The sequence below is a fragment of the Myxococcus sp. AS-1-15 genome (genome assembly GCF_020037055.1).
Taxonomy (GTDB): Bacteria; Myxococcota; Myxococcia; order Myxococcales; family Myxococcaceae; genus Myxococcus; species Myxococcus fulvus.
This window is the reverse complement of record NZ_JAIQDF010000006.1, coordinates 400,231-515,573: the sequence shown is the minus strand read 5'-3', so window position 1 is coordinate 515,573 and position 115,343 is coordinate 400,231. Positions and strand designations below refer to the sequence as shown.

Here is a 115,343-nt window from a genome sequence, read left to right as displayed (position 1 = left end):
GCCGGGCATGGGCCTGGACTTGCGCGAGGGCGAGGAGAGCGCCGTGTCGCTGACGCCGCGCTTCATCCTGTTGGGGTTGGAGACGCCGGAGCGCGCGGGCTCGCAGCAGGCGTCGGCGTGGCTGCGGGAGCTGGCGAAGGGCGCGATGTCGTCCGGCATGGTGGAGTTCGCCGCGACGCCCAAGCAGGCGCGGGAGCGACTGGAGGCGGGCTACGAGGCGGCGCTGAGCTGCGCCCAGGCGTCGTGCATGATGGAGCCGGCGGAGCAGCTGGACGCGGACCTGCTGACGACGGCGCGGCTGTCGCTGGAGGACGCGGGGTGGACGCTGCGCGCGTGGACGTATGACCGCGACCGCGGCGTGGTGCACGAGGACGTGGTGTCGGGGCGCAACCCCAAGGACGAGGCCTTCCAGAAGGAGGCGGCCACGAAGCTGGGCAACCGGATGATGGCGCTGGCGCGTCCGCGCGCTCTCTTGAAGGTGAGCGTCAACGTGCCCACGGCGGTGGTGAAGGTGGGCGAGCGCATCCTCGGCGTGGGCAGCGTGGAGGCGCGGCTGGCGCCGGGCACGGTGCAGCTGGAGGTGTCCGCGGACGAGTACGCGTCCTTCACGAAGGCGGTGGTGCTCAAGCCCGGCGCGCGCGAGGAGGTCCAGGTCCGCATGGAGATCTCCGGCCCGGCGCCGGAGGGGCCCGAGGACGGCGTGGCGCGGGTGTCGTCGAAGCGGCGCGGCGGCGCCAGCACGCCCATCTACAAGCGGCCGGCGTTCTACACGGCGCTGGTGGGGCTGGCGGTGGCGGGCGCGGGCGCGGTGATGAGCATGAGCGCCAAGGACGTGGAGAAGCGGGCCACGGACACCAACGGGGACGGCATCATCGACGTGACGCGCAAGGAGATGCTGGACGCGAAGTCACAGGCCAACCTGGCCGCGGGGCTGCTCATCGGCGGTGGAGCCGTGGCGGCCGGCAGCGTGACGTGGCTCCTGGTGATTCCGTCGCGCAGCGAGCCGGCCGCGCCCGTGGGCACGGTGAGCGCGGGTGGCGCGTCCACGGCGGTGCACGTCGTCGTCGGTGGGAGCTTCTGAGCCTTATGAAGACCTTCGAATCCTGGCTGCGAGCCCTCACCGCGGTGCTGCTGCTCTCCGGCGTGGCGGGCTGCAAGGTGACGTTCCCCGACAACGCCGCCTACACCTGTGAGAAGGACGGGGACTGCGGCGGCGAGGGCTTCGTCTGTACGTCGCTGCCCGATGACGGGCCCCGGTACTGTTGCCGGCCGGAGGGCGCGGAGCGCTGCAACGGCCTGGACGACGACTGCGACGGCGCCATCGACGAGCTGGAGTCGACGTGCTTCTCGGGCGATGACGACAACCGCGGCAAGGGCGCGTGCCGCGACGGCCAGTCCGTCTGCACCCGTCAGGGCACGGTGGCGTGCGTGGGCGACGTGCTGCCCACCGTCGAGCGCTGCAACGGCGTGGATGACGACTGCGACGGCGAGGTGGACGAGGACTTCAATCGTCTCACGGACCCGTTCAACTGCGGCACGTGCGGCACGGTGTGCACCGCGCTGCAGACCTGCGTGGAGGGCGTCTGCCAGAAGCGCGGCGAGCTCGACTGCGGCAATGGCATCGACGACAACCGCGACGGGGCCACCGACTGCGCGGACCGCGACGACTGCGATGGGCAGGCCTGCGGTGTGGGGTGCGTCTGCGAGAACGGCCGGCAGACGGAGTCGGACTGCGGCAACGGCGAGGACGACGACGAGGACCGGAGCATCGACTGCGCGGACCGCGACGACTGTGAAGGCAAGTCCTGCGGCGCCGGCTGCGTGTGCACGGACGGCCGCAAGACGGAGTCGCTGTGCACGCCGGACAGCGGCGACGAGGACGGCGACGGCCGGCTCAACTGCGCGGACCCCGACTGCGAGCGCAAGGAGTGCGGGCCGGGGCTTTCGTGTAACAACGTTGGCAGCTGTGTCGAGGGCGCCTGCGACAACGGCGAGGACGACGACGGGGACGGCCAGACGGACTGCGCTGACTCGGACTGCAGCGGCCAGTCGTGCGGCGTGGGCTGCGCGTGCCGCAACAGCGCCAAGGCCGAGGCGAACTGCACCGATGGCATCGACAATGACGGGGATGGCACGACGGACACTCCCAGCGTCGACTGCCAGGACTCCGACTGCGGCGGCCAGCTGTGCGTGGCCGGTGAGCCGAACGCCGTGTGCGGCGTCACGTCGAAGCGCTGCGCCGAGGTGAGCTGCAACGACCTCGTCGACAACGACAAGGATGGCCTGACCGACTGCGCGGACACCCAGGACTGCCCGAACAACTCCCGCTGCTCGCGCCTGGTGGATGGCAACCGCGTGGCCGGCGTCTGCCGCTCGGGGGTCTGCACGTGATCCACGCCGCCCCGCCTGGATGCCCGGCCCTCGCGCCTGTCCACGAGTGGACAGTGGCGGGGGTGTCGTCGGGGCCGTGCGGGGTGGAGGGGTTCGGGGTTCGGACAGGGTCTTCGTCGACCTCCGTCTCGCGAGCACCGCTGGGGACGTGGGACGTGGGCGTTACGTGGAAGACAGAGGGGCCGCGGTGGGTTGCCGTTGGGCCTGAGCATGGAGAGTTCTTCACACCATGGGCAACGATGACCTCTTCGCGCAGACCTTGTTGTCCTCTCGCGGAGGGCCCGTGAGCGGCGAGCAACGTGTCGGCGTGGAGCTGCGGGAGGGCTCGCAGCTGGGCAGCTACCAGCTGGAGGCGCTCCTGGGCGAGGGCTCCATGGGCCGGGTGTTCCAGGCGCGTCACGCGCGGCTGGGGCGCCAGGTGGCCTTGAAGGTGCTCAAGCCCGAGCACGCGCGCGACGGCGGCTTCGTGCAGCGCTTCTTCCAGGAAGCCCGCACGGTGAATCAGATCAACCACGAGCACATCGTGGAGATCTTCGACTTCGTGGACGAGGGCGAGGGCGGCCACGTCTATTGCGTCATGGAGCTGTTGCGCGGGCAGGGCCTGGGCGCGCTCCTGAAGCAGGAGCCCCTGTCGCTCGCGCGCATCCAGCGCATCGCGGTGCAGGTGTGCGCGGCGTTGGGCGCGGCGCACCAGGTGGGCGTGGTGCACCGGGACATCAAGCCGGACAACCTCTTCCTCACCCAGCGCGCCGGGCAGCCGGACTTCGTGAAGGTGCTCGACTTCGGCGTCGCCAAGCACCTGGCCACCGAGGGCGCGGCGCCCACGGGCACGCTGGACGGGACCATCATCGGCACGCCGGCGTACATGTCCCCGGAGCAGGCCGCGGGCCTGACGGTGGACGCGCGCTCGGACATCTACGCGGTGGGCAACATCCTGTACGAGATGCTCACCGGCCACCCGCCCTTCCAGGCGGAGGCCTTCGGGCAGCTGGTGGTGCAGATCATCACCCAGCCGCCGCCGCCGCTGCCCACGCAGCTGGCGACCGGGGAGCCGCTGCCGTCCCAGCTCGCGGAGCTGGTGATGCGGTGTCTGGCGAAGGAGCCGGAGGCCCGGCCGCAGACGCTCGCGGAGGTGACGACGGGGCTGTTGCTGTTGCCCGTGCAGGTGCCCTCGTCGCCGGAGGCCGTGGCGGCGCTGGAGCCGTCGGAGCGGCCCACGCGGCGGATGCCCGTGGTGATGGGGCCCCATCGTCGCCGCGCCCTGTGGGCCGCGGGGGCGGGCGTCGTGGCGTTGCTCGCGGCCGGCGCGCTGGTGTGGCGCGGCACCGGGACATCGAGCGCGCCGGTCATCGTCCCGAGCGCGTCGGAGTCCGTCGTCTCCCCGGAGCGCGTGCCGGAGCCCCTGGTGCTGGCGGCGGCGCCCGAGCAGGTGGTGGTGCCCGCGGTGCGGCTCACCGTGCACTCCTTCCCGGAGGGCGCGCAGGTGGTGCGCTCGGACACCGGTGAGGTGCTGGGCGTCACGCCGCTGGTGCGCGAGCTGCCGCGCCGCGAGGTGCCGCTGCACCTGCGCGTGGAGCTGGCGGGGTACGTGTCCTCGGAGCGCTCGGTGCGGCTGGATTCGCACACGGAGCTGGAGGTGCCGCTGGCCAAGTCGCTCACCGCGCCGAGGGCGAACGCGAGCAAGAAGCCGAGCGCGAAGAAGCTGTCGCAGGACGCCGCCGCCTCGCGCAAGACCAAGGCGCGCTCGGCGAGCGCCGAGTCCTCGGGGCGTTAGGCCTGGCTTCGTGGCGGCGGGAGGCCCTCGCCGCCGTCTCGGCCTGGACCTTCAGCGCGAGGTGGCCGTCTGGGCGAGCACCTGCGCGGCGATGCGGGAGATGCGCTCGTCGAAGCCCGCCGCGTCGTGGAAGGTGAGGCGCACGTCGCCCACCTCGAGCTTCGCGCCGGGCGTCAGCACCACGCCCGCGTCGGGCAGCTCCCGGCCGTCCAGCTTCACGGGCCTGGCGTCGGCCACGCGGGCCACGTGCCAGGTGGCCTCGGACTGGGGCGTGAGGATGAGCTGCTCGCGCGACACCGTGGCGTCGTTGACCACCAGCGCGTTGTTCTGCGAGGCGCGGCCCAGGCGGATGGGCCCTCGCTCGGCCAGGGCCACCAGCTCGAAGCACATGGCGTCCCCGGCGGGCAGGCAGTCCTTCAGGTCCGTGAGCGGCAGCCGGGTGGCGCCCACGTTTCCGTCCACGGTCTCCGGGACGTTCCACGCGCCTGCCTCCCACACCAGCCAGGGGTGCGGGTACTTGGCGCGAAACTTCTCTTTGAGTGCCAGGTGCTGCCTCACCAGCAGCGAGAGCAGCAGTGCGCGAGCCATGGATGACTCATAACCCCTTCGGCCCCCGCAGCGCGCGAGAAGGTGCATTCCGGTGTCCACGAATCGTCTGAAACCCGGCGGGTGGCCCCCCACTCGCGCGCGGAGTGGGCCCTGTAGTACACCCGCGCCCACATCCTTCTGGAGGTCCCATGCGTCGTCTCCTGCTCGCCCCGCTCCTGCTCCTCGTCCCCGCCTGCAAGGGTGAGACGGCCAAGGACGTCACCGCCACGGTGGTGGGCAAGACGGTGGAGGTGGCCAAGGGCGCCGGCAGCGGCGTCGTCGAGGGCTTCAACGAGGGCCGCAAGGGCGCCGCCAGCGCGGACGGCTCGCGCACGCTGTCCACCGCCGAGGAGGTGGCCGCCAACACCGAGCTGTCCGTCCTGGAGGCGAAGCCCTCCCACGGCGGCGGCGTGGAGGTGGTGCTCGCGGTGACGAACAAGACGGACCAGCCGCTGCACCTCTTGGGCCTGCACGAGGGCGGCGGCGCGCAGCTGCTGGACAAGGACGGCTTCGCCACGCCGCTGCAGGCCCGCTCCCCCGGACAGTCGGCCGACTCCATCAAGGTGCCGCCCTCCGTGAAGGTGAAGGCGAGCATCTACTTCGATGGCGAGGCGGAGAAGGCCACGAAGGTCCGGGTGTGGGGGCGCGAGCTCACCGTGCCCGCCGCGGCCACCGCCGCCAAGCCGCAGCCGTAGTCCGTCCCTGCTTCTCGCCTGTCGCCGCCTGGAGTCGCGATGCGCCGTCTGTCCCTGGTCCTGCTGTGCGCGAGCCTCTCGTCCGCCTGTGATGATTCGGAGGGCGCGCCCGTCGTCCCGCCGCCGCCCTTCACCCAGTCCTATCCGGACGCGGGGCCGACGCCCGACGGGGGAGGCGGTCCGACGACGTGGGCCTGTCAGCGGCAGGCGGTGGTGAAGGGCGCGCCCATGTCGCTCCTGGCGGACCTGCAGCTCGCCATGGGGCGGGCCACGACGTCGAACGAGCGCACCCAGGCCATCGACCGCTTCGTGGAGCAGGTGGAGGCCCAGGGAGGCACGCCGCTGGTGAGCGACGCGAGCGCGGGCCGCCAGCGCGTGGCCTTCTTCGCCCGGGGCGAGTCCGCGCGCGACACCTTCGTGGCCGGTGAGTTCAACGAGTGGTCGCCCACGGCGACGCCGCTCGGGCAGGTGCGCGACACGGACCTGTACCTCGCGGAGGTGGAGGTTCCGCGCACGGGGCCGCAGCCGTACAAGCTGGTGAAGGGCGGCAGCTTCTTCGAGGACCCGCGCGCGCGCAACGTCGTGTGGGACCGCCTCAACCGCAACGACGTGGGCCAGTTCAACTCGCTCGTCTATCCGGACGCGCAGGACCCGGCGAAGGGCCGGCTCACCGCGTGGTACGACGTGCGCGCCACGGCGCTGAACGACGCGCGCGATGTCTTCGTCTACACGCCCGCGTCGTACGACGGCCCGGAGTGCCCGTCGCTGCCGGTGATGTACGTGCACGACGGCAATGAGAGCATCACCCGCGAGTCCTTCGTGGACGCGGCGGACGCCCACTACAAGGCGCGGCCCCAGGACTCGGCGGTGCTCGTGTTCATCGCGCTGCCGAGCCAGGACGTGCGGCTGGGGCAGTACACCTTCCCGCCCGCGCTCGCGCCGGGCTGGCCCACGCCTCGGGGTGACGACTACCTGGCCTTCATCGTCAATGACTTGATGCCGCGCGTGGAGTCGGGCCTGCGCGTGAAGACGGGGCCCCAGGAGACGGGCATCTCCGGCGCGTCGCTGGGCGGGCTCATCTCCGTGTACGCGGGCTTCCGCGCGCCGGAGAAGTTCGGCTTCGTGGGCACGCAGTCCGGCACGCTGTTCTGGCCGCACGACGGCGAGGTGGACCGCAACGACGGCAACGCCATGGTGGTGCGCGCGAGCGCGGACCCGGTGGTGCCGGTGCGCTTCTACGTGGACCACGGCTCACCCTCTGCGGGCTGCACGCGCGACGGCGAGCAGGGCGCGGACGACTGTCAGTCCAACCTCCAGTTCGTCTCCGCGCTGCGCAACAAGGGCTACGGCGTGGTGCACGTGAACGAGGTGAGCGGCGCGCACGACTGGGCCTTCTGGAAGAAGCGCCAGCCGGGGCTGCTGTGCGCGTTCCGCAACACGGACGCGAAGGAGTGCGGCCTCTAGGCGCGCACTCCCTCGGCGACGCCGCTACAGCTTCGCGGCGATGGCCCGCGCCAGCCGGTGCGGGGCCTCGGCGTCCAGGTTGAGGAAGAGGGCGGGCTCGGTGACCTCCACCTCCTGCAGCCGGGTGACGCCTTCGTTGTCGGTGGCCACGTCCACGCGGGCGTAGAGCAGCGGGGCGCCCATGGCCTCGAGCACGCGCTCGGACAGCTTCAGCTCCTTGGCGTCGGGCGCGAAGAGGGTGGGCTCCGAGAAGCCGCGCGGCGCGGACTTCAGCGTGGGCGGGCGGCGCACCGCGTGGCTGAAGACGCCGTCGAAGAAGATGTAGCTGCGCTCTCCCTCCGACTCGAAGGCCCGGAGGTAGGGCTGCACCATGAGCTCGCTGGTGGCGGAGAGTCGGGTGACGAGCGCGTTGCCGGCCGCGGCCTCGGCGCGCGGGATGATGTGCGTCTCCACGGCGCCGGCGGACACAGCGGGCTTGAGGACCAGCGTGTCCCAGCCCCGGGCGCGGGCGACGATTTCGAGGTCCAGGGTGCCCTCGCGCTCCACCCACGCGGTGGGCGTCACGGGGATGCCCTTCTCCTCCAGCTCGCGCAGGTAGAACTTGTGCGTGTTCCAGCGCAGCACGTCGGCGGGGTTGTGGAGCTTCGTGAGCCGGCCGACCTTCTGGGCCCAGGCGACGAAGGTGTCGCGGCGCAGGTGGCTGTCCCAGGTGCTGCGCACCACGGCGAGGCGCACGGTCTTGAAGTCCACCGTCGGGTCGTCCCAGACGACGGGCCGCGCATCCAGGCCCAGCGCGCGGAGCGCGGGGAGCAGGGGACGCTCGAACTCGGCGAGCTCGGGCATGTCTGAATAGGTGAGGACAGCGACATCCATGGTGAAGGGCTCCAGGTGGGGCGCCGAGGGGTGTGGGCGGTGGCCGGGCACGGACGCCTCGGACAGTCGAGGCGGACCGGGCGGCGCGCATCGACACGATACGTAGCGCGCGGTCGTCCGGGCAGCAGGAGTTTCGCGGGGGCTCGCACTGTGATGGTCAGCGGCGTGGGGAGGTGTGCTCCGGCTTCACCGCGGGAGCGCGCGGAGCGCGGCCCTGGGGCGCGTGCTCCCTCGGTGTGTCGTCAGCGCCTCACGCCGAGCGCGCCGATACGGGCACACGCGCGGGAGCCTCGGGCGAGGCCTGGGCCGCCTTCTCCTGCTGCTGCCGCTCCGACGCCTCACGCAGGACGCCCGCGAGCAGCGCCTGTCCCCGCGGATACGGCGCGGCTTCTCCCTCCAGCGCGAGCAGCTGCTGCCGCAGGATGGCCCCGCTGGCCGTGCGCTGCTCGGGCCGCTTTTCGAGCAGCCCCATCACCGCCGCGTCCAGCGCGGGCGGCACCTCCGGGTTGAAGCGCGAGGGCGGGAGCACCTCCTGGTCCAGCGTGGCGCGCAAGAGCGCCTCCTGCGTGGAGCCCTGCAGCGCGCGCCGCCCCGTGAGCGCCTCGTGCAGCGTCAGGCCCAGCGCGAAGAGGTCCGCGCGCCCATCGAAGGGCCTGCCCGCGGCCTGCTCGGGCGCCATGTAGCCCAGCTTGCCGCGCACGCTGCCCGCGGCGGTGAGCTGCGAGCGCGCCGAGTCCCGCGCGATGCCGAAGTCCGACAGCTTCACGTCGCCGAAGCGCGACACCAGCACGTTGGGCGGGTTCAGGTCACGGTGCACCAGCCGCAGCGGCTGTCCATCCGTGCCCGTGCGGCGGTGCAGGTAGTCGAGCGCCGACGCCAGCTCCGCCCCCAGGAACGTCACCGCCGCCACCGGCAGCGGCCTGCGCGCAAGCCCCCGCATCAGCGTGCTCAGCGGCATCCCATCCACGAACTCCATGGCGAGGAAGTACGTGCCCCCGTGCCGCCCCAAATCGAAGACCTGCACGATGTTGGGGTGGTTGAGCGACGAGCACAGCTCCGCCTCGCGGCGGAACATGGCGACGAAGTCGTCGTCGTCCGCGAACGAGGGGAGGATGCGCTTGAGGGCCACCTGCTTCTGGAAGCCGCCCTCCGGGCAGTACGTGGCCCGGTACACCTCCGCCATGCCGCCCGCGCCCACGCGCTCGTGCAGCACGTACTTGCCCATCACCTCCTGCTCGCGCAGCGCGGACAGCGCCCCCCGCGTCAGCTGAAGGAAGTGCCGCGCCAGCGTGGCGGTGAAGACGCCCGCGGCCACGAAGAAGAAGGCCCGCGTGGCGATGAAGCGCGGCGTCAGCGTGATGAGCGCCGACTCCGGCAGCAGCGGCTGGACGAAGAGGAAGTAGATGCCCAGGTACTCGGCGGCCACCAGCAGGCCCGCGGCCAGCGCCAGCCGGGGGTTGCTGCGCAACGTCGCGAGCGTAATCAGCGTGGGCCAGATGACCAGCGTGGGCGCGGTGAGCGCGTAGATGGGCCCCTGGAAGCGCAAGTCGAACGCGAGCACCACCGCGGGGATGCTGACCTCGATGGCCACGTTGAGCCAGGGGATGGCCGGATGGAACGCGCCCGAGCGCAGCACGCGCCACAGCGCCGTGTAGTAGAGCGCCAGCACCGCCGACAGCCCCATCAGCGCCTGCGTCAGCCCCCAGCCCAACGAGGGACCCAGCGCCGCCGCCACCACCACCGACGCGCCCGACAGGCCCGCCATGAAGCGCGCCACGGACAGCTCACGGCCCTGCGCATCGCGTCGTAGGTGTCCGTCGAGGAAGCGGGAGACGGGGCTCGTCAGGGTGTGGGCGGTCATCGGCTTCTCAGTCTACAGAAAGGTGGGAAGCGGCTGCGGGGGGTGCACCCGAGCCCCTTGCATTTCGCCAGGGTGGATTGCCCCGGGGACGTCTGTCGCTGAAATGTTTCACAGGCTACTCTGCGCGGCGTTTCAAGTACGTGCCGTCCGCGCACCCAGGCGGGTGCCATCAGGAGACCCCCGAGATGCGAATGTCGCCTCGCTCGTTGTTGGCCGCGCTCAGCGCGGTGTTGCTGTTCCAGGTCGGGTGCTCGCGGGAGGACCCGAAGCCCTGTGAGGGGACGGGCTGCACCCAGGCCGCTGTCTGTGGCAACGGGGTCCAGGAGGAGGGGGAGGCGTGCGACGACGGCAACAAGGTGGGCGGCGACGGCTGTGAGGCGGACTGTACCTCCACGCCCACCCGGCCGCAGGCGGCCTGTGGCAACGGCCGGCTGGAGGGCACGGAGGTCTGCGACGACGGCAACCTGACGGGCCAGGATGGCTGTGAGGCGGACTGCTCGCTGACGCTCACGCGCTGCGCGGCGGCGGACGCTCCGCCCCTGGCGAGCGGCGCCACGTGCGAGGTCTCCAAGCCCGGCAACGGCGCGCGCCTGTTCACGGGCCTGGTGCTCAAGGACGACGAGACGCTGGTGGGCGGCCAGGTGCTGGTGGACGCCAGCGGCGTCATCACCTGCGCGTCGTGTGACTGCTCCGCGGAGGCGGGCGCCGCCGAGGCCACGCACGTGGCGTGCCCCACGGGCGTCATCTCCCCGGGCCTCATCAACACGCACGAGCACGTCACCAAGCAGAACGGTCCGTTCGCCATGACGGACGAGCGCTACGAGCACCGGCTGGACTGGGTCGTCGGCCTGGGCAACCACACGCGCATCGCCAACAGCACGCGCTCGGCGGTGGACGCGGTGAGCTACATCGAGCTGCGCCACCTGCTGGCGGGCACCACGTCCATCGCGGGCCTGGGCGGCGCCGCGGGCCTCTTGCGCAACGTGGACCAGCCGATCAGCCGTCTGGAGGGCCTGGACCAGTGGAGCACCGCGTCCGTGGACTTCCCGCTGGGCAGCCGCGAGACGGACATCAAGACCAACACGTGTGACTACGTCAGCATGCCGCGCACCTCGGGCCTGCCGAACCACGGCACGTACCTGCCGCACCTGGCCGAGGGCATCGGCGAGGAGGCGCTCAACGAGTTCCGCTGCCTGTCGACGGGCATCAACGACGTCATCCAGCCGCGCACGTCCCTCATCAGCGCGGTGGGCGTGACGGCGAAGGAGATTGCGCTGATGGCGGAGCGGGGCACGGGCCTCATCTGGTCGCCGCGCTCCAACGTCGCGCTGTACGGCGACACGGCGATGGTGACGGCGTACAAGCGGCTGGGGGTGAACATCGCGCTGGGCACCGACTGGGTGCAGTCGGGCTCCATGAACCTGCTGCGCGAGCTGAAGTGCGCGGACACGCTCAACACCGTGCAGTTCGACCGGGCCTTCAGCGACGTGGACCTGTGGCGGATGGTGACCAGCCAGGCCGCGGAGGCGGTGGAGATGCAGGCCGGGGTGGGCCGCATCGCCCCGGGCAAGCTGGGCGACCTGGCCATCTACTCGCTGCGCACGCACGCCGCCTCTCCGCACCGCGCGGTCATCAGCGCGGAGGCCGCGGACGTGGTGCTGACGATGCGCGGCGGCAAGGCGCTCTACGGAGACCAGGCGCTGGTGGGCGCGCTCGTGTCCGGCGCGGAGCCGTGTGACGCGCTGGACGTGTGCGGCAGCGGCAAGACGGTGTGCGTGCAGTCGGAGCTGAAGAAGACGCTGGCCACGCTGGAGGCCGCCAACCCGGAGGCCTACAAGCTGTTCGCCTGCGGCGTGCCCGAGGGCGAGCCGGTGTGCGTGCCCCGCCGCATCTCCAACAACCCCAGCTTCCCCGCGTCGGTGAAGCGCTCGAACGTGTACTCCGGCGAGAGCCGCTCGGATGACCCGGACGGCGACGGCCTGAAGGGCAACGCCGACAACTGCCCGTTCGTCTTCAACCCCATCCGTCCGATGGACGGCGGCAAGCAGGCGGACTCGGACGGCGACGGCGTGGGCGACGCGTGCGACGTGTGCCCGCTGAACGCGAACACGACCACGTGCACGACGTACACCGCGGGCGACGACGACCATGACGGTCACCCCACGTGGCAGGACAACTGCCCCTACGTGGCCAACCCGGACCAGGCGGACCAGGACGGCGACGGCAAGGGCGATGCGTGCGACGCGTGTGCCTCCGACCCGAACCCGGGCCACCTGGGCTGCTCGGCCGCCTCGGTCCACGAGCTGAAGACGCAGGACGGGGATGGGCGCTATCCGTGGGTGGGCAAGACGGTGTCGTTCAACGACGTCGTCGTCACGGCGCTGGTGCGCGGCGCGCTGACGGAGATGGGCTTCTGGGTCCAGGTGCATCCGCTGCCGCCGGGCCTGGGCGTGGAGAACTCGGGCATCTACGTGTACGCGCCCAAGGACGACCTGGTGGTGGGGGACCGGCTGGACATCGTCACGGCGACGCTGACCATCTACCAGGGGCTGCCGGAGCTGGTGGACGTGAAGTACCGCAAGCGTGGCGCGGGCAGCGCGCTGCCGACGCCGGTGGCCGTCACCACCGCGGACGTGCGGACCGGTGGGCCTCGGGCGAAGGCGCTGGAGGGCGTGCTGGTGGACGTGTTCGACGTGACGGTCTCCAGCGGCGTCGACTCCTTCTCGCAGTTCCTCGTCAACGAGAGCGGGGACCCGGGGCAGGCGGGGTTGATGGTGGATGACTTCGCCTACAGCTACCGGGACCCGGCGGTGGGGACGAAGTACGGCGCGCTGCGCGGGGTGCTGACGTACATGTTCAGCGACTCGAAGGTGTTGCCGCGCAGCTCGGCGGACCTGATGCCGCCCATGCCGACGCTGGCGAGCTTCGGGCCGGGGGCGTACGTCCGCCTGGGCGGGACGGGCGCGGTGAGCACCTTCCCGCAGGTCCTCACGCTGACGCTGTCGGGCACGTACACGGAGGCCATCGACGTGGCCGTCACCTCCAGCAACAGCGCCGCGCTGCGCGTGGTCAACGACGTGGTGCGCGTGCCGCGCAACCAGAGCTCGGTCGAGGTGAAGGTGGAGGCCCTGGCGCCCGCGGAGAGCGTGGTGCTGACGGCCACGCTGCGCGGGGTGTCGCGGCAGGCCACGGTGCGCGTGCTGGGCCAGGACGAGCAGGCGCTGGTGGCGCGATTGTCGCCCGCGGAGGTGACGATGGTGCCGGGCGGCTCGGTGACGTACACGGTGTCGTTGGACCGGCCCGCGGCGGACAACGCGTCCGTGGCGCTGTTCGCGGTGCCGGAGACGGGGTTCGGCACCTTCACGCCGGCGGTCTCCGTGCCGGTGGCGAAGAACGCGCTGCAGACCACGTTCACCTTCACGCTCGACGAGGCGGCGGCGGGGCCCTCGGGCACGGTGACGGCGGTGGTGGGGACCAGCCAGGCCAGCTCCACGGTGACGGTGGACCTGTCGTCGCCCAGGCTCGTGTCGCTGTCGCCGGCGGGGCCGGTGTCCGTGCGGTACGGCGAGACGCAGGAGTTCCGGGTGACGTTGTCCTCGGCGCCCGCGCAGGACCTGGCGGTGACGTTGGGGGCGGCGCCGGGGACGGGGGTGACGCGCTACGGCTCGGTGCCCGCCACGGTGACGGTGCCGGCGGGGAGCACGGAGGCCACGTTCCTGTTCACCGCGGACGCGGAGGGTGAGGGGACGGGCACGGTGACGGCGTCGCTGCTCGGCGTGAGCCGCGCGGCGACCGTCACGGTGACGCCGCCTCCGGCGAAGCTCGCCTCGCTGACGCCCGCGACGGCGACGGTGTTCTTCGGGGCGAAGCAGGGCTTCACGGTGACGTTGGACCGCGCGGCGCAGGCGGGTGGCGCCGTCGTCGCGGTGGCGCTGACGCCGGAGACGGGCCTGGGGACGCTGGAGTCCGCCACGGTGACGGTGGCGGAGGGACAGCGGACCGCGCAGGCCCTCTTCACCGCGGGCACCGAGGCGGCGACGGGGACCTTGAGCGCGACGTACGCGGGGGTGACGCTGACGGCGCAGGTCTCCACGGCGGAGCGCCCCGAGCTGAATCACCTGGTGGTCAACGAGGTCGACTACGACCAGCGCAGCACGGACACGCGGGAGTTCGTGGAGCTCTTCAACCCGACGCCGGCCGCCGTCTCGCTGGATGGGTTGTTCCTCGTCTACGTGAACGGCGGCGTGGCGCAGCCGGCGAGCTACGCGAAGATCGATCTGAAGAGCGTGGGCACGCTGGGGCCTGGGGAGTACCTGGTCGTGGGACCGGAGGCGGTGATTGGCGTGCTTCGTGACCAGCCGGGCGTGAAGGTGTTGCTGTCGACGACGGCCATCCAGAACGGTGGCACGGCGAGCAGCCCCTCCGCGGACGCGGTGGCCCTCTACGACAGCCTCCAGGACGCGATTGTGGACTCGCTGTCGTACGAGGGCCCGGTGATGCAGGCCACCATCAGCGGTTCGCAGAAGCGGTTCGACCTGCAGGAGGGGCCGCGGAGCACCGCGGGCCTGGTGGACATCGACACGGTGGAGGGCTCGCTGTCGCGGATTCCGAACGGCTCGGACACGGACGACAACGTGGAGGACTTCCGGTTCACCACGCAGCTGACGCCGGGGGCGCCGAACGTGCTCGTCGCGCCCTGATGTGAGTCTGGGTTGAGGTTCGGGCGGCTCCCGGTGTCCGGGGGCCGCCCGGGTCGTTGCTGGGGTCAGTCGTTCTTGCGCGCGAGGGCGCCGTTGGCCAGCAGGCCGTCGAGGGCGGCGGCCATCGGGTCGTAGTCGAGGGTGGCGCGGAAGAGGTTCTGGTACATGAGCGCGCCCATGTAGCCGCCGAAGATGCCCTGGGCGGCGACGTGGGGGTCGAAGTCCTGGCGGAACTCACCGGTCTTCTGGCCGTGGCGGAGGATGCCGCCGAGGATGTGGGAGTACAGGCCGAGCTTCTCGCGGATGGCCTCGGCGACGCGCTCGTTGGAGTCGGCGGCCTCGGCGGCGAGCATGCCGAAGAAGATGCCGCACTCGCGATGCTCCCCGAGGAACTCGTGGGTGCGGCGGGTGAAGGCGAGGAGCTGCTCGCGGGCGGAGAGGGAGCGGTAGTGGGCGAAGAGGGGTTCGAAGGCGATGACGTAGCGTTGGTGGAGCTCGTCGATGGCGGCGAGGAGCAGGTCTTCCTTCGCGGGGAAGTGCCAGTACAGGGCGCCGGGCGTCATGTGGATGGCGCGGGCGAGGTCGGCCATGGTGGTGGCGAGGAAGCCACGCTTGGCGAACAGGGTGATGGCGGCTTCGAGGATGTCCACGCGGGTTCGCGCGGAGCGTTCCTGCTTGAGCTCTCGTTTCGCTGGTTCCTTGCCCATGGCGGCGAAAACCATACCCCGAGGGTCTCGGGTCACCAGCGTCACCGTGTGGATTTCGGGCGGAACGCTAACGGGTGGGCAGCTCGTGGAAGGTGAGGCCGGACAGCTCCAGGCGCTGCACGGCGTGCATGAAGCGCTCGGTGACGACGCTCACGGTCGCGAAGTTGCCCACGCGGAACAGGTCCAGGTCCGGAGGCAGTGAGGCTGCGTCCAGGATGGGCTCATCCGGGAGGCGGAAGTACCGGTGGCCACACAGTTCGCACGGAGGGGGCACATCCGGAGGGATGCAGTCCGGGTGCAACTGGCCATGAGGCTCGAGCTGGAGCTCCAGCAGCTCCGGTGGGTTCTTCTTGCGGAAGCGCAGCTCGGTGGGGCCGCCGAGGAGGCCGCGGATTCCTTCGGCCTGGAGGCGCTCGAAGGCATCCTTGCGAACCACCCAAGGCAGATGGCCCAGGGACGTGAACGCGCCGAAATCTCCGGACGCGGTGCCCACGAGGGGGCCGAAGAGTGTGCCGGGAAGGAGCAGGGCGTTGGGTGGCGCGAGAGGTCGCACCAGCTCTCGGAGCCGTGCGAATTCGGCGAAGGGTTCGGGGCGGGCTCGCTCGAACTCGCGGCGCTCCGGCAGTTGGGACAGGTCTACGGCCGGGTACAGGAGCCCAGAAGTAGCCCAGGTGGTTTTGCAAGCGGGGCAATGGACGCCAGGAAGGCCCCACTTGTGACTCGCGTCGAAGCTCGCCGTGACGGTTGCCTTGTTCTCGCGCAGCCGAAAGTACCGGATCATGAGTGAGAGGCTCTCATGTCCCGGGACGCTGGTAGTAGGGTCGAATGGGCCCGCCCACCAGTTCGAAGCGGTGGATCAACTCACCCGCGAACCGGAAGATCTCCGTTGGAGGAGCGCCTGGGTTGTTTGCCATGAATTCGCGCCAGGCATCATTCCACGCCCCTCCTCGTGCGCCTCCATCATGGATGCGTCGATGGACATGGAGTGGAATGGGCATGGTGTAGTCGTGGATCTTCACCCCCTGTCGGTCGAACCACCTGGCGAGGTCCGATGACTGGGGAAAGATGTGGTGCTTCTCCCAACGTCCCTTCGGGAGCTGATGTGAGGGCGGGATGACCTGGGAGGGCGCGCCGTTCCAGTTGGGGAACGTCATCACCCAACCCTTGGGAAGTTGCTGCGCGCCTCCCCAGTTCCTCCTCGGTCCACTGCCCGGAGCCGCGGCGGCGGCAGGTGGCCGCGAGGGAGGAAACCGCGTCAGCTCGATGGCGCCGGGCGTGCTCTCGCAGGGATAGAACCCACAGGTGTCTCCCAGACACAGCAGGGTGACGCACTGGTCCTCGCTCGAGGCGTCGCACTCGGTCTCCGCCTCCTCCCAGGCCTGCTGTGCCACGGAGGGCGCGACGCTGGCGCAGCCCAGCCAGGAGACGGCGAACAGCGAAAGGCAGACGGCGGGTCGGGTTCGCATGGTCAGACAGACCTAGCATCCAGGTCTGTCATGACTTGTCAGGCCAGCAGCGTCACCTTCACGATTTCGGGCGGCGCGCCGACGCGCAGCGGAGGCCCCCAGAAGCCCGTTCCACGGCTGACATACAGGTGCTTGCCGTCCTCCTGGAAGTGTCCCGCGTCGTGCTCCCAGATGGCCGACACCGCGAGCGTGAAGGGGAAGAACTGTCCTCCATGCGTGTGCCCCGACAACTGCAATCCCATCCCCGCCTGCGCCGCCACCCGCCAGTTCGAGGGCTGATGCGCCAGCAACACCGCCGCCCGCTCCGGCTCGCGCCCCTTCACCGCCGCCTCCAAGTCATACCCGCGCACGCCCGTATGCCCGCCGGACCAGTCATCCACGCCCACCAGGTCGAACGACGCCCCCGCATCGCCAATCCTCACATGCCGATTGCGCAGCACCTGGATGTCCATTCCCTCCAGCGCCTGCGCCCACGCGTCCTGGTCCCAGTAGTACTCGTGGTTCCCCGTCACGAAGTACGTCCCGTGCCCCGCCCGGAGCTCCCGCAGCGCCGCCACCGCGGGCCCCAATGACGCCACCTTCCCGTCCACCAAATCACCCGTGATGGCCACCAGGTCCGGACGCAAGTCATTGCACCGGGCCACCAGCTCATCCATGAACCGCCGCTGGATGACCGGACCCACGTGGATGTCACTCAGGTGGACGATGGTGAACCCATCCAACGCCTTCGGCAGCCCCGGCAGCTTCACCGCCACCTCGTTCACCACCGGCGGATGGAACGCCCGCCACGCCCCGTAGCCCGTCAGCCCTCCCGACGCGAGCAACGCCCCGCCCGCCGTGGCCCGCGCCAGGAACCGCCGCCGCTCCACGTTCACCTCTGCGGGCGCCACCTCCACCTCCAGCCCGCTCCCCGTGCCCTCCACCACGGCCATCAACCCGCCCGCCACCACGCTCCCCGTGTCCGCCTCCGGCACGCGCGCACGCGTCAGCCGTCGACCCAGCGCCCGTGCACCGCCGATGCCCCACAGCGCGAGCAGCAGGTACAGCGCCGCGCCCATCCACATCCACACGCCCGTGGCCACCGCGAACAACGCGTCCATCGGCAGGAAGCGCGTCACGGACCAGGACAACACCAACAACGTGCCCAGCGCCGTCAGCACCCCCATCCCCACCCGCCGCCATCGCGCGTCCTCCAGCGTGTCCGCGAACAGGCGCCGATACAGGTAGATGTGGACGGCCACGGTGATGAGCCCCGTGAGCACCGCGAAGACGATGAAGCGCGCCGGTGAATCCATGTCCCCCAATACTCCCCCGAGCCCCACGCGCCGCAAGGCGCTCCTCCGTGAAGAAACGTGAATCACCCCGCGTGTGCGCCCATGGCCCGCCTGCCCGCCCGGGAGGCACCAGGGTCCCTCCTGACGCGGGCCGATGACGCGACGTCACGTGCACGCCCGGGCGAGCAAGCTCACGCTCCGTGCTTCTCATTCCCCAAGGACACGATGTATGGACGGCCGCTTCTCGCTGGAGGCTGAGTGATGCGGATGGACAACCTGAGGGTGGGCGCGGGTCTCCCACTGTTCCTGGTGCTGGGCCTGCTGCTCGCAACGGGATGTGACGGTACACCCTCTCCCGAGGCCCTCCCCGAAGCGCGGACCTCCCGCTCCCTGGAGGCCGCGTCGTCCCGGGTCGCCGCTGGTGGCCAGCACTCGCTCTACGTCACCCCGCTCGGCACCGTGTGGGCCTGGGGTGGCAACGCGTCCGGACAGCTCGGCTCCGGCAGCATGTCCTTCCAGCGCGTCCTCGCCCGACAGGTGCCGGGACTGAAGGACGTCCTCGCCGTCTCGGCCGGCAACCTCCACTCGCTCGCGCTGCGCTCGGACCGCACCGTGTGGTCCTGGGGCGGCAACACCTCCGGGCAGCTCGGCGATGGCACCCTCGTCGACCGCGCCACGCCCCGTCCGGTGCCCGGCCTCTCCGAGGTGGTGTCGGTGGCCACCGGCGAGTTCCACTCGCTCGCGCTGCGCTCGGACGGCACCGTGTGGGCGTGGGGCAGCAACTTCTACGGACAGCTCGGCCGGGGCCACACGCAGCAGGGCCCCTCGCCCGCGCAGGTGGTGGGCCTGACGGACGTGGTGGCGCTCGCGGCGGGCTTCGACTTCTCCCTGGCCGTGCGCTCGGACGGCACCGTGTGGGCGTGGGGCGCGAACGCCTCCGGTCAGCTCGGCGACGGCACCACCACCCAGCGCCTGTTGCCCAAGCAGGTGCTCTCGCTCGACGGCGTCACCTCCGTGGCCGCGGGCCTCTATCACGCGCTCGCGCTGCGCAAGGACGGCACGGTGTGGAGCTGGGGCAGCAATGGCTCCGGGCAGCTCGGCGACGGGTCGTGGGCGGACCGCTCCACGCCGATGCAGGTGCTCGACGTGAAGCACGTCCGGTCCGTGAGCGCGCAGGAGGCCGGCTCGCTGGTGCTGCTCCAGGACGGCACCGTGGCCGCGTGGGGCCGCAACACGCAGGGACAGCTCGGCGACGGCACCACGAACGACAGCAACTTCCCGGTGAAGACGAAGGGGCTGGGCTCGGTGACGGAGCTGTCCGCGGGAACCCAGCACGCGCTGGTGCTGCGCGCCGACGGCACGCTGTGGACGTGGGGCGGCGGCGCCTCCGGTCAGCTCGGCCATGGTGGCGCGGAGCGCCTGCTGTCACCCGAGGTCGTCACGCGCCTGTCCGGTGTCACCGCCGCCGCGTCCGGCAGCTTCCACTCCCTGGCCACGCTGTCGGACGGCTCGGTGTGGAGCTGGGGTCGCAACGCCAACGGGCAGCTCGGCGACGGCACCACCACCGAGCGCATCGCGCCGGTCCGGGTGACGAACCTCACCGCCATGGTCTCCGTCGCCGCGTCCGGGCATCACTCGCTCGCGCTGCGCTCGGACGGCACGGTGTGGAGCTGGGGGCGCAACGCCAACGGGCAGCTCGGCGACGGCTCCACGAGGGACCGCGCCATCCCCGCGCCCGTGGCGGGGCTCCAGGGGGTGACGTCGCTGGCCGCGGGGGGCGGGCATGTGCTGGCGCTGCGCGCGGACGGCACCGTCTGGGCGTGGGGCTACAACGGCGTGGGGCAGCTCGGCGACGGCACGACGAAGGACCGCCTCACTCCGATACAGGTGCCCGGCCTGTCCGGCGTGGTGGCCGTGGCCGCGGGCACGTACTTCTCGCTGGCGCTGCGCTCGGACGGCACCGTGTGGGCGTGGGGCGACGGCTTCGAGGGGCAGCTGGGGGATGGGACCGGAGCCCAGCGCGTCGCGCCGGTGCAGGTGGTGGGGCTGACGCGCGTGGTGAAGCTCGCGGCGGGTGGGGCGCATGGGCTGGCGGTCCGCGACGACGGCACCGTGTGGGCCTGGGGCGACAACGCGGACGGACAGCTCGGTGACGGCTCGTGGACGGACCGCTTCCGCCCGGTGCAGACGGCGGGGCTCACGGGCGTCGAGTCGGTGTCCGGCGGCCAGTATCACTCGATGGCGGTGATGAAGGACGGGACGCTTCGCTCCTGGGGCGCGAACACGTACGGCCAGCTCGGCGATGGAAGCATCGCGTCGCGCGTGGTGCCCGGTGGAGTGCCCGGCATGTCGCAGGTGAAGGTGCTCGGCGCCAACTACATGCACGTGCTCGCGGTGCGCCGCGATGGGCGGCTCCTGGCGTGGGGCTACAACCGCTTCGGCCAGCTCGGCCTCGGCGCGGTGGGGTGGAGCGCGCAGCCCGTCCTGGTGCTGGGGCTGGGCCAGGGACGGCGGCTGTCGGCGGGCAGCTCGCACTCGATGCTGGTGCGCTCCGATGGTGGGGTGCTGGCGTGGGGACAGAACACGTCCGGACAGCTGGGGGATGGCACCACCACGCATCGCGCGGCGCCCATCGCCGTGCAGGGCTTGCCGTGCACGCGCTCGGTGGCGACAGGGGCGCGGCACTCGCTGGCGCTCGCGTGTGATGGCTCCGTCTGGGCGTGGGGCGCGAACGCGCGCGGACAGCTCGGCGACGGCTCGCTCAAGCCGCGGGTCACGCCGGTCCCCGTCAGTGGCCTGGAGGGGGTGGTGGCCGTGGCCGCGGGCGGTGACGCGTCGATGGCGTTGCGCGCGGATGGCTCGCTGTGGACGTGGGGCGCCAACGAGCGCGGGCAGCTGGGCGATGGCACCCGTCTGGACCGCACCACACCCGCGCCGTTGAAGAGTCCGTCGAACATCGCCTCGATGGTGATGGGCGTCGGACATGCGCTCGCGGTGGGCATGGACGGCGCGGTGTGGGCGTGGGGGACGAATGACAGCGGGCAGCTCGGCGATGGGAGCACGGTGTCCAGCGCCGCGCCGATGCGGGTGAAGGGCCTGGAGGCGGCGACGGGCGTGAGCGCGGGGCTGTCCTACTCGCTGGCGGTGCTGAGTGACGGCACGGTGTGGGCGTGGGGCGCGAACACCAGCGGTCAGCTCGGCGACGGCACCAACGAGTCGCGCGGCACGCCGAAGCCCGTGCCGCTGCTCGCGGGCATCAAGGCGGTGGCCGCGGGCGCACATCACGTGATGGCGCTGAGCCAGGACGGCACGGTGTGGGGGTGGGGCGACAACGGCTACGGGCAGTTGGGGGACGGCACGCACTTCCTGCGCTTCAAGCCGGTGCCGGTGGTGGAGCTGTCCAGCGTGGCGGAGGTCGTCGCCGGTGAGCAGCACACGCTGGCGCTGCTGGGCGACGAGAGCGTGCGCTCCTGGGGCAGCCACGAGTATGGCCAGCTGGGTGACGCGGAGTCCGGCCCGCGGACGATGCCCGTGGACGTGAAGCTGCCGACGTCGAAGGACTTCGCGCCCGTGGTCACCGTGCGCGCCTGGCATCAGCATGCCGCGGCGGTGCTGGCCGACGGCTCCGTGCAGACGTGGGGCATCAACTCCCACGGGCAGCTCGGGGATGGCACCACGGAGAGCCGGTCCATGCCCACGACGGTGGAGGGCCTGACGAAGATGCGCGACGTCGCTCCGGGCGCGTGGCACACGCTGGCGCTGGCCGAGGACGGCACGGTGTGGGCGTGGGGCAACAACGTCTTCGGACAGCTCGGCGACGGCACCACGACGAACCGCACGCGGCCGGTGCAGGTGCTCGGCCTCCTGAATGTCGTGGCCATCGCCGCGGGCAGCTACCACTCGCTCGCGGTGGACGCGGACGGCGCCGTGTGGAGCTGGGGCTACAACGTCTTCGGACAGCTCGGCGACGGCACGGCCGAGGCGCGCGCGTTGCCCACGCGCATGGTGGACATCGACGGCGCGGTGGCCGTGTCGGGCGGAGACCATCACTCGCTGGTGCTGCGCGGCGACGGGACGCTCTGGGCCTGCGGCCACAATGCCTACGGGCAGCTCGGCGAGGGGACGGCGACCAACCGGATGACCCCCATGAAGGTGATGGACCTGGAGGGCGTGAGCGCCGTGCAGGCGGGGGGCTACCACTCGCTGGCGCTGCGCTCCGACGGGACGGTGTGGTCCTGGGGCGACAACAGCCACGGTCAGCTGGGCGATGGGAGCCTGTCGACGCGCATCTACCCGGAGCCCGTTCCGGGCCTCTCGGCGGTGAAGCGCCTGGGCGCGGGCGCCTACCACTCCTTCGCCGTGGGCGACGAGGTGTGGACGTGGGGACGCAACTCGCACGGGCAACTGGGCACGGACGACTGCGACAACCGGCTGGAGGCGACGCCGGTGAAGGGGCTCGCCGGCGCGAGGATGGTGTCGGGCGGCGGCGAGTTCTCCGTGGCCCTCGACATGGAGGGACAGGCGCGCAGCTGGGGCACGAACTTCCATGGCACGCTGGGCGTGGGGCTCCCCGGTCAGCGGGCCGTGCCGGGCGTCGTGTCCCTGCCCTGAGTCGAGTCCTCGTCGTCCGGAGCGGGCGTGGCCCCACCGCTCCGGGCGCCGTGCCCGAAGCTCAGAACCGCAGCCCGGGGCCCAGCCGCTTGATGAGCGGAGCCAGTTCGTCCGGGTCCAGGCCGATGTCGAGCAGCTCCAGGCGACGCAGCGACGGCAGGGACTTGGGCGAGCGGAACGCCAGCGCGCCCTCCTCGGTGACCTCGTTGCGCGACAGCTCCAGTCGCTCCAGGCGGGGCAGTCCCTTGCTCTTCGAGAGCGCCACCGCCGCTTCATCGCTCAAGTCATTGCGGTTGAGCGCCAGCCACTGGAGCGTCTCCAGGCCCTTGGCGCGGGCGAGCGTCGCCACGCCGTCGTCGGACAGGCCGCACCCGGACAGGTACAGCCGCTCCCAGGGGACGGTCGCCTTCGCGAGCACCGCCGCGCCCTCGTCCGACAGCGCGCTGCTGGAGAAGCTCACCGAGCGCAGCGCGGGCAGCACCGGCTTCTCCGTGAGCGCGCGCAGGGACGCGTCCGTGGCGCCCGCGAGCACCAGCCCCGACAGCCGCTCCGTGCGAGGCGTGGACACGAGTGCTTGGACCGCGGCGTCGACCCCCGAGCCCTGCAGCCGCAGCCAGCGCACCTGGGAGAACCAGGGCTGCTCGGCAGAGAGCCCCAGACCCACACCGTCCCGGACCGCCACGCACAGTCGCGACACCGGCTCCCGCGCGAACAGCTCGTGCCCGTGCAGGGCCAGCTTGTCCTCGGCGAGGTCCAGCTCCTCGATGAATCCCCGGTGGTAGGTGGGCTCGTGCACGCGCGCGTCGCGCAGGGGCTTGAGCCAGGCCGCGCCATGCTCGTCGAGCAGCGCGCGCTGACGCAGCTGGAGCGACCTGCGTCGGGCCGGGTCCATGCGTCCGGGCAGCGCGAGCTGCACGCGGATGAACTCGGCGCGCGCGGGGTCCAGCGCTTGAAGCGCGTCCGCGCAGGCGAGCCTCGCCGCGTCGTCGTCGGGCGCCCGCACCACCTTCGAGAGCAGCGTGTCGAAGTCGCTCATCGCCCCAGCAGCTCCTTTACCTCGGCCTGCCAGCGTGCGCCCAGCTCCGGGTGCACCATGCGCACGTAGGCGGCATAGCCCTCCAGATACGCCGGGAAGTCCGGACGGCCGCGCGCCTGCGACTCCACGCCGTGCTTGCGGCAGTTGGCGAGGATGGCCTTGAAGCGGCGGCGCTCCTCGCGGGGAATGGCCACGCGCTGGTTGACGGTGAGCCCCGTCACCCGCTGGCGTCCCGCCTGTCGCATGACGCGGCGCTTGGGGGCGTTCTCCGTGAAGCCCTCCTGCTGGAGGATGGCGTTCACCCACCAGAAGAAGCGGCCCAGCTTCTCCGGCGGCTTCGCGAAGGAGAAGGACAGGTCGTCCGCGTAGCGCGTGTACGCGGCGCCGGCCTTCGTCGCCAGCGCGTGCAGGCGCGCGTCCATGCGGCGACAGACGAGGTTGGCGATGGCGGGCGAGGTCGGCGCGCCCTGCGGCAGCACGCCCGGCCACACCACGGTGCCGTCCGACAGCCGGGGGCGCCAGGTGGTGAGCCCCGCGAGCGTGGAGGCCACCTCGTCGTTGTAACCGTACGCCTCGAAGAGGCCCTTCACGCGCCGGTAGTGCACGGTGGGGAAGAAGTCCTCCAGGTCCACGCGCACCACCACGTTCGCTCCCACGTGGGCGTTCGCGTTCGTCACCGTGGAGCGGCCCGGCACGAAGCCGTGCACGGCGTCATGCGTGGGCAGGTGCGCGAGCAGCCCCTCGAGCAGGGCACGCTGCGCGGACTTGAGCTTCTCGCGGGGCGCGCAGATGCGACGCACGCCACCGGAGCGCTTGGGGGCCTCGAACTCCACGTAGCCGGAGCCAGGGCCGGAGCCGGGGCGCATCAGCGCTTCCAGCTCCGACTCCTCCACGCCCACGAGGCGCGCCACGTCCTGTCGGCTCTCGAGCTTCGGCAGGGTGGGGAGGTCGGGCTTCTGCTTCACCTTGCCGCGCGAGTGGGGATACAGGCCGTAGAACCAGCCGGTGGGATTCCAGCCGCCCAGGGCCATGGGGCGGGGACGTCGCGGCGGCGCGATGCGCGTGTCGGGCAGGGACACGTCCGCGAGGCCCAGCTTGCGCACGGCGGCGCGCGCGGCGGTGGCCACGCGGGTGTCTGCGTCCTTCACGCGGCGACGCAGGTGCCCGGCGGCGATGAGGCGCGGGAAGAGCAGGGGGATGAGGCGCACGGCCTCCAGGCGCTCGCGCGGGTCCTGGCTGTTGAGGCGACGGGAGACGGCCTGGCTCCAGTGGCGGCTGACGTAGAAGCGGGCGACCTCGTACTCGGCGAGACCCTGGTGGCGCTCGAGCAGACCGGTGATGCGGCTGAAGTTCCCCTCGGGGTCCTCCATCAACGGCTTGAGCTCGAGGAGGAGTGAGACCAGGTCCATTCACGTGCTCCGGGACCACCGATGAGACTGCGCGCTCCTGGGGACGCCGCCACCTGCACGGCAGAGGCGGACGAGGTCGGGGAAGCCCGCCAGGCGGACCTCGTACCGCGTCGTCCTTCAATGGGTGTCATGGGCAGCCGCGACGTGACATCGCGGACAGAAGGCTGGCTGCACGCGACCCCAGGAGCGGAGCGAAGCTGACCACATCCTTCACGATGAAGGAAGGTCGTCCAGCTCGGCCGGGCCTTCTTCGTCCATCAGGGCGAGCAGCGCTTCGCGAGGGCCTCCGGGAGCCCGGCGCACCAGGGAATCGAGGAGTCGTCCCTGGGCGCGCACGCGCTCACCATGGGCGCGCATGGCCTCCAGCGCGTCGGGTTCCATGTCCGGGCGGGACAGCACGTCGAGGTTGTGGAGCAGCTCGCGTCGGTTGCGCGGCGCGGTGAGGCTCGCGCTGACGCCCGGCTGGGAGAGGGAGTAGCGGTAGCAGTCCACCGCAGTCGGGAGGGGCGTGTCCTGGGGCCCGCCGGGGACGGGCTTGAGCAGCCGGCCGTAGCAGGTGGTGGTGAAGGTGAGGACACCGGTGCCACGACGTCGGGCCTCGGGGAGGAAGGCGGCCTCTGCGCCCGGGTGCGCGGCGCTGTGGCGGGTCATCACCACGGGCCAGTCGCGTCGGTCGAGGGCGTCTCGCGCGAGGTCTCTCAGGTGCGTGGAGAAGCCGAAGGCGCGCAGCTTGCCCTCAGCGCGGAGCTGCTCCAGCACGGCGTGGTTCTCGTCGGAGAGGCGCTCGGGTGCGCGGACCCAGAAGAGCAGGAAGACATCGAGCCAGGTGGTGCGCAGACGGCGCAGCGCGGACTCCACGTCACGACGGATGGCGGCGGCGCCCGAGTGGTAGGTGCCCGCGATGATGACGGACTGCTCGCGCGTGTTCCGGCCTCCGCGGAGGAACTGCGTCAGCGCGGCGTAGCGGGGCTCCCAGAAGAACGTGTCGATGCCGGCGTCGCGGGCCTCGAAGAAGGGCTCGCGCGTGGTGAGGTGCGCGCCGGAGAGGACGAGGGGAGAGACCGTCAGGCCCGTGCGGCCGAGAGGACGTGCGCTGGCGCGTGGGATGAAAGGGCGGGGCGCGGGGCGCTCCCGGGGTCGCGAGGAGGTGGTGGGACGCTGACGTGCCAGCTCGGGTTCGTCGGCGAAGAGAGGCTCGGGGAAGGTGAGCGCGAGGGCTCGCAGGTGGGGGGCGACGCGAGGGGACTCGGTGGTGCCGCCGAGCGACTCACGGAGTCGGGCGAAGGCGTCGTCATCCGCGCGGCGCAGACGCCACGTCCATGCGGCGATGCGCAGGTCCACGGTGTCGTCGGTGGCGGGCTGGCGGAGGAGCGCGTCGAGGCGGGCATCGAGCGTCTCACAGGACTCCAGGGGCGAGGCCGCCGCCGTGCGGACCATGAGTTCGGTGTCGCGTGACAGGCGCAGGAGCGCGCGCAGCTCCGTGTCTCCGCCCTCGGGCGAGAGGTGCTCCGCGGCGCGGGCACGTATCCACGGGTCCGGAGAGCCGCAGCAGGCGAGGGCCACGACGGTATCGAGAGCGGGGGCTTCAGCGCTCTCATGCGAGAGCCGCTCGGCGTGGCGGGATTGCATCCACGCGCCAGGCGGGCCACTGCGTGTGAGCGCCTTGGGCGCTGAAGTCTCATCGCTCTCAGCGGGGTGAGTGCGCATCGCTGGAGCAGGCGGACCGCTGCGTGTGAGCGCCTCGGGCGCTGAAGTCTCATTTCTCGCAGCGGGGTGAGTGCGCATCGCTGGAGCAGGCGGACCGCTGCGTGTGAGCGCCTCTGGCGCAAGGGCCTCATCGCTCTCGGTGGAGAGCGGCTCCCTGGAGTGGGCTCTCTTCCCTGGCGCACGCGAACCGTTGCGTGCGAACTCTTCGGTTGACTGGGGCGCTGGGGCGTCGTTGTCCTCGGACGAGGGATGGCCCGTGGCGCGGGTGCGCATCCCAGCGCCAGGTGAGTCGCCGCGTGCGAGCATCTCGGTTGCGGGGCCTTCGTCAGCGAACTCGCGTGCGTGTGTGAGCACCCACTCCAGCGCCTGGCGTCGCACGGTGGCGTCCGCGTCGTGGAGACAGACGTGTGCGGCGTCGTCCACGTCCAGCACGGCGGCTCGCAGCCACGGGTCTTCGTGGGCACGGGCTTGCTGTCGCTCCGCGTCGCTGAGTCCACCCAGCGCGGACAATGCGGCCAGGGCCGTCGCGCTCGTCGCGGAGTCCTCGTCCCATGCGAACTGTCGGAGCACGTCGAGGTCCTGCTGATGTGCCGCGGCGGAGGTGACAGCCCTGCGCTCTCTCGCCGTCCGTGCCTTGGGCGCGAAGGCCATCAGCGCCTCGACGAAGTCGTCGAACGCGGCGCGGGCCTTGGGCCGTTGCTCCCACGCCGCGATGACCTCCTCGCGCACCGTCTCGTCCCCGTCGCCGAGTGCATTCAACACGTCGCGACGATGCGTCGGAGCATGCACGAGCGCACCGAGCGCCGCGCGGCGGTACGCGGCGTCCGGATGCGCCATCCAGGCACGGAGCTGGGACACGGAGTCCTGGAGACCGTGCTTCACCGCGATGCGCCCGGCCCACGCCAACGCGCCGGGCCTGGGCTTCGGAAGGGACTCGAGGACCCGCTTCGCGAGCGCGACCTCATCCACGGGTGGCCGGTCGAGCAGCGCCTGCGCCTCATCGCGCGCATGCGGGACACGCGGCTCGTCCAGCCAGCGCATCGCGAGACGGATGGCCTCGACGTCCTTGCGCTCCCGCAGTCGCCGACGCGCGAGTGCACGCAGCGGCTCGTGTGGATCTCCCAGCCACTCCACCAGCTCACGCGCGGAGACGGACTCGGCGGAGCGTGCCTCCAGCCGTGCGGTGGTCACCGCCGGGTCCTCGCTGGAGAGAGGCTCGGCTCCGGGCGCCACCGCGGGAGCCGCGAGCGGCGCTGGGAGCGGGACGCCGTCCCGAGCACCGGTGTTCCACTCGGACTCCAGCCACGCCACCGCCGCGCGCACGGGGCCTTGGGTGTGTCTCGTCGCGGCCTGCCGGACCTCTTGCCGCAGGGCTTCGTCCCCCGCGCCCAGCCACGCCAGGGCCTGCACCGACGCGTGGCGCACGCGCCAGAACGGGTCCTCCAGCGCCGTCAGCAACACCTCCATGGCGTCCGCCCCAGCGACGGAGGCCGAGGCGCGCACCGCGGCCCGCCGCACCCACCACACGGGCTCCTGCCGCACGGCCCGTGTCGCGGACGCGAGCAGGTCCTTCGCCCCCAGCCGCGCGAGCGCGCGCCACGCCCTGTCCCGCACCATCGGCATGGCGTCTCCGAGTGACTCCAGGAGCGCGGGCGCGAAGCGTCCGTCCCGCGCGTCCCCCAGTCGCCGCGCGGCGATGGCGCGCACCTGCGCGTCCTCGTCCGTGAGCAGCGCCTGCCTCAGCGCGTAGCGCCCGTCGAGCCGCGAGCCGTCGACGGTGCCCGCCGCCTCGCGCCGCACCGTGACGTCCTCGTCGAGCAACCGCACGGTGGCCAGGTCCCAGTCGAGCATCGCCCGCGGACTCTATGCGCCCTGGTACACTGCGGACATGCCCGACATGCTGGCCATCATCAGCAAGGCGATTTTCGAGAAGGAGGCCGTCGGTCTGTCTCCCGGCAAGGTGCTGCCCACGGACCGCTATCGCAGTCAGAGCAAGCACCTGGCGCCGCTCGAGAATGGCGGTCGCCTCTTCCTCGTCACCGTGCGGCCCCCGGACGAGGCCCTGTGGCTCGTCGCCGTGCTCGAAGGGCTGTCCCTGGATGACGACGGCTGGGTGGGCCGCAAGAACCGCGTGCCCATCACCGACGTCACCACCGCCATCCCCAAGCTGCGCTTCGAGTCCGGCAAGGGAATCCAGGCCGCGAAGGGCGCGCTGGGCATGTCGCTCCAGACGCCGCGCACGCTCACCGCCGGAGACGTGGAGCTGCTCCTCTCCAGCGCGGGCGCAGGCCCCCTCAATCTCACCGCGCACCAGGAGGGCTCGGCCCTGCCGTGCCTGTGCAAGCAGTGCCTGCCCGCGAGCCAGGAGCACGCGCAGGCCCAGGGCATGCGCTTCGTCCGCGCCCAGGTCGAGACGGGCGGCAGGCTGCTCTACTACTGGCTGCCCGAAGAGCTCACGAAGCAGGCGCGCGCGGTGTCCAACGCGGTTCGCGGCGCGCTCGTCGGACGGCTCGGGGCCTGAGTCGGGGCTGGCGCTTCGTCCGCGCCCAGCGCTGATTCTCGAGGAGCGCCGCGGTCCGCCGGGCATGCCCCGCCGCTCGGCGTGCGCTCATCGCCACCGTCGCGGCTCGGAGGGGCGATGGCCCCTCGCCCGTGGGACTACGGCTTCGCGTCCGGAGCGGACAGCTCGGAGCCGATCTGCCGCCACTCCTGCGCGTAGGCGCCGCGGGTGAACGAGCGCAGGTCGTCGCTCGTCACCGTGCCCCGCGCCATCGCGGTGTCGAGCGCGCGGACGACGGCGGCCCGGTGCGGCTGCTCGACGTACGGGTTGCCCTCGCGGAACACCTCGCCGAAGAGCGACTCCAGCCGGCCATCCTGCTTCAGCCGCTCGACGATGCGGGCCTGCGAGGCGGGCTCGTCCGCGTGCGCGTGCAGCATCGCGGAGGCCATGCCGCCCTGCGCGTCCGCGTCGGAGAACTCCGAGAGCAGCTCCAGCTCCGCGTCCGCACCGGCGATGGCCGAGGCCTCGGAGGAGGCGGGCGTCAGCGGGCCACCCCCCAGTGCCACCGCCGGCGTGGCGCGAGGCGTCGGACGGCGGTCCGGCTCGAAGTCGCTGCGCCCCTGGAACGGACTCACCGCGCGAGTTGCCTGGGCGTCCTTCTTTCCGGGGTTCTGCTGCGCGCCCTTGTTGGCGGCGGAATCCGCCCGCTCCGTGCTGGAGCGCTCCGGCACGGAGCTCTTCGGCGACGACGAACGGTTTCCACCATCAATGCGCGACATGCGTGCGCTCCAGGAAGACTGCGAGCCGGTGCTGACATGGCTCCGGGAAGTCTCAGGGAAGTTATCGGACGCCCCCGGCGCCAGTTGCGTCCAGCCCGAAGGTGGATCCTCCGTCGACTGTGCGCGAGTCGAATGACCACCGGTAGACAATCCAATTCGTTCAGCAACTACCGGCGTTTGGCGGCGGGGGTGGGAGGGAACAGGCACTCCAGCCCACGCACCACGTCATCCCGCCAGGCCGTGTAGTTGTGACCTCCGCTGTACTCCCGGTCCTCCACCCGGTGGCCGCTGGCCCTCAGCAGGGGGGCGATGCGCTGGTTTCCCTCCAGCAGCCCCTCGAACCGGCCGCAGCTCATCCACACCTCCAGCGGGCGGCGGGGCACCTGCCGCGCCAGGTCGAAGACGACGAACTCGTGGTTTTCCACCACGAAGGCGCCCGACTGGGACAGCACCCGCCCGAAGGTCTCCGGCGCGCGCAGGCCGATGAAGAGCGACATCAGTCCGCCCAGGGACGAGCCCAGCACCCCATGGGCGCCCGGGTGGTGGCGCTCGTCCACCAGGGACAGGTGCTCGCGGGCCAGGGGCAGCACCTTCCACACCAACAGGCCCACCGTGTACTCGCTGCACGCGTACTCCACGTCGCGCATGGGGCCGCCGTGGGAGACGAGCGCGAGGGCGACGGGGCTCATGCGGCCATCGGCGATGAGCGTGTCCACCAGCTCCGGCAGCCGCACGCGGCGCAGGTACTCCTCGCCGTCGAGCACCACCACCAGCGGCACGGGCCCCTTCGTCGGCGGGGCATACAGGTGCACGGTGCGCTGGCCCGTCAGGCCCGTGTCGGACATGTCCACGCGGTGCCGGGTGACGCGGCCTCGGGGAAGACCTCGGGGCCTGCGCGAGGGGAGGGCGGGCCCGCCGTCGGGCATGTAGAAGACGTGGTTGCTCTCACCGAAGCCGTTGTCACAGACGCGCGCGTTGAAGTCGTCCCGCACCCGACGGCCCTTCGCGTCGAACAGCGCGTACTCCACATAGGCGTCCCGGGGCAGCGCCAGCGAGCGCGTCCAGAGGCCAGGGCCCGCGCGCTCCAGCGGCAGCGGCTCGCCCTTCCAGTCCTGGAAGTCCCCCTGGACGAAGACGGGCCCGCGCCCGCGCCACACGAAGGTGGCGGTGTCGCCGATGATGACGGGTGTCCCTTCCGCTCGCGCTCGCGCTTCCAGCTCCCTGGCATCCATCCCGCGTCGCTCCTGGGCAGTTCCCGCCGCTGTTTCTAGCCCGAGTCACCCACGCGAGCGCCCGGGCTTCGTCGCTCAGCCGAGCAGCTGCTTCAGCGCGCCTTCCAGCTCCGGGAAGCCGAACGCGAAGCCCGCCGCCCGGGCTCGCGCGGGCAACACCCGCTGGCCCTCGAGCACCACCTTGGACATCTCCCCCAGCGCCGCCTTCACCATGAAGGCCGGGACATGCATCACGCTGGGGCGCCCCAGCGCGTGGCCCAGCGCGTGAGCGAAGGCCGTGTTCGTCACCGGCTCCGGCGCGGTGGCGTTCACCGGCCCCTCCAGCTCCGGGTGCGCCAGCGCGAACTGGAGGAGCGCCCGCGCGTCGTCCAGGTGAATCCAGCTCACGTACTGCTTGCCGCTGCCCACCGGCCCTCCGGCGCCCAAGCGGAACGGCGGCAGCATCTTGTGCAGCGCGCCGCCGTCCGGATGCAGCACCATGCCCATGCGCACCACCGCCGTGGGAATCCCCGCCTCCTCGCGCGCCCGGAGCGCCTGGGCCTCCCACGCCACGCACACCCGCGCGAGGAAGTCGTCGCCGGGGGCGCTGTCCTCCGTCAGGGCCTGCGCCTCGCGAGCGCCGCCGTAGTAGCCGATGGCCGACGTGGACACGAAGCGCCTCACCGTGCCCGCGGCCTTCATCGCGTCCACCAGCACCCGCGTGCCCTGCACCCGGCTGTCGTGGATGCGCTGCTTCGCGTCCTTCGTCCACCGCTGCGCCACCGGCTCGCCCGCCAGGTGCACCACCGCGTCCACGCCCGCGAGCGCCTCGGGCGCCATCGCCGTCCGCCCGTCGAACACCGCCCCCGTCACCCCCGCGGGCAGCCGCTCCAGCGCCCGGGCCACGTCCCGCGTGAGCACCTGGACCTGATGGCCATGACTCAACAAACCCTGGACAAGTCCCGGGCCCAGGAACCCCGTGGCCCCCGTCACCGCCACCTTCATGGGGTGGCTCCCGGGGCGGCCGGCGCGGCCACCGGCGTCGTCAGGTCCACCCCCACCAGCTTGCTGAGCGACTCGAAGAAGGCCGTCTGCTCCTCCGGCTTCATCTTCCCCGAGTGTCGGTAGACCAACACTCCCTGTGCATCCAGCAGCAGCACGTTGGAGGTCTTCAGCGGCAGCGTCCACGGCGCCTCGCCCATGGCTCCTTTCAGGTCCACCAGGATGGGCACGCCCACCTTCTTCTCCTCGTCCCGGACGTAGGAGAGGGCAATCTGCCGAGCGGGAAAGAAGTCGAACTTCATGAGGTTGGCCACCGCCACCACCGTGGCCGCCCCCAACAGGTTGCGCTCCTTGCCCCGCGCGAAGAGCTCCTCCTTCAGCCCGGCGTTGAGCTTCGTGGAGTCCTTGTCCTCATAGAAGAGAATTACCGGTTTTCCACGCCAGCGAGAGAGACGCACCTCTTCTCCGCTCGAGGTTCGTAACGTCGCGTCCTGCGGACCGTCCGGAAGGTTGGACGCGAGGGCTCCCTGGGAAAGCAGGGCGGCCGCCAGTGTGCCGGTGATCCACGTCTTCATGAGGTGACCCCTGGTGGACAAGGTTGATACAAACCATGGACATAGCCTTGACAAGGCCTGGACGCAAACGTTACCTCTCAGCAGCAGCCGCCTGAATCCGGAGGATCAACCGATGGCCCTTCCCCGTCCCGCTGTACAGCCGATGTCGGGCGAGCTTCCCCTGGAGCAGGCCTGGCTGAAGCTCGTGCAGGCACAGGTGGAGACGTCGTTGGGCGAGCTGTTCGACCTGCCGGACGAGGCCCGCCTGGACGCGCGCTGGACGTGGGCCATGGCGCAGGCGCGCACGTACGCCCTGAGGCCGGCCAAGCGGGTGCGGCCGGCGCTGGTGATGGCGGGGCACTGTCTGGCGAAGGGCACGCCGGTGGTGCCGGGCGAGCTGTGGCGCTTCGCGGCGGGGCTGGAGCTGCTGCACACCTTCCTGCTCATCCACGATGACGTGGCGGACCGGGCGCACCTGCGGCGGGGCGGCGCGGCGCTGCACCACCTCCTGGCGCCGGGGCGCGGCGGCGAGGACCTGGCGGTGGTGGTGGGCGACCACCTCTTCGCGCGCTCGCTGGAGGCCATGCTGGAGTCGGGCCTGCCGGGCGTGGCGAGGGTGGTGCGCTACTACCTGTCGGTGTGCCGTCACACGGCGGCGGGCCAGTACCTGGACCTGGCGCTGGGCGGCGCGCCGCTGTCGCAGGTGTCGCTGTTCCAGACGCTGCGCGTGGCCTACCTCAAGACGGCGCGCTACGGCTTCTGCGCGCCGCTCGTCTGCGGCGCCATGCTGGGCGGCGCCAGCCCGGAGCTGGTGGCGGGGCTCGAGCGCGTGGGCCGTCAGGTGGGCCTGGCCTACCAGCTGAAGGACGACCTCATCGGGCTCTTCGGTGACTCGAGCGTCGCGGGCAAGGCGGCGGACGGCGACTTCATGCAGGGCAAGCGCACCTTCCCGGTGCTGGCGGCCTACGTGCGCGCCCCGCCGAGGGCCCGCGAGGAGCTGGAGCTGCTCTGGTCGCTGCCCGAGTCGCTCAAGGACGCGCGCGCCCTGGCGCGTGCCCGGACGCTGGTGGAGGAGTACGGCGGCCGTGAGGCGTGCGAGCGGTTGGTGACGCGCGGCTCCCACGCGGCCCGGCGCGCCTTGCACTCGCTGCCCAACCCCAACGGGGCCCGGGACCTGTTGGACGCGCTCATCGCGCGGCTGGCCCATCGCATCGCCTGAGGACCTCATGAGCTCGCGAATCCAAGGCAGACGCGTGGTGGTGGTGGGCGCCGGAGTCGGAGGCCTGGCCGCGGCGGCGCGGCTGGCGCACCAGGGCTTCGACGTGCGCGTCGTCGAGAAGACGGTGGGGCCGGGAGGTCGCTGCAACCGGCTGCGGGTGGAGGGGTTCACCTGGGACATCGGTCCCACCATCGTGCTGATGCCGGAGGTGTTCGAGGAGACCTTCCGCGCGCTCGGTCGGCGAATCGAGGACTACCTGACGCTGCTCAAGTGCGAGCCCAACTACCGGGTGCACTTCCGCGACGGCTCGGACGTCACCTTCACCTCCGAGCTGTGCGCCATGGGGCGCGAGCTGGAGCGGGTGGAGCCGGGCAGCTACGCGCGCTACCTCGCCTTCCTCGCCCAGGGGCGTGTCCAGTACCGCACGAGCCTGGACCACCTGGTGGGCCGCAACTACGAGGGCATCACCGACTACCTGTCCCCGCGCGTGCTCGCCCGCATCCTCCAGGTGCGCGCGCATCGGCGCATGTACCCGGACGTCAGCCGCTACTTCAAGGACGACCGGCTGCGCGCGGCGATGACCTTCCAGACCATGTACCTGGGCGTGTCTCCCTTCGAGTCGCCCGCGGTGTATGGACTGCTGCCCTTCACCGAGCTGGGCGTGGGCATCTGGTTCCCCAAGGGGGGCCTGTATGCGATTCCGCAGGCGCTGGAGAAGCTGGCGCTCGAGGAGGGCGTGCGCTTCCACTACGGCACCCCCGTGGAGCGCATCCTCACGGAGGGCGGCCGCACCACCGGCGTGAGGCTGGAGGGTGGCGAGGTGCTGGAGGCGGACGCGGTGCTGTGCAACGCGGACCTGCCCTACGCGTACGAGAAGCTGCTGGACCCGGAGGCCACCACGCTCAAGCGCCGCGAGTCGCTGCGCTACACGTCCAGTGGCTACATGCTCTACCTGGGGATGCGCCGGAAGTACCCGGAGCTGGGGCACCACAACGTGGTCTTCGGCCACGACTACAAGGGCTCGTTCGACGACATCTTCCAGCGCTTCCGCGTGCCGGACGACCCGAGCTTCTACGTCAACGCGCCCACGCGCACGGATTCGTCGCTCGCGCCCGAGGGCAAGGACTCGCTCTATGTCCTGGTGCCCGTGCCGCACCAGCACCCGTCGCTCGACTGGAAGGTGGAGGGCCCCAAGGTGCGCGCCAAGGTGTTCGCGCGCCTGGCCGAGCTGGGCCATCCGGACCTGGAGTCGGACATCGAGGTGGAGCGTGTCTTCACTCCCGACGACTGGGCGGGCACGTTCAACCTGGCCAAGGGCAGCGCGTTCGGACTGGCGCAGAACTTCCTGCAGATTGGTCCGTTCCGGCCGTCCAACCAGGACGCGCGGGTGAAGAACCTCTTCTTCGTCGGTGCGTCCACGCAGCCGGGCACGGGGCTGCCCACGGTGCTCATCTCCGCGCGGCTCGTCACCGAGCGGCTGATGTCGTGGGCTCGTGACCGCGGGGTGAAGTTGTCCCCGCGCGCGGACCCGGCGAAGTCGGTGGCGGCGGAGGTGGCGGCATGAGCACGCCCGACGAGAAGGCGCTGGTGCGTCGGGGATACTGGCTGGCCCGGCGGGTGACGCGGCATCACGCCAAGAGCTTCTTCTTCGCCTCGTATCTGTTGTTCGGTCAGCGCCGGAAGGCGGCGTTCGCGCTGTATGCGTTCTGCCGGCGGCTGGATGACCTGGTGGATGAGGCGGGGCCCGACGGCGAGGAGCTCGCGGTGCGGTTGGACCGGGCCCGACGCATGGTGGCGGAGCTGTACGTGCCCATGCCGGAGCTGGCCTCGCGCGAGCTGGGGCCCCCGAATGACCGGGTGGCGGGTGTGGCGGCGCGCTCGCCGTGGGACGCGGGGGAGTTCGCGGCGCTGGCGCACACGGTGCGGCTCTACCGGATTCCGGAGCAGCCGTTCCAGGACCTCATCTCCGGCATGGAGATGGACCTGACGAAGAACCGCTACGAGACGTGGGAGGAGCTGGACCTCTACTGCTACCGCGTGGCGGGCGTGGTGGGGTTGATGTTGACGCCGGTGCTCGGGTGCTCGGACGTGTCGGCGCTGCAGCCGGCGGCGGACCTGGGCCGGGGCATGCAGCTCACCAACATCCTGCGCGACGTGCGCGAGGACCTGGAGCGCGGCCGCGTGTACCTGCCCGCGCGGGAGCTGGCGCACTTCGGGCTGTCCGAGGAGGACCTGCACCGCGGGAAGGTGGACGCGCGGTGGCGGGACTTCATGCGCTTCCAGGTGGCGCGGGCCCGCGTGTACTACGCGCGCGCGGCGCAGGGGGTGCCCTCGCTCACCGGGTTCGGCAGTCAGCGCATGGTGCGGCTGATGGGCGCCATCTATGGCGACATCCTCCGGGAGATTGAGGTGCGCGACTACGACGTGTTCAGCTCGCGCGCCTTCGTGCCGACGGGCCGCAAGCTGTCACTGGCCGCCGCGACGTTCCTGCGTCCCATGAGTGTGCTGCCCGCGCCCCTCGGCGAGGCGCGCGTGCCGTTGCTGCCGAGCGAGGCGGGGGGCCGACACCATGGCTGATGCGTGTGTTCGGAGGCGGGGGTGCCCCGGCTTCCACGCGAAGCGGGGCGATGACGCCCTGGGGGACGTACGTGCTCGCGGACGTTTGGAGCCGCGGCGAGGGGGGCATGGCCTGCGCGCGATGCAGGGTGGTGACGCCGCGGAGACCGCGCGCGTTCGCGAGTGCCCGGAGGCTCGGTCATGAGGGCCTCCCGGGTCGCCGTCATCGGCGGAGGCATCGGCGGGCTCACCGCCGCGGGGCTCCTGGCGAAGGAGGGCCACGCGGTGACGCTGTTCGAGGGCAGCGCGTCACTGGGCGGCAAGGCGCAGGCGGTCACCGTGGACGGCGTGACGCTGGACACCGGGCCCACGCTGTTGACGCTGCCGGACCTGGTGCGTGGCACCTTCGAGCAGCTGGGCGCGATGGACCTGCTGCCCCAGCTCACGGAGCTGGAGCCCCAGTGCTCCTATCGCTTCTCGGATGGGTGCTCGTTCACCGCGTACAAGGACGTGGAGCGCACCGCGGACAGCGCGGGGGACGTGAAGCCCTCGGAGCGTCGAGGCATCCGCGGCTTCTACGCGGAGGCCGCCGCCATCTGGGCCGCCGCGGGTGAGCCCTACCTGGAGGCGCCCTTCGAGGGCATGGCCGGCTTCATGGGCCGCGTGGCGAAGCGGGGCATCGGCGCGGTGCTCGCGGGCATGCAGCTGTCGTCGCTGCACGCCCTGGCGGTGAAGCACCTGCGCACCGAGCACCTGCAACAGTACGTGGGGCGCTTCGCCACCTACGCGGGCGCGTCGCCGTACGAGGCGAGCGCGGCCTTCGCGCTGATTCCTCACATCGAGCACGCCTACGGTGTCCACCATGCGCGCGGTGGCGTGGGCGCGCTCGTGGACGCGCTGGGACGCGCGGTGCGCAGGCTGGGCGTCACGGTGCACCTGCGGACGCGGGCCCGCTTCGAGCGCACGCACGAGGGCTACCGCGTGGGCCCGGAGGAGGACGGCGCGCTGTTCGACGGCGTGGTGGTGAACGCGGACCCGCTGGAGTCGCTGCGGCGCGAGGGCGAGGCGCTGGCGCTCTCCGGCTTCGTGCTGCTGCTGGACGTGGAGGGACGACTCCCGCTGCCGCACCACGCGGTGCTCTTCGGCAGCGACTACCCGCGCGAGTTCAGGGAGTTGTTCAGCGGGCAGCTCGCGTCGGACCCGACGGTGTACTTCTGCAACCCGTCCGCGACGGACCCCACGATGGCCCCCGTGGGCCGCACGGGCCTGTTCGTCATGGTGAACGCGCCGCCGTTGTCAGGCGGCCCTGGGGCGCTGGAGACCAGCGCGCGCGAGTGGGAGCAGCACGGCGAGCGGGTGAAGGCGCAGATGTTCGAGAAGCTGTTCGCGCACCACCCGGAGCTCCGGGGGCGGGTGCGTGTCATCGGCCAGCGCTCGCCGGTGGACCTGGCGGCGCAGGGCGCTCCAGGGGGCTCCATCTACGGCTTCCTGCCCCACGGCAAGCTGGGGCCCTTCCGGCGTCCTCGCATCCGGGGCAACACGCCGGGCCTGTTCTTCGCGGGCGGCGGCACACACCCGGGCGGTGGGGTGCCCCTGGTGATGCTGTCCGGCCGCTTCGCCGCGGAGATGGCCTCCGCGCATCTGCGGAGGGGCGGATGATGAACACCTTGCGAGACATTCCGGCGCTGCCCGGCGAGGCGGGGGCCTATCGCTGGTTCTACGCGGACGTGACGGCGGGTCCGTTCAGCGCGGTGTGCATCTTCATGCTGGGCTCGCTCTTCTCGCCCCGGTACTCGGTGGCGGCGCGTCGAGGCGGACGACCCATGGAGTACAGCGCGGTGAACTTCGCGCTGTACCACGAGGGCGTGCGTCGTCTGTGGGTGCTCAGCGAGTATCCGCACGCGCAGATGGAGTCGCCGGGGCGGCTGCGCATCGGCCGCTCGACGCTGACGTACGGCGAGGACGGCGCGGTGCGGATGGAGGTGGACGACTGGACGGCGCCGTGGGGACGGCCCGTCAGCGCGCGCCTCACGTTGGAGCCGCTGACGCCCATGGGCGAGGTGGTGCGGTTGATGCCCGAGCTGCCGCACTACTGGCAGGCCCTGGCGCCGCGCGCCAAGGCGAAGCTGGAGGTGTCCTCGCTCGGCGTGACGGCGGAGGGGCTGGGGTACCACGACACGAATCACGGTGAGGAGTTGCTGGGCGCGCGGCTCGCCGGCTGGCACTGGGCGCGCACGCACCGCGAGGACACGACGGTGGTGGACTACCACCTGCCGGATGGCGTGGCCCCGCTGCGGATGACGGCCTGTTCCAGCGGTGTGCGCTGCGAGCGTGGCGAGGAGCCTCAAGCCCGGCCCACGGTCATCACCGGCTGGGGCCTTCGCGTGCCCTCGCGCCTGGAGTCGGGCAACACGGTGGTGGGGCAGGCGCGGCTGTTGGAGTCCTCGCCCTTCTATGCGCGACTGGAGGCTCGCAAGGGCGCGCTGGACTGCATGGGCGAGGTGGCGGACTTCCGCCGGTTCCACTCGCCCTTCATCCGGTGGATGGCCCACTTCCGCACGCGCCTGGGGAGGGCGGCATGAGTGTGCCGATGGGGTGGATGAGGCTCGCCTCGGCCTTCAGCGCGATGACGCCCACGCGCCACGCGTGCTCCGGGAGGGCGGCATGAGTGTGCCGGTGCTCCTGGTCCTGGGGTGGACGGTGCTCGCCACGGGCTTCAGCGCGGTGACGCTCGTGCGGCTCCTGCGCATGCGGACAGGTCGCGCGGCGCGAGCCCCCTCGACGGCCCGCGTGCTCCTGCTTCGTCCCGTCGACGCGCCGACTCCGCGCGAGCTGGAGAATCTCGCGCTCCCCATCGACTTCGCGGGTGAGCTGGAGCAGGTGGTCGTCTCGCCCTACCGTCCGCGCCTCGGCCCGGACGTGCGCTGGCTGCCGAGCGACCCGCTCACCCCGAACCGCAAGGTGGGCCACCTCCTCTACGCGCTCTCGGTCCTCCCCATCGAGGGGCGCGTGGTGCTCGCCGTGGACGCGGATGTCGCGGTGACGGGCGCGCTGGTGGAGGGGCTGGTGGCTCCGCTGCTCGCCGGCGCCGCGCTGAGCACCGCCGCGCCCACCCCCGTGGATGCGCGCGACGGCGCGGGCCGCGCGATGGCGGGCCTGCTGCGCTACACGCACCACAGCTTCCTCGCGCTGCACGCGATGAGCGCCGGCGCCCCGGCCGTGTGCGGCAAGGCCCTGGGCCTGTCCGCCGAGGCCCGGGCCTCGCTCGAGTCCCTGGCCGACCACATCGGCGAGGACCTGGAGTTGTCCAAGCGCCTGCACGCGCGCGGGCTCGACGTGGCGCTGAGCGCCGCTCCCGCCGTGGTGCCGCTGGGCGAGGTGGGCTCGTGGGACATCCCCCTGTCCCGCTTCACGCGATGGATGCGCGTGCTCGCGAGCCACCGGCCCGGCCTGTACCCCACCGTGCCGCTGCTCTTCACGCCCACCGTGCCGCTGGTGCTGTGCGCGGCGCTGCTGGGCTCACCCGCCCTGTCCGCCGCCGTGGCGCTGCTGGTCGCCGTGCGCGCGGCGCTGGCGCACCGGCTCGGGGTGCTCGGAGCGCCCCAGGGGCCCGTCCCAGGACGCGGCCGCGCCTGGACGGACTGGCTGCTGGGAGAAGTCTTGCTCCTGGCGGCCTTCGCCGTTTCACTGGGCCGGCAGGGGACGGTGACGTGGCGCGGACGGACGTACACCCTCTTGCGCGGTGGCCGCATGGTCCGCGTGTCGCCAGAGCTGACGGGAGGACCCGGATGACCTACGCACGTTTCCTCGGGCTGTTCGTCGTACTGCCCATCCTCATCCAACTCTGGCGCTACCGGCGGACCTTCTCCGCCAGGTCGCTGGCGCCCATGGGGATGCTCCTCATCGTCGTCTACGCGGCCACGTCCCCGTGGGACAACCTGGCCGTGAAGTGGGGCCTGTGGGGCTTCGACGCCGAGCGCATCTGGGGCATCAAGCTGGGCTACCTGCCCCTGGAGGAGTACCTCTTCTTCGGCCTCCAGACGCTGCTGGTGGGCCTGTGGGCCCGCGCCCGCCTGGCCCGCGCGCTGGAGGCTCCGTCCGCCGAGACGAAGGCCCCCGCCGCGGCGCCGTCCGAGCGCGCGCTGTCCCCGAGCGAGGTGTCGCCATGATGGAGTCTCGCTGGGCCTACCTCATCCACCTGCTCGCGTGGACGCTGCCCCTCATCGCGTTCCAGCTGGTGGTGCTCGTGCGCCACTACAAGGAGCGCTCGGGCGCGGTGCTGCGCGCGGTGCTGCCGCCGGCCTTCATCCTGGGCCTGTACCTGGCGGTGGCCGACCACCTGGCCATCTCCACCGGCATCTGGAACTTCGGCGAGGGCAAGCACCTGGGCATCTACCTGGGCCTCGTCCCGCTGGAAGAGGTGCTCTTCTTCGTCATCACCAGCGTCCTGGTGTCGCTGGGGCTGGCCCTGTTCACGGGGCTGGCGGAGCTCGTCTGGAAGAAGGAGGCGCGCTCGCCGTGATTCCCGCGGCCAAGGGAGGCCCCTTCGGGTGGGCGCTCGACCGGTACATCGGGTGGAAGTTCCGCTCGGCGTTCCGGGGGCTGTGGGTGCGCGGCGAGCTGCCGGCGTCCGGGCCGGGGCGGCTGGTGTACCTGAACCACACCAACTGGTGGGACGGCTTCATGCTGCACCAGCTGTCGCGCGTGGCGGGGTGGGACGCGTACTGCCTCATGGACGAGGAGAACCTGCGGCGCTACCGCTTCCTCGCGCGCATCGGCGCCTTCAGCATCCGCCGCAAGGACGCGATGTCCTCCATCGAGTCGCTGCGCTACGCCAAGGCGCTGCTGCGCCGCCCGCGCGCGGCGCTGTATGTCTTCCCCGAAGGCGAGCACCGTCCCTTCGGCGAGCTGCCCCTGCGGCTGGAGCGCGGCGTGGAGATGCTGGCGCGGGTGGCGAAGGTGGAGTGCGTGCCCATCGGCGTGCGCTACGCCTTCTTCGAGCACGAGCTGCCGGACGTGTTGTTGGAGGTGGGCACGCCGCATCCACCCGGACCGCTGTCCGTCTTCCAGACAGGCCTGGAGACGGTGGTGAAGCGGCTCATGACGACGACGAGCCTGGAGGGCTTCACGCGCAAGGTGTCCGGCGCGCGGGGCGTGGCCGAGCGGTGGGACGCGGCCCGGGGAGTCCAAGCATGATGTTGCGCATCCGCACCATCTCCCGCCTGACGGGCGTCCGCGAGGCGACGCTGCGCGCGTGGGAGCGCCGCTACGGCTTCCCCCGGCCGCTTCGCAGCGAGGGCAACAACTACCGCGTGTACTCGCGCGAGGAGGTGGAGGCCGTCCGCCGCGTCGTCCGCCTCATCCAGCTGGACGGTCTGGCGGTGAGCGAGGCCATCGCCCAGGTGGTGTCCTCGCCGCTCAAGACGATGCCCGGCGCGGAGCGGCTGCAGGAGCGCTTCTGGAGCGCCGCGATGCTGCTGGACGAGGACGAGCTGTCGCGCGTGCTGGACGAGGCCCAGCGCTCCATGGACGTGGACACGTACTGCGACGGCTTCCTCATGCCGCTGTTGCGCGAGATGGCCACGCGGGTGGACGTGGCGCGCGAGCACCTGGCCTCGGGCTACCTCCGCCAGCGGCTGCGCCAGGTGCTCTCCAGCCTGGAGACCACGGCCGGCGGGCCCCGGGTGCTGCTGGCGTGTCCCCGGGGGGACTCGCACGAGGGGGGGCTGTTGGGCCTGGCCGTGCAGCTCAAGCGCAAGGGCTGGCGCACCACGTTCCTGGGCGCGGACACCCCCGCCGAGGCCCTGCGCGTGGCGTGCGAGCAGGTGCGGCCGGACCTGGTGGCGCTGTCCTTCGTCCACGGGCGGTCGCCGGAGGAGTTCCTCACGGTGCTGTCCGAGGCGCTGCAGGCCTGCGCCCTCTCGTCGGTCGTGGTAGGAGGGCCCGGCGCGCGCGAGCACCTCAAGACCGTCTTCACGCTCGGGGCGCAGTTCGCCGAGTCGTCGCAGGAGTTGATAGCCCTCTGGAACCAGGTGCGGACCGCGCAGAATCGCCCCTGAATCGTCCGCCCCCATGGCCGAGCGCACCTACCGAATCCACGTCGCAGCCGAGCTGTCCGGGGTTCGGGTGGAGCTCATCCGCGCCTGGGAGCGGCGCTACGGCGTGCTCCAGCCGCTGCGCACGCCCGCCGGCTACCGCGTCTACACGGAGCGGGACGTGGCGCTGCTCAAGCGCCTGAAGAAGCTCACCGACGAGGGCGTGGCCATCAGCGAGGCGGCGAAGATGCTGCCGCAACTGCTCGCCGAGCTGGACGCGGCGAGCGTGGCCTCCGGGGAGGACCCGCTGACCTCGGGCTCGGGGCTGGACTTCTGGCGTGACGCGGCCCTGCTGGCGGCCGAGGCGTATGACCAGGGCGGCGTGTCCGCGGTGGTGGACGAGGTGCTGTCCGCGCTGCCCCCCCTCAAGGCCTTCGAGGGCGTGCTGGCCCCCCTCCAGCGCGAGGTGGGCGAGCGCTGGCACCGGGGCACGCTGACGGTGGCGCAGGAGCACCTGGTGACGCAGGTGGTGCGCGCGCGGCTGGTGAGCCTGCTGCATGCGGCGCCGCAGGGGGGGCGCAAGCACGCGCTGCTCGCGTGCCTCCCGGAGGAGGAGCACGAGTTGGGCCTGCTCGCCGTGGCCCTGCGCCTGCGCCACGCGGGCCACCGGGTGACGCTGCTGGGCCAGCGCGTGCCCGCCGTGGACCTGGGCCGCGCGGTGACGCGGCTGCGTCCGGACGTGGTGGGGCTGTCGGCGGTGAACAACCCCGGCGAGGCCGTGTTCGAGGCCACGCTCACCCAGGTCCTGCGCGAGCTGCCCCCGGGCATCCCCGTCTGGGTGGGCGGCGCCGCGGCGGTGGCCCACGCGGACCTGGTGGACCGGCTGGGCGCCCGGCTGTTCAGCGCCGAGGGCGACTGGGCGCGGCTGGTGGGTTAGCCCGGGACGGCCGCGCGCGTTGGAGCGTGGCGATGAGGCCCGCCTCCCCCACGGCCCAGACGCGGTTGCCCGAGCGCGAGGTGGAGACGGCGTGGAAGCCGGTGGAGCCCAGGGGCATCCACGTGCGCGCGCCGTCCACGGACAGCTCCGAGCCGGACGGGCCCACGGTGACGAGCGTGGGGCCCGGCGCGCCGTGCACCTGCGCGACGCACGAGCGATAGCCTGCGGGCCGTGTTCCCGGGGGCACCGTCCACGTCCTGCCCCCGTCCTTCGTGAGGGCCAGGTTGCCGGTGGCGTCCGTGGGACGCTGGTGGTTGCCGCCCACGGCGATGCCCTCGTGCTCGCTCCAGAAGAGCAGCGAGAAGATGCCGCCGCCGTCGCCCGTGGCCAGGGGCGTGGTCGCCACGCTCCAGGTCTTGCCGCCGTCGGCGGTGCGCACCACGCGGGCCGCCTTGCCGCCCAGGCCGAACCACGCCTGCCGGGGGGCTCGCACGGTGATGCTGGTGCCGCTGGCCGCGAAGCCCGCCTCGCCCGGCAGCGCGGGAGGGAGGGCCTCGGCGGGAAGGGGTGTCCAGGTGGCGCCGCCGTCGGAGGTGGCGATGACGAGGAAGCGGCCCTGGACCGGGTCGCTGAAGGCCACGCCGTGGCGCTCGTCCCAGAAGGCCATGCCGTCGAAGAAGGCGCCGGGCGTGGTGTTGGTGAACTGCAGCCGCCACGTCTCGCCGCCGTCCTCCGTCTTGTAGATGCGGGACTTGTCGCCCTCGCCGATGGAGAGCAGGTACGCGGTGGTGGCGCTGAAGGCGTCCACGTCCCGGAAGTCCAGCGCCTCCGCGCCCGGCACCTTGCCCGGCCTCCACGTCTGGCCTCCATCCGTGGTGCGCACGAAGGTGCCCTGGTCTCCGCTGGCCCAGGCCACGCGGGCGTCGACGGCGCTGACGCCGCGCAGCCTCACGGAGGTGAGGCTCGGCTGGGTCTCCCACCGCATGCCCGCGCTCCCCACCGACAGCATCGCGGCCAGAAAGATGGCTCCCGTCATCATCCCTGAAGTCCTCCTCGTGAGGACGGGAGGCTAGCTCACGGCTGGGGCGGGGCCAGCGATTCGTTGGATTGGGAGTTGTTGAAGACGACGCTCTGGTAGCGCTGGGCCGCCTCCTGCGCGTTGTCGCAGATGGGCGAGCACTTGGACGCGGTCGAGACGTTGTTGGGGTCGCGGCAGTCGTTGATGACGTTGCCCTCGGAGTCCTCGATGGGGGGCTGCAGCTCCACGCACCCGGCCTGCAGGTGCTTCCAGCGCCAGTGGCTCAGGCACGCGGGGCCGTTCGTGTCCCACCCCGCCTCGAACTTCATGTCGGAGCTGCCGCCCGCCTCTGGCGCGGTGATGATGTTGGGCGTCAGGGCGTCCCATGGCTGGATGGGGGTGCCGTCCTGGGTGAAGGGCGTGCCGTTGCCGCAGTAGTCCGCGCGGGCCATGCGGGTGCAGGCCCAGTGGGCCTTCGTCACCGCGCCCGGCGAGGCGCCGTCGAGCCAGGGCTTGTAGCCCCAGCGGTAGCACTTGGCGAGCACGCCCGGGTCGCAGCCGAGGGTGAAGCTGTTGGGAGTCTCCTGGCGCGCGCCGCTCGCGTTGAAGTAGCCCTCCAGGGGCACGGCCCAGGCCCAGCCCACGGCGGGATTCGCGCCCGTCGTGCACAGGTCGACGGTGGTTCCGGACGGGGGCGTCACCTGCACGCGGTAGAGGAAGGTGGCGCCGGTGGCGTCCCAGATGCCGGGGGACTCGGGGATGGTGACCTGGTTGGCGTTGACGGCGTCCACGACTTCAATCGTGGAGTTGTAGTGCGCCGTCGAGAGGCTGCGCAGCTGCGTGCCGATGAGCTGCTTGCCGCGCAGCTCCTTGTGCTCCGCGGGGAAGCGGCCGCCGCTGGCCCTCGGCGAGGCGCTCCAGGGCTGCCCCGGGAGGTAGGGCCCCGCGAGCACGGTGAAGATGCCGCTCTTGGGACAGGTGAAGCGCACCGAGGGACATTCGAGGGGACAGCTGGGGTCGGGCTTCACGATGCCCTCGGACGAGCCGAGGTAGCCCTGGCGCGCGTGCTCACAGGGCTTCTCCCCCGCGCAGACGCGCAGGACGGGGCGACCGGTGCAGCTCCCGGTGGTGCCCGCGCACTCGCCGCTGTCGAGCGTGACGACGGTGTCCGGAGTGCACACGCCCTGGCCCTTCACGGTGAAGCCGCAGGTGCGCGCCGCTCCCGACTCGGCGCGCAGGAAGCAGGGGCTGAGGCTGGCGGTGGTGCCCGAGACGGCGAGCGGCATCTTCGCCGCGAGCTCTCCGCGGAAGATTCGCAGCAGCGCGGGGCGGCGGACGTTCTCGAAGAGGACGGTGGCGGGGTCGTAGAAGAACGAGCCGATGCTCGTGCCGTGGAGCTGGGTCCCCTGGGAGTGGGAGTCGTCGCCGTCGGCGCGGAAGTCCTGGACGGAGAGCTGGGGGGAGGCTTCCTGGGGGGGCAGGGGCTCGCAGGCGGCGAGCAGACACAGACACAGCGCGGATGACAGCAATCGCGAGACGGCGCTCATGCGAGGGACCTCGGGTTCGTTCAATCCATCCAGACGCGGCGCGGTGGAGCATCCGGCATGCCATGGACGGGGCAGGGGACACACGGTGCGTCACGGGGTCGGGGTGGCAAGGGCTGCCGGCAAGACTTGCCGGGGTCGGGCGAGGCTTGCCGTCCGGGCCTCAGGGCCGAGGGGTGGCGCACACGCGCAGGCCAGTGAGGGCCTCGCGTTGGGTGGGCTCGACGCGGTCCCGGTTGGCGGAGTGGGCGGTGAGGTCGCTCTGGTACCAGCTGCCGCCCTGGGCGGAGGGCTTGGTGGGGTCCACGCTGGAGCGGGTCCATTCCCAGACGTTGCCGGCGAGGTCATCCACGCCGAAGGGACTGCGAGAACCGGGGTGGCTCCCCACTTCGTCGGGGCCGAAGCCCCAGGGCTCGCGGCCGTAGGTGACGTCGTGGTTGGCGTCGTCGGGGGAGAGCCAGTCGCCGGAGGGGTAGCGGCGGCCGTCGGCGCCTCGGGCGGCGCGCTCCCATTCGTGCTCGGTGCAGACGCGGGCGCCGGGGACGCGGCCGGTGTGGTCCAGCCAGGCGACGTAGGCGAGGGCGTCCTCGAAGGAGATGGCGGACACGGGAAAGCGCAGCCAGTCCTGCTCGGCGCGGCGGGTGCGCTTGCCATAGCGGAGGGGCTCGCCGTCGAGGACGCTGTAGCTGGCGGAGGCGGGGCGCAGGTTGAGGCGCCAGCGGCCATCGGGTTCGCGGGTCAGGTCCACCACGGTGAGCCGGCGCCGGGAGCCCGGCATGCGCGCGGCGCGCTCCTCGGGGGAGAGGGTCTCGAGGAAGGCGATGTAGTCGCCGAAGGTCACCTCGTGACGGGCGATGAGGTACGCGCCGGTCTCGACTTCGTGGAGGGGTGGGGCGAAGAAGAAGGCGCGGCGCAGGTACTCGCTCTCGGACGCGCCTTGCAGGAAGCGGCCGGGCGGGATGTAGACGAAGCCCTCGGGGACCTGGGGGGGCTCCGGCAGGGTGAGTTCCTGGGAGAAGGATTCACCCGGGCGCAGGAGGACGGGGACGCGCACGGGGACGCGGCCGGGCGCTTCGATGAGGAGCAGGTGCGAGCCCGCGGGGAGCGAGAGGTCTCTCAGCGGTGTCTGGCCGAGGAGTGTGGTGGCGGACTGATTCGGCGGTGCGCCCGCGGGGCCAGACCGCGCGGTGATGTTCGTGTCGTGCGCGGAGTGCTGCGCCTGCCGCGGGCTCTCCGTGCCTGGCGTCGAAGCAGGAGGCGCGAGGTTCGCGTTGTCTGCCGTTGGCTGCGTGCCGACTGGAGCGATGTTCGTATCGCTTGCGGAAGCCTGCCGCGGGCTTTTCATCCTCGGTGTCGAGGCAGGAGGCGCGAGGTTCGCGTTGTCTGCCGTTGACCGCGTGCTGACTGGAGCGATGTTCGCTTCGCTCGCGGGCTCCGCACTCGGTGTCGATGTGGAGCCAGCGCGTGCATCCAGCAAGGTCACCCGTGCGCCTGGAGGCGACGTGATGAGGGAGATTCGCGCGGGCGCATCGAGCCGCCGCTGTCGCTGTCCTCCGGTGTCATAGGCGGCGAGCCGTGCGAGGAGCTGCGCACGCACCTCGGGCTGGCGCTGACGGTCCGCACGCTCCACGCGCTCCGCGAGCAGGTCCGCGAGCAGCTCGTTCAACCGGGTGCTTCCCGGGTCCAGTCCCCACGCCGTCTCGAGCGCGGCCTGCGCTCGGAGGCTGAGCGTCTCCACTGCCTGCTCTTCCTCCTGGACCTGTGTCCACAGCGCCTCGGCGGCCTCGCGATTCTGGGGGCCCGGCGTGTCGAACAGGGTGAAGGCGTCCTGTCTCATCTGCTGGGCTCGCGCATCCTTCGCGCGTGCTTCGTCGTGATGTCGCCGTGCTTCGCTCAGGTGTTGGTAGATGCGTGCGTCGAGCTGCGCGCGCGACTGGACCCGGGTGACGGCCACCACCGCCAGCAGGGCGAGCGGCGCGACGATGGCCATCGCCCAGCGGGCGACGCGGCGGTGGCGCACCACCTGCCTGGAGCGCGCGAGGAAGTCCTGCTGGAGGGCGGCTCCGGGAAGGACGTTCGCGGCAGCGGCCTCGGAGAGCTGTCGCTCCGCGTAGAGCAACTCCGAGGGACGTCCCAGTCGCTCCCACTCCGCCGCCGCGCGCGCGAGCCGGTGGCGGATGGCGCGATGCTGTTCGTCCTGTCCCAGCCATCCGCGCAGCGTGTCCCAGTGGGTCAGCAGGCTCTCGTGCGCGAGCGTATAAACGCCCTCGCCACTCTCCGCCTCGCTCGCCGTGAGCAGTCGACCGCGCACGAGCCCGTCCAGCACCGCGCGACCGGTGTCATCGTCGGGCCCGCGAAGCAGCTCGTCGCGGGTGCGACGCAGCCGGGTCCCCTCGGAGGTGACCAGCTCGAGGAGCAGCTCCCTCGCCCGAGGTCGCTGCTCGGGTCTCAGCCGGTCCACCACCGCGTCCGCGTGCCGGGCCAGCGCGCCCTCCACGCCGCCGAGCGCGGTCAGCGCCGCCATCGGGATGATGCCGCGCGAGACGTCGCGCGCCTCCCACAGGGCCTCCAGGACGAACTGCAATGAAGGCAGCCCACCCTCGGCGCGCGTGGCGGAGGTGACGAGCGCATCGACCAGCTCGGTGGACTCGAAGGCCACGCCGAGCGCGCGCGCGGGCCCTTCGACAGCGTCGCGCAGTCCGCGCTCCGTCAGTGCGCGAACGAGGTAGAGCGCGCGAGGCAGCTCGTCGCCCAGTCCCGGCAGGGCCACCAGTCGGGTGAGACAGTCGCTCCGCGCGGTGGCCAGCACCCGGATGCGAGGCACCCGGTGCAGCGCGAGCGCCAGCTCCTCGGCGAGTCGGGTGGCCTGCGTCAGCTCGGAGAAGGTGACGAGCTCCTCGAGCTGGTCGATGAACAGGAGCACCGGATGGGAGCTCCTGCGGCGTCTGCGCAGCGCGCGAGCCAGGGCGCCCGGCTCCTCGTCGGCCACCTGTGACAGCAGCGCATCCGGGCTCTCATCGAGTATCGGCGCGAGCGCGACCGCCAATGACTCCAGGGGGCGCCGTCCAGGTGTCCACGAGACGATGTCCCACGACGTGTCACTCCCGGGGTCGGTGAGCGCGGGGAGGACGCCCGCGCGACACAGTGAGGACTTGCCGACGCCGGAGTCACCCGCGAGCAATACGAAGCGCTCGCCACGCAGGCGGTCCATCACCTCACGCAGCTCCGCTTCGCGGCCGAAGAAGACCGCGCGGTGCTCGGCCTCGAAGGCGCGCAGTCCGCGATAGGGATTGCCGGAGGGCAGGGGCGTCGCCTGCACGGGAAGGGACAGGGCTTCGAGGGCCTCCCGGAGCGCATCGCCGGAGTCGAAGCGCTGGTCTGCTTCCAGCGCGAGACATCGGTCCACGACGGAGGCAAACCCCGCCGGCAGGTCGAGCCGTTGTCCCTCGAGCAGCGGTGGGCGCTCGGCTGTCACGGCGCGGCCCAGCTCCGCGAGGGGCACGTGTTGATGGGGTGCGCTGCCTGTACACAGCTCGTGCAGCATGACACCCATCGCGTAGATGTCGGTGGCGCGACTGGCGGGCTCGCCGCGCCAGAGCTCGGGCGCGAGATAGAGCGGCGTACCGGGCACGGTGAGCTGCGGCGCGCGATGCACGGGAGCGACCCCGTCCCTGGCTCCTCCAGGCGCCGAGTCGTCGCCAGGGCTCGCGGGCTGCATTGGCGCGCCGAGGCCCGGGCTCATCACGCGACGCGGTGACTCAGCGACTCGCTCGCCGAAGCCTGGCGCAACGCCGAGCGCCGCTGGCGGATGCTCGAACCCTCCGCGCCCCGGAGCTGTCTCGCGCTCCGAGGGGCGAGCAGATACTGCCGGCGCATCGAGTCCCACCGTCATCGACGGATGTGCTGGCGTGCCGAGGTCCCGCGTCTTCCCAGGGTGCTCCGGCTCGACGAAGCCAGGACTCATCGCGGGCTGCCCAGGCGAGTCGAGGCCCGGAGCCCGCGTCTTCGTCACCGACGCCGGTACTCCCTCGTGAGGCTCCGCCGGAGCCATCGGCCGTGTCTCCACCTCCGGCTTGCGCACAGCGCGGTCCGAGTCGAGGTGACGGCGCTCGTCCCGTGTCGACTCGACGCGCGTGCCCTGCTCGGAGCCTGTTCCCCGGTCCGTATCCGGCGTCGCGCGCGGCCCCTCCTGCGCCACGCTGTACGAACGCCTGTCCCCCGACCACGCCTCCGCCAGCCCGAAGTCGAGCAGCTTCACCTCACCGTCCTCGGAGAGGATGGCATTGGCGGGCTTGAGGTCCCGATGCAGGACGCCTCGGCGATGCGCGGCCGCGAGCCCGCGCGCCAGTCCGATGGCGAGCGCCAGCAGCCGTCTCCCCTCGACCGGCAGACTCAGCGTGTCCAGCGTCTCGCCCCGGATGAGCTCGGACACGAGATAGGGCTGTCCGCGCACCTCGCCCACGCGGTGGATGGCCACCACGTTGGGGTGCTGCAGGCGCGCAATCGCCCGGGCCTCCTGGAAGAAGCGCGCCCGGGCCCCCGCGTCCGGCAACCGCCCCGCCGGCGTCGCGATGAACTTCACCGCCACCAGCCGGTCCAGCAGGGTGTCGCGCGCCAGGAACACCTGTCCCATCGCCCCGCGTCCGAGCGGCCGGAGCACCTGGTACTCCTCGAACTCGCGGGGCGGCTCCAGCAGCCCGGGCGGAGTGCTCATCCCGTCGGTGGGCCCCGGCGCGGGGCCCGCGGTTGGAGTCCGAGCTGCTTCAACTTGAACGAGAACGTCCGGATGGGCATCCCAATCAGCGCCGCCGCGCGCGTCTGCACACCCTCCGCCTCCTCCAGCGCCTCCTGCATCCGCCGACGCTCCAGCTCGCGAATCTCCTGCGCCAGCGGCAACCGCGCGCGTCGGGACAGCTCCACGGGCGCCGCCTCGGGAGCCACGGGCTCACCCACCGGCGCCCCCCGTCCGCCGCCGAGCATGCGCGCCGGAAGATGGTGCGGCTCCACGACGTTCCCCGTCACCGCCGCGGCCACGTAGTCCATCAGGTTGCGCAGCTCGCGCACGTTGCCCGGCCACCCATGCCGCGACAGCGCATGCATCGTCCCCGACGCCAGCTCCAACCCGGGGCGCCCGAGCGCCGCGCACGCCCGCTCCAGGAAGTCCCGCGCGAGCATCGGCACCTCGCGAGGCCGCTCCCGCAGCGACGGCAGCAGCACCGTGGCCGCGCCCAGCCGGAAGTACAAATCCTGTCGGAAACGCCCCTGCGCCACCTCCGCCTCCAAATCCCGATGCGTCGCCGCCACCACGCGGATGTTGATGGGCCGCTCCCGCGTCTCTCCCACGCGGGTGATGCGACGCACCTCCAGCGCGCGCAGCAGCTTGGCCTGCGCGGACGCGGGCAGCTCGCCCACCTCGTCCAGGAACACCGTGCCGCCCTGCGCGCTCTCCAACAACCCCACGCGCGCATGGGTCGCCCCGGTGAACGCGCCGCGCTCGTGGCCGAACAGCTCGCTCTCCACCAGCCCCTCCGGCAGCGCCGCGCAGTTGACCGGAACGAAGGGCCCACCCGCACGCCGGGACCAATGGTGCACGGCGAACGCGGCGTTCTCCTTGCCCACGCCCGTCTCACCGCGGATGAGCACCGGCAGCTCGCTCGCCGCCAGCCTCCGCAGCAGCGCATACAGTTGCGCCATCGCCGGGTCCGCCACCAGCACCACGCGCTCCGCCAGCGCCAGCCGCGTGACGCCCTCCGCCGCCGACGCGAAGCCTCCCGGCGCCGCCGTCTGCGCGGCCGTGCGCGCCGCGGCCACCAGCGTCTCCGCGTCACACCCATCCGACGGACACGTCGCCGCGCCCAGCCGAGCGCGAGGGCTCGCGGACAGCAGCGCCTCCACGCGCTCCCCCAACCCCTCCTCACCCGGCTCTCCGGCCACCTCGGGCAACAGCCACAGCAGGTGCCCCGCGTCGAGCCAGCCCGCCGCCTCCGCCGGGCCCGCCTCCGACGTCAGCACCGCCTCCACCAGCTCGCGCCCCCCCGGCTCGCCGAGCGCGAGCGCCAGCACCGTCAGCGGCCGGCCATACCGCAGCGCGCGCTCCACCTCCTCGCGCAGCCGCCCCATCAACCGCTCCGAGTCCAACGCGCGCCGCGCCGGCATGGGCCGATGCCGCGCGCGCACCACCGCCACCACCGCCCCGAAGGCGACCACGTCCCCGGACAACAGCGGCCGGGCATCGTCGATGGGCCGGCCGTTGAGGCTCGTCCCGTTCTGGCTGCCCAGGTCCACCACCCTCGGCCCCTCGTCCGTGACGAGGATGCGCGCATGTCGGCGCGAGACGCTCTCGTCCTTCAGTCGCAGGTCCGCCTTGTCGTCGCGCCCCACCAGCACCACGCCCTCCGCGGGCAGGGGGAAGCGCCACGACGACTCGCCCTCCAGCACCAGCAGGTACGCGGCGCTCGTCTCGGCGGACTCCAGGCCGGAGCCGAGGGGACGGGTGTCTCGGGCGCTGGGAGGCGGAGCGGACGACATCGAGCGGGCGTCCATGCTGGCACGCCCGTGTCGATTCGGGCAACTCGTGTGCGTCCTGGAAATCTGGAGCCACATGAAACCCAACCGGAGCCTGCTCACCGGCGCAGCGTCATGGGCAGGCGTTCACCGGCGCGCGACAGGTAGACGCGCGACGTCACGCGGCCCCCTTCGTTGTGCGGGCGGACCACCGTCTGTCCGCGCAGGCCCGGCACGCGGGAGAGCGAGATGAGCAGCTCCGCCTGGGCATCGCTGCCCTCGTGCTCCACCTCCAGCGTGCACAGGTGGGTGCGGCACTCCACGCGGGTGAGCCGCGAGCCGGCGAAGTCCTTCCCCCGGAAGGACTCCGTGACGAGCGACTCGGTGCTCCCCGCCCACGCCGTGTCCCGAGGCTCGGTGTTCATCGCCACCTCCAGCTCCGCCTCCAGCTCCAGCACCCGCTCCTGGCGCCGCTGCTCGTGAACCACCATCGCCGCCTCCCGCGAGGGCGCGGAGTCCTCCGCTGCTGGCGCGTCCTCGCGCGTCTGGGGGGCTCCCTGCTCCAACGCGCCCGCGGAGGGCGGCTGCTCCAGACGCCCCTGTCGTTGACGCAAGGACTCCAGCTCCGCGCGCAGCGCGCGCACCTCCCGCTCCAGGTCCGCTGGGGTGTTGGCGGAAGCCCCGGCGGCCTCCACGGGCGCGGCGCCTCCCCCAGGCGCCTCCTCCTTCCAGCTCCAGACTCCCGCGGTGAGCACGACGGCTCCCGCCAACCCCATCACTCCCCAGCGGACCTTGGACATGGCGGCTACTCCGAGATGTAGAAGCTGGAGAGCGCGGAGTTGTAGCCGGAGTAGGGCGCCGGCAGCTCACAGCGCAGGGCGATGAAGCCGTTCGAGGACGCGAACGTCGTCGGCACGCTCAGGCTGATGGTCTTCGGGTTCGCGGTGTCGGCGCCCGACGTGCAACCCGAGTCGGAGGCGATGGCGCTGCCGTCGGGCTCCGTCACCGTGGCGGTGCAGCACACGTTCTCGGTGAGGTGGGGGTCCCTGGCGGTGACGAGGAAGGACACCGCCTCGTTGAAGCTGGGGATGGAGACGTTGCGCTGCACCGGGCACACCACCTCGAGCGCGCTGCCCGTCTGGTTGATGAGCCGGCCGCTGCGGAACATGCTGGGCGCGCTGAAGCCCGACACGGAGGTGCACAGCGCGCCCGCGTAGGTCGCCGGACCCGCGAACGTCGGCATCGCACCGAGCACCGCGAGCGCGGCCACGGACTGCTTGAACAGGTTCTTCGTCATGGAGGTCTTCCTCGTCGAGCGCGTCCCCCTCGAGCTGTCGCGTCATGCGCAACCTGGGGTGACGTGCTGACCGGGAGGAAGAGCAACGCGAGTGCCAGACAGTCTTGGCCCGGAGCGGCCCGCGAGCACGGCAAGTCTTGCCGGACTCCCGCGCGCGTCGGACGGCAAGCCTTGCCTTCGGCCGGCGAACCTTGCCGGTGGGAACGACGAAGCCCCGGCCAGGTGCTGGCGCCGGGGCTTCGGGACTCACGACGCTGGGGGGACTACTTGCGCGCGGGCGCGCTGTGCGCGACGTGGCTCTGCGACTGGAGCGCCGGGGGCGAGGCGTTCAGCGTGCCCAGGTACAGCCGCCCGTGGAAGCCATCCGCGCGCGCCTCGCTGGCGAGCGCCACGCCGGGGCGCTGCTTCGAGGACTGCCGCGCCTGGAGCGTGGGGCTGATGCCGAAGACGTTGCACTCCACGTCGTCCCAGACGCTGTAGCGGCAGGCGAACTGGGTGCCGCGCTGGAAGCCCACGTCCAGCGCGCGCACGGAGGGCAGCGCCTTCGCCACGCGGGCGCCCATGGGCTCCAGGTCGCCGTCCCAGTCCACCTTGGTGGTGCGCGCGTGCACGCTGCCGGTGAGCACCAGCGTCCACGCCTGGGCGCGCTGGGCCTGGAAGGAGAGGAGGTTGGCGGCCAGCTGCGCCTCGCGCTCGTTGCCCTGCGCCTTGTCCGCGTCGATGGCGGCCAGCGCCACGTCCTTGCCGGAGGCGCGCAGGCGGCGGGCCTGCTCCACGAGCCACAGCATGGCGCGGCTGCTGCGCCCGTCCTGGTGCGCGCGGCGCCAGAAGGCGCTCTCCCGGAGCAGCTCCTGCGCGTCCTGCGACGTGCCCGCGCTGGCGAGGTAGCGCGTCAGCAGCGGCTGCTCGGAGGCGGGCACCGACAGGGCCAGCGTCACCGGCAGCCCCTGGGCGGTGGCCTCGCACAGCATGCGCAGCGCCGCGGAGGGCAGCTCCTGCGTGCCCAGCGGGTCCGCCATCAGCACCACCCCACCGGCCGACAAGAGCGACGTGGCGCCCTCCACCGGCTCGCCGCAGTCGGGGGTGGCGGCGGACGCGTCACCGGCCTCGCCCCAGCCCTCCATCATCACCGAGCGCATGGACACCGGCGCGTTGCCACCCACCAGCTCCAGCGCGGGCACCATCTCCATCCGGGCCAGCAGCGTCTGCTCGACGTCCAGGTCCCGGTAGCCGCGCACGTAGCGGAAGCGCTCCAGGCCGGGCGCGTTGGGGAAGGGGTTGCGCATGGCGATGGTGCGCAGGGCGTTGTGCCGCGCGGGGGGCGCGCTCAGGTGGGCCTCGGACCGTGCGTCGAACGCGTGCTCGGTCTCCTCGAGCGACAGCTGGCTGTCGCGGCTCGTCATGTCGCCAATCTGCTTGGGCGTCTCCTCGATGAGGTTCTCCATCTCGGAATAGCTGAGGCGGAACACCCGGATGAGCGTCTGGCGGGGCCCCAGCCGCTCGCCCTTCACGTAGTAGCGCTCGTGGTTGCGCAGGCCGTTGCGGTTCTTGCCGGGCTCGTGCGCGGAGGAGAACAGCTCCAGGCCGCCCTCCTTCTCCATCACGTCGTAGCGCTGCTCCTCGAGCACGCGCCGCGCCATCATCATCGCGTCCTCGGGGGGCGCCAGGTACACGGTCTCGTGCGTGGGCGTCTCGTACTCCCCCGTCTCGGGGTTCAACTGGGTGTCGAGCCCCCGGGTGAGGGTGGCACACCCCGCACACCCCAGGACGCCCATCAGCAAGCCGATTCGACGCATCACTTCCTCCGTGCAGCCCAGCGCATCCGGGCCGCGGTGTCTCGAGCTGGAACCGTGGCGGGAACGGCGGGTACACGGCGAGTATATCGCGGGGAAAGTCACCTCCCCAGCCGGTGGGGACGGGCCGTGCGGTGGGGGACACGCGGCCGCTCGGAGGGCGCCAGGCCTGTGCACCCGTCGACGGGGACGAACCGGCGCCCGTCCGGTGGCCAGCGGCCCCATGCACGCAGAGCGAGCGTTCGGCGGGCCTTCTTTGACGCGGTGGGTTGGTGTCGGGCCCCGGGCTGTAGTGAACTTCCCCTCCGTGCCTGCCTCTCCCGCTGTCTCCTCCGTGGCGCAGGAGCGGACCGTCGGTCCGCTCCAACTGCTTGCATTGGGTGTCAACGGCATCGTCGGCGTGGGCATCTTCTTCGCGCCCGCGGAGGTGGCCGCGCGCACGCCGGGCCTGGGCGCGGTGCTCGCGTTCGCGGTGACGGGCCTGGCGCTGGTGCCGGTGGCGCTGGCGTTCGCGGTGCTGGGCCGGCGCTTCGACGCGGATGGCGGGCCCGTCGTCTTCGCGCGCGCGGCCTTCGGTGAGCGGGTGGCCTTCCTGGTGGGCTGGGTGGCCTACGTCAGCGCGTTCCTGAGCACGTCCGCGGTGGTGGCGGGGCTGTCGCAGGCGGTGGCCCCGTCGCTGGGCTGGGAGGGTGCGTGGGGGCAGCGGGCGCTGGCCTCGGCGCTCGTGACGGTGCTGGGGGCGATTGTGGCCTCGGGCATCCGAGTGTCGGCGAGGGCGTGGACGGCGCTCACGGTGCTCAAGTTGCTGCCGCTCGGGGCGCTGCTCGTGGCCTTCGCGGCGGTGGCGCTGTCGGGGCCGCTGCCCGTCGCGGCGAGCCCCGTGGCGTGGACGGCGGGGGCGTGGCTGCCCGCGGGGCTGACGGTGATGTTCGCGTACCAGGGCTTCGAAATCGTGCCGGTGATTGCCGGGCAGGTGCGCTCGTCGGAGCGGAGCGTGCCGTGGGCCACGGTGGGCTCGCTGCTGGGCGCGGTGCTCCTCTACGTGGGCCTGGTGTGGGCGTGCGTGACGGCGCTGCCGGAGCTGGCGTCCTCCAGCGCGCCTTTGGCCTCGGCGGCGGGCGTGTGGGGAGGGGCGGGGCTGTCGCGCGTGGTGGCGATGGGCACCAGCGTGTCCGCGCTGGGCATCTGCGTGGGGATGATGGTGACGACGCCGCGCTACCTGTCAGCGCTCGCGTCGGGGGACAGGGCGCTGTTGGGGCTGGAGCGCATGTCACCCAGGGGCGTGCCCGTGCGGGCGTTGGGGGTGACGTGGGCGGTGGTGCTGGTGTTCGTGAACCTGGGGAACCTGTCGGAGCTGTTCGCGCTCTCCAGCATCGCCGTGCTGATGCAGTACGGCGTCACGGCGGCGGCGCTGGCGTGGCTCTCCTTCAAGCGGGAGCGCGCGCTGACGCCGTGGCATGCGGTGCTGGCGGTGCCCACGCTGGGGCTCGGCCTGACGCTGGTGGCGTTCGGCGCGAGCCTGCGGGAGGCCGCCACCACCGGTGTGGCGGTGGTGGCGGGCCTGGTGCTGCGAGGCCTGTCCCGGCCGAGGGCCTAGAACTGGCTCCAGAGGTACTGGTTGGTGATTTCGTGGTGGAACTGGATTTCGGACGTCTTCACGCGCGTGCCCAGCTGCTTGGGGCAACGCTCGGCGGAGGCCGTCTTCAGCTCCGCGAACTTGCTCTGCACGTTCTCGCCCAGGATGTTGGCGACGAACGAGCTGCCCTTGAAGAGGCGGATGGCGTCGAAGATGTTGTCGGGCAGGAAGCGGGTGCGGCTGCGCTTGGACTCGGCGTCCTCCTGCGGCTGCGGGCCCTCCAGGCCGGTGCGCAGCAGGGTGTAGAGCACCAGGTACGGGTTGGCGTCCGGGCCCACCGAGCGGCACTCGACGCGGGCCGAGCGCTCGTTGCCATAGGGGATGCGCACCATGGCGCCGCGGTTGTTGGCGCTGGCCTTGATCTGGTTCGGCGCCTCGAAGTGCGGGTCCAGGCGGCGGTACGCGTTGACGCTGGAGTTGAGGACCAGGCAGATGTCGTTGGCGTTGGTGAGCAGCCGGTCGATGAAGTCCCAGCCCATCTGGCTCAGGTTGTCCTGGCCGGCCTTGTCGTAGAACAGGTTCTTGTTGTTCTTCGACAGCGACATGTTCATGTGCATGCCGTTGCCATTGACGCCCGTCACCGGCTTCGGGAGGAAGCTGGCGGTGGTGTCCATCTGCGCGGCGACCTGGCGGCACAGCAGCTTGTAGAGCTGGATCTGGTCCGCGGAGATGAGGGCCTCGCTGTACGTGAAGTTCATCTCGAACTGGCTGGGGGCCACCTCGGGGTGGTCCTTCTCGTTCTGGAAGCCCATGGCGCGCTGGGCCTCGGCGGCCTTGTCGATGAAGGCGCGCAGCGGGTCACCGGGCAGCGAGTGGTAGTAGCCGCCGGTGGAGATGAAGTCGAACTTGCCCGTCTCGTGGTAGTGGCGCTCGGCGTCGCGGCCCTTGAAGAGGAAGCCCTCGACCTCGGGCGCGGCGTGGAAGACGGTGCCGTCCTTCTGGTACAGGGCCTCGGTGACGCGCTTGAGCTGGCCGCGCATGTCGGCGTGGTAGGGCGAGCCGTCGCGCTCGAGGACCTCGCTGAACACCAGCACCTTGCCGGGCCCGAAGATGTCCGAGGGCAGCCAGTAGAACGAGCCCCAGTCGATGTTGAGGCGCAGGTCGCTCTCCGCCTGCTGGGAGAAGCCGCGGATGGAGGAGCCGTCGAAGGTGAGGTTGTCGGCGCTCTTGAGGAGGAACTTCTTGTCGTAGTCCAGCATGTGCAGCCGACCCTCGAGGTCGGTGAAGCACACGGTGACGGCCTTCAGGCTGCGCTCGTCGGTGAGGTACTTGATGCGCTCCTCGCGGACCTTGTCGGCCGACACGTGCTGGAGGCGCTGCTCCTTCACCTTGAGGTTGCGCTCCTCCAGCTCGTCGTAGGGAATCTCCAGGAACGTCCGCAGCCCCTTCGTGTCCATGCTTGCCGTGCCTCCAGGCCGGTCGTCACCGTCAGCGCGGTGATTTCGAATCCGTGGGCGCAGGTATTTACATTTGGGGACGGGAAATCAAGCCTAAATTCCGCGCCACGAAGCTTAAAAGATTGGTCCAAAAAGCTTTAGAGCACGGTGGGCAACACTCTGGAGGGGGGCTGGAGGGCCTGGGATGACGCCCGGTGGACACTTGGGCGCCTTGGGGAGCCTGCCTGCCTGGTCCACGGGGAGCGGGGGAGGTGCGGAGTAGAGTGGCCGCCGTTCACGGTGTAGGTGGAGGGAGGCGGGGATGTTGGGACCGAATGACATCAAGGAGCAGCTCAGCGTCGCGTACGTGCACGCGGTCGCGGCCAGGGCGGGCTGCTCGGTCGAGCGAGTGGGGATGGATCGGGACAGTATCGACCTGAAGGTCTGTGCCCGTGGGCTGCTGGCGGAGAACGCGGCGCTGACGTCGCCGGAGCTGGGCATCCAGCTCAAGGCCACGGCGAGGGTGGCGCATCTGGGCCAGGAGGGCGGCTTCCCGTTCGCCCTGTCGCGCAAGAACTACAACGATCTGGTGGCGCCGTCGCTGGTGCCGCGCATCCTGGTGGTGTTCGTGATGCCGGCGGCCGAGGAGTCGTGGCTGACGCAGACGCCGGAGTCGCTCGTCCTGCGGCACTGTGCCTATTGGACGTCGCTGCGAGGCCAGCCGCGCACGCTCAATGACACCGGGCAGACGGTGCGGCTCTCCCGGGAGCGGTGCTTCACGCACGACACGCTGCGGCGCTTGCTGGAGAAGGTGGCTCGCGAGGAGGAGCTGGAGTCATGACGAGCACGCCGCTTCATGGGTTGGGCAGTCGGGTCGACTACCTGGAGGTGCGGGCGTACCTGGAGGCGCGGGGATGGACGCGGGTGCCCTCTCGTCGGGCCTATGCCGCCATCTATCGGAGCCCGCGCGAGCCCGTGGCGGAGGTGCAGGTCCCGTTGGACCGTGACCTCGCGGACTACGCGGAGGCGATGGGGGTCGTCGCGCGGCGGGTCTCCGAGTGGGAGGGGCGCTCGGCCGAGTCCGTGCTGCATGACCTGCTGCAACCCCGGAGGGACGTGCTGCGCTTCGGGTTGGAGGGCGAGGTCACTCGCGATGGGGGCGTGAGTCTGGCGGACGGGCTGGGGCTGGCGAACGGCGTGCGCAAGGCGTTGCTGGCGAGCGCCTGCAGCGTGAAGCGGCCTCGCGCCTTTCATCCGCGCCTGGGTCTGGCGGAGGCGGAGAGCTTCGTGCGCCAGTGTCGACTGGGACAGACGGAGGTGGGCAGCTTCGTGCTCACCGTCGAGACACCGCTCGACCTTGGTACACAGGGTGGAGAGCCCTTCGGGCGGCGGACGGCCCTGCTCCTCTTGCGGTCCGTGGCGCACCTGGCGCGGTCCGTTCGGATGGGGGAGCCACAGCGGGTCCTCGATGCCGTGGAGGATGCGCCGAGGGTGAGCGCGAACCTGTGTGAGGCGCTGGTCGAGATGATGCCCTCGGACGAGTCCGCGGACCTGCGACTGCGGGGCTCCTGGTCGCCCCTGCTGCCTGTTGTCGGGGAGGTGCCCGCGGAGGTCCATGTGGACCGGAACATGTACGAGCGCCTCGAGCGCCTTGCGCATCAGCTCCGCCCCATGCGCGAGACGCAGCCCGACCAGTTCGTGGGCCGCGTCACGGAGTTGATGGGGGCGCCGGGAGAGCAGGGGACTGTCGAGGGGCCCGTGGTGCTCCAGGTGCAGGTCGAGGATGAGCTGCTGCGGGCGCGAGTCGTGCTTGGCGCCGTGGACTACCGGCAGGCGGCCAGCGCGCATCTGGAGCAGCGCTATGTGACGGTTCGCGGCGTGCTTCGCCGGGGGCCGAGGACGCACTGGATTGAAGATGCGTCCGGTTTTGGCATCGTAGGCGCGGCGGTGACGCGGCTCTGAGTGGTTGTCGGGTGGGGTCTTGGTTCCTTGGAGGAGAGCGGGATGAGCTCGATGTGGATTCTGGACGAGGCACCTCCGGCGCCGGATGCGCGCATCCCCTATGGACCGGGGACGCATCACTTCGGAGAGCTGCGGCTTCCCTCGGGGCCGGGGCCGCATCCTGTCGTCGTCGCCATCCACGGCGGTTTCTGGCGCGCGAAGTACGACCTGGCCCACCTGGGCCACGCGTGCGCGGCGCTCACCGCGAGCGGCTTCGCCACGTGGAGTCTGGAGTTCCGACGCGTCGGCCATGAGGGCGGCGGCTATCCCGGCACCCTGGAGGACGTCGCCCTTGGCGCGGACTTCCTGCGCACCCTCGCGGAGTCGCATCCCCTGGACCTGTCGCGCGTCGTGTTCCTCGGCCACTCGGCGGGAGGTCACCTCGCGCTGTGGCTCGCCGCGAGGCCCCGGCTGCCCTCGGGCAGTTCGCTCTACAGTCAGTCGCCGCTGCGTCCGCTCGGCGTCGTCTCGCTCGCGGGCGTGGCCGATGTGACGCGCGCCTATGAGCTGGGCCTCAGTGACAACGCGGCGGGAGAGTTCCTCGGGGGCTCGCCCCTGGAGGTGCCCTTGCGCTACCAGCGCGCGTCTCCCGCCGCGCTCCAGCCGCTCGGCGTCCCCCAGGTCCTCCTGCATGGCTCCGAGGACGACACCGTCCCCGTGTCGATGAGCGCGGACTTCTGCTCGCGGGGCCGCGCGCACGGGGATGAGGTTCGCTGTGTCGTGCTCCCCGGCGCGGGCCACTTCGAGGTCGTGGACCCACGCTCGCGCGAGTGGGCCCAGGTCGTCGACGCCGTGCGCTCGCTGCTGTGACGCGAGCGCTTCAGTTCACGTCACCGAAGACGATGTCGTAGCCCACCGTGTTCGTCCCACCCGTGCCCCCGCTCATGCACGTGAAGGTGCTGGTGACGTCGTCATACGCGTACGTGTACGCCGTGGGACACGCCTTCTTCAGGAACGCGAGCCACGGCTGGACGCTCTGCGCCCACGCCGGGTTGTTCGCGTAGCACTGGCCCTGCGCCTGCTGACTCGGGTTGTTGCCCGGCTCCAACAGCGTGGGCCAGAAGCTCCCCGCGTCGTTGCCTGGGTACGTCGCGCAGCCGCAGCAGGCCGGCGTGTTGCCATTGCTGTTGTAGCAGGACGCACCGAAGTTGCCGGCGCACTGGAAGAGGTTGCTCAGCGTGTCCTGCACCGTGCCGCCCTGAACCTGCACGGTCATCACCTGGCTGCAGTCCAGGGGCCCGTAGCCGAAGCTGGTGCTCGCCGAGCACAGGTCTTCATAGGACCACCAGCCGATGGACTGGCCACACGTCTGGACGAGCGGAGACGTACCGCCGACTCCTGGCAGGAACGCCGTTCCGCACACGGCGCCCCCCGCGCAGTCGCTGTCCGACGTGCACGTGCCGCAGTAGCCCGCGTCCGGGTTGTTGGGGTTGCCGCACACCGCGCCGTTCGCACACGTGGGGCCGCACTTCGTCCACGTCGGCTGACACACGCCGCCGGTGCACGTCGTTCCCGCGCCGCAGTCGCTGTCCTGTCCGCAGGCCGGCAGCACGACGGCCCGGAGCAGGGTGGTGTAGTCGGCGGGGAGGCCCGCGCTCGTGTCGGGCGTGAAGCTCCAAGAGCACGCCTCCAGCATGCCCATGGTGCTGTTCCCCTGGGCGCTCGTGGAGCCCGCCGTGCCGCACGAGTACGGCGAGGGAGGGTTCGCCGCCGCGAAGCCCCCGTCACCGCTGGGGCCCATCTGGAGGCTCACGTTCGCGCCGTTGATGACGGTGACGTCGTAGAAGTCGACCGTGTCCGGCTGGAGTGTGAACTCCGCGGCCGTGAAGGGATTGGTTCCGCCCTTTCCGAGCGGGCAGGGCATGCCGGCCGCGTTGCCGCAGTCCGCGCTCAGGCAGCCCGTCCCATCGGACTGACAGCCCAGCCGTCCGAACAGACCGCCGCTCCAGCCGATGGGAGAACGGCACAGGCACGCGACGCCGCCATCCTCCGGGCACTGCGTCGGCGGATTCGCGAGGTTGACTCCGTCCGCGAGCAGGCAGCGGCCACTCTGGCACTGGGCGTTCTGCGTGCACGCCGTCATCCCGGGCTGGAGGCTCGCGAACGCGGGAGGCAGCGACGAGGGCATGCACAGCGTCGTCGACTCCTGGGCCGTCAACTTCAGTGCGTCGAGCGGAACCCCGCCATCCGTCCTCGGGTACTGGCAGAGCCCCAGCGCCACCGTGCAGGACTGTCCGCTCGGACACGGCGAACTCCCGGAGCTGCACGCCTGGTTCTCACCGGGGACGACGGACTGGAAGTAGCACGTCCCGCCATTGGCGAGGCTGCACTCCTGCACCGTGGTGGAGCAGGTCGTGCTGCCGGGGCACGCGGCCTGCCCTCCGTCGGCGCACTTGCACAGGCCCGTGGTGGAGTCACAACCCTCGGAGCCGCAGTTGGCGCACGCGGGCACCTGCGTCGCACCCGTGCAAAGCGCGGTGGGGAGATTGACGGTGACGATGGGAGCACCGCCGTTGCACGTCGTGCTCGGGGCCACCATGCACTGTCCCGTGTTCGTGTCGCACATATTGCCCGCGTTGCAATCCGCGCTGCTGGTGCAACCGGGGTTCAGGCAGGCCTGGTTCGGACCACAGTCGCTGTCCGTGGTGCACGTGAAGGGCGGAGGCGCCGCGCCCGCGGTCTGGCCAATCCAGACCGTCTGGCTCGCCTGGTTCGTCAGCGTGAAGGGACGGAAGCCGGGCGGGCAGGTCGACGAGCCCGCGTCGCCCGGAGCGGGTGTGTCTGAGGGCGCGCGGCCCTGGAGCGTGCCGAACACCACGAGCGCGACAGCCAGTCCGAGTGACACCGCGGGGATGAGCAGACGACGTGATGCCATGACGGGCCTCTCAATCAGGTCTGCCGAGCGACGGTAGTGAGCGGCCGCCTCCAGCCCAAGGATTCGGGGCGTCGGCTGCTCGCACGTGCGCGAACGGACCCAAGGCCCGTGATTCCCGGGGGCATGGGCCCCACCCTCATGGCCGAGTCCGGCCCGACGCACTGCCCGTCGTGGGATTTCGCGCCCCAGGGCTTGCGCGAGAAAGAGCCATTGCTAAACTGAACTACATGGTTCAGTATCAAGCCCGACTCGATGCGACGTTTGGAGCACTGGCGGATGTGACGCGCAGGGGAGTCCTGGAGCGGTTGGGCCAGGGCGAGGCGTCCATCACGGAGCTGGCGGAGCGCTTCGACATGACCCTGACGGGCATGAAGAAGCACGTGCACGTGCTCGAGGAAGCAGGGTTGGTCATCACGCAGAAGCAGGGGCGGGTGAGGACCTGCCGGCTAGGGCCATGTCGCCTCGAGGACGAGGTGGCGTGGATGAATGGCTATCGGCGTCTGGTGGAAGCGCGGCTCGACCGGCTCGGCGAGTTCCTCGCGCGAACGAAAGGGGAAGAGGAATGAACACGGCACTCAGGGAAGCACTCGTCACGCAGCCGACGGACCGCGAGATTCGCATCGAGCGCATCTTCGATGCGAAGCGCGAGCGGGTCTGGAAGGCGATGACGGACCCGAAGCAGGTGGCGCAGTGGTGGGGGCGGGGCAACAAGCTCGTGGTGGAGCGCCTGGAGGTGGAGCGGGGTGGCCACTGGCGCTTCGTCGAGCACGCGGATGGACAGGAGCACGGCTTCGAGGGGCGCTTCCGCGAGGTGACGCCCGTCGAGCGCCTGGTGCAGACCTTCGAATGGGACGGCATGCCCGGCCACGTCATCCTCAACACGACGACGCTGGAGGACCTGGGCGACGGGCGCACGAAGGTGGTGGCGGTGTCGTTCTTCTTCACGACGGAGGAGCGCGACGGCATGGCGGCCTCCGGCATGGCGGACGGCCTCAACCAGAGCTACCGCGCGCTCGACGCGCTGCTGGCCCGCGAGCCGTAGTCGCGGAAGCGTGAAGCCCTCCCGCCCACCACGCGAGGTGATGGGCGGGAGGCGCTCATCAGTTCAGGGTGCGGTCGTAGAAGCGCATGCCGTCGCAGTGCGCGCTCGAACCGGCAACTCGCGCCAGGTGAGTCCATCGCCCCCGACCCTGCTCAGCGCGTCGAGGAATCTCTCGGTGCAGATGACCATCGTCGCGAAGTTCCCGACCCGGAAGAGGTCAAGGTCGGAGGGCAGCGACGACGCGTCCAGGATGGGCTCATCGGGGCGCTTGAGCGCAAACCGTCCACAGGTCGTGCAAGGCGGCGAGACTCCGTCCGGGATGCAATCCGGGTGGAATTGCCCTCGGTGGGCCAGCTGCACCTCCAAGAAGTCTGGTGGTGCCTTCTGGCGAGACCGGAACTCCGTAGGAAAGGCCTCGAGTCCTCGGACTCCCCCCGACTGGAGGCCATCGAGCACCCGACGATGGAGCAACAGTTCATCAACGACCCAGGTGAAGTCCGGGAGCTGCCCACTGCATCTGCCGACCAATGGGCCGAAGGTCGTCCCAGGCGGGAGAACGGCACCAGGTGGCGCAAGGGGGAGCACCATCGCCCTCAGTCGCGCGAACTCATCGAAGGGCTCTTGCCGTGCCTTCCGGAACTCACGTTCCAGCTCCCCGAGTGGTGCGAGGTCGACTCCAGGGTAGTAGTGGCCGGCTGCGGCCCATGATTTCTCACAAGTGGGGCACTTCAGCAGGCCAGGGAGCCCCCAGCGATGCGCAGCGTCGACATGCCCGCCGTGCTGGGTGGCCGCGCCTTGGTCCTCGTCCAACCAGTAGAATCGGTCCATCTCACGTCCCAGGCCGTGAATAGTACGATTGAATCGGTCCGCCCGTGAGCTGGAACCGGTAGATGAGCTCGCCGGCGTGCTTGAAGATCTCCTCTGGCGATGCGGAGGTGTTGCTCCTGATGAACTGACGCCAGGCCTCGTTCCACTGCCCTCCCTGTCCTCCGACTTGATGAATCCGTCGATGCACCTCGTATGGGAGCGGGAGCGTGTAGTTATGGATCTTGACCCCCTGCCGCTCGAACCACTCCTTGAGCCGAGCCTCCTGCGGGAAGATGTGGTGCTTCTCCCATCTCCCAGAAGGAAGCTGGTGCGAGGGAGGGATGATTCTCTCGGGAGCGCCGTTCCAGTTGGGGAACGTCATCACCCAACCCTTGGGGAGCCGCTGCCCGCCACCCCAGTTCCGCCGCGGGCCGGAACCTGGTGCGGCTGCGGCTGCTGGCGGGCGCGCCGGCGGGAATCGGGCCAGTTCTATCTGCCCGAAGTCCTGGTCGCACGGGTAGAAACCACAGGCATCACCCAGGCACAGCAGTGTGACGCACTGGTCTTCGAGCGGTGTATCGCACTCGAGCTCCGCCGCTTCCCAAGCCCCCTGCATGGGAGGCTTCCCTGCGGTTGCACAGCCCGACCACGCAGCTAGAAGCGCCGCAAGCCAAACAGCTCTCAGAACGTTCATTGGGTGGCGCAGCCTGCCTTGCAACCCAAGCACTGCGCCACCGTCTCCTGCCTTCGTCACCGAGCTGGCATGGGCTCGGCGTCACGGAGGTACGTCAGAACCCGCGCGCCGCGCCGCCGTCGACGGCGATCGACTGGCCGGTGATGTACGAGGACTGCTCGGAGGACAGGAACGCCACCAGCGAGGCCAACTCCTCCGGCCGCCCCAGTCGCCGCGCGGGAATCTGCGGGGCCACCTTCTCATCCGTGAGGCCCAACTGCGTCATCCGCTCCGTGGCGTGGAAGCCCGGCAGCACCGCGTTGAGCGTGACGCCGTGCTGCGCCACCTCGTTGCTCACCGTCTTCACCAACCCGAGCAACCCCGCGCGCAGGCCGTTGGAGATGGTGAGGTTCGGCATCGCCTCACGCGCCGCCAGCGACGTCACCAGGATGATGCGCCCCCACTTGCGCTCCTTCATCCCCGGCAGCGCCGCCTGGATTCCATCCACCGCCGCCATCCACAGGCTCTGGAACCCCAACTGCCACTGCTCCGCCGTCAGCGACTCGAAGCCGCCCGCGGGAGGCCCGCCCGTGTTCACCACGAGCACGTCCACGCCGCCCAGCTTCGCCACCACCTCGTCCACCAGCCGCTTCGCCGCACCCGGCTGGTTCAGGTCCGCCGACACCGCGAGCGCCGCGCCCAGCGACTTCGCCGCCTTCTCCAGCTTCTCCCCACCGCGAGAGCAGATGGCCACCGTGGCGCCTTCCTTCACCAGCGCCTCGGCCGTCGCGTATCCCAACCCCGCCGACGCGCCCATCACGAGCGCGCGCTTACCCTTCAGTCCGAAATCCATCCGCGTGCTCCTTCATGAATGGCACCAGCCGCTCGTGGATGAGCCGCTTCGCCCGCTCCAGGTCCACGTCCTCGGCGCGCGTCAGCCCCTCGGACAACTCCGAGACGATGCCACCGGCAATCGCCCCCACCTCGTACGCCAACCGGTACGGCACCCGGCTGAAGCTCACCATCGAATACCGACTGACGAACTCACCCGGGAAGGTGTTGAGCAACACCTTCTCCACCGCCTTCTCCAACAGGAAGCGCGGGTTGCCCGTGCTGTCGCGCATCTCCACGAAGTTCTCCACCGCCATGTCCGCGATGGCATCCGCGTTCGTCTTGCGCAGCCGCGCCAGCTCCCCGAACAGCGTCTCCCAGTCCCCGCCCTTGCCGAGCAGCCCCTCGAGCACCGTGCAGTCCTCGAAGCCGCAGTTCATCCCCTGTCCGAAGAACGGGACGATGGCGTGCGCCGCGTCCCCCAGCACCACCGCCTTGCCACCCACGTTCCACGGCGCGCACTTCACCGTCACCATGCTGCCCGTGGGCCGAGCGAAGAACGCCTGCGTCAAGTCCGGGATGAGCGCCTTCGCGTCCGGGAACTGCTCCTCGAAGAACGCCTCCAGCCGGGCAGGGGAGTCCAGCGACTCGAAGCTCACCGGCCCCTTCCACGGCAGGAACAACGTGCACGTGAAGCTGCCATCCTCGTTCGGCAGCGCAATCAGCATGTACGTCCCGCGCGGCCAGATGTGCAGCGCGTGCTTCTCCATCTGGAACGCGCCGCCCGGCCCGGGAGGAATCGTCAGCTCCTTGTACCCGTGCCCCAGCGTCTCCGCCGTCGACTCGAACCCCGGCACCTTCTCCAGCGCCTGCCGCACCGCCGAGCCGGAGCCGTCCGTGCCGAACACCACGCGGCCCTCCTCGCGGCGCTCCTCACCCGTGGCCTCGTCCACCACCGTGAGCACGCCCTGGTCCAGGTCCGCGCCCGACACCCGCTGCCTGAAGCGGATGCGCACCTTGCCCGTGGCCTCCGCCGCGCTCATCAGGAACTTGTTCAGCCACGCGCGCGACAGCGAGTTGATGTGCTGCGAGTCATCCTTCCCATAGGGCTGGTACATCAGCGCGCCCTTCGGAGGATGAATCATCCGTCCCCGCATCGGAATCGCGTGGCGCAGCGCCTCCTCCTCCAGCCCCACCTGCCTCAGCGCGTACAACCCCCGCGTGGAGATGGCCAGGTTGATGGAGCGCCCCGCGTCGATGACCTCGCGCCGCATGTCCGGCCGACGCTCCAGCACCTCCACGGTGTGCCCACGCCGCGCCAGGAACACGGACAGCAGCGAGCCCACCAGGCCCGCGCCCACCACCGTGACGGCCTCGTTCCGCTCACCCACGGGCATGTCCCTCCAGCGTCTTCACGAAGCGGTACACATCCGTGAATGAGCAGTACAGCGGCGCGGGCGCCGCGCGGATGATGTCCGGCTTGCGGAAGTCACAGATGATGCCCGCGTCCGCCAGCCGCTTGAGCATGCTCGGCGCGTCGCCCTGGAACCGCAGGGACAGTTGCGCCCCGCGCTGCTTCACGTCGCGCGGCGTGGTGATGCGCACGTAGCCGGGCGGCAGCTTGTCCAACAGGAACTCCAGATACCCCGTGAGCCGCTCGCTCTTGGCGCGCAGCGCCGCCATGCCCGCCTGGTCGAACAGCTCGAACGACGCGCGCAGCGCCGCCAGCTGGAGGATGGGCGGATTCGACAGCTGCCACCCCTCCGCGCCCGGCAGCGCGTCGAAGTGCGGCCCCATCTGGAAGCGCGTGGCCTTGTCGTGCCCCCACCAGCCCTCGAACCGGGGGATGTCCTTCGAGCGCGCATGCCGCTCGTGCACGAACACCCCACCCAGGCTCCCAGGCCCGCCGTTCAGGTACTTGTACGAGCACCACACCGCGAAGTCCGGCCCGTCGTCGTGCAGCGACAGCTTCAGGTTGCCCGCGCCGTGCGCCAGGTCGAACCCGACGAAGCAGCCCTTCGCGTGCGCCGCGTGCGTAATCGCGGGGATGTCGAACGCCTGGCCCGTGAGGTAGTTCACGCTGCCCAGCAGCACCAGCGACACCTCGTGGCCGTGCTGCTCCAGCGTCGCCAGGATGTCCTCGGTGCGCAGCGTCTCCTCACCGGCTCGCGGCTTGAGCTCCAGCACCGCCTCGCGAGGGTCGAACCCGTGGAAGCGCGCCTGCGAGGCCACCGCGTACTGGTCCGACGGGAACGCGCCACCCTCCACCAGAATCTTGAAGCGCTCCTTCGTGGGTCGGTAGAACGACACCATCATCAGGTGCAGGTTCACCGTCAGGGTGTTCATCACCACCACTTCCTGCGGCTTCGCGCCCACCAGCCGCGCGGCCTGCTCGGTGACGAGCTCGTGGTAGTGCAGCCACGGGTGGCGCCCGTGGTGGTGCCCTTCCACGCCGAAGCGGGCCCAGTCCTCCATTTCCTCCTGCACGTAGCGCGCGGCGTTCTTCGGCTGGAGCCCCAGCGAGTTGCCCGCCAGGTACACCACCGGCTTGCCATCCGGGCCGGGCGGGAAGTGGAACTGCTCGCGGAAGGAGCGCAGCGCATCCTCGGCGTCGGCCTTGCGCGCGAAGTCCTGGGAGTCCTCGAAGGTGTACGTCGTCATGGGGCGAAGTCCTCGCGCGAGCGCCCCAGCCACGCCAGGGCGTTCTTCCACAGGAGCTGCTCGCGCGCGTCGGATGAAAGCTCCGTCAGCGATTCGATGAGGGTCCCCGGGCGCAGCTCGCCCAGGGGGAACGGATAGTCACTGCCCAGCGCCACCTTGTCCTGGCCGAACAGCTTCACGATGAAGCGCAGCGTGTCCGCGTCATGCACCAGCGAGTCCACCCAGAAGCGCCCCAGGTACTCGCGCGGCGGCACCTTGTTGTCCACCGCCACCAGGTCCGGCCGCGCCTCGAAGCCGTGCTCGATTCTCCCCAGCGTCCCGGGGAACGCGCCGCCACCGTGCGCGAAGGCGAAGCGCAGCTTCGGCAGCCGCTCCAGCACGCCCCCGAAGATGAGCGAGCACATGGCCAGCGACATCTCCGCGGGCATGCCCACCAGCCACGGCAGCCAGTACTTCTGCATCTTCGCCTCGCCCATCATGTCCCACGGGTGGACGAAGATGGACGCGCCCAGCTCGCTCGCCGCCTGGAAGAACGGGAAGAGCTTCTCGTCGGAGAGGTTCCAGTCGTTGACGTGGCTGCCAATCTGCACGCCCGCCAGCCCCAGCTCCTTCACGCACCGCTCCAGCTCCCGCACCGCCAGCTCCGGCGACTGCAGCGGCACCGTGCCCAGCCCCACGAAGCGCTTGGGGTGCTCGCGCACCACCGAGGCCACGTGGTCGTTGAGGAAGCGCGACAGGTCCAGCCCGTGCTCCGGCTGCGTCCAGTAGCTGAACATCACCGGCACGGTCGAGATGACCTGCACGTGGACGCCCACGTCGTCGCATTCCTCGATGCGCTTCACCGGGTCCCAGCAGTTGCTCTCGACCTCGCGGAAGAACTTCCCGTCGTCGCGCAGCATCCGCGCGCGGCACGGCGCGTGGTGGTCCAGCGTGATGAAGCCGCCGTACCCGTAGCGCTCGGCGAAGCGCGGCAGCTTCTCGGGGAGCAGGTGCGTGTGGATGTCGACCTTCAACGCGAAGGCCCTCCCTTGGTCACCTTCGTCCCGCACTTCTTGCAGGTGCAGTTCGCGTCGTTGCCGTAGAAGTGCTCGAAGATGGGCGGTAGCTGCGTCACCAGATTCGTGACGTGCACGAACTCCTCGTAGAGCTTCTCGCCGCAGGAGGGGCACATCCACATGAAGCCATCCAGCTCATGCGGCAGGCGGCGGCGCTCCAGCACCAGCCCCACCGTGCCCGCGGGGCGCTGGGGCGAGTGCGGCACCTTGGGCGGCAGCAGGAAGATCTCCCCCTCGGAGATGGGGATGTCCACGGGCTTGCCGTCGTCGAGCACGCGCAGGTTCATCGTGCCCTCCAACTGGTAGAAGAACTCCTCGCCCTCGTTGATGTGGAAGTCCGTGCGCGCGTTGGGGCCGCCGACGACGGTGACCATGAACTCACGGTCCGCCCACACCTGCTGGTTGCCGACGGGCGGCTTGAGCAGGTGGCGGTGCTCGTCGATCCACTTCTTGAAGTTGATGGGGGTCAGCCGGCCCATTCATTCATCTCCGATGGTGGCGATGCACTTGAGCTCGATGGCGATCGGCGTGGGCAGCCGGTTGATCTCGAGCGTCGTCCTGCACGGCGGGTTGTCCTTGAAGTACTCGGCCCACAGGCGGTTGTACGTGGGGAAGTCCTTCTTCATGTCCGTCAGGTACACCGTGACGTCCACCAGCTTGTCCCAGGAGGAGCCCGCGTCCTCCAGGATGTAGCGGACGTTGCGGAACACCGAGTGGCACTGCGCCTCGATGTCGTACGAGGTGATGTTGCCCTCGGCGTCCAGCTCCACGCCGGGAATCTTCTTCGTCCCGCGCTCGCGCGGGCCCACGCCCGACAGGAACAACAAGTTGCCCACACGCCGTGCGTGGGGATACAGGCCCACCGGCTCCGGGGCCTTCTGGGAATCGACTCGCTCACTGGTGCTCACGTCGCGTCTCCGTCCAGCGCGTCACAGCTTGATGCACACGTTCTTCGGCTCGGTGAAGAAGCGCAGCGCCTCCCAGCCGCCCTCGCGCCCCACCCCCGAGTCCTTCACCCCGCCGAACGGCGTGCGCAAGTCACGCAGCATCCAGCAGTTCACCCAGACGATTCCGCTGTGCAGCCGCGAGGCGAAGCGGTGCGCCCGCTTCACGTCCCGCGTCCACACGCTCGCCGCCAGGCCGTACTTCGTCGAGTTCGCCCACGCGAGCACCTCGTCCTCGGTGTCGAACGGGATGAGCGTGGCCACCGGGCCGAAGATCTCCTCCTGGTTGGTGCGGCAGCTTGCGTCCAGGCCCTCGATGAGCGTGGGCTCCACGAACCAGCCCTCGCGGCAGCGGCCCGTCAGGCTCGCGCGCTTGCCACCCGCGAGCACGCGCCCGCCCTCCTGCTTCGCCAGGTCGATGTAGCCCATCACCTTGTCGAAGTGCTGCTGGGACACCAGCGCGCCCTGCTCGGTGCCGGCCTCCAGCGGGTCACCGACCTTGAGCGCCTGCGTGCGCGCCACCAGCGCGTCGCGGAAGCGCTCATAGATGGGGCGCTGCACGAAGATGCGCGGGCCGCAGAGGCAGATCTGCCCCTGGTTGGAGAACGACGAGCGTACCGTCGTCGCCAGCGCCTCCTCGAAGTCGCAGTCCTCGAAGATGACGTTGGGGTTCTTCCCGCCCATCTCCAGTGACAGCTTCTTGAAGTTCGGCGCGGCCACGCGGGCAATCTCCGCGCCCACGCGGGTGCTGCCGGTGAAGGAGATGGCCGGGATGTCCGGGTGCTCGCTCATGGCCGCGCCCACCTTGGGGCCCAGGCCGTGGACGATGTTGAGCACGCCGGGCGGCAGGCCCACGTCGCGGCACACCTGCGACAGGAGGAACGCCGTCATCGGGGTGACTTCGGAGGGCTTGGCCACCACGCAGTTGCCGATGGCCAGCGCGGGCGCGAGCTTCCACGTCAGCAGGTACAAGGGCAGGTTCCACGGCGAGATGCAGCCCACCACGCCCAGCGGCGAGCGCAGCGTGTAGTTGAGCGCGACGCCGTCCGTGGCGTGCGCCTCGCTGGAGAACTGCGTCACCGCGTCCGCGAAGAACTCGAAGTTGAGGATGCTGCGCGGGATGTCCACGCTGGACGCCACCGACAGCGGCTTGCCGGAGTCGATGGACTCCGCGCGGGCGAACGCGTCCAGACGCTCGCGAATCGTGTCCGCCACCTTGCGCAGGAGGCGCGAGCGCTCGGCGGCGGGCGTGGCGGCCCAGGCCGGGAAGGCGCGCTGGGCGGCCTCCACCGCGTGCTGGAGGTCGGTGGCGTCCGAGTCCGGCACCTGCGCGTAGCCCTTGCCCGTCGCGGGCTCGGGCTTGTCCAGCCACTGGCCGCCGCGCGCGGGGATGAGCTCTCCGCCGATGTAGTTGAGCACCTTCTGCATGTCCGAGCCCTCCGTGCGCCCGTCCCCGGGATGGCTCGCGAGCGCCTGGTCCCTCGGGTGCCGGGAGACAGGGGGAGCGCGGGGGCCCGGGTCGAACGGGGCGCAATGTACGCAACCGAGCCAGCCGTCACCAGCATCACGGAAAGCGCGCCTCGGAGCGTCGTCCTCTCGCGTCAAACGGGTGACGACTCCGGCTGCCCGGAGGGTGGGCGAGCGGCGGGGGAATACAGAGCACTGGAGGCGCGAGGGGCCGGACCGGGTTGTGTGTAAAGGGAGTCAGACATGCCCATGGAACCTGTCGCGCCGATGTCCGAGGAAGAGGCGCGCGCGGCGGCGGATGCGGATTCACGGCAGCTCCTATCGGCGGCCACCGTCGAGGAGGCGCTCACGGTGCTCGTGGAGGTCGCCCGCCGGCTGACGCGCGCGCACCAGGCGACCGTGGTGCTGACGCCTGCTCCCGGCAGGACGCGGGGGGCGAGCGTCACCTCGCTCTCGCGCGCCTACGAGGTCTGGGGCGGCTACGCCGTGCCCTCGGCAGGCGGTCGAGCCCGGCGGGAGCGCCGCGCCGCCACGCGGGGCGCGGAGCCCCGGGGTCGGCTGGCGGTGGCGCTGCCCTCGAACGCGGGGGTGCTCTACCTCTTCGACCGGGAGGTGGGGGACTTCAGCCACGAGGATGAGGTGGCCCTCTCCCGGCTCGCCCGCCTCGCGGGCCTGGCGCTGGAGTCCGCCCGCCTGCTGCGAGAGGAGCAACAGGCGCGCACGGAGGCCGAGGACGCCGAGCACCGCGCGGCCTTCCTCTCCGACGCCAGCCGCCTGCTGGCCTCGTCGTCGCTCGACCCCAAGGTGACGCTCGACACGCTGGCCCGCCTCAGCGTGCCCGTCATGGCGGACTGGTGCTTCGTCGACATCATCGACGAGGGGGGCGCCGTGCAGCGCACGTCCGTGGCGCACGCCGACGCGCGCGATGCGCCGCTCGCCCTGCGCGTGCGCGAGTTCCCTCCCGGGCCCGAGGGCAGCATCCACCCCACCACGCGCGTGGCCCGCCACGCCGAGTCCCTGCTCGTCGATGACGTCGACGACGCGTGGCTGCATCGGGTGTCGGTGAGCGAGGCGCACTACCAGACGATGCGCGAGGTGGGCTTCCACGGCATCATGTCCGTGCCGCTCGTCGCGCGGGGACGCTCGCTGGGCGCCCTCACGTTCCTGGCGGTGCGCCCCTCGCGCCACTACAGCCAGGCGGACCTGGAGACGGCGCAGGACCTGGCCCGCCGCGCGGCGCTGTTCCTGGACAACGCCCGGCTCTACCGCGAGGCGCGCCGCTCGGTGCTCTTGCGCGACGAGTTCCTCGCCGTGGCCAGCCACGAGCTCAAGACGCCGCTCACGCCGTTGCAGCTGCGCCTGCAGTGGCTGCGGCAGCAGACGCCCAAGGACAGGCCCTACCTGCCCACGTCGCTGGTGCTCTCGCAGCTGGACGTGGTGCAGCGCCAGGTGGACAAGCTGTCGGGGCTGGTGCACGGCCTGCTCGATGTCTCGCGCATGTCCAGCGGACGGCTGTCCTTGCACCGTGAGGACGTGGACCTGGAGGTGCTGGCGCGCGAGGTGAAGACGCGCCTGGCGCTCGCGGCGAGCCAGGCTGGCAGCGAGGTGTCGCTCACCACGCACGGGGACGTGAAGGGGCACTGGGACCGCTGCCGGCTGGAGCAGGTGTTGACGCACCTGCTCGCCAACGCGCTGAAGTACGGCGCGGGCCAGCCGGTGCGCCTGGAGCTGGAGGACGCGGGGGACGACGTGGTGGTGCGCGTGGAGGACGCGGGCATCGGCATCGCGCGCGAGTACCAGTCCCACATCTTCGAGCGCTTCGGCCGCGCCGTCAGCGAGCGTCACTACGGCGGCTTGGGCCTGGGGCTCTACGTCACCCGGCAGATCGTCGAGGCCCACGGCGGCACCATCCAGGTGGCGAGCGAGCCGGAGAAGGGCAGCCACTTCGAGGTGACCCTGCCCCGACGCGAGAGCACCTGACGTGCGTCCCGCTCCCGCTCGGCTATAAACGCCCCGGGAGGAAACAACATGTCACGCAAGGTGGCCCTCATCACCGGTGCATCGGCGGGGTTGGGTGAGCAGTTCGCGCGGCGCTTCGCTCGGGACGGACACGACGTCATCCTCGTCGCCCGCAGTGCCGAGCGCCTGGAGGCGCTCGCCGCGATGCTCCAGAAGGAGCACGGGGTGACGGCCCACGTGCTGCCCGCGGATTTGACGCGGCCGGAGGCGCCCGAGCAGCTCTTCGCGCAGGTGGCCGAGCGCGGCCTCGTGGTGGAGTTCCTCGTCAACAACGCGGGCTTCGGCTCCGCGGGCCCCTTCCTGGACCAGGACGTGAAGCGCGAGGGGGAGATGGTGGAGGTCAACTGCACCGCGCTGTTGAAGCTCACGCACCTGTTCGCCCGGCCCATGCGCGAGCGCGGCCACGGCCGCATCCTCAACGTCGCCTCCACCGCCGGCTTCCAGCCGGGGCCCTACATGGCCACGTACTACGCGACCAAGGCCTTCGTCGTGTCGCTGTCGGAGGCGCTCTCCTACGAGCTGAAGGGCACGGGCGTGACGGTGACGTGCCACTGCCCCGGCGCGACGCACACCGAGTTCGCCCAGCGCGCGGGCAACGACAAGACCCGCCTGTTCCAGCGCACCGGCGTGGCCAAGGCCCCGGACGTGGTGGAGCACGCGTACGCGAAGATGATGCGCGGGCGCGTGCTGGCCATCCACGGCGTGGCCAACGCGGTGGGGGCCTTCATGGTGCGCCTGAGCCCGCGCGCCGCCGTGCGCGCCATGGTCGCCGGGCTCAACCAGCAGGGCTGAGCGCCTGATGCGGACCGGGCCGTGAGCTCCTCGGCTCGAGGCGGCGTCACGGCCCGGCGCGCGACCTCACTTCAGTTGAAGGTCGCGGTGAACAGCAGCGAGAAGTGGGTGACGTTCCAGTCGTCGTTGCCCTCGCCGCGGATGCGGCCCAGCGCCAGCTCCGCGCCGATGCCCACGCCCCAGTTGTCGCTCACCCACCACTCCTTGCCCAGGCCCAGGTGCAGGCCCACGCCGGTGTCGGTCTCCGCCTCCGTCTCGCCCTCGTACGAGGCGCTGAGCTGGTTGGCCACCACCGCGCCGGAGAGGTAGAAGTTGACGGGCATGAAGTAGTACGCGAGGCCCACGCCGATGGCGGCGTAGTTGCTGGCCACGTCGTCGTCCTCGTCCCCCTCGATGGTGACGCCCTCCACCTCGATGTCCGGGTTGGGTGTGGAGGTGCCGAACAGCTTTCCGTAGAGGATGAAGTTGTTGATGGGCGCGAAGCCCAGCTCCAGGTTGAGCGTGCCCGCGCCGCCCTTGAGGGCCAGGTCCACGCCTTGTCCCACGGCGGCCGAGTGCGTGTAGCCCAGGCCGAGCTGACCGCGCAGGTAGAAGCCATCGTGGGTGTGTCGGCCGCGGTCATCCGCCAGCGCGATGGAGGAGGGAAGCAGCACTGCCGCGAAGAGCCAAGAGTAGCGCATGAAGTCGAGTCCTTGCTTCGGTGGAGCCCGCCCCGGCCGGGAGGTCTCGTCGGGGTGATGCCGCATGGCGACCGCTCGATGCCAGCCCGGGAGACACCCCCATTCCCGGGTCCTCGGGCTTATACCCCGGTGACGGCCGATGCGAGCAACCCTCGCCCGACACCGCGAAAGCTGCTCTGCTGCGCGCCCCCCGGCGCCGGCTTTCCGCGCCGCGGACTCAGAAGAGGGATGCGATGACTGGGACTGTGAACCCCGCGGAGCTGGCCCGACGACTGGACGACGCGAGGCGGGAGCGGCGGGAGGTGCCGCCCCTCACCAACGAGCTGCCCGCGCTGTCCGTGCCGGACGCGTACGCCATCCAGGAGGAGGGGCTGAAGCTGCGGCTCGCGGCCGGTGAGCGCCTGGTGGGATTGAAGATGGGCCTGACGTCCGAGGCCAAGCGCCGGCAGATGAACCTGGACTCGCCCGTGTATGGCGTCCTCACGGACAAGATGCGCGTGCAGGCGGACGGCGTGGTGTCGCTCGCCCAGGGCATCCACCCGAAAATCGAGCCCGAGATTGCCTTCCGCACCGCGCGCGAGCTCAAGGGCACCGTGACGCGCGACGAGGCGTTGGATGCGTGTGAGTCCGTGTTCGCGGCGATGGAGATCCTCGATTCGCGCTACCGCGACTTCAAGTACTTCTCCCTGCCGGACGTGGTGGCGGACAACGCGTCCTCGTCCCTGTTCGTCCTGGGGACCCAGGAGCACCCGCCGCGCGCCATGGATTTGACGCGGCTGGAGATGAAGATGTTCGTGAACGACGCGCTGGCGCACTCGGCCCGCTCGGACGCCATCTCCGGGGACCCGGTGCTGTCGCTGGTGCAGCTGTGCGAGCTGCTCGCCAAGCGCGGACAGGTGCTGCCCGCGGGGAGCATCGTGCTGGCGGGCGCGGCGACCATCGCGCACATGTTCCAGCCGGGAGACCGGGTGAAGCTCGTCGTCGAGGGACTCGGCTCGGTGGCGGTGTCGGCCGCCTGAGGCGTCGTCACTGGAACCAGGAGGAGGCCACGCCCGCGCTCTGGTGGCGCGGGCGCACGTCCGTCTCCAGCCATTGCACCGCGTACCGCTCGCCGTGCTGCTTCAGGAACGCGTCCAGGCGCTCCGGCCTCAAGCGCTCGCGGGTGGAGTGATGCGCGGACAGCGCGCGCCGCATCGCCGGGTGGTAGCGCACGAAGGACGCGAAGTCGCGCGGGTACTCCCGCGCGTCCACGCCGAGCAGCTGGCCCCGGGTGCGGCCTCGGGACAGCAGCTCGCGCCAGTGCTCCATCGTGGCGAGTCCGATGGACTCCACCCCGCGTGAGCAGAGCGTCAGGTACATCGCGTCCCACGGTGTGGAGCGGTCCAGGTAGCGCTCGAGCGCGCGCGCCGAGGCCCGCGTGTTGAGCACCATCCAGAACGGCACCGCGCCGGTGCGCAGCGTCCACCAGGGCTCCAGGAGGATGGAGCACTCCGCCAGCAGCTTGCCGGAGGGCATCTTCCGCTCGCGGTACCAGTGCCGGTACAGGTCCGCCACCAGCGGGCTGAGCGCCTCCGGCTCCGGGTAGACGATGCGCTTGAGTCTCCAGCGCCGCTTGCGTGCGAGCCGCAGCAGGTCCTCGCGCAGGGCGGGCTCGAAGCCCCACTCCGCCTCCGGGCTGTCGCTGTCCGGCGGTGGTGACGGCCAGCGCGTCAGGTAGGAGCCCTGCTTACGCAGGTAGGCCTCCACGCGAGGGCCGCCCAGGTAGTACTCGTCCGGGCTCGCGCCGCCGAGCGAGCCTTGCTGGAAGACATGTCGCTCGCCCTGTTGGAGCGTGGGCCAGCGCAGCTCGCACTCGGACACGAAGAGGGTGGCGCCGGGCTCCAGCGCTTCTTCCAGGAAGCGGACGTACGCGGGGCTCAGCCCGCGTCGCTTCACCCGGAAGTGCGTCAGCCCCTGGAGGAGGAGCCGGTCGTGGTTGGCGTCGTGGGTGTGGTGGAGCTGCAGGTCCGGATGGGATTCCAACAGACGACGTGCGGGCTCGCGCGCGAAGCCGAGGGTCTTCATCGGCTCGTCCAGGGGCACCTGGCCGTCATGGCGCACGGAAAGTAGATGCGTCTGCGGCAGCCACGGGATTCCCAGCGCGGCGCACAGGTGGACGAGCGCGCCGTTGGTGGCGCCCACCACGGCCGCCGGGTAGCGGCGCCTCGGGTAGCGGCCCACGACCCAGCGTGCGAGGGCCTCCGCGTCGAAGCGCGCGAGGGCCCTCGGCGTCAGCGCCTCCGCCAGCGCGCCGCGCACCCACGCGACCTCGCGCAGCGGCACCGACAGGCGGTTGACGGCGGGCGCCAGCGCCTCGAACAGCGGATGCGTGTGGCGGTGGGCTCCCAGCGCTGGAGCGTCCCGGCCGTGCAGGAAGGCCGCGAGCGCCCGCAGCAGCGCGGCCGAAGAGTCGAGGTCCGCGACGAAGCGGCCCGCCCTCATCGCGCCAGCTCCGCGCGACGAGCCTCGGGCGGGTTCGGTGCGAGATGACGTGCGCCAGGCGAACTCCGCGCCGCTTGCTCCGGGTCCACGCGCCGAGGCCCGTTCGTGTCCGGCACGCGCCGACGGGCATCGGGCGAGCACCGTGCCTCGCGTGCCGACTCCTCGCGACGAGCCCCGTGCGCGTCCGACGCCGCACGACGTGCGTGTGGTGGATTCATCTCCCCCTCCAGGGCTCTGGCTCGGCGTCCTCAGGCAAGGTAGCCCTGACGCACCGACCGGGCAGGCCGCTGACCGGGGCCTGCTCGCCTGCAGTCCCGGGAGGCGCGGGTGGACGCCGTGCGTCAGGGCCCCGGCTGTCGCGCCAGGTCCGCCGTCACGCGCAGCCCCTGGGCCGCGTACGCGCGCGAGCAGGGACGCAGCCGGGCCTCGGTGGGCCCCATCGGCTCCAGCACGAAGGAGGAGTCCTTGTGGCGGGGCGGCGAGTCCGGCCAGTGCCCCCGCTCGGCGCGCGCCAGGTCCACCTCCGCCAGCGTGATGAGCGCGTCGTGCTGCAGCCGGCGCAAATCCAGCCGCTCCGCGTACTCGCCATACGTGACGACGTCCGGACCGTGGAGGCTGAGCGTGCCCAGCTCCAGCAGCGCGAACGCGCGCCGGCGCGCCCCCGTGGGCAGGTCCGCGGCGGCCGTCAGCGCGTCGAAGCCCTCCACCAGCTGCCACCACGCGCGCCGCGCCGTCAGCGCGTTGTCGTCCGGAGGCGCGAGTCCCAGCAGCTCCGGCGGGACGATGTCCTGGCTCCCCTCGGGCAGCCGCGCCAGCGTCTCTTCGGAGAGCAGCGGCCGGAAGTGGACCAGCTGCAGCAGCACCGACTCCTGCCGCAGCGTGACGGAGAAGGGCGCGTACCCATCCGCCAGGCGCGCCAGCTGCGAAATCGCCAGGCGCTTGCGCTCCAGCGGCGCGGCGTCCAGCGCGTCCGCGCAGGGGTGATAGAGCACGCCGTGGCCCGTGGCGGAGAGCAGCTGCCCCTCCATGCCTCCCCCCAGCTCCAGCTCCCGGCTGAGCGCCAGCGCGTCCAGACACACATCCAGCGCCGCCGAGGCCTGCCCGTGGGACAGCCGCACCCGCGTCTCCAACGCCGCCAGGTGCACCACGTACATCAGCGCGAACCGCCCATTGGCGCGGGCGGGCGTGAGGGGCGCCAGCGCCCCCAATCGCTCGGGCAGCCCCCCCACCTCCGCGTGTGTCGCCAGCAGCACCCGCGCGAGCAACGGCCGGGCCCGCTCCAGCGCCTGCTCACAACCCTGCGTCAGCGCCGACGTGGGCAGCTTCCCGTCCGCCACGTCCCGACAGGGCTGCCCCTGCGCCGAGTTCCCCTGTGGCTTCTGTTGCTCCTGATACAGCTGCAGCACGGACTCGAGCAGCGGCTCCAGGTGGCGCGCGAAGCTGCCCGGGACCGAGGGATTCACGTGCGAGGGCCGCGCGTAGCTCGTGCGCGACAGCTCCCCCACCTCCCGCACCAGCCGCTCCTCCAGGGGCCCCGTGCGCAGCTTCACGTACGCCCACCCGCCCCCGCAGGCGAGGAGGACGGCGAGTGCGCCGCCAGCGAGGGTGTAGAGGGGACGGTGGAGGGCCATGAGGGGGAGTCCGGCGGGCGGAGCCTCGCATGAAACCCCCGCTCCGGGGACTCGCCGCGTCATCCTTCCGTGACTTCACTCGCCGTCTGGGCCTGGGGGCCAGCGTCCGGCCCGAGGGTCAGCCGGCACTGCGGCGGGGAGGCAGGAGGCCATGGTTCAGCCGGGCCAGCAGGTGGTCCGCGAGCGCGCGGGCCTGGGCGCGAATCTCCGGCACGGCCGTGGTCTCCCACAGCTCCCCCCGGCGCAGGGGGCCCAGGGTGTAGAGGAGCCCTCCTGTCCGCCCGCTCGCGTCCAGCAGGGCGCCGTGGCTGTCGGTGTCCAGGCCCATGCCGAGCGTGTCCGGCCGCAGCCGCCCCTCGTCCGCCAGGCGCTTGAGCAGCGGGTGGCCGTGTCGGGTGACGGTGCCCTCGGGGCCGGTGCAGTTCACCACGTGGCGGACCTGGAGGTGCTCCTCGCGGCCCTCGCCTCGCGGGAGGATTCGCGCGTGGACCGTGCCGGTGTCGTCCAGCCGGAAGCCGCGCACCCGGGCCGCGCGCACCGTCAGCCGTCCTGTTTCCATCAGCTGCTCGAGCCCATCGGCGACGCCGGGCGCCATCCGGTGGCGGTGGACGTCCCAGTAGGAGCGCAGGTGGCGCAGGAAGCGCCGTCGCTCCACGTCCGACAGCCGCTGCCACAGGGGCACCGTCACCGGCCTCAACGCATCCACCACCGCGCGCCAGCTGGCCCCCGCGTCCGTGGCCCGGCGCACCTCGCGCCGCAGCACCCGGAGCAGCGCGCGCACGCGCACGGGGATGGGGTGCAGGGTGGTGTCGTCCTGGGGCCGCAAGCCCTCGCGTCGCAGCGCGCGCAGCACGTCGCGGATGCCGGGCGAGTCGTACGTGCCCGCGGCGGCCCGCACGTGCCGGTGGGGCAGCAGCCCGTGCCGCGACAGCGCGTACAAGGGGCCCGTGTGGCCCTGCTCCTCCAGCGACAGCACGGCGTCCACCATGGTGAGCCCCGTGCCGATGAGCAGCACCGCGTCCTTCGTGCCGATGCCGGCGAGCGCGTCAGGGACCCACGGCGAGCGGTGGTAGTGGGGGCTCGCGTACAGCCCGCCGTCCTCCACCCGGAGGTCCGCGGGGTCCGCGTTGCCCAGCGCCAGCACCGCGCGGCGCGCGACGTGCTCCGCGCCGTCCCCGGTCGTCAGCGTCACCAGGCCGCCGTGCTCGCGCATCGAGACCACCTGCGCGGACCGCGTCTCCAGCCGCACCCCCGGGGCCGCGCGCGCGCGGGTCTCCTCCAGCACCTCCGCCAGGTATTGGCCATAGCGCTGCCGGGGGACGAAGTCTCCGGGCGCCGTGTCGGGCGCCTGTCGCCGCACGGCGCGCAGGAAGTGCTCCGGGTCCTCCATGAAGGCGCCCATGCGCCCGGCGGGGACGTTGAGCAGGTGACGCTGGCTGCGGGTCGAGTAGGCGAGCCCCTGGCCCACGCTCCGGCCTCGCTCCAGCAGCAGCACCCGCAGGGGCGCGCGTGCCTGCTTCAGGAGGTGGATGGCCAACAATGTTCCGCTGGCCCCGCCCCCGACGATGGCCACATCCCATGGGCTGCTGTGTCCTTGCACGCCGCAATCCTATGTCCGCCTGCGCGTGACGGCATCCACGCTGGCGGTGTGGACAATCGGATGGCAACCCCTGGTCAGGGTCTGAGGGCGTGTCCACACTCCCACGCACATCCCGGGAGGACCCATGCGAGAGCGCTCCACCACAGGAGAGTGGGACCGTGAGGTCCCGGACACGAAGAGCCTGCTCGGCTGGTCTCTGCCAGAGGGTCGGGACGCCGTCCCATCGCTGACGTGGCTGGTGGAGCGGCTTCGTCACAGCCGCCCCGACTGGGGGATGCTGGGCTCGCTCGTCCGGTTCGACGACGCGCGCTACGTGCGCAGGACGCTGGCGAAGACGGACGCGTGTGAGCTCCTGCTCGTGTGCTGGATGCCGGGGCAGGGCTCGCTCGTGCATGACCATGGCGGCTCCGCCGGCGTGTCGCTGCTCGTGCAGGGGAGCCTGGACGAGACGCGTTACGACTGGGCGGGAGACAGGCTGCTGCCGGCCGTCGTCGAGCGCGCGCGGGAGGGCGACTTGTTGATCGAGGCGTCGGACACCATCCACCGCGTGCACAACTCGTCGCGTCGGGGCGCGGTGTCGCTGCACCTGTACGCGCCGCCGATGGAGGGCATGACGCCCTACGACAGCCAGGTGGTCAGAGCGCCGCGTCCAGTTGCCGTGGGGGCTGGGCGAAGGCGCCGGCCACGGGCAGGGTGACGCGGAAGATGCTGCCCCGGCCGGGCGCGCTCTCCAGCGTGAGGGTGCCGCCCAGCGACGTGACGATGCCGTGGCAGACGGCGAGCCCCAGGCCGGTGCCCACGCCCAGGGGCTTGGTGGTGAAGAACGGGTCGAAGATGCGCTCGCGGTGCTCGGGGGAGATGCCGCAGCCGGTGTCGCGCACCTCCACCGCGACGACGCGCCCGGGCATCGCCTCGCTCGCGACGACGCGCACCTCGTTGAGCTCCACCTGACCGGGGACGATGGCCTGCGCCGCGTTGAGCAGCAGGTTCAGGAACACCTGACCCAGCCGGGCGCCGTTGCCCTGCACCGGGGGCACGCCGTCGCACTCGACCACCAGGCGCGCGCGGTGCCGCAGCTCGTGCATGGCCATCTTCGCCGCGGTGCGCACCACCGCGCCCACGTCCGACGGGCCGCTGCCCACGTCCTCGGAGCGCGAGAGTGTCTGCAAGTCCCGCACGATGAGGCGGATGCGCTCGGCGCCGTCGCGCGTCTCGGCGAGCGCCTCCAGCACCTCCTGGCGCTCGCGCTCGGGCAGCTGCTCCTTCTGCTGGAGCTCCTGGTGGATGTACTCCAGGTTGCTGAGGATGAAGGCGAGGGGGTTGTTGATTTCGTGGCCCACGCCCGCGGCGATGCGGCCCAGGGCGATGAGCCGGTCGGCGAAGAGCAGCTGGGCCTGGGTGGCGTGGAGCTGCTCCAGGCTGCGCGACAGCTTGGCGTTGGCGGCCTCGAGCTCCGCGGTGCGCTCGCGCACCGTCTCCTCCAGCGCCTCCGAGGCCTCGCGCGCGCTGGTCGTGCTGGAAGCTTCCGGGCCGGACGGTATCCCCTGACGTGCCAGGAAGGCGCGTCGCAGCGTGCCTCGCCGCTGCGCCACCGCCGACATCAACAGCACCCTGGCTCGTAGCGTCATCACGTCGCAATCCCAGCGTCAGGTGTCCATCCCGTGGAACGCGCGGGGACGGGTGGACAGCGCCAGTCAACACCGCCAGGACGGCCTGGGCAAGGAGCCGATGTCGTCTGGCGAGGCGGCGAAAGCACTTCCAGGTGGGTAGTCGACGGCGGCGCGCCCCCGTGTCGGAGCCAGCGTTGGGCGGTGGAAGCTTGGGCGCGAGGTGTGTCACCGCGCGCGCGGAGTCTCGGAGGCGTGGCGGTCCGACGCCACCGAGGGCTGCGCGCGCCGGGCCCAGCACGCGCCACCCACCAGACACGCACCCATGACCACCGCGAGCAGGAGGCTCGACACGCCCTTGAGCCGCGCCGTTCCCGTCGCGGGCCGTGCCCGGACCACGAGCCGGGGCACCTCGGGCTCGGACGCCGGCCGGTACGCGGGCAGTCCACCCGAGCTGGCCGTGCCGCGCCGCCCTCTCGATGGTGGCCGAGTCCCCTCGGTGGAGGCGGGCACGTCCGCCACATCGGGGAACAGCGGCGCGTCCCACGCACCGTCCGCCGACGCGAGCTCCGCCTCCAGCGCCGAGCACCACGTGCTCGCGGTGCCGCGCCGCCAGGGCTGCTTGGACAACAGCCGCGAGCACAGCTCGCTCAACGCCCACGGCACCCGCGGGTTGAGCACGTGCGGCGACACCGGAGGGTGGTGGATGACGGCCAGCTCGCCCTCGGGCGTCTCCACGTCCACGAACGGATGGCGCGCGGTGAGCATCCAGTAGAGCACCACGCCCAGCGCGTACAGGTCATCCGCGGACGTGGGCGGATACACCCCGTCGGGATGCGCGCGTCGGAACGCCAGCGCCTCCGGGCTGCGGTAGCGCGGCGTGCCCGGCGGCAGCACCCCGCGCGGCAGCCGGGGCGCCCCCGAGTAGTCCCCCACGCCGAAGTCCATCAACACCGGCGTGCCGTCCTCCTCGCGCACGACGACGTTGTCCTCCTTGATGTCGCGGTGGAGCACGTCCGCCGTGTGCGCCGCCTCCAGCCCCCGCGCCATGCCCAGCGCCAGCGTCGCGGCCCCTCTCGCGGACGGGTTCTCCTCCTCCACCCACTGCGCCAGCGGACGCCCCCTCACGTACTCCATCGCCAGGTAGAGCCACGCGGGAGACTCGGAAGGAAAGAGCCCGCCCGCGCGGAAGCCCACCACGTTGCGATGCGCCAGCCGCGTGAGGATGGCCACCTCGCGCAGGGCCCAGCCCCCCAACTGCTCCAGCGACTGCAGCTTGAGCGCCACGGCGGCCCCGTCGCGAGAGGCGCGGTACACCACGCCGCACCCTCCTGCGCCCAGCAACGCCTCCACCCGGTAGCCCGCGATGTCCGCGCCCTCGGGCGCGTCCAGGACGTGATGCTTGTCCATGCCACCTCCCCAGTCGGACACGACCTCGGGAATGGGGTGAAGCTAGCACCACCTCCGAGGATGTCCCCCCCGACAGCGGGGAGGGGCCCACACGCCCCGGCCGCGAGTGTGCGGCAGCGGATGGCGCGCTGCCCTCAGGGGCAGGCGCCGCAGTCGGCGTTGCAGCTCGTCGCGGTGGTGCCCGTGCCGCAGCGCTCGGTGAACTGGCAGACGCCATCCCCGCACCGATAGATTTCCGCGGGGCGGATGCGCGCGGTGATGGGCTGGTAGGTCTTCGCGTTGTGCGTGCACGACGCGTAGTAGGGCAGGGGGTTGTTGCCGGCGTCCCTGGCCACCGTGCACAGCGAGGCGCACATGCCCAGGTGGGTGATGGGCGGGCACTGCTGCGTGGTGCCCGAGGCCAGCCCACACGTGCGAGGCGTGCTCCGCTCCGCGGTGAGGTACGGCTGGTCATTGGCCGCGAACACGCCCGTGCCGTCGAAGAGGTTGCCGAAGTAGCAGGCCTCCTTCTCGCTGTAGAGGTCCAGCTCCGCCTGGGTGTAGGGGATGGCTGGAGGCGTGGAGTCGCTGGTCGCCGCGACGCGGCCCAGCACGGAGATGGGCACGTGCAGGCCGTACTTGTTCGCGTGCGCCGCCAGGCACGCGGACACCACCTGCTGCTCCGCCTCCGTCGCCGCCGCCCCGTTCGCCCAGCTCGTCGCCAGCCCCAACGAGCCCAGCCACGTGTACTGCACCCCCGTCACCGGGTTGGTGAAGGTGCGCGTCTGCCCCGCCGCCACCGCGCACGTCACCACGTAGGACATCACCGCGTCCGCCGTGCTCGGGTCCTGGTTGAACCAGTCCTTGAAGCCATTGGTCGACAGGCCGTTGGTGGACAGGCCATTGGTGGAGAGCCCGTTGGTGGACAGGCCGTTGGTGGAGAGCCCGTTGGTGGAGAGCCCGTTGACGGACAGCGCATGCACGCGCAGCTGCCCCAGCTCCTCCCCCACCGGCTCCAACTCCACCCCGCAACCCGCCGCCCCCATCCCGAGTCCCCAACCCAGGAGCCCCACCACGCCTCCGCGAGCCCAACGGCGGATGGAGCGGGTGTGGCGAAGCGACTGCGAAGCTGGAATGCGGTGCATGCGTTTCCCCCGTGTGTGGTGGTCAGCGAGGGCTGACCACCTTGTCGTCCACCCGCTTCAGCGCTCCCAATCGCGCTGAAAACTGATGGGCTCGACAAGATTCGTAGGGGATTTCCCTGTGCGCATGCTGCTATGGAGGAATTTTCTTTTCCCGTCGAATCAATAACAGCAGGGTTGTAAAGTCCTAGACCCAGTCAGGTCTGGATGGATTGGATTAAACGGAGAATTTGTATTTCAGGAAAAACTAGAGAGGCTCTGGAAACTCCAGGCTCAGCGCGGCGGCGGGGGTGAGGGCGAAGCCCTCCGGTCCGCGCAGCCTCCAGGCGCTCACGTCGGTGACGGGGCCGCCGACGATTTCGGATTCGCCGGTGTCCCCGCGCGTCTCGGCCTGGCCCAGGTGCAGGCACAGGTGGACCTTGGCATCCACGGGGTCGGCGAGCTTCTGCGCGGCCTGCTGGAGGATGCGCAGCGAGCGCTCCGCCTCGCGCAGGTAGGTGGTGCGCTCGGGGGTGGGCGCGCCGTTCTCCAGGGGGCGCACGGCGAGCAGCGTGGTGCCGGACTGCAGCGCCAGCAGGAAGCCCCCGCCGCGCAGGCCCTGCTCCAGCCCGTCCAGCACGTCCGCGAGCACCGCGTACATCGCGTCGTCGTCCTGGGCGGCCGCCGTCGACAGCACCACCTCCGCGTGGACGGCGAGCGCCAGCCGGGTGCGGTGGGTGGGCTGCACGGGCTCCTCGGCGGCGTCGGCGAGCGCGGCCAGGAACGCGCCCACGCTGCCGAAGCGGCGGCTGGCGTCCTTCTCCAGACAGCGCAGCACCACCTGGTCCACGGCCGGGGACACCGGGGCGATGGCGCTGGGCCTGGGCGCGGGGGCCTCCAGGTGCAGCCGCTCCAGCTCCATCCGGTCCTCGCAGAGGAAGGGGTAGCGGCCGGTGAGAAGCTGGTGCAGCAGCACGCCCAGCGCGTAGATGTCCGTGTGCGGGCCGATGGCGCCCCCGCGGAACTGCTCGGGCGCCATGGCGTGGGCGGTGCCCAGCCGCTGGCCGGCGATGGTGAGCCCCTCCTGGGTGGCCTCGGCGGACAACAGCTTGGCGATGCCGAAGTCGAGCAGCTTCACCCGCGGCTTCTCGCCCTCCTCCACGACGAGGATGTTGCTGGCCTTCAGGTCGCGGTGGACGACGCCCGCGCGGTGCGCCGCCTCCAGCGCGCCGCACACCGGCTCCAGGTAGGCGCGCGCGCGGGACGCCGACAGCCGCCCGCGCTCCTGCACCACCTGGCCCAGGGTGCGCCCGGCGAGCAGCTCCATGACGTAGTAGGGGCTGCCGTCCGGCATCAGCCCGAAGTCATAGACGTCCACGATGTTGGGGTGGCGTATCTGGTTCACCACCCGGGCCTCGCGCACGAAGCGCTTGAGCATCTCGCCCTGATCCGCCAGGTGGGGGTGGAGCACCTTCACCGCGGCCCGTCGGCCCAGGATGCGGTGCTCGGCTTCATAGACGCTGCCATGTCCGCCGGAGGCCAGCAGGGCCTTGAGGACGTACTCGCCCGCAAGTGTTCCCGGGCCTCGGCCCGCATCGCCTCTTGCCCGCTCGGTGCCATGGAGATCCGCGCGTGCCTGGATGCGGAACGTGCTCTCGGAGTCGGCCGCCATGTGGCGTCGTACCCTAGCACCGCGCCCGGGACGCCCGCTGCATGGCCTGGGCCCGAAGCGTCCGCCGCGACGCGGCAATCCTACCTGGGCGTTCACCACCCATCACAGCGGGTGGCGGAGGCAGGGGCAGATGTTGCCTGGCGTATGCTCCAGGGCCCCATCACCCCGGGTGGTTGGACGCTGGGCCCGGGGACTGCTGGATTCTCGGGACGTGACACCACGCGTGCAAGCTGGGGCAGGTGGAGTGGACGGACGCGGCGCGAGGTGCCGGGGGGCTGCTTGATGACGACATTGGATGACCTCACGACCTGCGCCGGTCTGGCGCTGGCTCCGCCGTCCTCGACGGGAGCCTGCCTCATCCTCATCAGCACCACGACGCCCGCGGCCATCGGCAAGGCGTACCGGCTGGAGCCCGGCGAGCACATCATCGGCCGGGGCTCCGAGGCCACGGTGCGCATCGACGACCATGGCGTGTCGCGCAAGCATGCCCGCATCGTCCGCCTGCCGGATGGGGGCTGCCACGTCACGGATCTGGAGTCCACCAACGGCACCCTGCTCAACGGCACGCCCATCGCCACGGCGGAGCTCCAGGAGGGCGACAGGCTCCAGATTGGCACCGTCACGGTGTTCCGCTTCTCCAAGCGGGAGCTGCTCGAGCAGCGCGAGGAGGCCCTGCGCCAGGCGCTGTCCGCCGCGCGCGTGGGCATCTGGGATTGGAACGCGCAGAGCGGCCGGGTGACGTGGAGCGAGCAGGTGGACCGGCTGTTGGGGCTGCCCGTGGGCAAGCTGTCCGGCCGCGCCATGGAGCTCGAGGAGGTGGTGCACCCCGCGGACCTCCCGCGTGTGCGGGAGTCCTTGTCCATCGCGTTGGAGAAGAAGACGCAGGTGGACGTGGAGTACCGCATCGAGCCGCAGGGCAGCGGGTGGCGCTGGATTTCGTGCAAGGGCGACGTGCTGTGCGACGCGGCGGGGATGCCCGCGCGCGTGACGGGCACGGTGATGGACATCACCGCCCGCAAGCAGGCCGAGCAGGAGCTGGCGCGCCAGGCGCTCATCTTCGAGAGCATCTACGACGGCGTGGTGATTACCGATTTGGGCGGCGGCATCATCGACTGGAACGCCAGCGCGGAGCGGATGTTCGGGCGCAACAAGACGGAGGCGCTGGGGCAGACGCTCTTCCGCGTGCTGCACCCGGACGAGCCGGACCGGATGACGGGCATGGTGCTCGCGGGGCTGGAGAAGCAGGGCCGGTGGTCGGGGGAGCTGGAGTTCAAGCGCCGCGATGGCACCACCTGCTGGTGTGAGTCCGTCGTCGTCCCGCTGCGCGACAGCGAGGGGCGCACCATTGCCAACATCATGGTCCACCGCGACACGTCGGAGCGCAAGCAGCTCCAGGCGCACCTCGTCGTGGCGGACCGGCTGGCGTCGGTGGGCACGCTGGGCGCGGGCGTGGCGCACGAAATCAACAACCCGCTGGCGTACATGCTGGTCAACCTGCACCTGGTTCGCGAGGGCCTGGAGCGGATGGAGAGCCAGGTGCCCGCGGCGGCCATCGCCTCGCTGCAGCAGTTGGTGCGGGAGACGACGGAGGGCGCCGAGCGCATCGCCACCATCGTGCGCGACTTGAAGGTCTTCGCGCGCGGCGAGCAGGAAGTGCGGCTGATGCCGGTGGACGTGCGGCGCGCGGTGGAGCTGGCGTGCAAGATGGCGGACAACGTCATCCGTCACCGCGCGCGGCTGGTGACGGAGTTCGAGCCGGTGGCGCCGGTGGAGGCCAGCGAGTCGCGGCTGTGCCAGGTGTTCCTGAACCTGCTGCTCAACGCGGCGCAGGCGATTCCGGAGGACCGCTCGCCCGAGCACGAGCACGAAATCCGGGTGGTCATCCGCGCCGGGGACAGGGGCCGGGTGCTGGTGGAGGTGCGCGACACCGGCATGGGCATGACGGCGGAGGTGATGGACCGCATCTTCGACCCGTTCTTCACCACGAAGCCCGTGGGCGTGGGCACGGGGCTGGGGCTGTCCATCTGCCACGGCATCATCGAGTCCATGGGCGGCTCCATCCACGCGGAGAGCGAGCCGGGCAAGGGCAGCACGTTCCGCGTCGTGCTGCGCGCGGCCACGCGGGAGCTGGAGCTGCTGCCCAGGCTCCAGACGGTGGTGCCGACGAACGCGCGGGCGCGCATCCTGGTGGTGGACGACGAGCCGAACGTGACGCTGGCGCTGCAGCGCTCGCTGGCGGCGGACCACGAGGTGGCGACGGCGAACAGCGCGCAGGCGGCGCTGCGGCTGCTCAACGAGGGCAGCCGCTTCGACCTCATCCTCTGTGACGTGATGATGCCGGGGATGACGGGCATGGACCTCTACAACGAGCTGGGCCGCAGCGCGCCGGAGCAGGCGGGCCGCATGGTGTTCATGACGGGGGGCGCCTTCACCCCGCGCACGGTGTCGTTCCTGCGCGAGGTCCCCAACCTGAAGATTTCCAAGCCGCTGGACCTCACCCAGCTCCGGGAGCTGGTGGGCCGCTCGGCGGAGGCGAGCCGATGACGGGCTCGGCGGAGCGCGCTGTGTCTTCCTCGACGACCGCACCTGACTCCGCCGGTGACGTGAGCTTGAGCGCGGTGGCCCCGGCCCCCGCGGCCCCTTCGCCCGAGGCGCGCGAGTGGACGCCGCGCGCGGTGGGCATGGGGCTGCTGGTGGGCTCGCTGTTGGCGGTCACCAACGTGTCCATGGGGTTGAAGCTGGGCTGGTGGGAGAGCGGCTCGGTGATGGCGGCGGTGCTGGGGTTCGGCGGGCTTTCGGCGGTGTCTCGCCGACGCGGGGCTCCGTACACGACGCTGGAGAACAACCTCACGCAGGTGTCGGCGGTGGCGGTGGGCGCGATGCCCGCGGCGGCGGGGCTGTTGGGGCCGCTGCCGGCGCTGATGTTGCTGGGGCTGGAGGTGCCGGGCGTGGCGGTGGCGGCCTGGAGCGTGGCGCTCGGGGTGTTGGGCGTGCTGGCGGCGCACCTGCTGCGGCGGCGGTTGATGGAGGAGGAGAAGCTCGCGTTCCCGACGGGCATCGCCACGGCGGAGCTCATCACGGCGATGCACGCGTCGGCGCCCGAGGAGAACCGGGGGCGGGGCTGGTGGCTCGCGGCGGCGGCGGCGCTGTCCACGGGCTTCACGGTGTTGCGGGATGCGTTCCAGAAGGTGCCGGGGATGGTGGCGGCGCCGGGCACGGTGGGCGGCGCGTCGGCCGCGTCGCTGACGTGGGGGTTGGCGTGGAGCCCCATGCTGGTGGCGGTGGGGATGATGGCGGGGCTGCACCTGGGGCTGAGCATGCTGCTGGGCGCGCTCGTGGGGTGGGGTGTGCTGTCGCCGTGGCTGGTGTCGACGGGGGCGGTGAAGGAGGCGGGCTTCGATGCGCTCCAGACCTGGCTCACGTGGCCGGGCGTGGGGCTTTTGGTGGGCTCGGCGGCGGTGTCGCTCACGGCGCAGGCGCGGGACTTCTGGCGGGTGGCGAAGGACCTGGGTTCGCTGCGGAGCGGCGGGGGGGGGCCCCGGTGGGCGTGGCTGAGCGGGGGCGTGGCCTGTGTGTTGGCGTTGGGCCTGGGCGTGGGCGTGTATGGGATGAGCGCGGCGCAGGGGGTGCTGGCGTTGGTGTTGGTGTTGCCACTGTGCGCGGTGTGCGCGCGAGGGGCGGGGCAGCTCGACGTGTCGCCGGTGTCGCAGGTGGGCCAGCTGTCGCAGGTGGCGGCGGGCGTGCTGCTGCCTGGGGGCGTGGGGCCCAACGTGGCGGTGGGAGGCGTGGTGTCCGGGGCGGCGGCGCAGACGGGCGTGAGCCTGTGGGCATTGAAGGCGGGGCACCTGCTGGGTGCGTCGCCGGGGCGGATGCTGGGGGCGCAGCTGTTGGGCGTGCTCGCGGGTTCGTTGGTGAGCGTGCCGGCGTACCTGTTGCTGACGCGGGCGTATGGCTTGGGTTCGGAGGCGCTGCCCGCGCCGTTCGCGCAGCAGTTCCGCGCGGTGGCGGAGCTGGCGTCGAGAGGGCTGGATGGCTTGCCGCCGAACGCGCTGTTCGCGGGGAGCGTGGCCGCGGGCGTGGGCGCGCTCCTGACGTTGCTGGCGCGAGGGCGCGCGGCGCGGTGGGTGCCCTCGCCGGTGGCGATGGGAATCGGCTTCATCCTGCCGGCCTACTTCGCGGTGACGCTGTGCCTGGGTGGCGTGCTGGCGGCGGTGGCGCGCTGGCGCTGGCCGGCCTCGACGGGACGCAACGTGCCCGCGCTGGCTGCCGGGGCGATTGCCGCGGAGTCTCTCGTGGGCGTAGCGCTCGGCGCGCTCAAGCTCTTGGGCTTCATGGCGTAGCGAGACGCGCAGGGGCAACGAAGAAACGACGACCGTCGCGGTGCCCTCGTACTCTCGCCGCCTCGTCGCGTGAACCTCGGGAGCGTGCTCGGCGGGCGACGCTGACTACACGGGCAATTGGCCATCCCGTGCGCGTTCGAGTGAACGGCGGATGCGAACCTCCATGAGGTTGGGCATCCGAGAAGCGAGCTGGAGCGCCTCCGTGAGGATGCGCACCGCCTCGTGCGTCTCGTCCCGCCGCAGCGCCGCCAGGCCCATCATCTCCAGCACCTCCAGCGGCTCCTGCTCCACGGACACCTGGCTGGAGCGCTCACGCAGCGCCGCCCACTCCTTCGCCGAGGCGTCCCGCGTGGACAGCTCCACCATGGAGAACAGCACCTCCTCGGGGGGACTCAGCTCCACGCCATTGCGGTTCTCGGAGAGCACCTGCTTCACCTGCGCGAGCAGCTCTCGTGCCCGCGCCTGTCTCCCCGTCCACGCCATGGTGCGAGCCTGGAGCAGCAGCGCCCACGGGCGCGGCGCCACCTCCGGGTGCCGGCGCTCCAACGCAATCGCCCGCGCGATGTGCGGCGCGGCGGCGTCCACGTCGCCCGCCTGGTAGTGCAGCTCGCCCAGGTTGTGCTCCGCGAAGTACTCCCAGCCCACCATGCCTAGCTCGCGACCCAGGTGCATGAAGCGCTGCTGGTCCTTCAGCGCGCTCGCCAAATCCCTGCGCGCCACCCACAGGTTGCGGCGGTTGTTGATGGCGCTGCCCAGGTGGAACAGGTCTCCGCGCTCCGTGCACGCGGCGACCACCTCCGCCAGCACCCGGTCTGTCTCGTCGATGTCGCCCAGGTTGGGGAGGATGACGGCCAGCAGCAGCTGCGACACCACCTGCGTCTCGTAGCCCGCGTCCCCCAGCCGCTTGGCGAAGACCGCCGCGGCCTCCAATGGCTCGCGGGCCTCCTGCCACTCACCCTTGCGGAACAGCGCGCGGCCCAGGGCCAGGAGCAGCCGGCTCTGCACGTACGCCGACCGCACCTGCATCGCCATCGCCTGGGCTTCCAGCGCGCGCTCCTCGCTGGCCGCGTAGTCGTTCACCCAGTCCAGCGCCATCGCCTCGTCCAGCAGCAGCTCCACCTCGGAGCGCACATCCCCCAGCTTGCGAGCCCGCTCCCGCGCCGCCGCGAAGTCCGCCAGCGAATCGTCATACCGACCGATGCGGATGCGCATCAGCCCCCGTCCCCGCAGCGCGGTGAGGCAGCGCAGCTCATCCTCCGGGTCCAGCAGCTCCAGCGCGCGCGTGTACATGGCCTCCGCGTCGAGGAACGCATGACGTCCCCGCGCGGACTCCGCCAGGTCGATGGAGAGCGCGGCGGCCTCCTCGCGCAGGTCCGCCGCGGCCGCGTGCAAGGCCAGTCGAGGCAAGCGCTGTCGCTCGCTGGCGCCCGCGGGCCCCAGGTAATACCGGTACGCCGCGCGGTGGATGCGCTGTCGCTCGGCGGCCGGCAGCGTGGCGGCCACCGCGTCACGGAGCAGCTCGTTACGGAAGCTCAACCCCTCCTGCCGATGCGACACGAGCAACCCGGAGTCCAACAGCCGCCGCGTCGCGTGGCCCGCATCCAACGGGAACCCACCCGCCGCGCCGTCCCGCTCCAGCTCCCGCACCACGCCCTCCGCCGTCGCGGCGGTGAAGTCCGTGCCCAACAAGGCACACAGCCGCGCGTGCGCGGCGAGCGTCGAAGGCAGCGCGCCCAGCTCCCGGTCCGCCAGCCACTCCACCAGCCGCAGCTCGGGGACCTTCTCCACGCCGTCGGTGACCAGGTACCAGCTTCCACCCGGCGCGCGCTGACGCACCAGCCCCTGGCGCTTGAGGCCGCGCACCAGCTCCACCAGGTACAAGGGCACGTGCTGGGCGCGCTCGACGATGCGCTCCACCGCCTGCGCGGGCACGTTCTCCACCGGCTTGAGGAGCATGCGGCACAGCTCCTGCGACGGCTCCGCCGCGAGCGCCCGCAGCGACACGGTGACCTGCCGCGCGGCGCGAGCGCCCCACAACGGCCGGCTCTTCTCGAACCCGGGCCGCGCCAGCACGCACACCCAGATGGGCACGCTCGCCTCGGCGAGGCACGCGTACTCCAGCGCGTCCAGCGCCGTCTCCTCCGCGAAGTGCGCGTCGTCGATGATGAGGCACAGCGGCCGCTCACGGGCGGTGGACGCGAGCAGCTCACCGGTGGCGCGCATGGCCAGGGAGCGCAGGGCGCCCGGCGCCGCCGCCCAGCTCTGCAGCTCCGGCCCGCCCGGCGCGTACCAGCCCAGCGTCGCGGCCACGCCCGGCCACAGCTCCGAGCCCAGCGTGGGCCCCAGCCGCTGCATGATGGATGCGCGGCCCTGCTCCTCGGTGTCCGTGTCGTCGCTCTCGAAGGCGTTGAGCGCGCAGCGCAGCAGCGTGCGCAGCGTACCGTCCGGGTCGCCCTGCACCGGCTCGCGCGAGCGCGTGCTGTACATCCGCGCCAGCGGCAGCTGCAACTGGAGCTCCCGCACCAGGGCCGCGGACAGGTGGCTCTTGCCCAGCCCTCGCTCGCCCAGCACCGTGACGAGCGTGGGCGCCGCCTCACCCACCGCCGCGCGCGCGCTGTCCACCAGCGAGGCCAGCTCCGCGTCGCGGCCCACCAGCACCTCGCTGCCCAATTGCAGCACGGTGATGTCCGGCCGGGGCGCGGCCCCCGGTGACGCCGGACGCAGCAGGCCCGGATGGTTGGGCACCTCCGTGCACGGCACCTCCGGCACGGCCTCCGCGGCGGCGGGGGACAACAGGAGCCCGTGCGCGTCCGGGCCCGTGGGGTAGCGGTCCGCGCGGGCGAAGATGGCGCCCAGGTAGCGCGGCGCTCCGGTGGGACGGCGCTGCACGGTGACGGCGGACACGTCCACGAGCGCGCTCGCGGCCAGGCCCCGCTCGGCCATCCCCTCCGCGGCGCGCATGGCGCGGCGCACGGGGTTCTCTCCGACGTCCGGGTCGAACACCGCCGCGATGCGAGGCCCGTCCGTATGCGCCAGGTGCCCGCCGTAGGAGCCCAGCCCCTTCTGCACGCTGACCGGGTTGGAGCGCGAGGTGAGGAAGAGCACGGCGACGGAGCGGCGCACCTGCGCGGGCCGGGGCTCGCCGGGCGCGGTGGGGCGGGGCGTGACGGGCTCGAGGGGGCGGTGCGCGTGCGAGAAGGCCTCGCGCAGCGCGGTGGCCAGCGCGGCGGCGTCCTCGGGCCGGCGCGAGCGCTCCTTGGCCAGACACCGCAGCACCACCTCCTCCAGCGCGGGCGGCACCGGCGCGAAGTCCGACGGCGGCGGCGGCCGCAGCGCCAGGTGGGCCTGGAGCACGTCGGGCGTCGTGCCGAAGAAGGGCGGCCGGCCGGTGAGCATCTCGTAGAGCAGCACGCCCAGCGCGTACACGTCCGTGCGCGCGTCCACGTTGGCGTTGCCCGCGCACTGCTCGGGGGCCATGTACTCGGCGGTGCCGGCGAAGCCCGAGGTGTCGCTCGTCGTCGCGCCCTCGCCGGGCAGCGCGGTGCCCTCCTGGGGTGTGGTGCCTCGCACCAGGCCGAAGTCGAACACGCGCACCTGTCCGCCGCCGTCCTCGTTGAGGAACAGGTGCTCGGGCTTCAGGTCGCAGTGCGCCAGCCCGAGCGCGTGCACGCGGGCCACCGTGTCCGCCACGGACAACGCCAGCTGGGGCAGCTCCTGCGCGGGCACGGGCCCGGAGGCGCGCGCCAGCCGCTCCGCCAGCGTGGGCAGCGGCACGTGCTCCATGACGAGGAAGCGCACGCCGCCGGCGAGCACGCCCTCCTCGTACAGCGCGGGCACGGTGGGCGGGCCCAACTGGCGCAGCGCCTCCGACTCGCGGATGAGCTGGGCGCGCGCCAGGGCATTGCCCGTGCGGGCCAGCTTGATGGCCACGCGCTGGTGGTCCGTCTCCCGCCGAGCGCCGAGCAGCACGCCGAAGCCGCCCTGCGCCAGCACGCCCTCCACCTGGTAGCCGGGGATGCGCGGCGGCGTCGGCTCCACGGACGTCGCTCGTCCCGCCCCGTCTGGGGATGGACTCGGCGGGCACGGCGCATGGGAGCCTTCCCAGCGCCGCCCACATGTCTGGCAGCGCGGCACGGCGACACTCTACGCCAAACGCCCTGGGGATTCAGGACACCCGTGGGAAACCCCTGGGGTCGCTTTCGCATCACCTGGACCCGGGGGCCGCCTGCCCAGCGCGGCGCGTTGGTTGCCCCAGTCAAGCGTCGGTGCTGTCATGCCGGCCCTCCCTCCTCAACCGGGACATCCTCTGGAAGCGGCTGGCGAAGGAGGGCATCGACAGCGTGCGTCAGGTCTCCGTGGACGACGTGTGGAGCGCGCTGCGCTTCCGTCCGGCGAAGTGACGCGTGGAAACGGGGTAGGGTGCCGCCCTTCTCGTGGAGGGAGGACGGCAATGCCCTACGTCGATGGTTTCCTGCTGCCGCTGCCGAAGAAGAACGTGGCCGCCTATCGCAAGATGTCGCGCAAGGCGGGCAAGCTCTGGCGCGAGCACGGCGCGCTCCAGTACATCGAGTCCATCGAGGATGACATCCCGGAGAGCCTCACCCGCGTCTCGTTCGCCCGGGGCGTGAAGCTCAAGCCGGACGAGGCCGTGGTGTTCGCCTTCATCGTCTACAAGTCGAAGGCGGACCGGAACCGGGTCAACAAGAAGGTGATGGCCGACCCGCGGCTGGGCTCGCCCGAGGACGTGCCCTTCGACAGCAAGCGGATGATCTGGGGCGGCTTCAAGTCGATTGTCTCGCTGTAGCCGCGCCCCGTGGCTGAGGACTCGACGACGTCCGGCGGGTGGGAGGGGAAGACGTCCCGCCGGACGTCGTGAGCGACTCAAGGAACTTCGAGCGCGCGCAGCACGGTGTTCTCGGACTCCGGGGCGCGCACGCGCAGGAGCAGGGCGGCGCCGGACTTCGCGCCCGTCAGGCTGCGCACGGCGTCGGAGGCGCTGGACACCTTGTCGTCACCGACCTGCACCAGGATCATCCCGGGCTGCAGGCCCGCGCGCTCGGCGGGGCCGCCGGGCTCCACCTCGGTGATTTGCGCGCCGCCGTCGGGCGCGTCACGCAGGCCGATGCCCAGCTTGCGCGTGGAGGGCGCGGTGCTGTTGCGCGGCGTGAGCTCCTCCTCGCCGCGCTGGGCCGGGCGGGTGCCGAGCGTCACGTTCACCGTCATCGGCTTGCCGCCGCGCACCAGGTCCACCTTCACGCTGCTGTCGGGCTTGAGCAGCGCGACGGCGCGGGTGAGGGCTCCGGCGGAGTCCACCGCGCGGCCGCCGACGGAGGTGATGATGTCCTCCTCCTTGAGGCCCGCGCGGTCACCGGGGCCGCCCCGGCTGACGCCCGCCACCACCGCGCCCTTGTTCGCGTCCACCTTGAGGGCCCGCGCCAGCTCCGGCGTGAGGTCCTGGATGGACAGGCCGAGGAAGCCGCGGCGCACCACGCCCGTCTCCTGCAGCTGGGGCAACAGCGCGCGGATGAGGTTGCTGGGCACCGCGAAGCCGATGCCGCTGGCGCCGCCGATGATGGCGGTGTTCATGCCCACCACTTCACCCTGCATGTTGAACAGCGGGCCGCCGGAGTTGCCGGGGTTGATGGCCGCGTCCGTCTGGAGGAAGTCGTCGTAGGGGCCCGAGTGGATGTCCCGCGCCCGGGCGGAGAGGATGCCCGCGCTGACGCTCGAGTCCAGGCCGAACGGGTTGCCGATGGCCATCACCGGGTCGCCCACGCGCAGCGCGTCCGAGTCACCCAGCGGCACGAACGGCAGGTTGCCCGCCACGCCCTTGAGCTTGAGCAGCGCCACGTCGGTGAGCGGATCTCTCCCGAGCACCTCCGCCTCGTACGAGCGGCCGCCCTCCAGCTTCACGCGCACCAGGTCCGCGCCGTCCACCACGTGGTTGTTGGTGAGCACGGTGCCGGAGGCATCGATGATGAAGCCCGAGCCCAGCCCCTGCCGCGGCGGCGCGTTGCCCTGCATCCCGGGCGGCAGGCCGAAGCGCTCCGCGAAGCCGGGAGGAAGGCCCTGCATGCCGGACATGCGGCGCGGGCGGGCCTGCACCTCGACGTAGACGACGGCGCCCTTCACGGACTCGACGAGCGGGGCCAGCGAGGTGACGGTGCCGGCCGTCGCCGGGTTGAAGCGCGCGGGCTGCACGGGCGCGCCGGAGGGCGTCGCGGCGGCGGCGACGGCCGCGGGCACGGTGGACGCCGCGTTGGAGGTGTTGGGCGAGCCGAGTGCCTGGGCCTGTCCGCACGCGAAGCCCAGCGTCGCGGCGGGAAGGAGGGCCAGGGCACCGAGGAAACGGCGAGAGGGGAGCGAGCAGGCCATCGTTCGTTCTCCGAAGAGGCCGGAGGTGAGTCCGGCTGGGAAAGGGGTGTCAGGAGTCGGTCCGGAAATGGGGAGCCCGTGGAGAAGCTCCTCCTGGAGGTGGAAAGGTCTGCCGCTGGTCGTCCCCCGACTCCCGACGGCTTCCTGGCTCGGGGCTCGTTCCGCGAGTCCCCACTTCCGAACCGACGTCTGGCTCCATTGCAGATGCCGGGCCAGCGCTTCGTATGAGGGATTCCCTCGGAGGGTGGGGGCGTGGGGGCAGGGGGCGCGGGGCAAAGTGCCCCGGTCGGGGCAAATCTCCCCGGGGCGGTTTGCCTCGCCCTCCCGGGGAAGGGCGTGGCACGTCGAATGCTCTGGCCCGGGCACGCCTCGCCCTGTGGGCGCCCTCGTCGGGAGGGCACGCGGGCGGGCATCCCACCACGCCAGGAGGAGGACGTCTTGATGGGGCCAGACGAGGAGCAGGGAGTCGGAGTCCAGCCGTGGCCGCTCCCGAGCACGGAGCGCGAGCAGGCGCCTCGGGTGTTGGTGGCGGAGGATCAACCGGAGATGCGCGCGCTGCTGCATCGGGCGCTCAAGCGCCGGGGCTATGAGGTGGTGGAGGCGGCGGACGGGCCTGGGTTGGTGAAGGCCATCATCGACGGGTTGCTGGCGGACCAGACGCTGGTGCCGGACCTCATCATCACGGACGTGCGCATGCCGGGGTACTCGGGGCTGGAGGTGGTGGCGCGGCTGCGGCGGGAGGGGTGGACGACGCCGGTCATCCTCATCACCGCGTTTGGAGATGCGCAGCTGCACCGGGACGCGGCGCAGCTGGGGGCGGCGTGTGTGTTGGACAAGCCCTTCGCCATGGAGGACTTGTGCGCCACCGCGGAGGCGCTCGTGCCGCCGTTGCGTTGAGGGCCTGGGTGCCCTTCGAGTGCCCTGGCGCGGACGGGTGAGCACCGTGCGGGGGTGTTCTCGAGGGACATGATGAAGCGGGCGCTCCTCGCCTTGCTTCCCCTGGCGCTGCTGGCGTTGGCGTTCGTGGTGCTGCGTCACGAGCTGCGCCAGCTGCACGGCGAGGACGTGGCCCGGGGGCTCGCGTCCATCCCGCGCGAGCGCATCGCGTTGGCGGTGGTGTGCGCGGCGTGCAACTACCTGGCGTTGACGCTGTATGACGTGTTGTCGCTGCGTCACCTGGGGAAGCGGCTGCCCTACCGGCAGGTGGGCTTCACGTCCTTCGTGGGCTACGCGTTCGGCCACAACATCGGCATGTCGTTCCTCACGGGCGGCGGCGTGCGCTACCGGCTGTATTCGGCGCGTGGGCTGACGGCGCTGGACGTGGCGCAGGTGGGGACGTTCAACGCGCTGACGTTCTGGGTGGGGCTGTTGGCGGTGGCGGGCGTGGCGCTGGTGGTGGACGCGGGACAGGGGGCGATGTCCGCGCTGTCGCTGTCGCCGTGGGTGGCGCGGGGACTGGGGTGGGGGTTGTTGGGGGTGTTGGGCGTCTACTTCGCGGCGTGCGCATGGATGCGGCGGGTGTTGAGGGTGCCCAGGCTGCATCTGGAGGTGTCGCTGCCGACGGGGCGGCAGGCGCTGGAGCAGCTCGCGGTGTCGTGCATGGACTGGACGCTGGGGGCGATGGTGCTGTGGGTGTTGCTGCCGTCGGGTGCGGGGATTTCGCCGCTGACGATGGTGGCGCTGTTCGCGGTGGCGCAGCTGTTGGGGATTGCCAGTCAGGTGCCGGGAGGGTTGGGGGTGTTCGACTCGGTCATCCTGGCGGCGCTGACGCCCTCGGTACCGACGTCGGTCGTGATTGGCACGCTGGTGGTGTACCGCATCGTCTACTACCTGCTGCCGTTCACGGTGGCCGCGCTGATGTTGCTCGGCCATGAGCTGGTGGAGCACCGGTGGTGGGGCCGGCGGCGGCAGCCGGGGTAGAGAGCTCGGGGCGTGTGGAGAATCCGACAGAGTCGCCGGGAGAGTGGAGGGCAATCATTGGCGCGGGTCTCGTCGTTGGCCTGGAATTGAGCGCGCCCAGGTTCCCCTTCGACAGACTTCTTGTGGGCCCTCGACTCCAGGCCACCCCTTCGTGGGTGAAAGGGCTCTGCCGATGGCCACCGACGCTCCGACGGCTCCGCCTCATACGCCCCTTCTCTACCTGGAGATGGGGGGGAGCAACTTCTTCTCCGAGCGATGTCAGGCGTTGTTGATTCAAGCCCACCTGAACCCTGACTGGTTCGGCTCCTATTCAACCGTTGGAAATGTCTGCTCCGACGCGAAAGCGAAGTGCAGCCGATGGGATGGCGCGACCCAGGCGGAGCGGGACCGCGGGTTCACCGAGAACCCCGGTCCGCCTGCCACGCAGACGCCGCTGGAGCGCCCCACCACGGGAGACCGGTATCTGAACCAGTGCCAGTCCGGGCACCTCGTGCGTGACTCGAACTTCCGTGAAGCGGGCCGCTCCACGGATGGATTGGGACGCAGGGCGCGGGGAGACCCCTGTCGCAACCTGGTGGATGGCTACCAGGAAGAGCAGGCTCCCGCTGTTCCCATGCAAGGGGCAGCCTTCAACCCTCAACATGAGCATGGCCTGCACACGAGGAACGAGAACGCTGATTCCGCGAGGCAGCTCGAACGCAACCTCGCGGAAGGGCGCCCCGAGGAGGAGTATCCTCAAGAGGCTCGCCAGCGGGATGAGGATGGCCGGACGCAGAGCTATCTGGACGATCATCAGGAGAAGTGGCGCACGGCGGAGCGGGAAGCCCTCAATCAGCCTCCAGGGGCGGGCTCCTCCAGCGGCGCTGGCGCAGGTGGCTCCGCGACGAGCGCCGCGGGGCCTGGCGGTGCCGAGGGCGCGGGACTCGGAAAGGTGACCGCGCCCAACTGTGCCCCGGGTGATGTCGTGGAGGGCCGCAGCGCGGCAGAGTGCATCAACAGTTGGCGCAGGAAGGCCGAGGCGCAGATGAAGCAGGACGTTGTGGCCTCCATCAAGAAGAACAAGATAAACAGTGCACCGCTCGCGCAGTTCCCTGGCAAGAAGGCGCCCCCACCGCCACTTCAACAACAGTACCAGCAGCATTTGGACGACGAAGCCCTTGCCGCGAGACGCGCTCATGTCATTGCCCGCCGGCGACTCGGGGCGAACCACCCCACGACGGAGGCCGCGTTGCGGAACAGGCAGGCGACGATGCGTGAAGCCAATCGCATCCGAGGAGCGGGGTGTCTGGCGCAGCAGGGGATGCGCATGAGGGATACCCCGCCGGGCCGCACGACAGGACGGGCGCGATGAGCCCGTGGCTTTCCAAAGGAGAAGACATGTCGGTGAGCGTCGACCAGTCAGCGATGTTGGCGGAGACCTTCCTGAAGGACTACCTACGCCAGAATGAATACTTCACACCCGCCAACGAGCTGACGGACAGTGACGACGATGATGAGGGGGTGGGAGATCTGCGCTTGAGTCTGACCCGGGCCGCGCCAGACCCCGACGAGCCCGATGTCATCTACTTCTTCTTCCTGTACGGGCGTGTCTTCAGGAATCGAGGGGACCCGGCGCTGTCGAAGCTGGTCAATCAATGCATGGCCGCCCTGCTCGCGGCGCATCCCGAGGTGAATCAGTTCAAGCACGAGCTGTGTGTAGACCCCGCGAGGTAGAGCCCGGCTGCGACGCAGCCGCGGGTTCGTGAGAGGAGTCGTGGACGATGCCGCTGGGGCATGCATTCCGGAAGGTCTGTGGTCCCTCCATCGAGGACTGCCACTTCCTGGCGGACCGCTGGGATGGCAAGGGCTGGGTGGAAGACGAGGCTGAATCCTGGGTGGTGCAGGTGTCGGCCGGGCGGATGTATGCGCTCAAGTCCCAGGTCGGCTGGTTGACGGGGCTCTGGTGCTCACCCTCGGGCCGGGTCTACGTCTCCCAGGGCGGCGGCGCGCGGGGAGGGGTGCACGTCTCCCTGGGCCAGGACCCCACGGCGCCCCAGTGGGAGTTCCATCCGCTCCCGCTCCTGGCCATGGGCGTCTGGGGCGTCGATGACCACTTCGTCCTGACGTGGGGCCCGCGCGTGGACAAGCGGGAGGACGGCATGTTCCGGTGGGATGGCACGGCCTGGCAGTCCATTCCCTGTCCGGGCGAGGTCATCAGCGTCCACGGTCTCTCCCCCGCCCTGGTCTACGCGGTGGGACGCAAGGGACTCATCTCCCGATGGGATGGCTCACAATGGCATACGGTTCCTTCCTACACGAGAGCCCCCCTGACAGGGATTCACGTGGCGAGTCAGGATGAGATGTACGCCTGTGGTGGCAACGGCGTGATGGAGGGGTCCATCTATGGCTGGTCGGAGGTGGTGGAGTCTCCAGGGATGGTCGTGGACGTGACGAAGTACCACGACGACATCCTGGTGGCGGGCGAGGGCTCCGGCCTGCTGCGCCTGAAGGGCAACCGCCTGGAGCTGGTGGAGCCCTCGCTGCCCGTCACCTCGATGGACAGCCGGGAGAGGCTCGTGGTGGCGACTCCCGAGGAGCTCGCGGACTCCCTCGACGGGAAGGTCTTCCGGCGCAAGCCCCTGAGCGAGTTCGTGAACCTCACGCGTGACATCCCCACGATGTGGTAGCGCCTGACTCCCGTTCCTCGCTGGTGTCGGCCGCTGTCTGTCAAGTCACATGGCTGGCTCCGGTCTACCCCCGCGGTGGTAGGTCGTGAGCTTGAGAGGAATTGAGCTGCCCGCCCAGGATGCGCGCGTCTTCATGGCGCCTTCCTGGGGGATGTCTTGCGCGGGTCTGGAATCGTCTTGCTGTGTCTGCTCACGGGCTGTGCCACCACGCGCGTCGTCAACCTCGACGCGGGGCACGGCAAGAGAATCACCTACACGCCGATGGAGGTCGCGCCCGTCGAGGTGGAGGAGGACGACTTCCAGCGGGCGCTCTCCGAGCTCCTCCTCGCCTTGAAGCTGGAGGTCGCTTTTCGCGAGGCGGACGCGGCGGACCAGCAAGGTTGGGTCCGGTCAGGAGCGCTGCTTGCGTCCTCGAAGGGCATTGTCGACTCCAGCGTGGAGAACTCCCCTGCGTCGCTCTACTCGCGCATCTGCCCTGTGCGGGATTCCTGCCTGACGCTGATAGGCGGGACGGGGCTGTTCTTCTCACGCAAGGACCGCACGTTGATGGCCCTGTCCTTCGCCTTGGATACGGTCTGGGAGAGCGTCGAGGACGAAGTGGGGCACATGCTCAACCCCGTCGTACTCAAGGCGATGATCAGCTCGGCCGCGCTGGCGCTGCTCCTGACGATGACCTTGCCCGAGCCCGTCACCAAGACCATCGCGGTCGCCCTGACGGCCTCCCTCATTGCTTATCTCGGGGTCGTCCCGGTGTGGGAGATGGGGCAGGGGTTCCTCCGGCTATGGGAGGCCTCCGAGCGGGCGACGAGCATCGTCGAGCTGCAAGACATCGGTCATCGCTTCGGCAAGGTGCTCGGGACGAATGGGACCCGCGTGTTGGTGCTGCTGCTCACGTCGGCACTCGGGGGCCGCGCTGCGATGGCGGCACAGGGGCCGACGTTGCCAGGGTTCTCCCAGGCGGCGCTGCGCGCTCAGGTCGAGGGAGGGTTCAAGCTCGAGGCGGCGCTCGGCGCGGGAGTGGGGTCCATCGCGCTGCCCGCGGCGGGAGTGCTCAACGTGGCCCTGGCTCCCGGCGCCGTGGCGGTGATTGCGTCGTACTCCACCGGGCGCATTCCCGGGGACGCCGAGGGCCCGGTCCATCACATCTGCACGAACAAGAACACCGTCTCGACATTGCGCGGTGGGCCGTGGACGCCGCTGTGCGAGGAGGTGTTCGAGATGGCGGGGATGAGCTTGGAGGACGCGGCCAATAAAGTGCGCCTCAAAGGGCACGAGGGGCCACATCCCGAGCTGTACCATTCCCAGGTGGTGCCCCGATTGCAGCGAGCCGTCAAGGACTGTAGGGGAACCGAGGATTGCCGCGTGCGACTGGTGAACGAGCTGGCGAGGATTGCGAACGAGTTGCTCACGCCGGGCTCGGAGCTGCGCGGCTACATCGTGAAGGCAGGGGATTGAGGTGGACCGTCACTTCTATTGGGTCGAAATCGCCGATGTCCCTCAGTGGTACCTCGCGACTCCCGCGCCGGCCTCGGGGGGGAGGTTCGAGGACCCAGGGATGTTCACCGACGGGCGTCCCCTCTCCGACCCTGGACCCATCCTGGCGCGAGTGCGTCATCGGGGCAGCCCACGTGCGTTCGTGTTCGCCGGCGTGCAGCGAGTTCCTGTCGTCAGCGAGGAGGTGGGCCAGGCCTTGAAGACCCTCGCGCCCGGCGATGTGCAGCTGTTCCCGGTGTCCGTCGAGGATGTGGACGAGCGCTTCTTCATCGTGAATGTCGTCAGGGTCGTCGACTGCATCGACGAAGCGGGTTCCACGGGAGTCCAGCACTACGCCGAGGACGACCCATTCCCCGAGCGTGCGGGAGAGTTCCGGTGGATCTCGGGTCTGCGAATCCTCCCCGAGAAGACGGAGGGTGCGCGTGCCTTCATGCTGAAGCGCTTCAAGCACCCCATCATCGTCGCGGAGGAGGTCAAGGAGGCGCTCGAGCGAATCGGCAACCTGGGCGTCATGTTCAAGCGCGTCACGGGGAACCCGGGCGCTTGATGGGAAGTCGCCCCTCGGCGGACGGCGGAATCGTTCGCCAGTGCAATCCTCCGCCGGGCCCGGGGACGCAGCGCCTCACGTGTTCATTGCGGACAGCGGCACCGAAGAGGTAGTGGTGTGCGCCTTCCACCCTCTACCTCCAGGGAACCTTCCATGCCCACGGTCGAACTGACGACGAACTTCGGCAACATCACCATCGAGCTGGACGAGGCCAAGGCGCCCAAGTCCGTCAGCAACTTCCTCGAGCTCGTCGGGAAGGGCCACTACGACGGCACCGTCTTCCACCGTGTCATCGAGAACTTCATGATTCAGGGCGGCGGGTTCGAGCCGGGAATGAGGCAGAAGCCGGTCCCGACCGCGCAGATCCAGAACGAGGCCAACAACGGCCTGAAGAACGAGCAGTACACCGTCGCGATGGCCCGCACCAACGATCCGCACTCCGCCTCCGCGCAGTTCTTCATCAACACGGTCAACAACTCGTTCCTGAACCACACCGCGCCCACGGTGCAGGGCTGGGGCTACGCCGTGTTCGGCAAGGTGGTGAAGGGGCAGGAGGTCGTGGACAAGATCAAGAAGGTGCGCACCGGCAACAAGAGCGGTCACAGCGACGTGCCCCTCGAGGACGTGGTCATCCAGAGCGCCAAGGTCGTCTGAGGCGGAAGGCGTCGTCCACGCCGTGACACGTCCCGGTCCTCCCGGGCCGGGAGTGTGTTGTGCCGGTCCGCGTTTCCTGCTTCCGTGCGCGACTCGATGCACTTGAATCAGCGAGCGTGGATGTCGGCCATCTGTGTGCTGGGGCTGGGCGTGGGCTGTAGCTGTGGACCTGTCCATCGTCGACCGACGGAGGGCGGCCCCACACGGAAGGTGGCCCGCATCGTCCAGGAGTATCCGCACTCCACCGAGGCCTTCACCCAGGGCCTCGTCTTCCACCAGGGGCGCCTGTTCGAGAGCACCGGCCAGAAGGGCTCGCTGCGCGAAATCTCGCTCGAGTCCGCCACGCCCCTCTGGATCGAGCGCCTGGGTGACGTCTTCACCGAGGGCCTCGCCAGCGACGGCGAGCGCCTCTACCAGCTCACCTGGACCGAGGGCCTGCTCTTCACCTGGAGCGGCCTGCCCCCCACCCGCGAGCGCACCACCCCGTACGAAGGCGACGGCTGGGGCCTGTGCTACTGGCAGGGCCGGCTGGTCCGCAGCGACGGCAGCTCCACGCTGACGTTCCACGACCCCGACACCTTCGAGCCCCTGGACTCCGTCGAGGTCACCCTCCAGGGCCAGCCCCAGGAGCAGCTCAACGAGCTGGAGTGCGCCAACGGCGTCATCTACGCCAACGTCTGGCACTCCACGGACGTGCTCGAAATCGACCCGTCCACCGGCCGGGTCACCGCCGTCATCGACGCGTCCGCCCTCGCGCGCTCCGTGGCCTCCCAGGTCCGAGGCATCACCGACGCCGTCCTCAACGGCATCGCCGTGGAGCCCGGCACCGGCCGCATGCTCATGACGGGCAAGCTCTGGCCCAAGCTCTTCGAGGTGAAGCTGGAGACGCTCGACTAGGGCTTCTTCGCCTCGTCGTCGCGCTCCAGCTTCCGGTACAGCGTCTTGCGGTCCACGCCGAGGATTCGCGCCGCCAGCGTGCGGCTGCCGCCCACCGTCTCCAGCACGCGGTGGATGTAGCGCCGCTCCAGCTCCTCCAGCGTCACCAGCTCCGAGGGGTCCGTGTTCTCCGGCACCACCTTCGGCTGGCTGTAGTTCCGGATGCGCTCGGGCAGGTCATCCACGGTGATCTGCTCGAACGACGTCAGCGCCACCGCGCGCTCCATGCTGTTCTGCAGCTCGCGCACGTTGCCCGGCCACCCATACGCCAGCAGCCGCTGCGCCGCCGCCGGTGACAGCCCCACCACCCGCTTGTTGTTGCGCGCGGCGAACTGCTCGATGAACCGCTGCGACAACAGCAGCACGTCGTTGCCCCGCGCCCGCAGGGGCGGCAGCTCCACGCCGATGACGTTGAGCCGGTAGTACAGGTCCTCGCGGAAGCGGCCCTCCTCCACCGCCAGCTCCAAGTCCCGGTTCGTCGCCGCGACGATGCGCGCGTCGAACGGCACCTCCGTGTCCCCGCCCACCGGCCGCACCACCCGCTCCTGCAGCGCGCGCAGCAGCTTCGGCTGGAGCGTGAGCGGCAACTCGCCCACCTCATCCAGGAACAGGGTGCCGCCGTGCGCCTGGATGAAGAGCCCCGCGCGCGCCGCCTTCGCGTCCGTGAAGGCGCCCTTGGCGTGGCCGAACAGCTCGCTCTCCAGCAGCGCCTCCGGCATGGCCGCGCAGTTGATGGCCACGAAGGCCCCCTGGGCCCTGCGTCCACGGGTGTGCACCGCCCGCGCGGCCACCTCCTTGCCCGTGCCGCTCTCGCCGGTAATGAGCACCGTCGAGTCCAGGTCCGCCACCCGGTCGATGAGCGCGTAGGCCTGCTGCATGGCGGGGCTCTCGCCCACCACCGCGCCGCTGTCCTGCTGCCGTCGCCCCAGCTCCTGCCGCAGCCGGCGCACCTCGTCTCGCAGGGCGCGGTGCTGCACCGCGCGCTCCAGCACCAGCACCAGCGCGTCGATGTCGATGGGCTTGGTGACGAAGTCGTACGCCCCCGCGCGGATGGCGGCCACCGCCGTCTCCATGCTGCCGAACGCCGTCATCACCACGACGGGGATGTCCGGCCGGTTGAGGACGATTCGCTCGCACAGGGCCAGCCCGTCCATGCCCGGCATGCGCAGGTCCGTGAGCACCACGTCGAAGTCCTCGCCGGCGAGCTTCGCCAGCGCCTCGTCGGCGGCCCCCATGGCCACGGGCGTGTAGCCCCGGCGGGTCAACCCCTTCTCCAACATGGCGCGCATCTCGCGCTCGTCCTCGACCATCAGGACGCGGCCTGGCATGTGTCCCCTCCGCTCGGCAGATAGATGGAGAAGCAGCTACCGCGTCCCAGCTCGCTTCGCACGGCAATCCAGCCGCCATGGTCCCTCACCAGACCATAGGACACGGACAGCCCCAGCCCCGTGCCCTCGCCCACGTCCTTCGTGGTGAAGAACGGCTCGAACACGTGCGCCAGCACGTCCGGGGCAATCCCAGAGCCCTCGTCCTCCACGTCCACGCGCACGTAGCTCCCCTCGGGGCCGCCCACGTCCTGGGGCGGCGTGGTCCGGGAGTGGGCCGCGTGCACGCGCACCGTCCCCGGCTGGTTCATGGCCTGCAACGCGTTCATCACCAGGTTGGTCAACACCTGCTGCACCTGGCCTCCATCCGCCTCCACCGTGACGCCAGGGGGGATGTCCTCCACCAGGGTGATGCTCTTCTTGGCGGCCATGGGCTTGAGCAGGGACAGCGAGCGCGAGACGAGCTCCCGCACGTCCTCCGGGGCCCGGTGGGGCGCGCGGCGCCGCGCGAAGTCGAGCAGCTGCCGGATGATGCGCGTCATGTGCTGCGCCTGCTGGCTGATGATGCGGGCGCTCTCGCCCACCTCCTCGCCCTCCGCCTCGCCCGACGAAATCATCTTCGCGCGGCCCATCACCACGTTGAGCGGCGTGCCCAGCTCGTGCGCCACGCCCGACGCCAGCTTGCCCACCGTGGTGAGCCGGTCCGCGTGCCGCAGGTGCTCCACCGCGGACAGGCGCGCGGCCGTCTCCGCGGACAGCCGCGAGCGCGTCTCCTCCAACTGCTCGCCCATGCGGTTCATCGCGTTGGCCAGCGTCGTCAGCTCGTCCCCCCGCCGCTGCGGTGGCAGCCGCACGCGCGCGGACAAATCCCCATGGCCGAAGCGCTCCGCCAACTGGACCAGCTGGTCCACCGGCTCACCGACGAGCCTGCGGCCCATGGCCATGGCGACGATGAGGAACGCGAAGGTGATGGTGCCCGTGGCGACGATGGTGCCCACCACCGTGACGAAGACGTGCTGGCGCTCCTCGCCCAGCGACTCGGTGATTTCGATGGCGCCGAAGCGCGGGCCAATCTTCACCGGCGTGTACGAGTGCAAGAGGCCCGGCGCCGGGTCCGGGTCCACCATGGAGCCGTCCCTGCCCTGGCGCAGCGTGGCCATCAGCCGGGGCGGGAAGCCCGCGAGGGACGGCGTCCCGGGACCGCCATCCAGCCAGACCCAGCGCAGGTGGACCTGCTCCTGGTAGTTGTTGGACTGGTTGAGGAGATTGAGCGCCTCGCGCTCACCCGCAAGCTGCCACGCCTTGCCGATGGTGCCCGCGAGCGTGTGGCCGAGCAGCCGATGGTCATGCTGCATGTCCAGCGCCGAGCGCTCCAGCTCGCGGCGGACCTGGATGACCTGCAGCGCGGCGATGACGGCCACGGCGAGCAGGACGAGGGCGAGGGTGAACTTGCGTGCGAGTCTCACGGTGGGTCGAGGCTATTCCGGTCCATGCACGTGGGAGGGGTCGAGAATGCATGGACCGGAAGGAAGTACTCAGAAACTACCGCGACTGCCGTGAGAAGGCGTCAGGACGTCGCGTCGGGCTCCTCGGCGGGCGAGCAATCGCCCGAAGCTCGGCGTGGGTGCACGAGGACCGACGTGCGCTGCGTGACGCCTCCTCCGGTTTCCGCCCCGCGATGTGGCCGGGGCACGCGGAAGCTCTAGAGCATCCTTTGTGCCAGCGTCTGGCTCGGGGCGGCTCCCTCGGAGGAGGGCCCCGGACGGGGTGGAATGTCCCGCCGGGGCCGGGGCACATTGCCCCATCGGGGCGAAGTGCCCCCGAGGTGCCCTGGAATCAGGGCAGGGCCACCACGTCGCTGACCAGCGAGAAGCCGCTGGCGGGGCAGGCGGCGATGGCGGGCTCGGAGGTGTCCTTCAGGCCCCGACGCTCGACCAGGGTGTTGCCCACGATTTCGTGGACGAAGACGCGGCCGCCGTTGGTGTCGCCGGTGTAGATGCGCGGGCCCACCACGGCGAATCGGCCGGCGGCGGGGATGGGGCAGGAGCCGATGCCCGGCGAGCAGGCGATGGGCTCCGAGGCCACCACGGTGTCCTGCGCGTCCAGCATCACCAGGCCCGTGCGCTCCACGGACACCAGCTTGAACTCGGCGTCATAGGTGGACTTGCCGCCGCAGCTCACCACCAGGTGCTCGCCCACGGAGGCCACCGCGTTGGGGTTGAGGCAGTCGTCGCCCAGGCCGACGAGGCTCACCGCGCCCGTCGCCGGCTCGATGCGCGCGAGCAGGCCCGGGCCGCCGGGGGCGTAGGTGGCGGGGTTGAGGTTGTTGAGGGCCACGTACACCTTGCCGCGGTGCTCGGTGATGCCCGCGGGCGTCGACAGCGTGGTGTTGTCCGGGAAGGGCCGCAGCGCGGCGCCGGTGGGCAGGTCGATGGTGGCCGTCACCCTCGGCTCGGAGGGAGACGCCAGCGAGACGCGCGCCACGCGGCCTCCGGCGCTCGGGTCGCCCACGAGGTTGCCGTAGAGGGTGACCCACAGCTCGTTGCCCACGCGCGCCATGCCGAAGGGGTTGGTGTTGGCGCCGAAGCTCACGCTGGCCACGTTCTGGAGCGAGATGCCCTCGGGGTGGCGCTTGCCGGGCGGGAGCGGCTCGGTGCTCCGCAGCACCTGGAGCGTGTTGTCGGTGGAGTTGAGGATGTAGATGAACGGCCCCTCGACGAGGACCTGGTTGGGCGCGCGGCCCGTGTCGTGGCGCGGAGGCAGCACGCCGTAGTCGTCCAGCCGCGCCTGGATGAGCTTGCGCGTGGAGTCGAGCACCAGCAGCACGTCGCTCATCCGCGCGGCGCTCTGCGGCGACGACGCCACGAGCGTGCCGGGGCCCTTGAGGTCCACGCCGGACTGGATGCCCACCACCTGGCCGGTGTTGAAGCACGTGGCCACGATGTCGTACGTGCACACGCCGCCCCGGCACGTCCGCGCGTCGCCGCAGACGTTGCCGCAGGCGCCGCAGTTCAGGTTGCTCGAGTCCCCGTCCACGCACGCGTTGCCGCAGCGGAGCAGGCCCGCGGTGCAGTTCAGCTGGCACGTGCCCTGCTCGCACACCTCGCTGCTGTCGCACGTCGTGCCGCAGGCGCCGCAGTGCTGGGGCGAGGACCGGGTGTCGACGCAGGCGCCGTCACAGGCCGTGGTCCCCGTCAGACAGCGACACGCGCCCTCGGCGCAGAGCTGGCCTTCGCCACAGGCGTTGCCGCAGGCGCCACAGTTCGCGGACTCGCTGGTGAGGTCCGCGCAGGTGTCGCCGCAGCGGGAGAGGCCCTCGCTGCAGACGACGCCCTCGTCGGGACAGCCGGTGAGCAGCAGGCAGGAGAGCAGGGAGCAGAGGAGCGCCAGGTGGCGTCCTGGAGGAGGCGAGGGCCTCATGGGGTGTCCGCCTTTTTGGCAGTGGAGGGGGAGGGTGGGACGTCGAGCGCCAGGGCCACGGAGGCGAGCACCGCGCGGCCCGGCAGGGGATAGCCGTCGAAGTCGTCGACGTGGACGTCGAGCACGTTCTTGAGGTCGACGGAGAAGGTGAAGGCGGGGCGCTGGCCCACCGTGGTGGACAGGCCCGCGTGCAGGAGCGTGCGGCCCGGGAGCACCAGCTCGCCGGTGCGGTTGCGAAGCTGTGAGGACTGGGCGCGCACTTCCACGCGGCCCGTGAGCCACGAGGGGCCCGCCGTCACTCGCGCGGCGAGGGTGTGGCGCGGCCGGAGCGGGATGTCCTTCAGGTAGTAGCGCGGGTCGTCCCGGAGGTTGCGGGAGACGAGGAACGTGTACGCCAGCGAGCCGGACAGGAAGGAGAAGGGGCGCGCCTCCGCGTCCACCTCCAGGCCGGCGACGCGCGCGGAGGCGAAGTTGCTCGGCTTCGCGGCGAACGGCGGATACGCCTCGTAGGTGATGAGGTCCTCGTAGCTCGCGAAGAAACCTCCCACCGACACGAGCGAGCGCTCCGTGCGGTGCGCCAGCGCCACGTCCGCGGACACGGCGCGCTCGGGGCGCAGGTCCGGGTTGGGCAGCAGCGTGCCCTGGCGCACGTACAGCTCCACCAGCGAGGGGGCCCGGTGCGCCTGTCCCACGTTGGCGCGCAGCTCCAGGCGCGCGGGCAGCGTCACGCGCGCGCCCAGCTTGGGGGACAGCAGCGTGAACGCGCCCACGCGCTCCACGCGCAGCGAGGGCGTCACGTGGAGCCGGCCGTCGAGCAGCGCCAGGTCATCCATGACGCGGACGCTGGCGCGCAGCCACGATGTGCGTCCGTCCGAAGTCACGGGCGCGCCAGCGGTGGCCACGCCTTCCCCGCCGAGGCTCGCCAGCGCGGAGACGACGTTCCAGCTTCCCAGCGGCAGGCTGCCCTCGGCCTCCACGCCGCCCGTGCGCAGGGTCTGCACGCCCTGCTGTGGCAGCGGACCGCCCGACAGCTCCAGTCGCTCCTGGCGATAGTGCGCGCGAGCGGACACGTGGACGTGGTGGCCCAGGTCGCCCAGCACGCGCAGGCTCAGGATGCCGCGACGGTTGGACTGACGCGCGTCCGCGAGCGGGTTCTGCGCCGTGCCCGCGAGCCCTCGTCCTTCCAGGGTCCCTTCGCCCATCGCGTCCAGCACCACGCCCTGGGAGAGGCGGCGGCGCAGTCGCACGAGCGCCCCGGCGCCGCGCGCGTCGTTGTTCTCGCGACGTCGCAGCTCGGGCGCGTCACCCGGCAGCGTGGGCGTGGCATCGAACGGATAGAAGAAGCGCCCGGACGACGTGCCGCCGTGGAGCAGCAGGAGCAGCTCGCTGTCCAGCACGGGCCCGGTGAGCGACAGCCACCCGGTGGTGGTGTTCCAGCTCCCGTGGCTCAGCTCGCCCGCGAGGCTCAACGTGTCACCGGGGGCGCGGGTGATGATGTTCACCACGCCGCCGAGCGCGCCGCTGCCGTGGCTCGAGCCCGCGCTCCCGCGCATCACCTCCAGCTCACGGGCGAGCGCGAGCGGGACGCGCGACAGGTCCAGGCTCCCGCCCGCGCCGTTGAGGGGGATGCCGTCGAGCAGCACCAACGTCCCGTTCGACGAGGCGCCGCGCACCACCAGGCTCTTTCCCTGGCCGTATCCGCCCGAGTCCTGGATGGAGACGCCGGGCGCGGTGGACAGCACCTCCGCGGTGTCGCGCGCGGTGCCGCCGCGCTCCTCCACGGAGATGACGGTGACGACGCTGCTCGGGTCGCGACGAGCGGCGCGGTCCATCGGCTCCGGGTCGGGCACCTCGCCCACCACGTCGATGACCTCGGACATGGGCGGAGTGCCGGCGTCCTCGGTGGACTGGGCCCGCACGGGGGCGCACGCCAGCAGCACCAGGCCCAGCAGTCCCCTGGCGAGCGTCGTCCTCACACTCCCGGACCGAACTGGAGGACGCGGGCGCGCCGCAGCGTGCCGAGCATCCGCGTCAGCTTCTGCTCATCAATGCTCGAGTCCTCGCGAGACACCCGCTCCAGGAGCTTCCAGCCGGTCATCCCGCGCTCCACCTGGTCCACGAGCCTCGACAGCTCGCTCGACACGAGCTGCACGGCCGCGCCCCACGGCGTCCGCACCTTGAACGCGCCACCTTGTTGCCCGCTGCCCAGCATCCGGCGCGCATCCTCCAGGTTGCGTCCCGAGGCGTCCAGGCCAAAGCCCAGCGGCTCCTTCAAGAGGGGACGCAGGTCCAGCGTGTCCTCCGCGCTTTCCGAGGACAGGGGCGCGATTCGCTCTCCGAGGACGAGCACCTCCAGGTCCAGCAGTGAATGCAGCGCCTCGTGCTTGGACACGAAGCGGTCCAGCAGCACGCAGCCCTCCAGCCCCGTGGACAGCAGGCCCCACAGCGCGTCCTCGGGCGTCTCGACGATGGGCTCCCCGGCGATGTTGAACGAGGTGTTGAGCAGGACGGGGACGCCGGTGCGTTCATCGAACGCGGTGAGCAGCGCGTGCAGCAGGGGCGTGTGCTCCCTCGTCACCGTCTGCACGCGGCCGGTGCCGTTGACGTGGGCGACGGCGGGGACGCGCTCGCGCTGCTCCTCACGGAAGCGCCACACGCGGAGCATGAAGGGGCTGTCCGTGGAGGCCGTGTCGACGTCGAACCACTCGCGCACCTTCTCCGCGAGGATGATGGGGGCGAAGGGACGGAAGCCCTCGCGGAACTTCACCCGCGCGTTGAGGGTGTCCTTCATGTCGCGAGGCCGCGGGTCGCAGAGGATGCTCCGCTGGCCCAGGGAGCGTGGACCCAGCTCGGAGCCGCCCTGGAACCAGCCGAGCATCTTCCCCTCGGCGAGCAGATCGGCCACCTCGGGGACGAGTCGCGGCAGCCTGCGCGACACCACCGCGGGCACGGTGCGCAGCGCGGTGTCGCAGTCCTCGGCGGAGTACGTCCTGCCCGTGCTGTCATGGCCCAGTCGCCGCGTGGAGCGCCGCCCCGTGAGCTGCCAAAGCCCGTGGTACGCCGCGCCGATGGCGGTGCCGCTGTCCTCCGCGGCGGGCATCACGTAGAGGTCCTTGAAGCCGCTCTCGGTGAAGAGCCGCTCGTTCGCCACGCTGTTGAGCGCGACGCCCCCGGCGTAGCAGAGCGCGTCGCAGGACGTGCTCGCGCGCAGTCGACGCACCAGCCGCAAGAGCCCGTCCTCCAGCGCCGCCTGCGCCGAGGCCGCGAGGTTCCGATACTCCACCTGTCGCGCGGGCCAGCGCTCGTCATGCGTGAAGCGGCGAGGCACGGTGTCGTGGAACACGAAGCGCCCGTCGACGATGTCGAAGAAGTCCGACACGGGGGTGTCCGCCACGCCGTGAGGCGCCAGGCCCATGACCTTGCCCGGCCCCTCCAGGACATCCGAGAAGAGCTGCCGTCCGACGGCGGAGTACAGCCCGCCCAGGCTGCCGAAGCGAGGCATGCCCCGGAAGCGCTCCAGGTCCACGGAGGACGTCACCTCCAGGAACGTGCCCAGGTGCTTCTCCACCGGCACGAAGCCCTCGCGCGACGCGTGGTAGACGGACAGCGTCTCCTCTCCGCGTCGCTCGGTGACGACCGCCGCCAGCTCCTCGGGGGACAGGTCCTGGACGTTGGAGCCGAACCCGTCCACGACGAGCACCAGCGCCTCGTCGAAGCCGGACGTCGCGAACGCGCCCACCGCGTGGCCCAGGTGGTGCGAGAGGTAGCGCACCGGGACACCCGGAGCGAGGTCCGGGTTGG

At 71.2% G+C, this 115,343-nt stretch carries 89 protein-coding genes (2 of these 89 only partly in view); 42 read left to right on the top strand and 47 right to left on the bottom strand.

The features are described from left to right. The 3 genes from K8625_RS19935 to K8625_RS19925 all read left to right on the top strand — a co-directional run. Positions 1-1,081 carry the 3' portion of a hypothetical protein gene (locus K8625_RS19935; RefSeq protein WP_223783598.1) on the top strand. It extends 143 nt beyond the left edge of the window, so only the last 1,081 of its 1,224 coding nucleotides appear in the window; its start codon lies off the left edge, out of view; it ends in the stop codon at positions 1,079-1,081. Between the two features lie 5 nt (positions 1,082-1,086). Further along, positions 1,087-2,391, top strand: a complete 1,305-nt coding sequence (locus K8625_RS19930) for a MopE-related protein (protein ID WP_223783597.1) — start codon at positions 1,087-1,089, stop codon at positions 2,389-2,391. Positions 2,392-2,620: 229 nt separating this feature from the next. Then, the gene (locus K8625_RS19925; protein WP_223745953.1) at positions 2,621-4,165 is read left to right on the top strand and encodes a serine/threonine-protein kinase; all 1,545 of its coding nucleotides are present in this window, start codon (positions 2,621-2,623) and stop codon (positions 4,163-4,165) included. A 51-nt stretch (positions 4,166-4,216) separates the two neighbouring features. Here the strand turns inward: K8625_RS19925 and K8625_RS19920 are convergent, their stop codons facing one another. After that, positions 4,217-4,753 (bottom strand): FHA domain-containing protein, encoded by a 537-nt coding sequence (locus K8625_RS19920; protein ID WP_141328968.1) that lies wholly within the window; start codon positions 4,751-4,753, stop codon positions 4,217-4,219. A 149-nt stretch (positions 4,754-4,902) separates the two neighbouring features. On the opposite strand from K8625_RS19920, the gene K8625_RS19915 reads away from it, so the two are divergent. Both K8625_RS19915 and K8625_RS19910 read left to right on the top strand, forming a co-directional pair. Then, positions 4,903-5,448, top strand: a complete 546-nt coding sequence (locus K8625_RS19915; RefSeq protein ID WP_223745954.1) for a hypothetical protein — start codon at positions 4,903-4,905, stop codon at positions 5,446-5,448. 39 nt (positions 5,449-5,487) lie between these two features. Next, positions 5,488-6,912 carry an alpha/beta hydrolase-fold protein gene (locus K8625_RS19910; protein WP_223783596.1) on the top strand — a complete coding sequence of 475 codons (1,425 nt, stop codon included), beginning with the start codon at positions 5,488-5,490 and terminating at the stop codon, positions 6,910-6,912. Positions 6,913-6,936: 24 nt separating this feature from the next. Here K8625_RS19910 and K8625_RS19905 read toward each other — a convergent pair whose 3' ends face one another. Both K8625_RS19905 and K8625_RS19900 read right to left on the bottom strand, forming a co-directional pair. Next, complete coding sequence (locus K8625_RS19905; protein WP_223783595.1) at positions 6,937-7,785, bottom strand: RimK family alpha-L-glutamate ligase; 849 nt, start codon at positions 7,783-7,785, stop codon at positions 6,937-6,939. Positions 7,786-8,035: 250 nt separating this feature from the next. Then, positions 8,036-9,646, bottom strand: a complete 1,611-nt coding sequence (locus K8625_RS19900; protein ID WP_141328976.1) for a serine/threonine-protein kinase — start codon at positions 9,644-9,646, stop codon at positions 8,036-8,038. A 185-nt stretch (positions 9,647-9,831) separates the two neighbouring features. On the opposite strand from K8625_RS19900, the gene K8625_RS19895 reads away from it, so the two are divergent. Continuing rightward, positions 9,832-14,346 carry an amidohydrolase family protein gene (locus K8625_RS19895; protein ID WP_223783594.1) on the top strand — a complete coding sequence of 1,505 codons (4,515 nt, stop codon included), beginning with the start codon at positions 9,832-9,834 and terminating at the stop codon, positions 14,344-14,346. 65 nt (positions 14,347-14,411) lie between these two features. Here the strand turns inward: K8625_RS19895 and K8625_RS19890 are convergent, their stop codons facing one another. The 4 genes from K8625_RS19890 to K8625_RS19875 form a co-directional block, all read right to left on the bottom strand. Further along, the gene (locus K8625_RS19890; RefSeq protein ID WP_223783593.1) at positions 14,412-15,053 is read right to left on the bottom strand and encodes a TetR/AcrR family transcriptional regulator; all 642 of its coding nucleotides are present in this window, start codon (positions 15,051-15,053) and stop codon (positions 14,412-14,414) included. A gap of 67 nt (positions 15,054-15,120) precedes the next feature. Further along, positions 15,121-15,834: a double-CXXCG motif protein gene (locus K8625_RS19885; RefSeq protein WP_223783592.1), complete on the bottom strand. Its 714-nt coding sequence runs from the start codon at positions 15,832-15,834 to the stop codon at positions 15,121-15,123. Positions 15,835-15,847: 13 nt separating this feature from the next. Next, a complete protein-coding gene (locus K8625_RS19880) occupies positions 15,848-16,519 on the bottom strand; it encodes a TIGR02269 family lipoprotein (RefSeq protein WP_223783591.1) in 672 nt (223 codons plus the stop codon). A 38-nt stretch (positions 16,520-16,557) separates the two neighbouring features. Beyond that, entirely contained in the window at positions 16,558-17,814 is a 1,257-nt protein-coding gene (locus tag K8625_RS19875; RefSeq protein WP_223783590.1) for a metallophosphoesterase, read from the bottom strand. Positions 17,815-18,054: 240 nt separating this feature from the next. On the opposite strand from K8625_RS19875, the gene K8625_RS19870 reads away from it, so the two are divergent. Continuing rightward, positions 18,055-22,404, top strand: coding sequence for an RCC1 domain-containing protein (locus K8625_RS19870; RefSeq protein ID WP_223783589.1), 4,350 nt, complete (start codon positions 18,055-18,057; stop codon positions 22,402-22,404). 61 nt (positions 22,405-22,465) lie between these two features. Here K8625_RS19870 and K8625_RS19865 read toward each other — a convergent pair whose 3' ends face one another. From K8625_RS19865 to K8625_RS19855, 3 genes are all read right to left on the bottom strand, one after another. Continuing rightward, positions 22,466-23,440, bottom strand: a complete 975-nt coding sequence (locus K8625_RS19865) for a TIGR02996 domain-containing protein (protein WP_223783588.1) — start codon at positions 23,438-23,440, stop codon at positions 22,466-22,468. Continuing rightward, positions 23,437-24,849 carry a reverse transcriptase family protein gene (locus K8625_RS19860; protein ID WP_223745963.1) on the bottom strand — a complete coding sequence of 471 codons (1,413 nt, stop codon included), beginning with the start codon at positions 24,847-24,849 and terminating at the stop codon, positions 23,437-23,439. The genes K8625_RS19865 and K8625_RS19860 overlap by 4 nt, the downstream gene beginning before the upstream one ends. A 210-nt stretch (positions 24,850-25,059) precedes the next feature. Then, positions 25,060-28,407 (bottom strand): HEAT repeat domain-containing protein, encoded by a 3,348-nt coding sequence (locus tag K8625_RS19855; protein ID WP_223783587.1) that lies wholly within the window; start codon positions 28,405-28,407, stop codon positions 25,060-25,062. Between the two features lie 37 nt (positions 28,408-28,444). Here K8625_RS19855 and K8625_RS19850 point away from each other — a divergent pair, with 37 nt between their 5' ends. Further along, a complete protein-coding gene (locus K8625_RS19850; protein WP_223783586.1) occupies positions 28,445-29,077 on the top strand; it encodes a hypothetical protein in 633 nt (210 codons plus the stop codon). 137 nt (positions 29,078-29,214) lie between these two features. Here K8625_RS19850 and K8625_RS19845 read toward each other — a convergent pair whose 3' ends face one another. The 4 genes from K8625_RS19845 to K8625_RS19830 all read right to left on the bottom strand — a co-directional run bounded on the left by K8625_RS19845 (position 29,215) and on the right by K8625_RS19830 (position 32,623). Further along, positions 29,215-29,835, bottom strand: a complete 621-nt coding sequence (locus K8625_RS19845) for a hypothetical protein (RefSeq protein WP_223745966.1) — start codon at positions 29,833-29,835, stop codon at positions 29,215-29,217. A 167-nt stretch (positions 29,836-30,002) separates the two neighbouring features. Beyond that, complete coding sequence (locus K8625_RS19840; protein WP_223745967.1) at positions 30,003-31,067, bottom strand: alpha/beta hydrolase-fold protein; 1,065 nt, start codon at positions 31,065-31,067, stop codon at positions 30,003-30,005. Between the two features lie 75 nt (positions 31,068-31,142). Next, the gene (locus K8625_RS19835; RefSeq protein WP_223745968.1) at positions 31,143-32,051 is read right to left on the bottom strand and encodes a TIGR01777 family oxidoreductase; all 909 of its coding nucleotides are present in this window, start codon (positions 32,049-32,051) and stop codon (positions 31,143-31,145) included. Then, on the bottom strand, positions 32,048-32,623 hold the full coding sequence (locus K8625_RS19830; RefSeq protein ID WP_141330957.1) for a peroxiredoxin: 576 nt from the start codon (positions 32,621-32,623) through the stop codon (positions 32,048-32,050). Before K8625_RS19830 ends, K8625_RS19835 begins: the two co-directional genes overlap by 4 nt. 112 nt (positions 32,624-32,735) lie before the next feature. Between K8625_RS19830 and K8625_RS19825 the strand changes: the two genes are divergently transcribed. From K8625_RS19825 to K8625_RS19775, 11 genes are all read left to right on the top strand, one after another. Beyond that, positions 32,736-33,821, top strand: a complete 1,086-nt coding sequence (locus tag K8625_RS19825) for a polyprenyl synthetase family protein (protein ID WP_141330955.1) — start codon at positions 32,736-32,738, stop codon at positions 33,819-33,821. A 7-nt stretch (positions 33,822-33,828) separates the two neighbouring features. Beyond that, the gene (locus K8625_RS19820; RefSeq protein ID WP_223745969.1) at positions 33,829-35,385 is read left to right on the top strand and encodes an NAD(P)/FAD-dependent oxidoreductase; all 1,557 of its coding nucleotides are present in this window, start codon (positions 33,829-33,831) and stop codon (positions 35,383-35,385) included. After that, positions 35,382-36,398, top strand: a complete 1,017-nt coding sequence (locus K8625_RS19815; protein ID WP_223783585.1) for a phytoene/squalene synthase family protein — start codon at positions 35,382-35,384, stop codon at positions 36,396-36,398. Before K8625_RS19820 ends, K8625_RS19815 begins: the two co-directional genes overlap by 4 nt. A gap of 180 nt (positions 36,399-36,578) precedes the next feature. Further along, positions 36,579-38,036 (top strand): NAD(P)/FAD-dependent oxidoreductase, encoded by a 1,458-nt coding sequence (locus K8625_RS19810; RefSeq protein WP_223783584.1) that lies wholly within the window; start codon positions 36,579-36,581, stop codon positions 38,034-38,036. Then, a complete protein-coding gene (locus K8625_RS19805) occupies positions 38,036-38,959 on the top strand; it encodes a carotenoid 1,2-hydratase (protein WP_141330961.1) in 924 nt (307 codons plus the stop codon). The genes K8625_RS19810 and K8625_RS19805 overlap by 1 nt, the downstream gene beginning before the upstream one ends. Positions 38,960-39,041: 82 nt before the next feature. After that, on the top strand, positions 39,042-40,169 hold the full coding sequence (locus K8625_RS19800; RefSeq protein ID WP_141330947.1) for a glycosyltransferase: 1,128 nt from the start codon (positions 39,042-39,044) through the stop codon (positions 40,167-40,169). Next, a complete protein-coding gene (locus K8625_RS19795) occupies positions 40,166-40,546 on the top strand; it encodes a lycopene cyclase domain-containing protein (RefSeq protein WP_223745971.1) in 381 nt (126 codons plus the stop codon). The genes K8625_RS19800 and K8625_RS19795 overlap by 4 nt, the downstream gene beginning before the upstream one ends. Continuing rightward, positions 40,543-40,899 (top strand): lycopene cyclase domain-containing protein, encoded by a 357-nt coding sequence (locus K8625_RS19790; RefSeq protein ID WP_046711043.1) that lies wholly within the window; start codon positions 40,543-40,545, stop codon positions 40,897-40,899. Before K8625_RS19795 ends, K8625_RS19790 begins: the two co-directional genes overlap by 4 nt. Then, on the top strand, positions 40,896-41,573 hold the full coding sequence (locus K8625_RS19785; RefSeq protein WP_223745972.1) for a lysophospholipid acyltransferase family protein: 678 nt from the start codon (positions 40,896-40,898) through the stop codon (positions 41,571-41,573). Before K8625_RS19790 ends, K8625_RS19785 begins: the two co-directional genes overlap by 4 nt. Continuing rightward, positions 41,570-42,436 (top strand): MerR family transcriptional regulator, encoded by an 867-nt coding sequence (locus tag K8625_RS19780; RefSeq protein WP_223745973.1) that lies wholly within the window; start codon positions 41,570-41,572, stop codon positions 42,434-42,436. The genes K8625_RS19785 and K8625_RS19780 overlap by 4 nt, the downstream gene beginning before the upstream one ends. 13 nt (positions 42,437-42,449) lie before the next feature. Further along, positions 42,450-43,349: a MerR family transcriptional regulator gene (locus K8625_RS19775; protein ID WP_223783583.1), complete on the top strand. Its 900-nt coding sequence runs from the start codon at positions 42,450-42,452 to the stop codon at positions 43,347-43,349. Here the strand turns inward: K8625_RS19775 and K8625_RS19770 are convergent. The 7 genes from K8625_RS19770 to K8625_RS19740 form a co-directional block, all read right to left on the bottom strand. Continuing rightward, complete coding sequence (locus K8625_RS19770) at positions 43,312-44,388, bottom strand: oxidoreductase (RefSeq protein WP_223783582.1); 1,077 nt, start codon at positions 44,386-44,388, stop codon at positions 43,312-43,314. The genes K8625_RS19775 and K8625_RS19770 overlap by 38 nt on opposite strands. Positions 44,389-44,423: 35 nt before the next feature. After that, complete coding sequence (locus K8625_RS19765) at positions 44,424-45,914, bottom strand: ADYC domain-containing protein (protein WP_223783581.1); 1,491 nt, start codon at positions 45,912-45,914, stop codon at positions 44,424-44,426. 160 nt (positions 45,915-46,074) lie between these two features. Then, complete coding sequence (locus K8625_RS19760) at positions 46,075-50,625, bottom strand: SUMF1/EgtB/PvdO family nonheme iron enzyme (RefSeq protein WP_223783580.1); 4,551 nt, start codon at positions 50,623-50,625, stop codon at positions 46,075-46,077. Further along, positions 50,622-52,454: a sigma 54-interacting transcriptional regulator gene (locus K8625_RS19755; RefSeq protein ID WP_223783579.1), complete on the bottom strand. Its 1,833-nt coding sequence runs from the start codon at positions 52,452-52,454 to the stop codon at positions 50,622-50,624. The genes K8625_RS19760 and K8625_RS19755 overlap by 4 nt, the downstream gene beginning before the upstream one ends. An 80-nt stretch (positions 52,455-52,534) precedes the next feature. Next, complete coding sequence (locus tag K8625_RS19750; protein WP_223783578.1) at positions 52,535-53,215, bottom strand: hypothetical protein; 681 nt, start codon at positions 53,213-53,215, stop codon at positions 52,535-52,537. A gap of 5 nt (positions 53,216-53,220) precedes the next feature. Further along, entirely contained in the window at positions 53,221-53,712 is a 492-nt protein-coding gene (locus K8625_RS19745) for a hypothetical protein (protein WP_223745980.1), read from the bottom strand. A 263-nt stretch (positions 53,713-53,975) separates the two neighbouring features. Beyond that, positions 53,976-55,508: a hypothetical protein gene (locus K8625_RS19740; RefSeq protein ID WP_223745981.1), complete on the bottom strand. Its 1,533-nt coding sequence runs from the start codon at positions 55,506-55,508 to the stop codon at positions 53,976-53,978. Positions 55,509-55,812: 304 nt separating this feature from the next. Between K8625_RS19740 and K8625_RS19735 the strand changes: the two genes are divergently transcribed. After that, entirely contained in the window at positions 55,813-57,102 is a 1,290-nt protein-coding gene (locus K8625_RS19735) for an APC family permease (protein ID WP_223783577.1), read from the top strand. On the opposite strand, the gene K8625_RS19730 is transcribed toward K8625_RS19735, so the two are convergent. Then, positions 57,099-58,538 (bottom strand): glutamine synthetase family protein, encoded by a 1,440-nt coding sequence (locus K8625_RS19730; RefSeq protein WP_223745983.1) that lies wholly within the window; start codon positions 58,536-58,538, stop codon positions 57,099-57,101. The two genes, K8625_RS19735 and K8625_RS19730, sit on opposite strands and share 4 nt — an antisense overlap. Positions 58,539-58,839: 301 nt before the next feature. Here K8625_RS19730 and K8625_RS19725 point away from each other — a divergent pair, with 301 nt between their 5' ends. Genes K8625_RS19725 through K8625_RS19715 form a run of 3 tightly spaced genes read left to right on the top strand, consistent with a single transcriptional unit; the run spans position 58,840 to position 61,328 of the window. Then, complete coding sequence (locus K8625_RS19725) at positions 58,840-59,358, top strand: DUF4365 domain-containing protein (protein WP_223783576.1); 519 nt, start codon at positions 58,840-58,842, stop codon at positions 59,356-59,358. Then, complete coding sequence (locus K8625_RS19720) at positions 59,355-60,479, top strand: hypothetical protein (protein WP_223783575.1); 1,125 nt, start codon at positions 59,355-59,357, stop codon at positions 60,477-60,479. The genes K8625_RS19725 and K8625_RS19720 overlap by 4 nt, the downstream gene beginning before the upstream one ends. Positions 60,480-60,521: 42 nt before the next feature. Beyond that, complete coding sequence (locus K8625_RS19715; RefSeq protein WP_223783574.1) at positions 60,522-61,328, top strand: S9 family peptidase; 807 nt, start codon at positions 60,522-60,524, stop codon at positions 61,326-61,328. A gap of 10 nt (positions 61,329-61,338) precedes the next feature. Here K8625_RS19715 and K8625_RS19710 read toward each other — a convergent pair whose 3' ends face one another. After that, complete coding sequence (locus K8625_RS19710; RefSeq protein ID WP_223783573.1) at positions 61,339-63,393, bottom strand: thaumatin family protein; 2,055 nt, start codon at positions 63,391-63,393, stop codon at positions 61,339-61,341. A 227-nt stretch (positions 63,394-63,620) separates the two neighbouring features. Between K8625_RS19710 and K8625_RS19705 the strand changes: the two genes are divergently transcribed. Then, positions 63,621-63,959 (top strand): helix-turn-helix transcriptional regulator, encoded by a 339-nt coding sequence (locus tag K8625_RS19705; protein WP_223745986.1) that lies wholly within the window; start codon positions 63,621-63,623, stop codon positions 63,957-63,959. Continuing rightward, positions 63,956-64,435 carry an SRPBCC family protein gene (locus tag K8625_RS19700; protein ID WP_223783572.1) on the top strand — a complete coding sequence of 160 codons (480 nt, stop codon included), beginning with the start codon at positions 63,956-63,958 and terminating at the stop codon, positions 64,433-64,435. The genes K8625_RS19705 and K8625_RS19700 overlap by 4 nt, the downstream gene beginning before the upstream one ends. Positions 64,436-64,498: 63 nt before the next feature. Here the strand turns inward: K8625_RS19700 and K8625_RS19695 are convergent, their stop codons facing one another. From K8625_RS19695 to K8625_RS19655, 9 genes are all read right to left on the bottom strand, one after another. Continuing rightward, positions 64,499-65,263: a double-CXXCG motif protein gene (locus tag K8625_RS19695; RefSeq protein ID WP_223783571.1), complete on the bottom strand. Its 765-nt coding sequence runs from the start codon at positions 65,261-65,263 to the stop codon at positions 64,499-64,501. Position 65,264: 1 nt separating this feature from the next. Then, entirely contained in the window at positions 65,265-65,936 is a 672-nt protein-coding gene (locus K8625_RS19690; RefSeq protein ID WP_223783570.1) for a TIGR02269 family lipoprotein, read from the bottom strand. A gap of 94 nt (positions 65,937-66,030) precedes the next feature. Beyond that, positions 66,031-66,768 carry an SDR family oxidoreductase gene (locus tag K8625_RS19685; protein ID WP_223783569.1) on the bottom strand — a complete coding sequence of 246 codons (738 nt, stop codon included), beginning with the start codon at positions 66,766-66,768 and terminating at the stop codon, positions 66,031-66,033. Then, entirely contained in the window at positions 66,746-68,143 is a 1,398-nt protein-coding gene (locus K8625_RS19680; protein ID WP_255665757.1) for an NAD(P)/FAD-dependent oxidoreductase, read from the bottom strand. Before K8625_RS19680 ends, K8625_RS19685 begins: the two co-directional genes overlap by 23 nt. Next, positions 68,130-69,407, bottom strand: a complete 1,278-nt coding sequence (kynU, locus tag K8625_RS19675; RefSeq protein WP_223783567.1) for a kynureninase — start codon at positions 69,405-69,407, stop codon at positions 68,130-68,132. The genes K8625_RS19680 and kynU overlap by 14 nt, the downstream gene beginning before the upstream one ends. Continuing rightward, complete coding sequence (locus tag K8625_RS19670; protein WP_223783566.1) at positions 69,404-70,420, bottom strand: amidohydrolase family protein; 1,017 nt, start codon at positions 70,418-70,420, stop codon at positions 69,404-69,406. The genes kynU and K8625_RS19670 overlap by 4 nt, the downstream gene beginning before the upstream one ends. Then, positions 70,417-70,941, bottom strand: coding sequence for a 3-hydroxyanthranilate 3,4-dioxygenase (gene nbaC / locus K8625_RS19665; RefSeq protein WP_223745992.1), 525 nt, complete (start codon positions 70,939-70,941; stop codon positions 70,417-70,419). The genes K8625_RS19670 and nbaC overlap by 4 nt, the downstream gene beginning before the upstream one ends. After that, on the bottom strand, positions 70,942-71,370 hold the full coding sequence (locus tag K8625_RS19660) for a RidA family protein (RefSeq protein ID WP_141324887.1): 429 nt from the start codon (positions 71,368-71,370) through the stop codon (positions 70,942-70,944). Positions 71,371-71,391: 21 nt separating this feature from the next. Beyond that, complete coding sequence (locus K8625_RS19655) at positions 71,392-72,834, bottom strand: aldehyde dehydrogenase (protein WP_223783565.1); 1,443 nt, start codon at positions 72,832-72,834, stop codon at positions 71,392-71,394. Between the two features lie 282 nt (positions 72,835-73,116). Here K8625_RS19655 and K8625_RS19650 point away from each other — a divergent pair, with 282 nt between their 5' ends. Beyond that, positions 73,117-74,853 carry a HAMP domain-containing sensor histidine kinase gene (locus tag K8625_RS19650; RefSeq protein WP_223745994.1) on the top strand — a complete coding sequence of 579 codons (1,737 nt, stop codon included), beginning with the start codon at positions 73,117-73,119 and terminating at the stop codon, positions 74,851-74,853. Between the two features lie 48 nt (positions 74,854-74,901). Continuing rightward, the gene (locus K8625_RS19645; protein ID WP_223745995.1) at positions 74,902-75,684 is read left to right on the top strand and encodes an SDR family oxidoreductase; all 783 of its coding nucleotides are present in this window, start codon (positions 74,902-74,904) and stop codon (positions 75,682-75,684) included. 71 nt (positions 75,685-75,755) lie between these two features. Here K8625_RS19645 and K8625_RS19640 read toward each other — a convergent pair whose 3' ends face one another. Next, a complete protein-coding gene (locus K8625_RS19640) occupies positions 75,756-76,364 on the bottom strand; it encodes a hypothetical protein (protein WP_141324897.1) in 609 nt (202 codons plus the stop codon). Between the two features lie 233 nt (positions 76,365-76,597). On the opposite strand from K8625_RS19640, the gene K8625_RS19635 reads away from it, so the two are divergent. Further along, positions 76,598-77,383, top strand: coding sequence for a 2-keto-4-pentenoate hydratase (locus tag K8625_RS19635; RefSeq protein ID WP_223745997.1), 786 nt, complete (start codon positions 76,598-76,600; stop codon positions 77,381-77,383). Positions 77,384-77,390: 7 nt separating this feature from the next. On the opposite strand, the gene K8625_RS19630 is transcribed toward K8625_RS19635, so the two are convergent. The 3 genes from K8625_RS19630 to K8625_RS19620 all read right to left on the bottom strand — a co-directional run bounded on the left by K8625_RS19630 (position 77,391) and on the right by K8625_RS19620 (position 82,049). Beyond that, positions 77,391-78,845 carry a hypothetical protein gene (locus K8625_RS19630; protein ID WP_223783564.1) on the bottom strand — a complete coding sequence of 485 codons (1,455 nt, stop codon included), beginning with the start codon at positions 78,843-78,845 and terminating at the stop codon, positions 77,391-77,393. Positions 78,846-79,186: 341 nt separating this feature from the next. Continuing rightward, positions 79,187-80,476 carry a hypothetical protein gene (locus tag K8625_RS19625; RefSeq protein WP_223783563.1) on the bottom strand — a complete coding sequence of 430 codons (1,290 nt, stop codon included), beginning with the start codon at positions 80,474-80,476 and terminating at the stop codon, positions 79,187-79,189. Positions 80,477-80,594: 118 nt separating this feature from the next. Beyond that, positions 80,595-82,049 carry an FAD/NAD(P)-binding protein gene (locus tag K8625_RS19620; RefSeq protein WP_223783620.1) on the bottom strand — a complete coding sequence of 485 codons (1,455 nt, stop codon included), beginning with the start codon at positions 82,047-82,049 and terminating at the stop codon, positions 80,595-80,597. Positions 82,050-82,200: 151 nt separating this feature from the next. On the opposite strand from K8625_RS19620, the gene K8625_RS19615 reads away from it, so the two are divergent. After that, positions 82,201-82,773 (top strand): cysteine dioxygenase family protein, encoded by a 573-nt coding sequence (locus K8625_RS19615; RefSeq protein ID WP_223783562.1) that lies wholly within the window; start codon positions 82,201-82,203, stop codon positions 82,771-82,773. On the opposite strand, the gene K8625_RS19610 is transcribed toward K8625_RS19615, so the two are convergent. The 4 genes from K8625_RS19610 to K8625_RS19595 all read right to left on the bottom strand — a co-directional run bounded on the left by K8625_RS19610 (position 82,712) and on the right by K8625_RS19595 (position 87,865). Continuing rightward, on the bottom strand, positions 82,712-83,704 hold the full coding sequence (locus K8625_RS19610) for a sensor histidine kinase (RefSeq protein ID WP_046711070.1): 993 nt from the start codon (positions 83,702-83,704) through the stop codon (positions 82,712-82,714). The genes K8625_RS19615 and K8625_RS19610 overlap by 62 nt on opposite strands. A 207-nt stretch (positions 83,705-83,911) precedes the next feature. Then, positions 83,912-85,093: a serine/threonine-protein kinase gene (locus tag K8625_RS19605; protein WP_223783561.1), complete on the bottom strand. Its 1,182-nt coding sequence runs from the start codon at positions 85,091-85,093 to the stop codon at positions 83,912-83,914. Between the two features lie 134 nt (positions 85,094-85,227). After that, positions 85,228-86,217 carry a hypothetical protein gene (locus K8625_RS19600; protein WP_223783560.1) on the bottom strand — a complete coding sequence of 330 codons (990 nt, stop codon included), beginning with the start codon at positions 86,215-86,217 and terminating at the stop codon, positions 85,228-85,230. Between the two features lie 244 nt (positions 86,218-86,461). After that, a complete protein-coding gene (locus tag K8625_RS19595) occupies positions 86,462-87,865 on the bottom strand; it encodes a serine/threonine-protein kinase (protein ID WP_223783559.1) in 1,404 nt (467 codons plus the stop codon). A 282-nt stretch (positions 87,866-88,147) separates the two neighbouring features. On the opposite strand from K8625_RS19595, the gene K8625_RS19590 reads away from it, so the two are divergent. Together K8625_RS19590 and K8625_RS19585 are read left to right on the top strand one after the other, a co-directional pair. Next, entirely contained in the window at positions 88,148-90,409 is a 2,262-nt protein-coding gene (locus K8625_RS19590) for a PAS domain S-box protein (protein WP_194869594.1), read from the top strand. Between the two features lie 20 nt (positions 90,410-90,429). Beyond that, positions 90,430-92,205, top strand: a complete 1,776-nt coding sequence (locus tag K8625_RS19585; RefSeq protein ID WP_223783558.1) for an OPT family oligopeptide transporter — start codon at positions 90,430-90,432, stop codon at positions 92,203-92,205. Positions 92,206-92,310: 105 nt separating this feature from the next. On the opposite strand, the gene K8625_RS19580 is transcribed toward K8625_RS19585, so the two are convergent. Continuing rightward, positions 92,311-96,339 (bottom strand): serine/threonine-protein kinase, encoded by a 4,029-nt coding sequence (locus K8625_RS19580; RefSeq protein WP_223783557.1) that lies wholly within the window; start codon positions 96,337-96,339, stop codon positions 92,311-92,313. Between the two features lie 131 nt (positions 96,340-96,470). On the opposite strand from K8625_RS19580, the gene K8625_RS43795 reads away from it, so the two are divergent. Continuing rightward, a complete protein-coding gene (locus K8625_RS43795; RefSeq protein ID WP_255652667.1) occupies positions 96,471-96,605 on the top strand; it encodes a hypothetical protein in 135 nt (44 codons plus the stop codon). Positions 96,606-96,655: 50 nt separating this feature from the next. Continuing rightward, positions 96,656-97,009, top strand: coding sequence for a DUF1428 domain-containing protein (locus K8625_RS19575; protein ID WP_223746007.1), 354 nt, complete (start codon positions 96,656-96,658; stop codon positions 97,007-97,009). Between the two features lie 77 nt (positions 97,010-97,086). Here the strand turns inward: K8625_RS19575 and K8625_RS19570 are convergent, their stop codons facing one another. After that, a complete protein-coding gene (locus K8625_RS19570) occupies positions 97,087-98,580 on the bottom strand; it encodes a Do family serine endopeptidase (RefSeq protein ID WP_223746008.1) in 1,494 nt (497 codons plus the stop codon). Between the two features lie 441 nt (positions 98,581-99,021). Between K8625_RS19570 and K8625_RS19565 the strand changes: the two genes are divergently transcribed. The 9 genes from K8625_RS19565 (at position 99,022) to K8625_RS19525 (ending at position 106,758) form a co-directional block, all read left to right on the top strand. Further along, complete coding sequence (locus K8625_RS19565) at positions 99,022-99,477, top strand: response regulator transcription factor (protein WP_223783556.1); 456 nt, start codon at positions 99,022-99,024, stop codon at positions 99,475-99,477. Between the two features lie 72 nt (positions 99,478-99,549). Beyond that, entirely contained in the window at positions 99,550-100,500 is a 951-nt protein-coding gene (locus K8625_RS19560; RefSeq protein WP_223783555.1) for a lysylphosphatidylglycerol synthase domain-containing protein, read from the top strand. 172 nt (positions 100,501-100,672) lie between these two features. After that, positions 100,673-101,851 (top strand): hypothetical protein, encoded by a 1,179-nt coding sequence (locus K8625_RS19555; protein WP_223783554.1) that lies wholly within the window; start codon positions 100,673-100,675, stop codon positions 101,849-101,851. Continuing rightward, on the top strand, positions 101,848-102,213 hold the full coding sequence (locus K8625_RS19550) for a hypothetical protein (RefSeq protein ID WP_223783553.1): 366 nt from the start codon (positions 101,848-101,850) through the stop codon (positions 102,211-102,213). Before K8625_RS19555 ends, K8625_RS19550 begins: the two co-directional genes overlap by 4 nt. Before the next feature lie 47 nt (positions 102,214-102,260). After that, entirely contained in the window at positions 102,261-103,166 is a 906-nt protein-coding gene (locus tag K8625_RS19545) for a hypothetical protein (protein ID WP_223783552.1), read from the top strand. A 156-nt stretch (positions 103,167-103,322) separates the two neighbouring features. Continuing rightward, positions 103,323-104,621 carry an AHH domain-containing protein gene (locus K8625_RS19540; protein WP_223783551.1) on the top strand — a complete coding sequence of 433 codons (1,299 nt, stop codon included), beginning with the start codon at positions 103,323-103,325 and terminating at the stop codon, positions 104,619-104,621. 100 nt (positions 104,622-104,721) lie between these two features. Beyond that, the gene (locus tag K8625_RS19535; RefSeq protein ID WP_342394475.1) at positions 104,722-105,207 is read left to right on the top strand and encodes an imm11 family protein; all 486 of its coding nucleotides are present in this window, start codon (positions 104,722-104,724) and stop codon (positions 105,205-105,207) included. A gap of 153 nt (positions 105,208-105,360) precedes the next feature. Beyond that, positions 105,361-105,861: a peptidylprolyl isomerase gene (locus K8625_RS19530; RefSeq protein ID WP_141326829.1), complete on the top strand. Its 501-nt coding sequence runs from the start codon at positions 105,361-105,363 to the stop codon at positions 105,859-105,861. Between the two features lie 120 nt (positions 105,862-105,981). Beyond that, complete coding sequence (locus K8625_RS19525; protein ID WP_223783550.1) at positions 105,982-106,758, top strand: glutaminyl-peptide cyclotransferase; 777 nt, start codon at positions 105,982-105,984, stop codon at positions 106,756-106,758. Here K8625_RS19525 and K8625_RS19520 read toward each other — a convergent pair. From K8625_RS19520 to K8625_RS19500, 5 genes are all read right to left on the bottom strand, one after another. Next, the gene (locus K8625_RS19520) at positions 106,755-108,125 is read right to left on the bottom strand and encodes a sigma-54 dependent transcriptional regulator (RefSeq protein ID WP_223746013.1); all 1,371 of its coding nucleotides are present in this window, start codon (positions 108,123-108,125) and stop codon (positions 106,755-106,757) included. The two genes, K8625_RS19525 and K8625_RS19520, sit on opposite strands and share 4 nt — an antisense overlap. Then, complete coding sequence (locus tag K8625_RS19515) at positions 108,107-109,588, bottom strand: sensor histidine kinase (RefSeq protein WP_223746014.1); 1,482 nt, start codon at positions 109,586-109,588, stop codon at positions 108,107-108,109. Before K8625_RS19515 ends, K8625_RS19520 begins: the two co-directional genes overlap by 19 nt. Positions 109,589-109,958: 370 nt before the next feature. After that, positions 109,959-111,542 carry an MXAN_6577-like cysteine-rich protein gene (locus tag K8625_RS19510; RefSeq protein ID WP_223783549.1) on the bottom strand — a complete coding sequence of 528 codons (1,584 nt, stop codon included), beginning with the start codon at positions 111,540-111,542 and terminating at the stop codon, positions 109,959-109,961. After that, the gene (locus K8625_RS19505; protein WP_223746016.1) at positions 111,539-113,518 is read right to left on the bottom strand and encodes a TonB-dependent receptor domain-containing protein; all 1,980 of its coding nucleotides are present in this window, start codon (positions 113,516-113,518) and stop codon (positions 111,539-111,541) included. The genes K8625_RS19510 and K8625_RS19505 overlap by 4 nt, the downstream gene beginning before the upstream one ends. Further along, positions 113,515-115,343 carry the 3' portion of a carbamoyltransferase C-terminal domain-containing protein gene (locus K8625_RS19500; RefSeq protein ID WP_223783548.1) on the bottom strand. Its footprint extends 265 nt past the window's final position, so 1,829 of the gene's 2,094 nt are visible here — the last part of the coding sequence; its start codon lies off the right edge, out of view; it ends in the stop codon at positions 113,515-113,517. Before K8625_RS19500 ends, K8625_RS19505 begins: the two co-directional genes overlap by 4 nt.

Coding starts and splice junctions, on each gene's coding strand:
- K8625_RS19645 (WP_223745995.1), top strand. CDS start 74,902: ATGTCACGCAAGGTGGCCCTCATCACCGGTGCATCGGCGGGGTTGGGT.
- K8625_RS19890 (WP_223783593.1), bottom strand. CDS start 15,053: ATGGGCAAGGAACCAGCGAAACGAGAGCTCAAGCAGGAACGCTCCGCG.
- K8625_RS19510 (WP_223783549.1), bottom strand. CDS start 111,542: ATGAGGCCCTCGCCTCCTCCAGGACGCCACCTGGCGCTCCTCTGCTCC.
- K8625_RS19705 (WP_223745986.1), top strand. CDS start 63,621: ATGGTTCAGTATCAAGCCCGACTCGATGCGACGTTTGGAGCACTGGCG.
- K8625_RS19925 (WP_223745953.1), top strand. CDS start 2,621: ATGGGCAACGATGACCTCTTCGCGCAGACCTTGTTGTCCTCTCGCGGA.
- K8625_RS19855 (WP_223783587.1), bottom strand. CDS start 28,407: ATGCTCGACTGGGACCTGGCCACCGTGCGGTTGCTCGACGAGGACGTC.
- K8625_RS19605 (WP_223783561.1), bottom strand. CDS start 85,093: ATGGACAAGCATCACGTCCTGGACGCGCCCGAGGGCGCGGACATCGCG.
- K8625_RS19780 (WP_223745973.1), top strand. CDS start 41,570: ATGATGTTGCGCATCCGCACCATCTCCCGCCTGACGGGCGTCCGCGAG.
- K8625_RS19690 (WP_223783570.1), bottom strand. CDS start 65,936: ATGAACGTTCTGAGAGCTGTTTGGCTTGCGGCGCTTCTAGCTGCGTGG.
- K8625_RS19895 (WP_223783594.1), top strand. CDS start 9,832: ATGCGAATGTCGCCTCGCTCGTTGTTGGCCGCGCTCAGCGCGGTGTTG.
- K8625_RS19635 (WP_223745997.1), top strand. CDS start 76,598: ATGACTGGGACTGTGAACCCCGCGGAGCTGGCCCGACGACTGGACGAC.
- K8625_RS19655 (WP_223783565.1), bottom strand. CDS start 72,834: ATGCAGAAGGTGCTCAACTACATCGGCGGAGAGCTCATCCCCGCGCGC.
- K8625_RS19590 (WP_194869594.1), top strand. CDS start 88,148: ATGACGACATTGGATGACCTCACGACCTGCGCCGGTCTGGCGCTGGCT.
- K8625_RS19875 (WP_223783590.1), bottom strand. CDS start 17,814: ATGGATTCACCGGCGCGCTTCATCGTCTTCGCGGTGCTCACGGGGCTC.
- K8625_RS19685 (WP_223783569.1), bottom strand. CDS start 66,768: ATGGATTTCGGACTGAAGGGTAAGCGCGCGCTCGTGATGGGCGCGTCG.
- K8625_RS19715 (WP_223783574.1), top strand. CDS start 60,522: ATGAGCTCGATGTGGATTCTGGACGAGGCACCTCCGGCGCCGGATGCG.
- K8625_RS19800 (WP_141330947.1), top strand. CDS start 39,042: ATGAGTGTGCCGGTGCTCCTGGTCCTGGGGTGGACGGTGCTCGCCACG.
- K8625_RS19575 (WP_223746007.1), top strand. CDS start 96,656: ATGCCCTACGTCGATGGTTTCCTGCTGCCGCTGCCGAAGAAGAACGTG.
- nbaC (WP_223745992.1), bottom strand. CDS start 70,941: ATGGGCCGGCTGACCCCCATCAACTTCAAGAAGTGGATCGACGAGCAC.
- K8625_RS19910 (WP_223783596.1), top strand. CDS start 5,488: ATGCGCCGTCTGTCCCTGGTCCTGCTGTGCGCGAGCCTCTCGTCCGCC.
- K8625_RS19680 (WP_255665757.1), bottom strand. CDS start 68,143: ATGCCCGTGGGTGAGCGGAACGAGGCCGTCACGGTGGTGGGCGCGGGC.
- K8625_RS19765 (WP_223783581.1), bottom strand. CDS start 45,914: ATGAGCGCCGTCTCGCGATTGCTGTCATCCGCGCTGTGTCTGTGTCTG.
- K8625_RS19880 (WP_223783591.1), bottom strand. CDS start 16,519: ATGCGAACCCGACCCGCCGTCTGCCTTTCGCTGTTCGCCGTCTCCTGG.
- K8625_RS19520 (WP_223746013.1), bottom strand. CDS start 108,125: ATGCCAGGCCGCGTCCTGATGGTCGAGGACGAGCGCGAGATGCGCGCC.
- K8625_RS19770 (WP_223783582.1), bottom strand. CDS start 44,388: ATGATGACGGGAGCCATCTTTCTGGCCGCGATGCTGTCGGTGGGGAGC.
- K8625_RS19775 (WP_223783583.1), top strand. CDS start 42,450: ATGGCCGAGCGCACCTACCGAATCCACGTCGCAGCCGAGCTGTCCGGG.
- K8625_RS19630 (WP_223783564.1), bottom strand. CDS start 78,845: ATGAGGGCGGGCCGCTTCGTCGCGGACCTCGACTCTTCGGCCGCGCTG.
- K8625_RS19710 (WP_223783573.1), bottom strand. CDS start 63,393: ATGGCATCACGTCGTCTGCTCATCCCCGCGGTGTCACTCGGACTGGCT.
- K8625_RS19755 (WP_223783579.1), bottom strand. CDS start 52,454: ATGGACGCCCGCTCGATGTCGTCCGCTCCGCCTCCCAGCGCCCGAGAC.
- K8625_RS19840 (WP_223745967.1), bottom strand. CDS start 31,067: ATGGATGCCAGGGAGCTGGAAGCGCGAGCGCGAGCGGAAGGGACACCC.
- K8625_RS19865 (WP_223783588.1), bottom strand. CDS start 23,440: ATGAGCGACTTCGACACGCTGCTCTCGAAGGTGGTGCGGGCGCCCGAC.
- K8625_RS19830 (WP_141330957.1), bottom strand. CDS start 32,623: ATGAAGACGTGGATCACCGGCACACTGGCGGCCGCCCTGCTTTCCCAG.
- K8625_RS19835 (WP_223745968.1), bottom strand. CDS start 32,051: ATGAAGGTGGCGGTGACGGGGGCCACGGGGTTCCTGGGCCCGGGACTT.
- K8625_RS19640 (WP_141324897.1), bottom strand. CDS start 76,364: ATGCGCTACTCTTGGCTCTTCGCGGCAGTGCTGCTTCCCTCCTCCATC.
- K8625_RS19530 (WP_141326829.1), top strand. CDS start 105,361: ATGCCCACGGTCGAACTGACGACGAACTTCGGCAACATCACCATCGAG.
- K8625_RS19565 (WP_223783556.1), top strand. CDS start 99,022: ATGGGGCCAGACGAGGAGCAGGGAGTCGGAGTCCAGCCGTGGCCGCTC.
- K8625_RS19760 (WP_223783580.1), bottom strand. CDS start 50,625: ATGAGCACTCCGCCCGGGCTGCTGGAGCCGCCCCGCGAGTTCGAGGAG.
- kynU (WP_223783567.1), bottom strand. CDS start 69,407: ATGACGACGTACACCTTCGAGGACTCCCAGGACTTCGCGCGCAAGGCC.
- K8625_RS19915 (WP_223745954.1), top strand. CDS start 4,903: ATGCGTCGTCTCCTGCTCGCCCCGCTCCTGCTCCTCGTCCCCGCCTGC.
- K8625_RS19610 (WP_046711070.1), bottom strand. CDS start 83,704: ATGACGCTACGAGCCAGGGTGCTGTTGATGTCGGCGGTGGCGCAGCGG.
- K8625_RS19545 (WP_223783552.1), top strand. CDS start 102,261: ATGCCGCTGGGGCATGCATTCCGGAAGGTCTGTGGTCCCTCCATCGAG.
- K8625_RS19870 (WP_223783589.1), top strand. CDS start 18,055: ATGCGGATGGACAACCTGAGGGTGGGCGCGGGTCTCCCACTGTTCCTG.
- K8625_RS19695 (WP_223783571.1), bottom strand. CDS start 65,263: ATGGACCGATTCTACTGGTTGGACGAGGACCAAGGCGCGGCCACCCAG.
- K8625_RS19550 (WP_223783553.1), top strand. CDS start 101,848: ATGAGCCCGTGGCTTTCCAAAGGAGAAGACATGTCGGTGAGCGTCGAC.
- K8625_RS19740 (WP_223745981.1), bottom strand. CDS start 55,508: ATGCGTCGAATCGGCTTGCTGATGGGCGTCCTGGGGTGTGCGGGGTGT.
- K8625_RS19535 (WP_342394475.1), top strand. CDS start 104,722: ATGTTCACCGACGGGCGTCCCCTCTCCGACCCTGGACCCATCCTGGCG.
- K8625_RS19555 (WP_223783554.1), top strand. CDS start 100,673: ATGGCCACCGACGCTCCGACGGCTCCGCCTCATACGCCCCTTCTCTAC.
- K8625_RS19900 (WP_141328976.1), bottom strand. CDS start 9,646: ATGACCGCCCACACCCTGACGAGCCCCGTCTCCCGCTTCCTCGACGGA.
- K8625_RS19650 (WP_223745994.1), top strand. CDS start 73,117: ATGCCCATGGAACCTGTCGCGCCGATGTCCGAGGAAGAGGCGCGCGCG.
- K8625_RS19805 (WP_141330961.1), top strand. CDS start 38,036: ATGAACACCTTGCGAGACATTCCGGCGCTGCCCGGCGAGGCGGGGGCC.
- K8625_RS19600 (WP_223783560.1), bottom strand. CDS start 86,217: ATGCACCGCATTCCAGCTTCGCAGTCGCTTCGCCACACCCGCTCCATC.
- K8625_RS19625 (WP_223783563.1), bottom strand. CDS start 80,476: ATGGCCCTCCACCGTCCCCTCTACACCCTCGCTGGCGGCGCACTCGCC.
- K8625_RS19820 (WP_223745969.1), top strand. CDS start 33,829: ATGAGCTCGCGAATCCAAGGCAGACGCGTGGTGGTGGTGGGCGCCGGA.
- K8625_RS19525 (WP_223783550.1), top strand. CDS start 105,982: ATGTCGGCCATCTGTGTGCTGGGGCTGGGCGTGGGCTGTAGCTGTGGA.
- K8625_RS19825 (WP_141330955.1), top strand. CDS start 32,736: ATGGCCCTTCCCCGTCCCGCTGTACAGCCGATGTCGGGCGAGCTTCCC.
- K8625_RS19725 (WP_223783576.1), top strand. CDS start 58,840: ATGTTGGGACCGAATGACATCAAGGAGCAGCTCAGCGTCGCGTACGTG.
- K8625_RS19745 (WP_223745980.1), bottom strand. CDS start 53,712: ATGACGAAGAACCTGTTCAAGCAGTCCGTGGCCGCGCTCGCGGTGCTC.
- K8625_RS19920 (WP_141328968.1), bottom strand. CDS start 4,753: ATGGCTCGCGCACTGCTGCTCTCGCTGCTGGTGAGGCAGCACCTGGCA.
- K8625_RS19815 (WP_223783585.1), top strand. CDS start 35,382: ATGAGCACGCCCGACGAGAAGGCGCTGGTGCGTCGGGGATACTGGCTG.
- K8625_RS19615 (WP_223783562.1), top strand. CDS start 82,201: ATGCGAGAGCGCTCCACCACAGGAGAGTGGGACCGTGAGGTCCCGGAC.
- K8625_RS19595 (WP_223783559.1), bottom strand. CDS start 87,865: ATGGCGGCCGACTCCGAGAGCACGTTCCGCATCCAGGCACGCGCGGAT.
- K8625_RS19560 (WP_223783555.1), top strand. CDS start 99,550: ATGAAGCGGGCGCTCCTCGCCTTGCTTCCCCTGGCGCTGCTGGCGTTG.
- K8625_RS19750 (WP_223783578.1), bottom strand. CDS start 53,215: ATGTCCAAGGTCCGCTGGGGAGTGATGGGGTTGGCGGGAGCCGTCGTG.
- K8625_RS19795 (WP_223745971.1), top strand. CDS start 40,166: ATGACCTACGCACGTTTCCTCGGGCTGTTCGTCGTACTGCCCATCCTC.
- K8625_RS19720 (WP_223783575.1), top strand. CDS start 59,355: ATGACGAGCACGCCGCTTCATGGGTTGGGCAGTCGGGTCGACTACCTG.
- K8625_RS19850 (WP_223783586.1), top strand. CDS start 28,445: ATGCCCGACATGCTGGCCATCATCAGCAAGGCGATTTTCGAGAAGGAG.
- K8625_RS19790 (WP_046711043.1), top strand. CDS start 40,543: ATGATGGAGTCTCGCTGGGCCTACCTCATCCACCTGCTCGCGTGGACG.
- K8625_RS19930 (WP_223783597.1), top strand. CDS start 1,087: ATGAAGACCTTCGAATCCTGGCTGCGAGCCCTCACCGCGGTGCTGCTG.
- K8625_RS19905 (WP_223783595.1), bottom strand. CDS start 7,785: ATGGATGTCGCTGTCCTCACCTATTCAGACATGCCCGAGCTCGCCGAG.
- K8625_RS19845 (WP_223745966.1), bottom strand. CDS start 29,835: ATGTCGCGCATTGATGGTGGAAACCGTTCGTCGTCGCCGAAGAGCTCC.
- K8625_RS19860 (WP_223745963.1), bottom strand. CDS start 24,849: ATGGACCTGGTCTCACTCCTCCTCGAGCTCAAGCCGTTGATGGAGGAC.
- K8625_RS19810 (WP_223783584.1), top strand. CDS start 36,579: ATGAGGGCCTCCCGGGTCGCCGTCATCGGCGGAGGCATCGGCGGGCTC.
- K8625_RS19700 (WP_223783572.1), top strand. CDS start 63,956: ATGAACACGGCACTCAGGGAAGCACTCGTCACGCAGCCGACGGACCGC.
- K8625_RS19570 (WP_223746008.1), bottom strand. CDS start 98,580: ATGGCCTGCTCGCTCCCCTCTCGCCGTTTCCTCGGTGCCCTGGCCCTC.
- K8625_RS19885 (WP_223783592.1), bottom strand. CDS start 15,834: ATGATCCGGTACTTTCGGCTGCGCGAGAACAAGGCAACCGTCACGGCG.
- K8625_RS19730 (WP_223745983.1), bottom strand. CDS start 58,538: ATGGACACGAAGGGGCTGCGGACGTTCCTGGAGATTCCCTACGACGAG.